The sequence below is a fragment of the Streptomyces sp. NPDC058880 genome, assembly GCF_042742535.1.
GTDB lineage: Bacteria > Actinomycetota > Actinomycetes > Streptomycetales > Streptomycetaceae > Streptomyces.
The window spans coordinates 225,440-336,365 of record NZ_JBHYMC010000001.1 but is presented as its reverse complement, the minus strand read 5'-3'; the positions used below and the strand labels follow the sequence as shown (position 1 = coordinate 336,365).

Genomic DNA, 110,926 nt, shown 5'->3' with positions numbered 1-110,926 from the left:
GCGTACGCGTCGACCACCCCGTGCGGGGCGGCGGCGAAGAGCCGGCCCCGGACCGCCTGCCAGGCCGCCGCGGAGCTCAGCAGCATGGACAGCCCGAGGCACAGCAGTACCGCACCGACGACGCACTGCCACGCCCACAGGGCCACGACCGGTTCTCGCTCGGGCCACTGGGCACGGGCCAGCAGGCGGGGGGCGAGCACCGCGGTCAGGGCGCCGAGCACGAGGAGGGCGGCGGGGACCATCATGGCCACCAGCCTAGAAGCGAGGGGCTACCTGCGGGTACGGGACGGCGGCATTGGTGACGCAGGACACGTTTGCCGGCTGTCGTCACATCGACAGCAGCATCGCCAACATCCCCATTCCCATGGCGAGTCGGCAGGCCCGGTCGAGCTCCGTGGGGGCCCCGTGCGGGGGCCCGGGAGCCGTACCGCCCCCCGTGGCCAGCCGGGTGCCGCCGAGCATCACGTAACCGGCGTAGTAGAGCAGGAGCACCCCGGTCAGCAGCGGAGGTCCCGCCCCCCGGCCGTGCCCGTGCGTGCCCCCGGAGCCCGCCGCCGCGGCCATGTACACCATCGTCAGCGACCCCACCAGGTGGTGCAGGTGGTGGGTCGTCCCGCCCCGCAGCAGCCACAGGGCGTGCACGGCCGCGGCGCAGAAGACCGCACCCAGCACGGGCGGACGCCACGCACCGGCGGCCCCGAGCGGCACCGCCATGACCGCCATCCCGATTCCCATCACCGCCTCACCGGCTGCGTCCCCGCGCCCCCCGCATGCCCGCCGCAGGCAGTACCCGCCGCTCACCGCGCACAGCAGCACCAGCAGCCAGGCGGAAACAGAGGCGGACAGGGACGAGGCGGATCCGTGCACGGCGGAACCTCCCGGTTCGTCGGCGTCACGGAGAGGGATGCCCTTCTCACGGGGCCCTCACGCGGGTGGGGATAGGCTCTCCCCGCCGTCCCAGGCATGTCATATGCCACCGCACCGAACGGAGCGCCCATGTCGACCGCCCAGCCCGCAGCCCTCAGCTTCCGCAGCGCCGTCGAGGCGGACGTTCCGGAACTGGTGGCGCTCGTGGAGTCCGCGTACCGCGGGGACGCCAGCCGGGCCGGCTGGACCACCGAGGCGGACTACCTGGACGGACAGCGCACCGATCCGGACGGGGTCCGCGCCGTTATCGAGAGCCGGGACGGGGTCCTGCTCGTCGTCGAGCGAGCGGGCGAGCTCGTCGCCTGCTGCCACATCGAACACCGGGGCGACCACGCGTACTTCGGCATGTTCGCTGTCCGTCCGGGGCTCCAGGGTGCCGGCCTCGGCAAGGAGATCCTCGCCGAGGCGGAGCGCCGTGCCCGCGAGACGTGGGGCGCCGGGGAGATGCGGATGACGGTGGTGAACGTACGGGAGGAGCTCATCGCCTACTACGTGCGCCGTGGCTACCGGCGCACCGGCGAGCTGAGCCCCTTCCCGTACGGCGACGAGCGCTTCGGCATCCCGCTCCGCGACGACCTCGCCTTCGAACTGCTGGTCAAGCCGCTCCAGCCGTGAACCGCCCGCCAGGGTCTCCGCTCAGGCGGTGAAGCGGCCCGTGCTGCGGATCTCCGGGAAGTCCGTGGCCACGCCGTCGAGTCCGAGCGCCCGTGCCAGCCGCAGTTGGTCGAGGGTGTTGACCGCGAGGCCCGTCATCCGCAGGCCCGCTGCGTGCGCCGCCTCCACCGCCTCCAGGGCGATCACGCGGATGTCCAGGGCGATCGCCGCCGCGCCCGCGGCCACCGCCCGGCCCACGGCGGCCTCGGCGCCCTCGACCGGGGACGGGACGAACAGGGTGGTGCGCACCCCCGGCACCCGCCGGGCGGCCTCGGTGAGCACTGCCTCGTGCGCGGAGCCGATCTCCACCCGGGAGACCAGGTCGCGGCGCAGGAGCAGGTCCGCGAGCGCGATGGCCGCGGCCCGGTCCTGGACGGACACGTGCAGCGGCGGCCGTACCGCGTCCAGCACCTCCTCGAACACCGGGATGCGCTCACCCTGGCCGGCGTCCAGACCGCGCAGCTCGGCCAGGGTCAGGTCGGCGACGGTCCCCGATCCGTCGGTGGTCCGGTCCACCTCGGGGTCGTGCACGGCGACGAGGACGCCGTCCTTGCTCAGCCTGAGGTCCAGCGCGATGGCGTCCATGCCGGCACGTTCCGCTCGGATGTACGACCGCAGGGTGTTCTCCGGTTCGACACCCATGACCCCGCGGTGACCGATGGTGAGGAAAGTCAAGGTTCTCTCGCTTCCGTCGACGGCGGCTCCCCGCGCGGTCGCGGTGTCCCTGCCGGCCGCGCGCGATGAGGTCGCATGCTAGTGCGCCGCTCGTGGATGCGGACCACGCCTGCACGGGCCCGCGGGAGCGCCACCGACCGCTTCCCGCCAGGGTTGTGCGCCCCCGCGAGGGCTTTCGCGGCCGTGCCGCGTCACCCGGGCGTGGGCGCGTCCCCGCGGGCTTGACGTGCCGCCGCACCGTGCCGCGTGGAGGATCCCCCGAGGTCGGCCAACAGGGCTTCGCCAGGCTCCAGTTCGGCGAGATGCTGCCGTTCGCTCCAGCGCAGCGCGAGGGCGGGGAGGGTCCCTTCCGGTATGCCGGCGGCCTGGTCCGTCGCCTCGCGCGCTGCGCCCGGTTCACCCCGGGTGTGCGCCAGCTCACCGACCGTCGACCGCAGCGGGGCCGGTTCGGCCGGGTGGCCGAGCCGGATTCGCAGCAGCAGCCCGTGCTTGAGCACCGGGGATCTGCGTCCGCCCTTCTGGAGCCCGGGGCGGCCACCGCGGGGGACCGGCCTCGGCGGCCGCGGCCCGCTGGCCTCCCCAGCGCGCGCCGCCCCCGCCGTGCTGCCGCCCGCGCACCGGGTGGTCGCCGGGTGCGATCCGCTGCGGGACGACGGGCGGGTGTACCACCGCTGGCTGGCGCGCAGCGGAATCCGGTCGGTTCTGGACGTCCATCCCGGCATGTTTCACGGCTTCCCGGGGCTGGCCGCGGTACTGCCACAGGCATGTGAAGCCTTGGCGTGACTGGGCGGAGCTATCAGTTCCACCCTGACTGACGGGAAGACTTTCGGTGAATCGGGGGGTGATGCAGGATATTTTCCCGAATCTCCTCTTGAGTGGGAGAGCCTCGCACGCATACGCTGTGCGGACGTGAGGTTCTCCTGTGGAGGAAGTGACATGACGGAAACTCTTGTGCCGGGCGTCGGCGGTGCCGTGATATCCGCTGGAGCGCGGGTGGTCGACCACCCTGCGTGGCTCGAGCTCAAGGCCGCCGTGGAGGAGATCCGTCCCTGGCAGGCCGCCGACGGTTCCATCGACTTCGAGGCGGAGGGCGAGCACGCCCGCGCCACCGTCCAGGCAGCGGTCGAGCGCGTGATCGGCGCCGTCGAGACGCTTTCCCCGCTGCTCCCGCACGCCACCGCCTACCACCAGGCGCTCGTCGCCGACCTAAGCAAGTGGGCCGCGGACGACTTCGGCGTACCGGACTTCCTCGACTCCCTGATGGCCTTCCACCCGGCCGCCGAGCGCGCCGACGGCCTGCAGCACCTCGTCGTCTTCCCGATGTACACGCAGAACGGCAACCCGGACCGCAACCTCGAGGCCGTCGTGCTGAAGATGGTGTGGCCCGAGTGGCTCTCCGAGCTGGAGCGCACCCGTTACGACAACCCGCTCTTCCTCGGTATCACCTTCGAGGACTTCACCCCGGGCTACGACACGCACTCCGCCGTGCTGTTCCCGGAGACCATCGCCGTGCGCGAGGCGCCCGAGCGCTTCACCTGGGGCGGCATCTTCTGTGACCGCGAGGCCGCCCGCTACCGCAAGGTGACCGCGGCCGCCGTCGACATCCTGGGCATCGACCTGCCCGAGGACATCGCGCGCATGGTCGACGACCAGGAACGCTGCGAGAAGGCGTTCGTCCTGTGGGACATGGTCCACGACCGCACCCACAGCCACGGCGACCTGCCGTTCGACCCCTTCATGATCAAGCAGCGCCAGCCGTTCTGGATGTACGGCCTGGAGGAGCTGCGCTGCGACCTCACCGCCTTCAAGGAGGCCGTGAAGCTGGAGTCCGAGGGCAACGAGCACGGCCGTGACGTGCAGTACGCCGTCCTCTTCGACCGGATGTTCCGCTTCCCGGTTTCCGGCGACCGCAACCGCAACTACGACGGTCTCGGCGGCCAGCTGCTCTTCGCCTACCTCCACAAGCACGACGTCGTGCGCTGGACGGACAACAAGCTGAAGATCGACTGGATGCGCGCCCCGCAGGTCACCAACCAGCTCTGCGCCGAGATCGAGGACCTCTACCGGGCCGGCATCGACCGCCCGAAGCTGGTCCACTGGTTCAAGGCCTACGAGCTCGTCTCCACCTACCTCGCCCCGCACCCGGGCTCCAAGTGGGCCAAGGGCGCCGACGCGCTCGACCTGACGCAGCCGCCGCGCAAGCTCGTCGACGACGTGCTTCCGGACGAGTTTCCGCTCAGCATGTTCTTTGAGGCGCTCGCCAAGAAGCTCAAGGGCACTATCGCCTCGACCAAGGGCATCACCGCTCTGAACGCCGAGCACGGCGAGCGGGTCGCCGCGTGAGCACTCGCCCACAGGAGGCTGTACCGATGAACGGCTCCCACAACGGCAACGGAAAGCTGCACGGAGCGGTGGTGGCGGTGGCCGGAGCCGGCGGGCCCGCCGGCCGCGCGGCCCTGCTCCGCCTCGCCGAGGCCGGCGCGGTGGTCGTCGCCTCCGACGCCGATCCGGCACGGCTCGCGGAAGCCGTCGACGCGGCACGCTACGCCCATGGCGGCGCCACCATCACCGGTGACACCGTCGACCTGCTCGACCTGGACGCCACCAAGGCGTGGGCCGAGCAGACCGAGAAGGAGTTCGGGCGGGTCGACGGACTGGTCCACCTCGTCGGCGGCTGGCGCGGCAGCAAGACCTTCACCGACGTCGACCTCGCCGACTGGGCCTTCCTGGAGAAGCTCCTCATCCGCACCGTCCAGCACACCTCGCTCGCCTTCCACGACGGACTGCTGCGCAGCGACCGCGGGCGCTACGTCCTGGTGAGCCAGTCCGGCGCGCACAAGCCGGTCGCCAACAACGCCGCGTACAACGCGGGCAAGGCGGCCGCCGAGGCGTGGACCCTCGCCATGGCGGACTCGTTCCGCAAGGCGGGGGGTGACGAGGGGCCCGGCGCGGCAGCTGCGATCCTGGTCATCAAGGCACTGGTGCACGACGCGATGCGCGCCGAGCGTCCCAATGCGAAGTTCGCGGGCTTCACCGACGTGAAGGAGCTGGCCGAGGCCATCGCCGGCGTGTGGGAGCGGCCCGCCATCGATGTGAACGGACAGCGTCTGTGGCTCACTCCGCAACCGTGAAGACCGATGCCCGCCGGCACCACGATCCGGCAGTGCGCGGCTTCGCCAGCGACAACTACGCGGGAGTCCATCCGGAGATCCTGGAGGCCCTCGCGCTCGCCAACGGAGGTCACCAGGTCTCCTACGGCGAGGACGAGTACACCGAACACCTGCAGAAGATCGTCCGCAGCCACTTCGGCCCGTACGCGGAGGCCTTCCCGGTCTTCAACGGCACCGGCGCGAACGTCACCGCCCTCCAGGCGATGACGGACCGCTGGGGTGCGGTGATCTGCGCCAAGAGCGCCCACATCAACGTGGACGAGGGCGGCGCGCCGGAGCGGATGGCCGGGCTCAAGCTGCTCGCCGTGCCCACCCCGGACGGCAAGCTCACGCCCGAGCTGATCGACCAGGAGGCCTGGGGCTTCGAGGACGAGCACCGCGCGATGCCGCAGGTGGTCTCGATCACCCAGAACACCGAGCTCGGCACGGTCTACACCCCGGACGAGATCAGGGCCATCTGCGACCACGCCCACGGCCTCGGCATGAAGGTGCACCTCGACGGCGCCCGGATAGCCAACGCCGCGGCCTCGCTCGACATGCCGATGCGCACCTTCACGAACACCGTCGGCGTCGACGTGCTGTCCTACGGCGGCACCAAGAACGGCATGATGTTCGGCGAGGCCATCGTCGTGCTCAACCCGGACGCGGCCCGGCAGATGAAGCACGTCCGCAAGATGTCGATGCAGCTCGCGTCGAAGATGCGCTTCGTTTCGGTGCAGCTGGAGGCGCTGCTCGCCAAGGACCTGTGGCTGCGCAACGCCCGCCACGCCAACGAGATGGCGCAGCGACTGGCCGCCGGGGTCCGCGAGACCGACGGCGTGGAGATCCTCTACCCGGTGCAGGCGAACGCGGTGTTCGCGCGGCTGCCGCACGAGGTGTCGCGGCGCCTGCAGAAGCGTTACCGCTTCTACTTCTGGGACGAGGCTGCGGGTGACGTCCGCTGGATGTGCGGCTTCGACACCCAGGAGGAGGACGTGGACGGCTTCCTCCAGGCCCTCAAGGAGGAGCTCGCCCGCTAGGCAGGGACCGCGGAACACGTACGTACTGCATAGGTATGCCATTCACTGTAAATCCATTGATGGATGGTGGGTGGCATACCTATGCTCCGGGCCATGCAGCTGATGCAGCAGGATCCCGACGTCCTCGCCTACCTGGCTTCGGATGAAGCCGTGGACCACCGGCATCCCCGCGTGCGGGACAACGCCAAAGCCCTCTGGTCGGCCACCGGGGACGCCTATGCGTACGCGGAGGCCGCCTTCGAGTTCGTCCGCGACACCATCGCGCACTCCGCCGACTCCGGGGACCCTCGGGTCGCCTGGCGGGCCTCCGACGTGCTGGGTACGCGCAACGGCATCTGCCACGCCAAGTCCCACGCCCTGGTCGCCCTGCTGCGCGCCCAGGGGGTTCCGGCCGGGCTGTGCTACCAGCGCCTCGCCGACGACGACGGCTCCAACCCCCTCGTCCACGGGCTGATCGCGCTGCGTCTGCCCGGCAGCGGCCGCTGGAGCCGCCTCGATCCGCGTGGCAACAGGCCCGGGGTCGACGCCCGCTTCGACCTCGCCGAGGAGCGCCTGGCCTTCCCCGTCCGCCCGGAACTGGGCGAGGTCGACTACCCCGGGCTGTACGCGGCCCCGCACCCGGCCGTACTGGCGGCCCTCCAGGATTCCGCGGACCGGCAGGAACTGTGGCGGAAGCTGCCGACGGCGCTCTGAGGCGCCTCCGCGGACGGCCCCCGGGAGAGCCCGGGGGTGCGCCCGTCCCCCGCGGCGCCGAGCCCGCGGCTCCAGGGCCCTCGGACGGGGCCGCCCGGGCGCGGGAGGGGCCCTCAGCCGGCTTCGCGCACCTGCGCGGGGGTCGGCGCCGTACCGCCGAGGTGGGCCGGCAGCCACCAGGAGTCCTCGGGGCTCCGGGGCTTCTCCGGGTAGGCGCGCTGGGCGGCGTCCAGCAGTTCCTGGACGCGCTCGCGCAGCCGCCGCGTGATCGCCCCGGCGTACTGGTCGGTGGGAGCCTCGATCGGCTCGCCCACCCGCAGCGTCACCGGGATGTGGCTGCGCTTGAGGTTCTTCGGACGTCCCTTGGTCCACAGCCGCTGCGTGCCCCACAGCGCCACCGGGATCAGCGGGACGCCGGCCTCCTGCGCCATGCGGGCCGCACCCGACTTGAAGCTCTTCAGGGTGAAGGACTGGGAGATCGTCGCCTCGGGGAAGACCCCGATGATCTCACCGGAGCGCAGCGACTCCAGGGCGTGCTGGTACGCCGTCTCGCCCTGTTTGCGGTCCACCGGGATGTGCTTCATCGCGCGCATCAGCGGACCGGACACCTTGTGGCGGAACACCGACTCCTTCGCCATGAAGCGCACCAGGCGCTTCTGCGGCCGCGCCGTCAAGCCGGCGAAGATGAAGTCGAGGTAGCCGATGTGGTTCGACACCAGGACCGCACCGCCCTTGCGGGGGATGTTCTCGGTGCCCTTCATGTCGATGCGGATGTCGAGCGCGCGGAACAGCCCGTGCGCGGCGCCGATCACCGGAGGGTAGACGAGCTCAGCCATGGGGAGACCCGCTTTCTGTCTGGGGAGGTGCTCCCGGCCGGAAGTTACGGAAGCGTAGGTACGCGACCCTTGGGGATGGTGCCCCAAACGAGGGCCGCTGGCCAGTCCAGGCGTCCGCGCCCGGGGAGATTCTCGTCACGCCGGGAATTCCGCGGGGCCGCCGGGCGTCCCCATCCACGTACGAGCGTACGACGATCATGTGCGTGGACGAAGACGGTGGTGTGACGGGAGTGCGGGTGCTCGGCAGGGAAGAGGGGCGCAACGGCGCGGGCGGGGCGGTGCCCGCGCGCCTGGGCGCCGCGGAACTGGGTGCGCGACCGGGGCGCCGGGCCACCCTGGTGCAGTTCTCCAGCGCCTTCTGCCAGCCGTGCCGGGCCACGCGGCGGATCCTCGCCGAGGTGGCGGAGATGGTCGAGGGAGTCGCGCACATCGAGATCGACGCCGAAGAGCGGCTCGACCTGGTGCGGGCCCTGGGGGTCGAGAAGACCCCGACCGTGCTCGTACTCGACGCCGCCGGACGTATCGTGCGTCGGGCGGCCGGGATGCCGCGCAAGGTGGACGTGATCGCCGCCCTGGGCGCGGCCGTATGACGCGCGGTGCGGCCGGCGGTGGGAGCGGGTCGGGGCCGGGGGTGCCGGAGGCGCCGGTGCACACGCCCGCACACCGCGTGACGCGCCTGACATCTGCCCGATCCCGCTTGACTGGGTCCACGGGAGATCGCCAGGCTGGCGGTATGCGGTATGAACTCCTGCTCTACGGACGGTTCCATGTGGACCTCGTCCGATACGCGAGCGCGCTCTGTCCGGATCGCTGAACGCCCCGTCCCCGATCCCGACCGTGCCCGCGTGTCCTGCGGCAGAAGGCAGAACCCTGATGAGTGCTCCGACGGCCCCGACGGCTGCTTCCCTCCTTTCCGGCGCCGGCCGTCCCGGCTCGCCCGAGCTCCTGCGCTCCGTTTTCCGGCAGCACGCCGCCGGGGTCGCCGTGATCACCGCCCAGGACGGCGGCCGGCCGGTGGGCTTCACCGCCACCTCGCTGAACTCCGTCTCGGCGGACCCGCCGCTGCTGTCCTTCACGATCGGCACCGGGGCCTCGACCTGGCCCGCGGTGCGCGACAGCGAGCACCTCGGCGTCCACATACTCGGCGAGCACCAAAGGGAGCTGGCGGGCCTGTTCGCGCGGAGCGGAGCCGACCGTTTCGGTCAGGACACCGGCTGGGCCGTCGGCCCGCACGGGGTTCCGGTCCTGGACGGCGTGCTGGCGTGGCTGGTCTGCCGGGTGGTGGCGCGGGTGCCCGCGGGGGAGCACCGTGTGGTCATCGCCCAGGCGGTCGTGGGGGACCCGGCCGGGGAAGGCCGTCCGCTGCTGTACCACCAGGGGCGCTTCAACGCGCTGCGCGACTGAATCGTCCCTGCTGGGGCGGGTCGGGCGGCGTTGGGCAGATCACAGTTCGCCGACCTTGCGACTTGGTGGGACCCACGGTGTACTGACGAGTAACATTCCCTTCGGGGCGCGGGCCGCCCCGATCGGGATCCGCCCGACAAGGCGCCTATGCTGCCTGCATAAGGCGGTACACGAAAAGACGATGCGGTAGGAGAGCCGGCGTGAGCCTGAGGATCGTTGTCTGTGTGAAGTACGTGCCCGACGCCACTGGCGACCGGCAGTTCACCGAGGACTTGACCGTCAACCGTGACGACGTCGACGGCCTGCTGTCGGAGCTCGACGAGTACGCCGTCGAGCAGGCGCTGCAGATCTCCGAGAACTCGGACGACGACGTCGAGATCACCGTCCTGACGGTGGGCCCCGAGGACGCCAAGGACGCGCTGCGCAAGGCGCTGTCGATGGGCGCCGACAAGGCCGTCCACGTCGAGGACGACGACCTGCACGGCACGGACGTCATGGGCACCTCGCTGGTGCTCGCCAAGGCCATCGAGAAGGCCGGCTATGACCTGGTCGTCACGGGCATGGCGTCGACCGACGGCACCATGGGTGTCCTCCCGGCGATCCTGGCCGAGCGCCTGGGCGTCCCGCAGGTCACCCTGCTCTCCGAGGTCAAGGTCGAGGGCGGCACCGTGACCGGCCGCCGTGACGGCGACACCGCCAGCGAGCAGCTGGAGGCCTCCCTTCCGGCGCTCGTCTCGGTGACGGACCAGTCGGGCGAGGCCCGCTACCCGTCCTTCAAGGGCATCATGGCCGCGAAGAAGAAGCCGGTCGAGTCCTGGGACCTCGAGGACCTGGAGATCGAGGCCGACGAGGTCGGTCTCGAAGGCTCCTGGACCGCGGTCGACTCCGCCGCGCAGCGCCCGGCCCGCACCGCCGGCACGATCGTCAAGGACGAGGGCGAGGGCGGCAAGCAGCTGGCCGAGTTCCTGGCCGGCCAGAAGTTCATCTAAGGGCTTCGGCCACCCCTCGCTAGCCCCCAGACACCTCGCAATCGCAGGAGAGCAGTCCCATGGCTGAAGTTCTCGTCTACGTCGACCACGTGGACGGCGCCGTCCGCAAGCCCACCCTCGAACTGCTGACGCTGGCCCGCCGCATCGGCGAGCCCGTCGCCGTCGCCCTGGGCGCCGGTGCCGACGCCACCGCCGCGGTGCTCGCCGAGCACGGCGCGGTCAAGGTCCTCACCGCCGACGCCCCCGAGTTCACCGAGTACCTCGTCGTGCCGAAGGTGGACGCGCTCCAGGCCGCGTACGACGCCGTTTCCCCGGCCGCCGTGCTCGTCCCGTCCTCCGCCGAGGGCAAGGAGATCGCCGCGCGCCTCGCCGTGCGCATCGGCTCCGGCATCATCACGGACGCCGTGGACCTGGAGGCGGGTGACGAGGGTCCGGTCGCGACGCAGTCCGCCTTCGCGGCGTCGTTCACCACCAAGTCCCGCGTCTCCAAGGGCACCCCGGTCATCACCGTGAAGCCGAACTCGGCCGCCGTCGAGGCCGCCCCGGCCGCGGGCGCCGTCGAGGCGCTCGCCGTCACCTTCGGCGCCCTGGCCACCGGCACCAAGGTCACCGGCCGCACCCCGCGCGAATCGACCGGCCGTCCCGAGCTGACCGAGGCCGCGATCGTCGTCTCCGGCGGCCGCGGCGTCAACGGCGCCGAGAACTTCGGCATCATCGAGGAGCTCGCGGACTCCCTCGGCGCGGCCGTCGGCGCCTCGCGCGCCGCCGTCGATGCCGGTTGGTACCCGCACACCAACCAGGTCGGCCAGACCGGTAAGTCGGTCTCCCCGCAGCTCTACATCGCCTCCGGCATTTCGGGCGCGATCCAGCACCGGGCCGGCATGCAGACCTCGAAGACCATCGTGGCCATCAACAAGGACGCCGAGGCCCCGATCTTCGACCTCGTCGACTACGGCGTGGTCGGCGACCTCTTCACGGTCGTCCCGCAGCTGACCGCGGAGATCAAGGCTCGCCAGAGCTGACCGGCTGACCTGCGTTTCTCTTCGCAGCATCGCTTCTTCGGGGCCGTGTGGTGATTCTCACCACGCGGCCCCGAGTCGTTTGCCCGGGACGGCGGAGGGACCATTGACGGAGCGGAACCACGTGACTAAATTCTGCTATGCGGATCTAGGCTTCCGTGAAGCGGAAAAGAGGAGAGTGCACGATGGGTCAGCAGGAGAAGGTGGCGACGAGCCTCGCAGGCGCGGTCAGCGAGGGCATCAGCGCCTCCCTCGCGCCGGTGGACGCGGAGCTCGCGCGCCACTACCCGGGCGACCCCGGCACCCGGCAGCCCATCCACACCGTCTACGTGCCCGGTGACGTCTTCGCCGCCGACACCATCCGCTCCTGGGGCGACCAGGCCCTCGCCGCGCTCGACGAGCACGCTCCCGACGCCGCGACCTTCGCCGCGGTGCTCGGCATCTCCGACGAGCTGGCCGTACCGGTCTACGAACGCGTCCGCGCCAAGCTCCTGCGCGAGCCCGTCGAGGACCTCCGGGTCGACTTCGAGGACGGCTTCGGCGTCCGCTCCGACGAGGAGGAGGACCAGGCCGCGGCCCGTGCCGCCCGCCTCGTCTCGGAGGCCTTCGCCAACGGAACGAACGCGCCGTACATGGGCATCCGTATGAAGTGCATGGAAGCGAACGTCCGCGACCGTGGCATCCGCACCACCGACATCTTCCTCTCCGGTCTGCTGGAGCACGGCGGCCTGCCCGAGGGCCTCGTCCTGACGCTGCCGAAGGTCACCTACGCCGAGCAGGTCAGCGCCTTCGTCAAGCTGCTGGAGGCCTTCGAGGCCACCCGCGGCCTGCGCCCGGGCCGGATCGGCTTCGAGATCCAGATCGAGACCAGCCAGTCCATCCTGGCCTCCGACGGCACCGCCACGGTCGCCCGGATGATCGAGGCCGCGAAGGGCCGCGCCACCGGCCTGCACTACGGCACCTTCGACTACAGCGCCTGTGTCGGCGTCTCCGCCGCTTACCAGGCCAGCGACCACCCGGCCGCCGACCACGCGAAGGCGATCATGCAGGTCGCGGCGGCCGGTACCGGCGTGCGCGTGTCCGACGGCTCCACCAACGTGCTGCCGATCGGCACCACCGAGAAGGTCCACGAGGGCTGGAGGCTCCACTACGGGCTGACCCGCCGCGCCCTGGCCCGTGCCTACTACCAGGGCTGGGACATGCACCCGGCGCACCTGCCGACCCGCTACGCGGCCGTCTTCACCTTCTACCGCGAGGGCCTGCAGGCCGCCGCCGCGCGCCTGAAGGCGTACGTGGCCAGGATCGAGGGCGACGTGATGGACGAGCCCGCGACCGCCAAGGCCCTGGCCGGCTACCTGGTCCGCGGCCTCGACTGCGGCGCGGTGGGCCCCGACGAGGTCACCGCCCTGACCGGCCTCACCCGCGCCGAGCTCGACGCCTTCGCCATACCCCGCCGCTCGGCCACCCTGACCGCCACCGCCTGACCAGCACGGGCGCCCCGCCCCCGGACCGCTCTGGGGGCGGGGCGCCCGCGCCGCGACGCGTGCCAGGTGGGCCGGGGCCGGTGGGACGTCAGTCCGCCGGCGGGAGTTCTCCCGAGCCGCGGGGGATGAGACGGGTGGTCAGTTCCGTGCGGACCGGCGGCAGACCGGTGCCCGACAGGCGCTGGAAGAGGCGGTCCGTGGCCACCCGGCCGAGGGCCGCCGGATCCTGCGCGACCACCGTGACGCCCGGGCGCAACAGGTCCGCCAGCTCGAAGTCGTCGAAGCCGACCAGCGCCACCGGGCGTTCCAGGGGAGCCAGGACCCGTACCACGGTGACCGTCACCCGGTTGTTGCCGGCGAAGACGGCGGTCACCGGCTCCGGACCCGTGAGCATCGACCGCGCCGCCGCCGCGACCCGGCCGGGAGCCGTCGAGCCGAGCGACACCCAGGATCCGGCCACGGGGAGGCCCGCCTCCGCCATGGCGGCGTGGTAGCCGCGCAACCGCTCCGCCGCCGTGTGGATATGGGGGTGGTCACCGAGGAAGCCGATTCTGCGGTGGCCGCCCGCGATCAGGTGCGCGACACCGCCGCGCGCCCCGCCGTAGTTGTCCGACAGCACGACGTCGGTGTCGATCCCACCGGCCGGCCGGTCCACGAACACTGTGGCGACACCGGCCCGCATCTCCGGCTCCAAGTAACGGTGGTCGTTCCCGGCCGGGATCACGATCAGGCCGTCCACCCGGCGGGCGCACAGCGCGAGCGCCAACTCCCGCTCCCGGTCCGGGTCTTGCGCACTGGAGCCGTTGACGAGCAGCGCCCCGTGCGCGCGGGCGACTTCCTCAACGGCCCGGTTCAGCGGACCGTAGAAGGGATCGGCCAGGTCTTCCAGGACCAGACCGACGGTGGCGGTACGGCCCTTGCGGAGCACCCGCGCGCTGTCGTTGCGGCGGAATCCCAGGGCCTCGATGGCCTCCTGGACCCGCTTCTCCGTCTCGGGGGTGACGCCGGGCTCGCTGTTGACCACCCGGGACACCGTCTTCAGGCCGACACCCGCCCTGGCGGCCACGTCCTTCATGGTCGGCCGGCTGCCGTAGCGGGGGTCGGACGGGCGGCGGTTGTGGGGCACTGTCGCGATTCCTCCCTAGCTGCCCGGGCGGGCGCGCGGGCCGTGACCTCGAGGATAAGCACTCGGCCGATAGTGAGGTTTCCGTGACAGGGTGGGGCGGGCAAGCCACTGGGGGCTTCGGACGAGCCATGGGGAGAGGGGTAGACGTGATTGTCTGGATCAACGGTACGTTCGGCGCCGGGAAGACCAGCACGGCCCGTGAACTGACCGGAATCCTCCCGGACAGCACGCTGTTCGACCCGGAGCTCATCGGTGACGCGCTGCGGCTGCTGCTTCCGCCCAAACGGCTGGCCGAGGTGACCGACTACCAGGACCTGCCCAGCTGGCGGCGGCTGGTGGTGGAAACGGCCGCGGCGATGCTGGCCGAGGTGGGCGGGGTGCTCGTGGTCCCGATGGCGCTGTTGCAGCAGGAGTACCGGGACGAGATCTTCGGCGGGCTGGCAGCCCGGCGGATACCGGTACGGCATGTGCTGCTCGCGCCTGCTGAAACGATCCTGCGCAAGCGCATCGAGACCCGCACGGAACCGGGGGCCCCCGAGGACGTGGACATCCGGGTCCGACAGTGGGCCTACGACCACATCCCCGCCTACCAGGAGGCCCTCGGTTGGCTCACCGGCGACGCGCACGTCATCGACAACGGTCCCCTGACCGTGCGGGAGACCGCCGAGCGCATCGCCGAAGCCGTCCGCTCCGAGACCGCCCGGGTCTGCGACATCGTGCAGACCCCGGAGCCCACGCGGGAGACCGTGGCGGCCGGGGTGCTGCTCTTCGACGAGCGCGACCGGGTACTGCTGGTGGATCCGACGTACAAGGCCGGCTGGGAGTTCCCGGGAGGCGTCGTGGAGGCGGGCGAGGCACCCGCCCGCGCCGGAGTACGGGAGGTCGCCGAGGAGTTGGGCCTCGTACTGGACCGGGCGCCGGGGCTCCTCGTCGTCGACTGGGAACGCCCGCAGCCCCCCGGCTACGGAGGGCTGCGCCTGCTCTTCGACGGCGGCCGCCTCCCGGAAGAAACGGCGGCTCGCCTCCGCCTGCCCGGTCCCGAACTGCGGGCCTGGCGCTTCGTGACCGAGACCGAGGCCGCGGAGCTGCTGCCGCAGCACCGCTACGAACGCCTGCGCTGGGCCCTGCGCGCCCGGGAACGGGCCCGCCCCCTGTACCTGGAGGCGGGCGTCCCCACCGGCTGAGGCAGCCCCTCTTCCGCGGGCTCGGTCGGCCGCCCGCGTGCCCCGTGCCGTCGCCGCTCACTCGCCCCGGGCCGGGGCTCAGGCGGCTCCGGCCGCAGCATCGGCCAGGACGGAGGCGGTGTCCACCGTCAGGGGGTCCCCGTGGCCGAAGCAGGCGACCGACGGCGCGAGCCCGGCCAATCGCCGGAAGGACTCCACGGCCCGGCCACGGTCGACGTTGAACACCCCCAACATCGGCGGACCGACGGCGGCGATGCAGTCCCCCGCGAACAGCACGCCGTGGCGCGGCAGGTGGATGCCGATGCTGCCGTCGGTGTGGCCCGGGGCGTGCACCACGTACGCCCCGTCCCCGAACTCCAGCGCGTCCCCGTCCTCCAACTCCCGGTCGACCCGTGTGGGCGGGGCCTCAGGGACGGTCAGACCGTGCTCGTACAACGGGATCTCCCACTCCAGCAGCACCGGTTCGGGGACGGGCCGCTCACCCCGGACCACCGGAGCGTCCAGCCGGTGCGCGAACACCGACGCCCCCCAGCGGGCCGCGAGTTCACGGGCCGCGCCCACGTGGTCGCGGTGGCAGTGCGTCAGCACGATCCGCCGCAGGTGCTCGGGCAGCAGCCCGAGCGAACGTATCGCCCCCTCGATCTCCGCCGCGGATCCGGCGTGACCCGCGTCGACGAGGGTCAGCGCCTCGCCGTCCCGCCAGAGATAGGCCTGACCGATGGGGAAGCGGAGCATGTGGAGCCGGTTCGGGAGTACGTCGACAAGGTCCATGCCGTGAACGTACGGGCGCCCCGCCGCCCCGGGCAGGCGGCTTCACCATGAGCGAAGCACGCCCGGGGCGGAAACGCGGCGGCCGGCACCGCCCGGATCAGGCGCGCCTGGACTCCGCGTAGTTCACGAGGAAGAGGGCCTCGGCCACCGACAGGCGCTCCAGCTCCTCCGGCGACACGCTTTCGTTGACCGCGTGGATCTGCGCCTCCGGCTCGCTCAGCCCGATCAGCAGCATCTCCGCCCGCGGGTACAACGACGTCAGCGTGTTGCACAGCGGAATCGACCCGCCCATGCCGCTGATCTGCATCTCCTGGCCGGGGTAGGCGGCCTCCAGGGCCGTGCGCATCGACGCGTACGCCGGGCTGCCGGTGTCCGCCCGGAAAGGCTGGCCCTGCCCGACGACCTCCAGTTCGAGGCGGGCCTTCCACGGCGTGTGCGCCTCGAGATGGGCCTGGAGCAGCTTGATGGCCTGCGCGGTGTCCACGCCCGGCGGCACGCGCAGGCTGATCAGGGCGCCCGCGCTCGCGTGCACCGAGGGCGTCGCGCCGACGACCGGCGGGCAGTCGATGCCGAGGACGGTGACGGCCGGGCGGGCCCACAACCGGTCGGCGACGGTGCCCTCGCCGATCAGCTCGACACCCTCCAGGACCTTCGCGTCGGCGCGGAAGTCCGCCTCCGGGTACTGCAGGCCCTCCCACACCGCGTCCGAGGCGAGGCCGTCCACGGTCGTTGATCCGTCCGCGGCGCGCAGCGAGTCGAGCACCCGGATCAGCGCGGCCAGCGCGTCGGGCGCGGCGCCGCCGAACATGCCGGAGTGCAGGTTGCCGCCCAGCGTGTCGATCTTCACCTTGAGCAGGCACATGCCGCGCAGGGTGGCGGTCACGGTCGGCAGGCCGAGACGGAAGTTGCCCGCGTCGCCGATGACGATGGCGTCGGAGGTCAGCAGCTCGGGGTGGGCCTGCGCGTACTGCTGGAGGCCGCCCGTCCCCTGCTCCTCGGAGCCCTCGACGATGACCTTCACACCGACCGGCACACCGCCGTTGGCCTTCAGGGCGCGCAGCGCGAGCAGGTGCATGATGAACCCGCCCTTGCAGTCGGCCGCACCGCGTCCATACCAGCGGCCCTGGCGCTCGGTCAGTTCGAAGGCCGGGGAGATCCAGGCGGCGTCGTCCAACGGCGGCTGCACGTCGTAGTGGGCGTAGAGCAGGACCGTCGGCGCGCCCTCGGGGCCCGGCAGGAAGCCGTACACCGACTGGGTGCCGTCAGGGGTGTCGAGCAGCGCCACGTCCCCGAAGCCCTCGGCGCGCAGGGCGTCGGCGACCCAGTTCGCCGCGGCCTCGCTCTCGCTTTGCGGGAACTGCGCCCAATCCGCCACCGACTGGAAGGCCACCAGCTCGGTCAGCTCCCGCTTCGCGCGGGGCATCAGCGAGGCGATGGTCTCGGCGATCGGATTCTGGGACATGGGCACGCTCCTTTTGGGTGCGACGTTGTATCCGTGTACGCGTCCCGCGCAGGTGCGGGGCGTGCGTATGCCGGGTACGGCAAAAGACAGTCCCGATCCTCGCACAGCGGGGGTGGGGCGGCGTCTCGCCGTAGGATTTCCCCGGCATCGGAGCAACCGGGTGATCAGGAGCAGCAACACATCGTGAGCAGCGACGACGACGTACGCGACGCAGGTGCGGAGCAAGGCGCAGGCATGGGCGCGGACGCGGACGCGGACGCAGACGCAGGCGCAGGCGTGGGCACGAGCAAGGGCGCGGGCCCGGCCGGGCAGGGGGCGGACGACGAGGTGGCCGGGGCATCCGGCGAGGTGTGGGACGTGGTCGTGGTGGGCGCGGGGCCGGCCGGTTCCTCGGCCGCGTACGCGGCAGCCACGGCGGGGCGCCGCGTCCTGCTGCTGGAGAAGGCCGTACTGCCCCGGTACAAGACGTGCGGCGGGGGCATCATCGGCCCCTCGCGCGACGCGCTCCCGCCGGGCTTCGTCCTGCCCCTCAAGGACCGTATCCACGCGGTCACCTTCTCGATGGACGGCAAGCTGGCCCGCACCCGGCGCTCGAAGCACATGCTGTTCGGGCTCATCAACCGGCCCGAGTTCGACGCCGGCCTGGTCGCGGAGGCGGAGAAGGCGGGCGCCACCGTCCGTACGGGAACCGCCGTGACCCGCGTGGAGCAGCACGGGGCGGCCGTGCCCGACCGGCGGACCGTCGCGGTGGTGCTGGCCGACGGGGAGACCGTCCTGGCGCGTGCCGTGGTCGGTGCGGACGGCAGCGCGAGCCGGATCGGCGCGCACGTGGGTGTCGAGATGGACCAGGTGGACCTCGGCCTGGAGGCAGAGATCCCCGTCCCCGCGACGGTGGCGGAGGACTGGAAGGGACGGGTGCTGATCGACTGGGGCCCGCTGCCCGGCAGTTACGGCTGGGTCTTCCCCAAGGGGGACACCCTCACCGTCGGGGTGATCTCGGCCAAGGGCGAAGGGGCCGCGACCAAGCGGTACCTGGACGACTTCATCGCCCGGCTCGGACTCGCCGGCTTCGAACCGGCCGTCTCCTCCGGGCATCTGACCCGGTGTCGCAAGCCGGACTCGCCGCTCTCCCGCGGTCGGGTCCTGGTGGCCGGTGACGCGGCCGGACTGTTGGAGCCGTGGACCCGTGAGGGCATCTCCTTCGCGCTGCGCTCGGGGCGGCTCGCGGGGGAGTGGGCCGTGAAGATCGCCGAGGCGCAGGACGCGGTGGACGCCCGCCGCCAGGCCCTCAACTACGCCTTCGCGGTGAAGGCGGGGCTGGGGGCAGAGATGGGGGTCGGCAAGCGGATGCTGACCGTCTTCGAGGCCCGGCCGGGGTTGCTGCACGCTGCGATCACAGGGTTCCGTCCGGCGTGGCGGGCCTTCGCCCGCATCACGCGCGGCGCCACGACCCTGGCCGACATGGTGCGTACCTCTCCGCTGGCGCGCAGGGCCCTGCACGCGCTGGACGCGCGGCAGGCAGCGGCCCGGACCGGCAACCGCGCGTAGGCCCGGTCTGCCCGCGGATTCCGCCGGCGGACGGTGCCGGGCACCAGGTGCGCCGTCCGGCCGGCGTTGCGCCCGCCGGGTGGCGCGTCCCGCGTGTGGCGCGGGCCTGGGGGCCGGCGCCGCACGGTGCTTCCCCCGGCCCTGCGGGGCATGGCGTCCGGATCCGGGCGGACATGCCCCGGGCCGGGCGCCGGATCCGGGGGTGGGAGAGCAGTCGTTGCCGGGCTGAGGGCTGAGGGCTGAGGGCTGAGGGCTGAGGGCCGCCCGGCCACCTGCGTCCGGCGCCGGGCTCCGAGGCCCCCGAGGCCGGCCCGCGCGGTTTCAGCTCGATGCCGGGACGATCCGGAAGACGGGGTGGTCGCCGGCGACCGCCTGGAGCTCCGCGTCCGACGCCTTCGCGTCGACGCCGCGGAAGAACCGGTCTACCTCCCAGCCCCACTTCTCCAGGTAGGCGCGCAGGATCGCGGCCTTCTCCACCGGGTCGGTGATCTCGACGGCGGTGAACGCACGTACCTTGCGCCCCACTCGCAGCTCACCCCCGCCCGCGGCCCTCATGTTGCGGACCCACTGGGAGTGGCCGCGGGCCGAGACGAGGTACTCCCCGCCCGCGTAGCGGTGCGGATTGACCGGGATGCGCTGCATCTTGCCCGACGTACGCCCGCGCACGGCGAGCTCGGCGCTGCCGGCCAGGCTGATACCGAAGCGGGCCAGCTTCCCCAGGAGGGAGTTGAAGCGGGCGGCGAAAGGGCCGGCCTGGGCGTAGTACGGGGTGCTGGGCGCGTTCACGGGGACCTCCGGCCGTCTTCGGCATCGCCGTCTTCTGCGTTACGAGAGCACTGCTCTTGCTGAGCCAGTGTGCATCGGATCGGTGCACCAGAGCAAGAGCAGTGCTCTCTCAGTGGAGCGGTGGACTGATTCCTGGGCAGTGCTCCGCCGCGTGGCACACTGGCTCCCATGAACACCGTGCGAGGGGCCAGGGAACGGGCCCGCATCGAGGTCGCCGCCGCCATCAAGGACGAGGCGCGCCGCCGGCTCGCGGCCGAGGGGGCCGCCAAACTCTCCCTCCGCGCCGTCGCCCGCGAGCTCGGCATGGTCTCCTCCGCGCTCTACCGCTATTTCCCGAGCCGCGACGAGTTGCTGACCGCGCTCATCATCGACGCGTACGACAGCCTCGGTTCGGCCGCCGAGGCAGCCGATGCCCGCGCCCTCGCCGCCGGCGCCGCGCCCCGCGGCCGTTGGATCGCCGTGTGCGAGGCCGTCCGCGCGTGGGCGCTGGAGCGTCCCCACGAATACGCCCTCGTCTACGGCTCCCCGGTACCCGGCTACAGCGCCCCCGCCGATACCGTCGGACCCGCCTCCCGGGTCGGCAACGTCCTGATCGGCGTCGTCCGAGCCGCCTACGAGGGGCGCGGTCTCGCCCTCCCCCCGCTGCCGCCCGCCCTCGGCCCCGAAGCGGCCCGGATGGCCGCCGACTTCGCCGAGGGCCTGCCCCCGGAGGTCGTCGCCGCCCTTGTCGCCGCCTGGGCGCAGCTGGCCGGGCTCGTGTCCTTCGAGCTGTTCGGCCAGTTCAACGGCGTCGTCGAGGAACGGTCCGCCTTCTTCACGCACGCGGCCGGCCAACTGGCGCACGGGGTCGGTCTTCCGGTCGTATGACAGCAGGGCGTGCGAGGAGTGTGCTCCCGCGGGAATTCACGTGATGGGGCGATGGCTCGCTCGCCTGTTCCTCGGGCCAATGCGGGAGGTTCAGCCTTGAACGACGGGCCGCCCGTCTAGTGTTCGTCGAGTCCCCCGCAGAGCCTCCACCGGAGGAAACGTTCATGCCTCGCGCCGAGAAGGCCCTGTACGCCGTCCTGGCCACCCTCCTCCTGGCCGCGCCGGCGCCGTCCGTCGGCGCGCCGCCGCGCGAAGCATCCGCCGGGCCCGCTCCCGCCGCCGCCCCGGCGCCCGGTCCGCCTCCCACACCCCGGATGCCCGGTGTGCGGGGCCTGGAGATCGCCGTCCCCGCGTACGTGATGGCGGACGACCGGATGCTGGCCGACCTCACCGCCACCGCCCCGGCCCCTTCCGTGGTCGTCCTGAACCCGGGCAACGGCGACGCCCCCTTCGGTGCTCCCTGGCGGGCCCGCGCCGACGCGCTCCGTGCCCGCACCACCTCCACCGGTGAGCGGACCAAGGTGCTCGGGTACGTCCACACCGACCACGGCAACCGCGAGATCGCCGCCGTCAAGGCCTCCGTCGACAACTACCTCAAGACGCCCGACGGCCGTCTCCACGTCGACGGCATCTTCTTCGACGTCGTCAGCCGCGACTGCGGACCCGACAACGCAACCCGCGACCACTATGCCGAGCTGCGCCGCTACGTCCAGGACACCATGAACGCCGCGGACCCGGACGTCCCCGACCTGGTGGTCAACAACCCCGGCACGGCCATAGCCGACTGCTACCTGGAGCCCGCCCACCGCACCGCCGACGTCTTCGTCACCTACGAGGACACCTACGCCGCCTACACCGCAGCCGGATGGCTCGGCGGCAACGTCTTCGACCACGACTCCGGCTACCGTCCCGGCACCGAACTCGACCCGAGCGGAACGGCCTTCTGGCACCTGGTCCACGGTGTCCCGGGCGACGCCGCGATGCGCGCCACCCTCCGCACGGCCTTCGACCGCGGCGCGGGCTACGCCTACGCGACCGACACGGTCATGCCCAACCCCTGGAACGCGGGCCCGACCTGGCAGTACGGCGCGCAGACCGGCTACGCGGCCACCCTCGGCTAGGACGTCCCGCCGCCGCGGCGGCCGGCGCGGTCGCCCGCGGCCGGGGTCAGCGGTAGTCGTCCGGGTGGCCCTGCATCCAGGTGTTGATCTTGTCGCGCGTGCCGATCAGCAGCGTCTGGTGCGCCTTGAGGTTCCCGAAAGTCCGGTCGCCGCCGAGCTCCGCATCGAGCTTCGCGATCAGCGCGATCGGTTCGGGGAAGTGCCCGGGGCCCTTCGGGTCCGCCTTCATCGCCGCGTCCAGGCGGTGGAGTTCGTCGTGGACCCGCCCGAGGAAGTAGGCGCAGTCGGCCGGCGTGCACGCGTCGTTCAGCGTCGCCTGGAGCCCGGCGAAGGCGTCCCGGACCTTCTCCGGCGGGGTCCCGGGAAGGGTGGAGGCGCCCGGTCCGCCGCTCGCCGGGGGCGCTGACGGGACGGGGGGCGTCGCGGCGGCGGAGGCCGACTCCGCCGGGGGCGCCGTGGATACCGAAGGCGTGGCCGGCGTGGCCGGCGTAGCCGGATCCGCGTCGCAGGAGACCGCGAACCCTGCCAGGAACACCGCGGCCACCGCCGCGCCGCGCCATGTGGAACCGAACATCCGCCACCCCCGTGATCGTCGAGGAAGTGACCATAACCGCTCGTCCGGGAGGCCTCCCAGCCGGGGCACAGGCGGGAGGCCGGGCGGGAGGCCGGGAGGGGACGCCGGCCGGCGCCCGGCCGCCCGCTCCGGCCGCCGGTCAGATTCCGGCCGTCTCCGTCCACAGCGCGGCCAGCGACAGGTCGCCCGTCACCCCAGGACCCGCCAGGGGCAGCCGGTTCCACAGTGCCGCGTACAGCCAGGCGGCCTCGCCGGTCACCTCGCAGTCGACCGGATCGCCCAGGTCGCCCGGCACCGTGCGCGGCGGTGCCGGAGACAGGTGCACGGTCCACACCGCGCCCGTGTCCGCGGCCCGGATCCGCACGGTCCGCGGCTCCGGGGTCCGCACCCGGCTGCGCGGCCGCGCGTGGAAGCCGGTGAGCAGTTCCTCCACCCCGTCCTCCGCGAACTCCGGCGCCGGCGGCGAGAAGGCGACCCCCAGCGCGCTCTCCGCGTCCAGCCGGTGCACGGTGGTCTCATGGGCCTGACGCCGGGCCCAGAACGCCAGCGGCGAGGGCGGAGCGGTCGGCAGGAAGGTCCAGCACTGCACGTCGGCCGGGGCGTCGGTCAAGGTCCGCACCAGGTCGGCGTGGCCCTCCCGGAACCAGGCCAGGAGCTCGCCGCCGACCAGTTCCGGTGCTTGCGGCAGGCCCATCGGCTCCAGCTGCCGCTCCGCGACGTACCCCGTCGCCCAGCGGTGCACCGCTCCGGTGTGCCGCAGCAGGTCGGTGACGTGCCAGCCCGGACAGGAAGGGACGAGGGCGTCCGTACCGGCCCGTTCGGCCGCTTCGGCGAGCAGCTCGCCCTCCCGGGCGAGGGTCTTCACGTATTCAGTGATCTCCATACCGGGAGTCTCGCAGCCCCGGCACCGACAATGGAGGGGTGGACGGGGAACTCTTTCCGCGCGAGCGGACCGTGATCGCCCCCGGCGCGGTGCACGTGCCCGACTGGCTCGGCACCGGCCGGCAGGACGAGCTGCTGGCGGCCTGCCGCGAGTGGGCCCGCCCGCCGGCCGGCCTGCGCACGGTACGCACCCCGGGCGGCGGGGCGATGACCGCCCGGCAGGTGTGCCTGGGCCTGCACTGGTACCCGTACGGTTACGCCCGTACCGCCGTCGACGGCGACGGCGCACCGGTCAAGCCGATGCCGGACTGGCTCGCCGACCTCGGTCGGCAGGCGGTGGCCGCCGCCTACGGGGTGGCGCCCGACCCGGGTGCGGCCGCCTACGACATCGCGCTGATCAACTTCTACCGCGGGGACTCCCGCATGGGCATGCACCGCGACGCGGAGGAGAAGTCCCCGGCGCCGGTGGTCTCCCTCAGCCTCGGCGACAGCTGCCTCTTCCGCTTCGGGAACACCGGTACCCGCGGGCGTCCGTACCGGGACGTCGAGCTGCGCAGCGGGGACCTGTTCGTCTTCGGCGGCCCCAGCCGGTCGGCCTACCACGGGGTGCCGAAGGTGCTGCCGGGCACGGGTCCGCGGACGCTGGGGCTGACCGGGCGGCTCAACATCACGCTGCGGGTCGGCGGGCTCGGCTGAGGGGCGGCGTCCTCCGCCCTCCGATCATGCGAGGATCGATGCCATGAACGGCAACGGGGCCCCGCAGAGGGTGGGGGACGCGACCACGCCATCGGTGTCGAGCGCGGGGGCGCGGACCAGGCTGGAACGGGGTCGCGGTGCGCTCGGTCCGGCGCTGGAGCTCGTCCACACCGGTCGCGCCCCCACCCGTGCGGTCCTGACGGCCGAGCTGGGGGTCACCCGCGCCACCGCAGGCGCGGTCGCGGCCGAGCTGGAGGCGCTCGGGCTGATCCGGGTCGATTCCCGCCCCGGGGCCTCGGGCGGTACGGGCGGCGGCCAGGGCCGTCCCTCGCACCGGCTCTCGGTGGCCGAGGACGGGCCGGTGGCGCTCGCCGCCCAGGTGCACTCGGACGGCTTCCGGGCCGCCCTGGTCGGGCTCGGTGGCCGGATCGTGGCCACCGCACCGGGCAAGGTCACCGTCTCCGCGGATCCGGCGCAGGTGCTCGGCGCGGTCGTCCAGGCGGGCGCGGAACTGCTCGCGGACAGCGGCCGCCGCTGCGTCGGCGCAGGGCTGGCGGTCCCGTCGGCCGTCGCCGAGCCGGACGGCACGGCTCTGAACCCGCTGCACCTGGCCTGGCCGGCCGGTTCCCCGGTACGGGACATCTTCGCGGAGTGCGTGAAGGCCGCCGGGATCGACGGCCCGGCTCTCACCGGGAACGACGTCAACCTCGCGGCGCTCGCCGAGCACCGGCACGGCGCCGGGCGCAGCGCACAGCACCTGCTGTGCGTGGCCACCGGGCACCGCGGCGTCGGCGGCGCCCTGGTGTTGGACGGCCGCCTGCACAGCGGCAGTTCGGGGCTGGCCCTGGAGGTCGGCCACCTCACCGTGAATCCCGAGGGGCGGGCCTGCCACTGCGGCGGCCGCGGCTGCCTGGACGTGGAGGCGGACCCGCTGGCCTTCCTGACCGCGGCGGGCCGCAGCCCCGGCCCCGAGGTGTCGCTGTTGCAGCAGGCCCGTGACCTGCTGCGCGAGCAACCCGAGGAACCGGCGGTACGTGCGGCCGTGCAGGAGCTGATCGACCGGCTCGGCCTGGGCCTCGCGGGGCTGGTGAACATCCTGAACCCGGACCGGATCATCCTGGGCGGGCTGCACCGGGAACTGCTCCACGCGGACCCGGAGCGGCTCCGCGCGGTCGTCGCGGACCGCAGTCTGTGGGGACGCAGCGGTGGTGTGCCGATCCTGCCGTGCACGCTGGACCACAACAGCCTGGTCGGCGCGGCGGAACTGGCCTGGCAGCCGGTGCTCGACGACCCCCTGGGAGCCCTCGCCTAGGACATCACGGCCCGGGAGCGCTCCCGTCGGGGAAGACGGTCAGCCGGGGTGCACGGCCACCGGTGAGGGCACCGCCAGCGCCGCCGGGGCGGAGCCGGGATCGAGGGCCACGACCAGCGTGCGCGCGGGCTCCCGTACCGGCCTGGCCGCGATCGAGACCGGGCGCTGCGGTGCCACCGGCGCGGGCGCCGCCGTCAGGGAGAACCAGACCACCTTGCCCGGTCCGTCGGGCCGTTCACGGACCCCCCAGGCCTGGCTGAGGGCCGCCACGAGGGCGAGCCCGCGTCCGCAGGTCTCCAGCGGTCCGGCCTGCGCCGGGCGTAGCACGGGAAGCCGCGGATCGCTGTCGATGACCGAGACCGTGAGCCGGCCGAGCCGCAACTCGATCTCGACGACGCAGGTCTTGTCCGGCTGTGCGTGGCGGTGGACGTTGCTCAACAACTCCGTCACGCCGAGCGTGGCGACGTCGATGAGCGGATCGAGCTGCCAGTGGCGCAGCTGGGCCGAGACGATTCTGCGGATCTGGCCGATCCGCGACGGCAAGGCCTGCAGTTCGACGACGCAGTGCCTGCGGGAATGACTGATCACGGCTGCGACTCCCCGACATGAGTGTTACGGGTGCTGCACCCTCGGTAATCCTCCACCAGGGTCACCCACGGTGCCGCGCAGTGCAACCGAACGCGATCGAAAGCGATCCGCATAGATACCCAAAGTGACTATTTGTGCAGGTGGGAGAGGTACATTGCGAAAGGAGAAGGCGAAGCGGAACCATGAAGGAGCACGGCGCATGAGCACCACCGGCACCACCGACATCACAGGCAACCCCGGCACCGGGACCGGCACCGGGGCGACCGCCACGACCGTCGACGTCGACCGCAGTGACGCGGACTACCGCGCCTGGCTCAAAGAGGCCGTGCGCAAGGTTCAGGCCGACGCGAACCGCTCGGCGGACACGCACCTGCTGAAGTTCCCGCTGCCCGAGGCATGGGGCATCGACCTCTACCTCAAGGACGAGTCCACGCACCCGACGGGCTCCCTCAAACACCGCCTCGCGCGCTCGCTGTTCCTCTACGCCCTGTGCAACGGCTGGGTACGGCCGGGCCGCCCCGTCATCGAGGCATCGTCCGGCTCGACCGCCGTTTCCGAGGCGTACTTCGCCAAACTGATCGGCGTCCCGTTCATCGCCGTCATGCCGCGCACGACCAGCCCGGAGAAGTGCCGCCTGATCGAATTCCACGGCGGCGCATGCCACTTCGTGGACGACCCGATGAAGATGTACGAGGAATCGGCGGAGCTCGCCGCCCGCACCGGCGGGCACTACATGGACCAGTTCACCTACGCGGAGCGGGCCACCGACTGGCGCGGGAACAACAACATCGCCGAGTCCATGTACCAGCAGCTCAGGCTGGAGCGCTTCCCCGAGCCCGCCTGGATCGTCGCGACCGCCGGCACCGGCGGCACCTCGGCCACCATCGCGCGCTACGTGCACTACATGCAGCACGACACCCGCATCTGTGTCCCGGACCCGGAGAACTCCTGCTTCTTCGAGGGCTGGACCCGCAACGACCCGGACGCCAGGAGCGATTGCGGCTCGCGCATCGAGGGCATCGGCCGCCCGAGGATGGAGCCGAGCTTCGTACCCGGCGCCATCGACCGGATGATGAAGGTCCCGGACGCGGCGAGCGTCGCCGCCTGCCGCGCGCTGGAGACGGCCATAGGGCGCAAGGCGGGCGGCTCGACCGGCACCGGCCTCTGGAGCGCCCTGAAGATCGTTTCGGAGATGGTGGCGGAGGGCCGTACCGGAAGCGTCGTCACGCTTCTGTGCGACCCGGGCGACCGCTACCTCGACAAGTACTACTCCGACGCATGGGTGGCGGCGCAGGGGCTCGACCTCGCCCCCTACGCCGAGACCCTCGACACACTGCTGACGACCGGCGTCTGGCGCGAACCGGCCGCCTGAGACCCCCACGGGGCGTCCTGGGCGCTGCCCCACTCCCACATGCTGTGCACCACCGGTTCCAGGGCGCGGCCCCGGCCGGTGAGGACGTAGCGGACCCGGGGAGGCCAGCCGGGGATGCGGTGGCGCTCGATGACGCCCACCCGGGTCAACTGGGCCAGCCGGTCCGAGAGGACCTTGTCCGACAGTGCGGGCAGGGCGGCGGACAGCTCGGAGTACGTGGCCCGGCCGCGGCGCAGGAACTCCCGCAGGACCAGGGGCGTCCACCGGCCGGCCAGCGCGGCGAGGGTGACGTCGACCGGGCAGTGTGGCGCACCGGCCGGCGGGACGAGGGTGCCGTCCGGGCAGTCCGCCAGCGCGCCCTGCGCCGGGAAGCCGTCCGCCGCCGGGCTGTCCGCTGCCGGGCTGTCCGCAGACGGGCAGCGCCGGCCGTCCAGGGCGTCCTCCGGCGCGTGTCCAACCGTTTGGTGAGTCACGAAAGCCCCTCATAGCGTCCATGGCGAACAGCCCGCCCGCATACCTTCAGGGGGCCCTTGTGCGCATCCATCATCTCAACTGCGGTTCACTCCGGACGATTCCACCGCTCGGGACACCGCTCCGGACACCGCACCCGGCCGGCGCCGCGCACCGCGCGCTGCCCGCCGTCTGCCACTGCCTGGTCATCGAGACGGACACCGACGGACCGGTCCTGGTCGACACCGGGCTCGGCACCGCCGACCTGCGGCAGCCCGACCGGGCGCTGGGCGCGGACTGGGTGGCCTACGCCGAGCCCGTGCTGGATCCGCGGGAAACCGCATTGCACCAGCTCGCCCGCCTCGGGTACGAGCCGCGGGACGTGCGGCACATCGTCGTCACCCACCTGCACCGGGACCACACGGGAGGGCTGGCGGACTTCCCCCACGTGCGGGTGCACGTGCACCCCGACGAGTACCGGGCCGTCACCGACCCGGCGGCCGTGCACCACCGGCACAGCCTCGACCGCTTCATGTCCGAGCACCGGGCGCACGGCCCGCTGCTGACCCCGGCGACCGCGGACGGACGCACGACATGGTTCGGCTTCCCGGGTGTGGCGCGACCGCAGGGTATGGGGTGCGCGTTGTTGCTGGTGCCGCTGCCCGGTCACTCGGCCGGACACGCGGGCGTGGCGGTCCGCGACGACGACGGCCGCTGGCTGCTGCACGCGGGCGACGCGTACACCCATCACGCGGAACTCGAACAGACCCCGCCGCTCGCCCACCCCGTCTTCGAACCGGTCCAGCAGGGCGCGCAGACGGACGCCGCGGCGCGCATCGCGACCCGCGACCGGCTGCGCGACCTCGTCCGCGACCACGGCGACGAGGTCACCGTCTTCAGCGCCCACGACCCGTGGGAGTACGCCCGTCTCGCCGCCGTCACCGGCCGCTCCAACGGCGGGCGCTGAGGCGGGCGTCCAGGGTGCGCACCGCCGTCCGGAACGAGTGGCCCAGGCCCGGGCGGGCGGCCGTCAGGGCCAGCCGGAACCCGGTCGGACCGTCCGCGGCGAAGGTCCAGCGGACGTGCGTGCCCGAGCCGGCCGGAGCAAGCCGCCACTCCTCCAGCAGGGCACGGACGCCGGGGGCGTTGGTCGTGTCGACCCGGTACGCGTAACGCCGTTCGGGCTCCGCAGCCATGATCGTCTCCTGCATGCGCACCCCTCCCAGCAGCCTGATCTCGCGGCCCGCTCCGCCGCGCGCGGGGCGGGCCAGCGTCACCGCCCTGAACCAGTGCGGCCAGTCGGCCACTTCGCGGGCGAGCGCCCGGTACACGGCTTCGGGCGGCGCCGCGGCCTCGGCGGCGAACACCAGCCGGACGGGCGCGTCGTCGATGAAGTCCAGCTCCACCGGGCGGAGTCGGCGATCCATGGGCGATACCTCCGGGAGCGGTGATCGGGACGGACGTGCGCGTCACCATAGCCGTGCGTCCACGAGATGTCCGCTGCGATCCGCCCACGATGTCTCCGCTCGCTGTCTTGCCCGATTTCCCCGTGACTGTCCCGCGTTCTCCCCGCATTCCCCTCGCACGGCGGTTCCCCCGTACGGGGCCTGGGCAGGACCCCCGCCGCGCGGGATCCTGGAGCGGCCGCAGCCCCCCGCGAGCGGAGGCCTCCGTGCCCGACCGCCCCCAGCCCGACCCGCCTCCCGCCCTCGAACTCCTCGTCCATGGTGTCGCCGGAGCATCCCCGGCCGAACTGCTCGGCGACCCGCGCACCGTCCGCGTCACGGGCGACTCCACCGCGGCCGTGTTCCGCCGCGCCGAGGACGCCGATGCCGAAGCCCACCCCGAGCGGTACGCGGGACTGCCCGTCCCCGAGGCCTACTGCTGGTCCCGGCTCACCTCCGGCAACGGAGCCCGCGCCCTGTGGCTGCTGCTCCTGCCCTTCATGGTCGTCAACCTCGCCCACTGGGCCCGGCCGGCCGGGCCCGCCGACGCCCCCGCGCCGCGCGCGGTGCGCACCTACGGAGTCCTCGTACGGATCCTCGCGCTCAGCCTGACCGTCCTGCTGATCGCGGCCGCCTGCGAGGTCGCGCTCGACCTCGCCGCCTGGCAGTGCGCGGGCTCCGCGACCTGCACCGCGCCCGACTCCCGGCTCGGCTTCCTCGCCCCCGACGGCGGCGGCTGGTGGTCGCAGCCCGGGCGCCGCCTCGCCCTCGGCGCGCTGGTCCCCACCGCGCTGACCGGACTGCTCTGGTTCCTGTCGAACCGCACCTGGAGCGCCTACGAATCCCAGCCGCCGCCCGCCGGGGCCGCCGACCCGGACACCGCCTGCGACACCGCGCCCGCGCTCGGCCGCCCCGGGTTCTGGTACGGGCGCCGTATCGTCGCCCGGCTGCGAGCCGCGCACACCGCGGCCGGGCTGCTCACCGTCGCGGTGGCCGTCTCCGCACCCACCGCCGCCCAGGACCGCCGGGCCGCGGTGACCTCCCCCGCCCTCGAACTCCTCGGCTGGATCACCCAGACCCTCCTCGCGGCCGGGGCCGTCACCGTCGCCTGGGTCGTCTGCCGGCGCGGACGCACCGAAGCCCGACCCGACCACCGCCTCGACCGGGCCGCCGTCAGCCTGCTCCCCGGCGCCGCCTTCGCCCTGCTCACCGCCGTCCTCCTGCACGCCTGCTGGTCACGCCCGGGCTGGACCTCCACCGGGCGACTCCCGGGCGACTTCGCCTTCGGGGTCATCATGCTCGGCCAGGGCCTGTGCGTGCTCGCCCTCGCCTCCGTCGCCCGCCACCTGCACCGCAGGGCCCACGATCCGGCGGCCGCCCTGCGCGGATTGGGCGGCCCCGCCGTCGCCATGCTCGGCTGCGCCCTCGGCGGTGTGATGTCCGGCGGGGTCGCCCAGCGGGTCGCCGACTGGATGGACGGCGGGGCCACCCCCGGGATGCCGGGCGCACCGCTGGCCGGGCCCCCCGTCCTGCTTTCCTGGCAGGCCGCCGTCCTGCCGCCGCTGCTCGTCGTACTGGCGCTGCTCGCCGCCTGGTTCGCCGTGCGCGCGACCCGCGCCCGGCGCCGCCTCGCCACCGCCATCGCCGCCGAATACCCGGGAGAGAGTCCGGACGAGGCGCGCAGCCGGCGCATCGCCGGGGCGCGGACGACCGCCGCACTCACCGACTCCGCGCCCTGGTTCGTCGGCGCCGTCTCCGGGATCACCCTGGTGCTCGGCGCGGGAGCCCTGGCCGGAGCCTGGCTCACCGGACGGGTCCCGGGTGAAGCCGCCCGCGGGGGCCCGCCGCTACTGGAAGCCGCCGCCCGCGCCGCCCAGGACGCCGGGTCCTGGCTCATCGGCCTCGGTATCGCGCTCTTCGCGGCCTGGGGGCGACGCGCCTACCGGGACCCGGCCGCCCGGCGGACCATAGGGATCCTGTGGGACGTCGGTACTTTCTGGCCGCGCGCGGCCCACCCCTTCGCACCTCCGTGCTACGCCGAGCGGGCCGTCCCGGACCTGACCTGGCGGATGGCCGGCTGGACCGGCCGCACCGGCGGGCGGCTGGTGATCTCCGGCCACTCGCAGGGCAGCGTGCTCGCCGCAGCGGCCGTCTGGCAGCTGCCGCCCTCCGTCCGCCGACGCGTCGCGCTGCTCACCTACGGCTCCCCGCTCGCCCGCCTCTACGGCCGCTGGTTCCCCGCCTACTTCGGCTCCGGACAGCTCACCGCGCTGCACCGCGACGTCGACTGCTGGCGCAACCTCTGGCGGGCCACCGACCCCATCGGCGGGCCCGCGCTCCCCGGCCCGGACTCGCCGGAGGTGGACCGCGGCCCGCTCGCCGACCCGCTCGCCTACGGGCGCAGCGCCCGCCACCCGCTGCCCGCACCGATCCTCGGGCACGCCGACTACCAGGCGGACCCGGCCTTCGCCGCCGAACGCGCCGCTCTGCTCACCCGGCTGGAGGGGCCGGTCCGGGCCGCGGAGCCCCGCCCGGCGCCGGCCGGGGGAGTACCGGACCAGCGCCCCGGGGTCAGCAAGAGGCGGGCAGCGTCGGCAGATCCGCCGGGAACAGCAGGGTGAGCTCGTCCGTGTCCGGCTCCGACAGCTGGGCCACCCGCCCCGCGTGCCGCTCCACCATCGACTCGAAGGTCTGGCGCGCGGTGCGGCCGTTTCCGAAGGCCGGACCCTTGGGCAGCGCCGTGAAGTACGCCAGCAGCGCCTCGGCCGTGCCCTCCCCGAGACGGTACTCGTGCTCCTCCGCCTGCTGTTCCACGATCCGTAGCAGTTCCCCCGGGCCGTAGTCGCCGAAGGCGATGGTCCGCGAGAACCGTGAGGCCACGCCCGGGTTCACGGTCAGGAAGCGTTCCATCTCCGCCGTGTACCCGGCGACGATCACCACCACCGCGTCCCGGTGATCCTCCATCAGCTTCACGAGCGTGTCGATCGCCTCGCGCCCGAAGTCCCGCCCCGAGTCCTCCGGGGCCAGCGCGTACGCCTCGTCGATGAACAGCACCCCGCCGCGCGCCCGCTCGAAGGCCTCCTGCGTGCGGATCGCCGTGGATCCGATGTGCTCGCCCACCAGGTCCACGCGGGACACTTCGACCAGGTGCCCGAGCTCCAGCACCCCGAGGGAGGCGAGGATCTCGCCGTACAGCCGGGCGACCGTGGTCTTCCCGGTGCCGGGGGAGCCGGTGAAGACCAGATGGCGCCGCACCGAGGCGGCCTTCAGGCCCGCCTGCTGCCGCCGGCGGCCCACCTCGATCATGTCGGTGAGCGCCCGCACCTCGCGTTTGACGCTGTCCAGGCCCACCAGCCCGTCGAGCTGCCCCAACACTGCGTCGGACGGCCGCGCTGCGGCCTCCGGAGCCCCGGCCCGCTCCGGGTCCGCGGGCCGAGGAACGGACGCCCGGGCCGCCGGTGCCGGCTGCGCCACTGGGCTGCGCTCCGCGGCCTGCGGGCGGATTGCGGTCTGCACCCCGGCGAGGCCGCCCGCGGCGGGCTGGGCCGTTTGCCGAGGGCCCGACCCGTCGCCGGTGCACTCCTCGGCGACGGGCCCGTCCTCCGCGAACTCGTAGCCGCCGCGGGCACAGCGCTCCGTGTGGCAGCGTTTCAGCGTGGTGCGGCAGCCGTCGAGGACGTGGAAGCCGAAACCGGAACTGTCCGTCACCCGGCAGGCCGTGAAGGTGCCGCGGCCGCCCGCCGACACGTAGAAGCCGGCTTCGGCCGGTGAGGTGACCGTGCAGCGCTCCAGGGCCGGGTCGGCGCCCTTGGTGACGATCACACCGGTCTGCACGGCGTCGACGGTGCAGCCGGCGAGGGTGCCGCCGCTGCCGTGGTCGCGGAACCAGGCCCCGGTGCCCGCCTCGCGGATGCGGCAGTCGTCGAGCCGCGCCGTGGCCCCGTCGCTCACCGAGACCGCGGTGTTGCGGACCTGGGACAGATCGCTGTCGGTGACCTCGACGGCCGACCCTCGGTCCAGTACGAAGAGCGCGTCGGGCACGTCGTGCACCCGGCAGGAGTCCAGCGAGGCGGAGGCTCCGTCGCTGACCCACACCGCCGGATAGTCGCCCGTGCTGTCGTGGATCTCGCAGGACTCGGCGTCCACCCGGGTGCCCGGGTCCCACACGGACAGGCCGTTGCGCCCGAACCGGCGCACGGAGGTGCGGCTGAGGGTGAGCACCGAACGCGACCGGAGGTCGACCGCGTTCTCCGGGATGTCGTGGATATCGCACCCGGCCAGGGCGAGCACGGCATCGGTGTCGAGCGTGACCCCGTCGGCCGAGGTGCGGTGCACCGCACAGTCGGTGAGGCGGGCGGCGGCCCGTGCGGCGATCTGCACCCCGGCCCCCCGTACTTCGTACACCTCGCAGCCCAGCGCCTCCAGGCCCGAGCCCTCGCCGGTGACGGCGATGCCCGCGCCCGTGGAGTGGTGGATGCGGCAGCGCTCCAGCCGGGGCCGGCCGCCGCCGCGGACGGAGAACCCGGTCTGTCCCGAGGCCACGACCTCGCACTCCTCGAAGACCCCGCCACCGCCGTCCAGTACGGCGATGCCTACGCCGGCCGGGTTCTCCACGGTGCAGCGGCGCACCAGCGGCCGGGCGCCGGGGCCGCGCACCTCGATACCGGCCGCCGAGTGCGTGCTCACGCGCAGGTCGCTCAGCTCGGGGGAGCCGTCCTCGATCAGCAGCGCCGGGGCCGCCCGGTCCTGGCCCTCCAGGTACAGGTCCTGCACCACGGCCGAGGCGCGCAGGGTCAGTGCGACGCCGTCGAGCGGCGCGATCCGCACCGATCCCGACCCGTCCTCGGGCCCGCGCAGGGTGACCGCGTGCTGCAGCACCAGGTTCTCCCGGTAGGTGCCCGGGGCGATGGACAGCACGTCCCCGTCGCCCGCGACGGCGAGCGCGGCGGCCAGCGTCGGATATTCACCGGAGCGGCGCCGCCACCGCGAAGAGCCGCCGTGCGTCACCTGGACCGTGCCCTGAACCATGGTGCTGTCGTGCCCCCACCCTCGTGCTCGCGCTGCCGATGCGGCCGGAGCCGCTGATGTCCGAGGCCACTTGAGAGACTGCTGCCACGGGAGCGACCGGTCCGGCCGCTCCACCGTAGCGCGCGCGGAGCGGATGGGCCGCCAGGTCAGCCACCGGCGTCCGCCCTGCCCCAGTCCGGCCCGACGGCCGCCCATGCCCGGTCCAGGTGTGTGTACCGACGGTGCATGAGCCGTCGTACGACCAGGCGGCGGACCGTCACGGCCATGACGGCCACCCCGGCCGCGGCGGCCAGACCCGCCGTCCCCGCGTGGAAGGAGGCGGCCGATGGGTCGAGCGGCTGTCCCACCAGGCGACCCCGTGCGTCGGTCCATATGCGGAACCGGTCCCCGGGGCGCGGCGGTTCCTCCGCGGCCGGCACCGTGCCCTGGTGGCTGCTGCCGTCGGGCGCGGTCCACGCGGCCACGATCTGCGTGCGCCGGGGGGCGGTCCGCTGTGCCGAGGAGTCGGCGGACACCTCCCCGGCCTGCTCCGGGGCGGGCCGGACGACCACAGCCGGGACGAGATGACGCTCCTGCCGCTGCTCGTGCGCGGCCCGCTGCAGCGTGGCGTCCACACGCAGGCCCGCCACCCAGCCGATGGCCGGAGCCACCACCACGACGCACACGAGCGCTGCGAACGCCACCCATGCCTCGAAGAGATCGGTCGGCCGGCGCAGCGGATTGCGCCGCCAGCGCCACACTCCCATCGCTGTCTTCACGGTCAGGCTCCCCCTGCCGACGGGTGCCCTGCCGGCCGCGTCGGGCTCGCGGCGCACGGCGCCCCGCCCCGCCGCGCCGTCCTCGTCCGGCGACGCTCCGGGCCGCCTGCCCCGTCCGCCCCGCGATGCTTCTCCTCGGCCCCGCGGGGCTGGTCAGACCCCATGGCGCCGTGCGCCGCTCCCTGATACGCCCTGATCGACAAGACACCCCCCCTAGCGCCAGTCTCCGTCTGTGCGCGCCCACGCCCTCCGCCTGCCCCGGGGGACGCGTTCCGGGACGCACGAGACATGTGCCACCCGATCCGGACCGGTCTTCCGGTGTCACTGCCCGAGCGGGTGCCCACCTGTTCTGACTGCTCCAACGGCCTGGTCGCGCCGGTTGGTTCCAGCTCGGCGAAGGAGCCCCCCGAAGGTGTCATTCCGGTGGTTCGGGCGTCACCCGCGGGCGGCCCGTCAAGCCAGGACGCGGACCTCGTCGCCCACCTGGAGGGTGCCCGGCCGTAGCGGCACCAGCAGCCGCCCGAAAGCCAGCGACCTGCCGATCCGCCGGTGCCTGCCCAGGGTCTTCAATGGCTCTCTGCCCCGCTCGGCCGTCCGCTGGTCGGTGGTGGTGACGACACACCGGCCGCATTCGCGCGCCCCGCGGAACAGCGCGTCCCCGATGGCGATGCGCTGCCAGTCGTCCTCCGCCCAGGCCTGGGCCCCCGAGACCACCACGTTGGGACGGAAGCGGTCCATGGGTAGCGGGCCCTCATCGGGATGGTCCCCCTGCGCGATGAGCGCGTTGAGGGCGTCCAGCGAGGCGAGTGTGGTGAGCAGCAGCGGATAGCCGTCGGCCAGGCTCACCGTCTCACCCGGGAGTGCGTAGTCCGGATCCACCGGACGCCGTACGGCCGGGTCGTCCAGGTGCACCAGCCGGACCGGTACCCCGAGATACGTGCTGAACCAGTCGGCCGCGGCCCCCGCCGCGACCACGGTCTCGACCTTCTTCCCGAACAGCGACACCGGCTCCAGTGGACCCGGCTCGGGCACCTCCACGACCAGCTCCGTCATGTCCGGAGCGGCCACCGCGATCCGGCCGCCGCCCAGCGGTCGTGCGGAAGCCAGGGCCAGCCGGGGATGGCGGCGTTGGGTGACGACCGTCCCCTCGGGGTCGATCAGGGCCCACCGCCGGTCCCCGGACAGACCCCAGGGCTCCACGGCCGCCTCGTCGGGTGAGGTGCCGGCTACCGACTTGACGGGGTGGACGTGGAGCGCCTGGACGTGCAACTTCGACATGAGGGCATACTGCCAGCCCGCTCCGCCGTCCCGGCGCGCGCGAGGGGCTCGGTCAGTAGCCGCGGCCCTGGTAGGGGCGGCCGTAGGGGTCCTCGTACGAGGACCCCGCGGCCGGAGCCGACACCTGCATGGGCCGCGGCGCGGCCGGGCGCATCGCCTCGTAGCCGGTGGCCATGGCCGCCGGGCGGGGCTGCTGGGGCTGGGGCTGCGACACGAACCCGGCCCGGGCCGCGACCGGCTGCTGCTGCGGAATGTAGGGAGCGGGTGCGTTCTGCAGCGGCATCGGCTGCGGAGCGGCCTGCTGTTGGTAGGGGTACCCGTATGACGGAGCCTGCTGCTGAGGGGTGGCAGCCGGCAGTGCGGGCAGGGCCGACGGCAGGGCCGGCAGGTATCCGCCGCTCGAATAACCCGCGCTCGGGGACTCGTAGGCGGCCGGGACGCGGATCGGGGCGATCTGCGGAGTGCCCCGTTCTGCGACGAGAGAGTCGTAGATGGGGGTGTCCGGGAAGGAGGGCGCGGAGTAGTAACCGCCGCCATAAGTGGAGCGGGGGGAGGTCATGAGACATAAGTTAAGCCCACGAATTCGCGGGGTCTATAGCGAGGTGCCGTCAACACCGCGCTGACCTGCATATTCGCAGGTCAGAGCCACAGCTTTCACTTGACGTTCACGTGCGCGATTTGGTCACTTCCATCCCACCTTGGTCTAACTCGTACCCAACGGTTGCGCGTTGCACCGACTTCTTGCTGACGCAGCGTCACAATGCGGTGACCTCGGATGACGCCCGGTCAGGATGGTGGTTCGCCGGGGCAGGCGTCGCTCGGGCGGGCGTAGGTGCGGCCCTTCCACGACGCGCCCCGCCCGCGGTAGTGCTGGACGGCCGAGTCGACGGTCATCAGGAGGTACAGCAGCGCCGTGAACGGAAGCAGCGGCGCGAGCGCCGCGGACTGGCGGTAGTGGCGCAGCATCGGCACGTACGTGCCGGCCATCAGGAGCCAGGCGAGACCGCCGGCCCACGCGGTGGCGGGGCGTCCGGTCGCGAGGCCGGCCAGGAGGGCGGCCGGGGGCACCAGGTAGACGAGCACCAGTCCGGCGACCGTCCCCGCCAGCAGCAGGGGCTGATGGCGCAGTTGCGCGTACGCGCTGCGCGAGACCATCCGCCACAGGTCCGCGAGCGCGGGGTAGGGGCGGATGCTGTCCACCCGCTCCGCGAGCCCCAGCCAGATCCGGCCGCCTGAATCCTGGACCGCGCGGGCCAGCGAGACGTCGTCGATGACGGCCTGGCGGATCCGGTCGGGGACCCCCGCCCGCACGGCGGCCCGGGTCCGCAGCAGTACGCAGCCGCCCGCGGCCGCGGCGGTGCGCGCGCCGGGCCGGTTGATCCGGCGGAACGGGTAGAGCTGTGCGAAGAAGTACACGAAGGCCGGTACGACCAGGCGCTCCCACATGCCGCAGACGCGCAGCCGGGCCATCTGCGAGACGAGGTCGAGGTCGGCGGAGACCGCGGCGGAGACCAACGCGCGCAGACTGTCCGGCTCGTGTGCGATGTCGGCATCGGTGAGCAGGAGGAACTCGGGCTCGCCGGCCTGCGCGGCCCGGGCGAGCGAGATGCCGTGGCGCAGCGCCCACAGCTTGCCGGTCCAGCCCGGGGCGGGATCGCCGGGGGAGACGACGGTGAGCGGGAGGCCGGGCCGTTCGGCGGCCAGACGGACGGCGAGGGCGCCGGTGCCGTCGGTGCTGCCGTCGTCGACCAGGACGATCTCGGCCGCACCGGGATAGTCCTGCGCGAGGAGCGAGGGCAGGCTCAGCGGCAGCACCCCGGCCTCGTCCCGGGCGGGTACGACGACGGCGACGGACGGCCAGCGCGCGGGGGCGCTGCGCGGGGGCAGCCGGACGTCGGTGCGCCAGAACATGCCCTGGGCGAGGGTGAGCCACAGCCATGCGGCGAGCGAGGCGAAGGACGCGGCGGTGAGGAGGCCCATGGCGGCAGTGTGCCGCGCAGCCGGGCCGCTGTCCCGCACCCGGCCTCCCGGTGCGGCGCCCCTCGCGCGGGGTCTGGCGGGGCGGGGTGCGGTGGCGCCCCGGCTCCGGGACATCTCCCCGGTCGGCGGTCGCAGGTGGATGCGGCCGTGCGTGGGCGCACCGGCGAAGGCCGGGACCCGGTGGGTGCCGCCGTGTTCGGCACCGGGGCGCCCTCCGGGGTGCGAGGAGGGCGGGCGGACGCGCCGGAGCCCCGCGTGCGGGCCGGGCACAGGGCGGTTTGGCGGCCCGCGCCCGGGCGGAGACGGACGCGACGGTTCCCGGCCGTGCGGCGGCGTGGATATGGGCGGTGCCGGGGTCGGTCGGGGGCGGTGTCGACTAAGGTGGCCGGGTGAAGATCGCGCTCATGGACTCCGGAATCGGCCTCCTCGCCGCGGCCGCCGCGGTGCGGCGGCTGCGGCCGGACGCGGATCTGGTCCTCTCCTCCGACCCCGACGGGATGCCCTGGGGTCCGCGGACCCCCGACGACCTCGCCGGACGCGCGCTGGCCGTGGCCCGGGCCGCCGCCGCGCACCGCCCCGACGCGCTGATCGTGGCCTGCAACACCGCTACCGTGCACGCCCTGGAGGCCGTCCGGGCGGAGCTGGAGCCTGCCATCCCGGTCATCGGGACCGTGCCGGCGATCAAGCCCGCCGCCGCGGCCGGTGGGCGGATCGCCATCTGGGCCACCCCCGCCACCACCGGCAGCCCTTACCAGCGCGGGCTGATCCGCGACTTCGCCACCGGCGCCCGCGTCACCGAGGTGCCCTGCCCCGGGCTCGCCGACGCCGTCGAGGCGGCCGACGACGCCGCAGTGACCGCGGCCGTCGCCGCGGCCGCCGCGCTGACCCCGGACGACGTCACCGACGTGGTGCTCGGCTGTACCCACTACGAACTGACCGAGGCCCCGATCCGGGCCGCCCTCGCCGCGCGGACCGGGGGAGCGGAGCTGGTCTACCACGGCTCCGCCGAGCCCGTCGCCGTCCAGGCGCTGCGCCGGCTCGGAGCCGTCGCCGAGCCCGGCCTGCCCCGCACGGGCGGCCTGACCGTCCTGCACAGCGGCCGCGAGGCGGCCCTGCCCGCCGCCGCGTTCGCGTATGCGGAGGGCCGCCTGCTGTCCGGTCAGGGCGCCCCCGTCGGCTGACCTTCCGCGGGGTGTCCGCCGGAGCGCGCCGGCTGGCCGGCCGGGGCCCGCCCGGCCGTGGTGGAGGAGCCGGAAGTGGCGCCGTCCCGCCGTCGGGGGACCCTCGTGGTGGTCACCACCGACCGGCGGACGCGCGCGGGATGGTGCGGCCGCCGTCCGGAACGTCAGCGGGAGCCGGCCGTCGCGAGCCGCCGAGCCAACGCGCGCAGGTCCTCCGCCTCCAGAACCCGATCGCCGAACCCGGGCAGCGGTACGTGGAGCGGGGCCGTCCAGTGTGCGGGCACCGCTTCCTGCCCGTAGCGTGCTCCGGCCAGCGCGCCCGTCACCGCGGCGACCGTGTCGGTGTCCCCGCCCAGGTCCACCGCCGCCCGCACGGCCTCCGCGAACCCGCTGGTGGTCCGCAGCGCCCACACCGCCGAGCCGAGGCAGGGCCACACCGCCCCGTTGAACTCGGTGGCCAGGCCGGGGTCCCAGTCGGGCGCGAGGACCCGGCCGTACCGTTCGCGGTGGTCCGGGTGCACCGCGCCGAGCGCGTCCGGGAGGGTGGCGAGCGGATCGGCGCCGTCCAGGGCGACGCGGACGAGCTCGTGCAGGATGGCCGTCCCCTCCCAAGCGGCCCGGTCGCCGTGGGTCAGTGCGGCGATCCGCCGCCCGGCGTCCATGGTCACCTCCCGTCCCCCCGCGGCGAAGTACACCGCCGAAGTGGCGGCCCGCATCAGGGATCCGTTCCCGGCGGCCCGGGCGTTGACCTGGAAGTGCAGGGCCGCCGCCAGGTCCCAGGGCTCGCCGTTGGTGAGCACGTCCTCGGTCTGGAGGCCGATGTCCTTGGGCTGGCCGGCCGCCCACCGCTGGAACCGGGCGAAGACATCGGAGAGTTCGAGGCCGTCGTGCTCCAGCAGCGACTCCGCGACCAGGACAGCCATCTGGGTGTCGTCCGTCGCCTCGCCCGGATCCCAGCCGCTTCCCCCGCACATCTCCCGGCCCCGCGCGCTCAACTGACCCGCCGGCCCGAACTCGTACGGTGCGCCGAGTGCGTCACCCGCGGCCGACCCGAGCACGGCCCCCACGGCCCGGTCGAGCCGGGCGGACGCCATCACCGCGCCTCCTCGGCGCATACGGCGGCCAGCACGCGACGGGCGAAGCCGGTCAGGTCGTCCAGGCCGGCGGCGGCCAGGGTGGCCGGGGCTCCGGCCAGGAGGTGGGGGATGGCCCCGTGCAGGGCGAGGGTCAGGGCCCGGGCCCGCTCCGGCCCATCCGGGAGCCCGGCCGTGCGCAGCAGGTGCGCGTGTGCGGCGAAGTCCTCCGCCGCGATGGGGTCCAGCAGTGCGGCCAGCCACGGCCGCCGTGCCCCCTCGGTCCGGAGCTCCAGGTACGCCAGCGCACCGGGGCGGCCCGGCCCCGCCACGTCCCGCAACCGCCGGGCCAGCAGTGCCGCGAGCTGCTCGGCGTCGGCCGGCCCCGGGCCGGTCCCCGCCGGCGGCGCGGCGGACGCCCGATGCCGCTCCGAACAGTGCTCGGCGACCGCCCGCAGCAGGGCCTCGCGGGTGGGGAAGTAGTTCTTGGCCGTGCCCGTCGGCACGGCGGCTGCCGCATCGACGGCCCGGTGGGTCAGCCCGCGACCGCCCGACTCCGCCAGCACGGCGACGGCCGCGTCCCGCAGCCGGTCCCTACGGTCCGGATTCACGGCGCCAGGATAGCCATGTCGCCTGCTACCGCACATGTGGTACCACGGGCGTGGTGGTCGTGATCGTGGCCGTCGTCGCCGGTGAGGCCGGTGCGGGCCGGGACGGCGGCCCGTCCTGCAGGCGAGACCACGAACCGCCCCGTCACCCCCGAACGGCCACGCGCCGGACGGCGCCCGACGCCCCGGCCCCGGCGCCCGCTCTGCGGGACGTCCTTCCGGCATCCTCCCCGGCCGAGCCCCCGCCCGTGGTGCGCGCGTCGCGACGGGCTCCGCGGCGACCCGCGGCCGTAGGGTCGGATTCCGCACCGAGGGAGGACACCTGATGCGACGCGTGACCTATGCGATGGGCGTCTCGCTCGACGGCTACATCGTCGGGCCGGACGGTGACTTCGACTGGACCGAACCGGACGAGGAGGTCTTCCGCTTCTGGATCGACGAGACCCGCGAGGTCGGCGTCCACCTCCTGGGGCGGCGGCTGTACGAGACGATGCTCTACTGGGAGACCGCCGACCAGGACCCCTCGCTCGACGCCGCGTCACTCGAATGGATCTCGGTCTGGAATCCGCTCCCGAAGGTGGTGTTCTCCAGTACCCTCTCGGCGGTACAAGGCAACGCCCGCCTGGCCTCGGGCGGCCTGGCCGAAGAGATCGGGCGACTGCGGGCCGAGCCGGGGGGCGGTGACATCGCGATCGGCGGCGCCACGCTCGCCGCCGAGGCAGCCGCCCTGGACCTGATCGACGAGTACCGGATGGTGGTCCATCCCGTGCTCGTCGGCAGTGGCATCCCCTTCTTCCCCCGGCACGGGCGCCGGGTGGACCTCGAACTCCTGGAGACCCGCACCTTCAGCTCCAAGGTCGTCCACCTCCGCTATCGCGTGACACGCCGGCCCGTGCGTCCGCCCGGCCCCCCGGCGACGGGCGGTGGTGTCCGCGCGGAACCTGGGTAGGCTGCTCCGTATGACGGGTCACCCTCCTGGTCCGCTCTGGACGGGCCGGGCCTCCAACCCCATGCAGTGGCTGCTCGCGGCGGTCGGAGCCGCCTGCGTGGCACTCGGCGTCGAGCTGGCCGTCGACAACGCCTGGACCTCCGGCTTCGTCCCCCTGCTCATGGCGGTGACCGGCTGCCTGGCCGCCGGACTGCTCATGGTCTACGGCACGGTCGCCTTCGTGCACGTCGCCGTCACCATCGATGCCCGAAGCCTCTACGTGCGCTGCGGCCACATCGGGCTCCCCCGCCGCAGGATCGATCTCGCGGACGTGGCCTCGGCCGAGTTCCTCCCCCGGATCACCCCGCAGAACTGGGGCGGCTGGGGGTACCGCTGGCGCCCGGAGAAGGGCACCGCGGTGATCGTCCGGCGCGGCGAGGGCTTCGAACTGAGGCTCGTCGACGGCAAGCTCTTCACGGTCACCGTCGACGACGCCGAGAACGCCGTCCGCGTCATCCGCGCCCATCTGCGCAGTCTCGCCGGCTGATACCGCCGGCGGACCGAGGCGCCTGCCCGATCCGAAGCCGCGGGGACGTACACTCCGCCAGATGAGCAGCAGTGTGACGCGCGAGGCCGCCTCGAACGAGCCCCCGCAGCCCGCCGGCGGACCGGCCGAGCCCAGGACGCCGTCCGTGACGCCCCCCGCCGACGGGCCCGCGCCGGCCACCACGGCCGCACCGCCGCGCCGGGGCGCCGCGCCGGTCCGGGCCGCGCTCGCGGCGCTGTCCGGCGTCCTGCTGTACCTCAGCTTCCCGCCCCGCCCGCTGTGGTGGCTGGCCCCGCTCGCCCTCGCCCTGCTCGCGGGCTGCCTGCACGGGCGCCGCCCGCGGGCTGGCTTCGGACTCGGCACCCTCGCCGGCCTCGGCTACCTGCTGCCGCTCCTCGTCTGGACCGGTGAGGAGGTCGGCCCGGTGCCCTGGCTCGCGCTGGCCTTCCTCGAAGCCCTCTTCATCGGCCTGACCGGCCTGGGCATCGCCCTCGTCGGCCGGCTCCCGGCCTGGCCGGTCTTCGCCGCCGCCGTCTGGGTCGCGGGCGAGGCCCTGCGTGCCCGGGTCCCCTTCGGCGGGTTCCCCTGGGGCAAGCTCGCCTTCGGACAGGCAGACGGCGTCTTCACCCCGCTCGCCGCACTGGGCGGCACACCGCTGCTCTCCTTCGGCGTGGCCCTCTGCGGATTCGGCCTCTACGCGGCCGTGCGCCTCGTCCGGCGCCACCCCGGCCGCACCACCGCCGCGCTGACCGCCCTCACCGTCGCCGCCCCCGTCGCCGCGGCCCTCGCCGCCCGGCCGCTGGTCTCGGACGCCGCCGAGGACGGCTCCGTCGTCGCCGCGGTCATCCAGGGCAACGTGCCCCGCCTCGGTCTCGACTTCAACTCCCAGCGCCGGGCCGTCCTCGACAACCACGTCAAGCGGACCATCCAGCTCGCCGAGGACGTCGAGGCCGGCCGGGTGCCCAGGCCCGACTTCGTGGTCTGGCCCGAGAACTCCTCCGATCTCGACCCCTACGCCGAGCCGGACGCCCACGCCGTCATCGACCGGGCGGTCAAGGCCATCGGCGTGCCCGTGGCCATCGGTGCGGTCGTCGCCCCGGAGACCGGCCCGCTGCGCAACACGATGATCCTCTGGGACCCCGTCGCGGGCCCCACGGAGACCTACGACAAGCGCAAGATCCAGCCCTTCGGCGAGCGCATCCCGATGCGCTCCTTCGTCCGGCTCTTCAGCTCCGACGTGGACCGGGTACGCCGCGACTTCGGCCCCGGCACGGAGCCCGGCGTCTTCGACATGGCCGGCAGCGGCGTGGGCATGGTCACCTGCTTCGAGGCCGCCTTCGACGACGCCGTCCGCTCGACCGTCCGGGACGGTGCCCAGGTGATCGCCGTACCGAGCAACAACGCCACCTTCGGCCGCACGCAGATGACCTACCAGCAGCTCGCCATGGACCGGGTCCGCGCCGTCGAGCACAGCCGCACCGTCCTCGTCCCCGTGACCAGCGGCGTCAGCGCCGTCATCCGCCCGGACGGTCGGATCGTCTCGCAGACGCAGATGTTCACCGCGGACGCGCTCGTCGCCGAGATCCCGCTGCGCTCGACCCGCACTCCGGCCACCGTGCTCGGGCCGCTCCCCGAGTACGCCCTGCTGCTGCTCGCCGCGGGCGGGTTCGGCGCACTCGCCACCCGCCGGATCCGCGCCGGCCGCGCCGCATGAGACGTGGAGAGTCCCCGGCCTCGTAGGGTCGAGGGATGACCACACCTGATTTCATCCGGCGGATCCGCGAGTCCGCCGGGCACCAGCTGCTGCTCCTGCCCGGGGTCACGGCCATCGTCTTCGACGACCGGGGCAGGGTCCTGCTCGGCCGCCGCTCCGACACCGGGCGCTGGTCCGTGGTCGGCGGCATCGCCGAGCCGGGCGAGCAGCCCGCCGAGACCGCCGTGCGCGAGGTGTACGAGGAGACGGCCGTGCGCTGCGTCCCCGAGCGCGTGGTCCTCGTCCAGATGCTCGACCGGATGACCTACCCCAATGGCGACGTCTGCCAGTTCCAGGACATCACCTTCCGCTGCCGTGCCACCGGCGGTGAGGCGCGGGCCAACGACCACGAGTCCCTCGAAGTGGGCTGGTTCGACGTGGACGCGCTGCCCCCGCTGGATGCCTTCGCGCTGGACCGGATCCACCGGTCCTTGCGCGAGGAGCCCACCTGGTTCGAGGTCCCGGCCGGGACCGCGGACCGGGGCGCGCTGTGATGATCATGACGGCCGCCCCGGGCGGACCCCGCGCGGCCGGCCTGTAGGGTTCCGCTGACCTGGCGGTCTGCAGCGGACCGTCACGCATTCGGGGAGCGGTCGAGGGATGAGCGTGCGAGCAGCGGAGGCGGCAACGGCCGGGATACCGGCGGCGGGCGGGCGCGCGAGCGCTGCGGTACCGCCCGCCGGAACACCCGGCCTGCGGCTCGCGGCGCTCGACGGGATCAGGGTCCTCGCCGCGCTCTCCGTGCTCTTCTACCACTACGCGGCTCTGGACAGCGCCTGGGGGAAGCCGGCCGCGGACGTCTTCCCGGCTGCGCACGCGCTGGCCGTCTACGGCTGGCTCGGCGTCGAGATCTTCTTCCTGGTCAGCGGTTTCGTCATCTGCATGAGCGCCTGGGGCCGCACCGTGGGCGACTTCGCGGTCTCGCGGGTCTCCCGGCTCTTCCCCGCCTACTGGGCGGCCGTCGTCTTCACCTCACTCGTCCTGTTCACCTGGCCGGAGGTGCGCGGGGTCGGTTCGTTGAGCGACGTGGTGGTGAACCTCTCGATGCTGCAGGGCGGGATCGGGGTCCCCCACGTGGACGACGCGTACTGGACGCTCTTCGTCGAGCTCAAGTTCTACGTGCTGTTCGCCGTTGTCGTCGTGCGCGGGGTGACCTACCGCAACTGTGTCCTCTTCTGCGGGGTCTGGACCTTCGCCGGCGTCGTGGCCCCGGCCGTCGACAACGGCCTGCTGTCCTTCTTCGCGGTGCCGTCCGCGTCCCCCTACTTCATCGCGGGCATCGCCTTCTACCTGATGCGCCGTTTCCGGCCGAACGCCGTCCTGTGGGCCGTGGTCGGCGTGCAGTTCCTCCTGGCCCAGCACCACGTGCACGCCCGCATGATCTCCAGCCTGGGCAGGGACGCCGCCGAGCAGACGCCCGCCTGGCCGGCCCACGTGGTCATCGCCCTGGGATTCGCCGTCATGGCGGCCGTCGCGCTCGGTGGCCTCGACCGCGTCCGGTGGTCTTGGCTCCGGCGCGCCGGAGCGGTCACGTACCCGCTGTACTTGATCCACATGATGGCCGGGCTGACCCTCATCCACCACTTCCGCCGCGACGTCGCGCCCGTGCCGCTGGCGATCGGCGTCACGGCCCTCATGGTGGTCCTCGCCTGGCTGGTCCACTGCCTCGTCGAACGCCCGTTGGGCCGACGGTTGCGGGACGGCCTGCGGCGCGGGTTGCAGGACATCCGCCGCGGGACCCCGCGCCGTGCCGGGCTCGGCCGGATTCCCGCCCAGCCCTGCGCACCCGGAGCGGAACGCGTTCCGGCCGGCCGTTCCTGACGCACCTCCGGCACGATCCCGCGGCCGGTACCGCCCTCAGCCGTGGACCGCGGCCTCCCGGTACAGCTCCACCGCCTGGTCGCCCATCACCGCGCTGTAGGAGATCTCCGGTACGGTCCCGCCGGCCTCGTGGCCCCCCAGCACCCCGGCCAGGGCACCGTCCACCAGCCAGGGGCTGCCGCTGGTGCCGCTGCTGAGGTCGGGGCAGCCGATCCGGCGCTGGGTCGGCGACAGTAGGCCGGTGCTGTTGGCGCAGCGCAGTGGGGCCTCCAGCGTCCGCGGGTAGCCGATGACCGTCACCCTGGCCCCGGGGGGCTGCTCGGCCGCGATCGGGAAGCCGCCGACGAGTTCCTCGACGCGGCCCGTCCGCCCGCTGTCCACCGGGGCCACCGTCGCGAAGGCGATGTCGGCGTCCGGGTCCTGCCCGTCGGTCCACTCCGGTGCCACGTACACGCCGGTGAGTCGCCACAGACCGTACGGCGCCCTTCCGTCCCGGTAGCCCGGCGCGAAGACGGTCGTGGACGGGCTCTCCAGGCAGTGCGCGGCGGTGGCGATCACATCGCGGTCCTCGCTGCGCACCACGGCCGCGGTGCAGAAGTGGCCGCCGTCCAACCCGTCCGCGAACAGCGCGCCCACCCGGTCGGCCTCGGCGCCGGACGGAGCCCACGCGGTGACGCCCAGCGGGGGTCCGGCCATGGTGCCGGGCAGGTCCACGCCGAGCAGCGCGGCCATCGCGGTCAGTGCGAGCAGGATCCGTGATGCCCGCCGCGCACGGGAGCGCCGGGCCGTTCGGGGGAGCGCTTCGTGGATCATGCATGCCACCCTGCCCGCCGAACCTATGACCGGAGGGCGGAGTTCCGTATGAATTCGCTGTGAATCCCGTGAAGCTGTTGTGAAGGCCGGCCCATGCCGGGACGAGGCCGTCCCGAACGGGACAGTGCCGGACGAGCCGCGCGGGCGGCACGGGGCGTGCGGGATCAGCCCCGGCGCTCGTACACCGTCACGCGGCGCCCCCGCACCTGCCGGTCCTCCACTGCCGTGAACCGCTCGCGCAGCACCGTGGCCTTCGCCTTGTCCCGTGCCGCCGACGGAGCCTTCGCGACCTTCGCCGAGTCCGTCACCAGCAGCACCCGCCGCTGCTCCAGCAGCGCCCCACGGATCCGCTCCGGCTGGGCCTCCTCGCCCTTGAGGGTGGCCGAGTCCACCGGGCTCTCGGCCAGCGCCAGGTCGGTCAGGCCCGAGAAGGCGTCCGGGGAGACCAGCGCCGTGTCCCGCCGCGCGGCCGGCACGAACAGCACGGCGTCCCCGTCCCTCTTCAGCCGGGCCACCTCACCGGCCACCGCCAGCACGTCGTCGACCCGGCTGGCCGGATCCCGCTTGCCCAGCTCCACCGGCAGCAGGGCCAGTACCGAGACGCCGACCACCCCCGGGACCAGCAGGGCCGAGGCCTTCGGGAACCGGGGCGCGCAGGCCCGCACGGCAGCCCCCAGAGCCGCACCGATCAGCAGCGCCAGCCCCACCATGCTGAACAGCACGTAGCGGTCCAGGAACAGCGGCTGGACCAGCGACAGTCCGATCAGCCCGACCTGGGGTACCGCCAGCAGCGGCAGCCCCACCGCCGCCGCCGAGAGCCGGGACCGGTCCGGCCGGTCCGCCCAGGCCCCCAGTGCGCCGATCGCCAGGAGGATCCCCGGGCCGATCAGCATGTGCCAGGTCAGCGGCGGTATCCAGGACACCTGGTCGGACTGGCCCCGGCTGAACAGGATCAGCGGCAGCGCCCCCGCCACCGCCCCGGATCCGTACGCCGCCCAGCGCAGCCACACCCCGCGCCCCGCCCGCACCCACCACAGGGTCGCCGCGTGCGCAGGCAGGGCCAGCAGCGACAGCCAGTTCAGCAGCGCGCACATCAGCACGACCGCCCCGTACGCCGCCCAGCGCGGCCACGTCCGGCGCCCGGTCCGATCCTCCAGCAGCGACACCAGCAGCAGTGCCGACAGCCCGGCCCCCGCCGCGACCAGTGCGTAGGGCCTGCCCTCCTGGAGGTAGAACTGAACAGCCGGCAGCAGTCCGAGCGCCAGGGCGCCCCCGAGCCCCGCCCAGAAACCCGCCAGGCGCCGCCCGATCACGGCCACGCACACCGCGGCGCACGCGACCGCCAACACGGACGGCAGCCGCAGGGTCGTCGTACTCGCCCCGAACACCTCGAAGAGGCAGTGCATCAAGAGGTAGTAGAGCCCGTGGACGGCGTCGACGTTCCCGAGCATCCGCCAGATCTCCCCCGCCGACCGTCCGGCCACCTGCCAGGTCGCCGCCTCGTCGCGCCACACGCTGTCCTGCCGGGAGAGCCCCCACAGGCCGAGCGCCAGGGTCCAGAGGAAGGGGAAGAGACAGAGGAGGAGGGGCCCGCGCCGGGCCGCGGGTATGTGGCAACGCATGAAGGTGCTGGATTCCTCGCTCTGGCGTTCGGCGGAAGTCACCAGTCTAGGGACGCCACGGAGGCTCCCCCGACCGCCTGTTGCGCACCGCGGAGCGAGCTCGCCGGCACCGCCCGCCGCCCGCCTCGCGGCAGGGAGCATCAGGCGATGCCCGGCCCGACGTGCACCGGTTCCCGAACGCCGCGGTCGCCGGGCGTCCCCGGGCCTCCGCCGCTGCGGCCGACTCCGCCAAACGCGGGACACGTGACGTTATTTCCTGAAAGGATCGAGCCATCGCGGGCTTCGCTTCAAGGGCCCCGCGGACTTCATGAGCGTGCGACACGCATCCTGGCGGACCCGTACCCCGGCCGACCGATCGCACACCCCGGGACATGGTTCACCTCGCGTAGGTGGCGCCAACTGGCCGTGCGCGAACGCATGGGCGGGTGCTGTCCGGCCGGACTCCGGCGGAGAAAGCGAAGAAACGGGAGGAACCATGTCCGAACTGGTGGCGACCGCCGCTGTGATCGCGCCCTTCGTCAGCGCGGCCGCGGCATCCATGGCCCATGCCCTGGTCGATTCCGCACAGACCAGGCTCGCGGACGGCGCGGTCGAGCGGGGGCGGCAGCTCCTGGACAGAGCACTACACCGCGGCGACGACCAGCCCACCGGCCGTGACAGCGACGCCGTCCGGGCGATCGAGGCCCTCTCCCGGGACGAACGCGAGCTCCTGGAAGGGGCGATCGGCCGGTGGCTGGGAGACGGCACCGATCTGAGCGCCCGAGCCCTGGAGCGGCAGATCAGCGAGGCCGGCCCCGCGGCCAAGCGGTTCCACGTCGCCACCTACGGGAACAACTCGCCGGCGATCGGCGAGGCGGCCGAGGTCACCTTCACCTTCAACACCGCGCCGGACCCGGGTAGCGCCGGAAAGTGAGCGGCAACCCGGCGGGACGGCACAGCGCTCAGACCCGAGGAGACAACTCACCGGCGATCGGCTTCGTCGGCAAGCTGTTCCTCAGCGTCCTCGTCGGTGACGTCGTCGAGTTCGCCGACCGGGCGAAGCGCTGGGGCGGCTGGAACTGGCCGCCGTTCCTGCTCGTTGTCATGCTCGACGGCTACGCCCTGATCAGCGCCCCCGCCGGTCCACCGCACCAGTTCCTCTCCGTGTATCTCGCGATCGCCGGTTCGCTCGTCCTGGCGCTCGCCCGGCTGGCCCACCCCAGGAGCGACAGTCCGGCCCGGCACTGGCGCGTGCTCATCTCCGCCGCCGCCGTGATGCTCGCGGTCGCCGGCACGGTCGGCATGGACCACCTCTCCGATCACGGCGAGAAGGACGTCACCGGCCGCACCAGTCTGACACCGCCCGGCGAGGTCACGCCGGGCTCCGAACTGACGCTCGTCGTCGCGGGCCCCACCGACCGCGCCCACCTGCGGCTGAAACTCACGATCTCCGACGCCCATCCGGATCGGGGGTTCTGCGATCCGGAGACCCACTACGCCGCTCAGCTCCGTGACCGTGCCGCCACCCGGGTCAAGGAGATGCGCAGCGGCCGGACGGCCGACTTCCCGCTGGGTGGTCTCCAAGGCCGGATCGAAGTGCAGATCACCCTGTGGGCCGAAGAGGGGTGCCGGATGAACGTGTCCGTCGCCGAAGCCGTCCTGCACGACTGAGAGGATCCCGTGCCCGCCACGTCCCCGAAGCCACCCCCGTCCCTCCGGCAGCCCGGCCGGATCGGCAGGTCGGCCGCCGTCCTGGCCCTACTGCTGAGCCTCGCCTCGTGCTCCTCCGAGGAACCCGAACCGGAATTCCTCGGCATGCCGCGCATCACGGTCGCCACACACAACGACCTGCCAGGCATGTCGTACTCCGAGAACTACGACCGCTCCGGACTGGACTTCTTCGTCTTCCAGCACGTCAAGGAGGAACTCCACCCCGTCCCCTTCACCGATCCCTTGGACGTCGCCTCGGGTGGCAGGGTCACCCAACTCCGTGAGGGAAGGGCCGACATGGTCATCGCCTCGTTCTCCATCACGGCGGAGCGGATGAAGCTGATCGATTTCGTCGGGCCCTATCTCAAGACCAGGCAGGGGTTTCTCGTCGGTCCTGACAGTGCCCACGTACAACACCTCTCCGATCTCAGCGGCATGAGGATCTGCACCTGGGAAGGGACCACCTCGAAGGAAGCACTGGACGACATCGAGAACACCGTCCACGCCGAACCGGTCGTCCTCACCGACGCCTCGGACTGCATCGAGCAACTCCTCGCCCACGAGGTACAGGCGGTCTCCACCGATCAGACGATCCTCTACGGCTTCGCCCGGCACTACGAGGACGACGGGCTGCGCGTCGTCCCCGACGCGACCATCGGGACGCCGCAGCACTACGGGATCGGCCTGCCGAAGGGGCACCGGAAGGACTGCCGGAAGCTCAAGGACTGGCTGAAGGAATATGTCGGCACCAGTACCTGGACCCGGGACGTGGAGACCTCCCTGCCCGCTCTCACCGCTGCGGACACGGGCTGGATCAGCAAGCACAAGCCGAGCGAAGCGGAGATCGAAGCACGCACGTGCCGCGACGGCATCAGCCCCTGAGCGGCCGGGCGCGATCGCGTCCTGGCAGCTGCCGGTGGACCGCGCGGGCCCGTTCCCCGGCCCGGGCTCCCACGCGGGGGTCGACCGGCGCGAGAACTCCGAGTCGGTCCTCGACCGCCTGGGCCGCGTCCAGGCACAGGTCCTCCCGGAACGCGCGCCCGACGATCTGCACTCCGCAGGGGAGCCCGTCGGCGGTCCCGGTCGGCACGGCCACACCGGGTACGCCCACGAAGCTGGTCACCGTGCACAGGCGCATTCCCGACGCGACACGGTCCCTGCCTGACCTGTCGCGCGATTCCAGCCCCGGCTCGACCGGCGGCTCGGTGAAGACCGGGCCGAGCAACAGCGGGTACTCGTCGAGGAATTCGGCCCAGGAACGGCGGATGTTCAGCCAGGTGCCCATCAGCTTCATGAGCTCCTCCGCGCTTGCGGGCGGGGTCTGCTCCATCGCCATCCCGATATAGCGGTCCCCGCCCGTGCCGAGCAGTCCGCGCACCACCGGCCAGCTCGGGGCGAACTCGGTCACGGTGATCCGGCCGTACGCCTCCAGCGCCTCCGCCATCCGCGGTACGTCCGGTACCTCGCGCACGTCGTATCCGGCGTTGCGGAGCGCATCGGCCGCGGACGCGACGGCTCCGCGAATCGCGGGGTGGACGCCGTGCCCGCCGGGGTCCGCCACGACCGCGACCTTCACACCTCCGGGGAGCGGTTCGCCGTAGGCGGGCACCGGCACGGCCCGCGGGTCTCGCGGATCGGTCCCGGCCAGCGCCTCGAATGCCAGCCGCAGATCGCCCACGCTCCGGGCCAGTGGGCCGTCGGTCACCAGCATCTGGGACGCCGGGCCCGGGTCGTCCGGGCCGAGAACGCGATGGTCGGCGGGAAACCGGCCCGCGGACGGCTTCAGCCCGGCCACACCGCAGAACTGGGCCGGTATGCGCACCGACCCGCCGGAGTCGTTGCCGAGGCCGAGCGCTGCCATGCCCGTGGCGACGGCCACCGCGTCGCCCCCGCTGGAGCCGCCCGGGGTCCGGCTGCTGTCCCACGGGTTGACCGTGTCACCGAACAGCTCGCTGCGCGTGTGCATCCCCGCCAGGATCAGGGTGGGGATGTTGCTGTGCCCGATGGGGATGGCTCCGGCCGCGCGCAGCCGTGCCACCGGGGGTGCGTCGGCCGGCGCCACCGCATGACGGAAGCGCTCCGTGCCGAACGTGGTCGGCACGCCTTCGACGGCTGTGCTCTCCTTCACCGTGAAGGGCACCCCCGCGAGGGGCCCCAGCGCTTCACCGGCGGCTCGTCGGCGGTCCGTCTGTGCCGCGGCCTCACGCGCCCGCTCCGCCAGGAGCTGCGTCACCGCGTTCACCTGAGGGTTGACCTCGGCGATGCGGTGCAGGTGGCTGTCGACCAGTTCCACGGCCGAGACTTCTGCGCTGCGTACGGCCTCCGCCTGCGCGGCGGCCGACATCTTCCACAGGGCGTCCTGCATGGCTGCACCTTCCTCGTCCACGTACCAATGCGTATGCATCGGAACGATATCCCGGGAACCGATGCGCTCGCATCGAATAAACTTCGCCTCGAAGCGGAGCGCGGTTGAATCGAAAGGCGGTCGGACATGCCCAGACAGGTGGACCACGGGAGCCGACGCCGCCTCATCGCCGAGGCGGTGTGCCACCTCGCCGACGAGCGCGGACTGGAGGGCGTGACCCTCCGCGACGTCGCCGCCCGCGCCCAGGTGTCGATGGGCGCGGTGCAGCGGTGCTTCCGCACCAAGGAAGAGATGCTCGTGTTCGCTCTCGGCCACATCGGCGAGCGAATCGGCGAGCGGGTACAGGCGCGGCTCCTCGGGAGCCCGGCCCAGTCGGCCGGCACCGCCCTGGGCCACGCAGCCACCGAGCTCTCACTGCTCCGGGAAGAGCACCGGGCCGAGGCCAGGGTCTGGCTCGCCTTCGTCGCCCAGGCGGCTGTCAGCGAGTCGCTGGCCGGGATATTGAAGGCGAACTACGCAACCCTGCACGAGGCGTTCACCCGCCTGATCTCGGAAGCCGTCGAGGGTTCCGAACGCGCCGACGGCGCCGTGCGCCTCGATCCCCACGTCGAGGCCCGCACCCTCCTCGCCCTCGCGGACGGCCTCACCGCGCACGTCCTCATCGGCCACCTCACCCCGCACGAAGCGCACGACGTCCTCCACGCGCACCTGGCCCGCCTGTGGGAGTGACCGGTCGTCAGCGGCCCGCACGCCCCGTCACGCACCTCCGGGCGGTCCGGCTACCGTCGGGGCCCGGGCTTCGTCGTCTTCATGACCCTTCCGGGGCTGGCCATCCTGCTCACTGCCAGGGCCTTCCTCGACGGTCCGCCGTCATCCGCGTGCCTGCTACGGGGCGCAGCGGTACGTGAAGTGCACCGAGGCCGTGCGCTGCCCGGGCGACAGCAGTTGGAGCTCGGCCTTGGCCTGGTAGGTGCCCGCGCCCCGGAACGTCCACAGCAGGTGCAGCCTGGCCTCGCGCTGCCCGCGTGGAACCCGTTCCGTCAGTTTCTCGGACTTGGTGCCGTCGCTGCGGACCCAGCGGTAGGCGAGCGTTCCCGGGCGGCCGTCGGTGGCCACGACGGCCACCACGTCGGCGGTCCCGTCGCAGCCGGGACCGGCCGGATCGGTGCTCACGGCCACGTCGCGGACCTCGATCCCGGGCCCGAACCGCTGCCACCCGAGGTACGCCAGGACCGCGGCCAGCACGGTTGCGGCGAGTGCGTACCGGCGCAGCCCCGCACCCCGTCGCCGCCGGGGTGCGGCGGCCACGGCCACGGCCGCGTCCAGCGGGAACGGTGCGGGCATGGCCGCCGTGACCCCGGGCCCGAAGCGGAGTACGGACCCCTCGACGCGGTCGGGCGCCACCGGCTCCGGCGGACCGGGCGGTCCGCTGAACCAGTGGCTGCCCAGGACGGTCGCGCTGTAGTCGTCGCCCTCGGGGGCGCGGGAACCGCTCATCGTGGCACCTCCACGCAGCGGGCCAGGTACTGCGAGGCCGACGCGGACTTGTTCCCGGCGGTGGGCTTGGTGGTCACCCGGACCCCGCCGTAGCAGCCGCGGTCACGGCTGAAGGTGTGCGACCTGGTCGCGGTGGCGGTCGAACCGCCCTCGACCGTGAACGACTCGCTGCCGTCGGGCACGGAGAAGGAACCCTGAGAGCCGCCGAGGAACCACTCCACCACCACGGTCACCGGCCCGGTGCCCTGGGAGGAGACCGTGATGCCCGCATCGCCGTGGTAGACGCCGGTCTTGAGGGACACGGAGACGTTCGTGACCCGCAGGGTCGGCGTCGGCGTGGGCCGGGGCGTGGGAGACCAGCTCACCGTCGGCCGCCCGGTCGTGGGACTCGGCGACAGCGACAGCGACAGCGACGGCGACGGCGACGGCCAGGTCGAGGCGGACGGGGAAGCGGACGGCGAGGGGCTCGGCGAGGCCGAAGCGCTCGGACTCGGCGACGGCGACGGCGAGGCCGAAGCGGACGCGGACGCGTCGGGGGTGGGGGAGGCCGACCCGGGAGGGGCCGCGCTCGTCGTGGCGAAGGCGCTCAGCGCCGACGCCCCGCCCGGGGCGGCGCCGCTCGCGTCCGTCGTCAACACCAGCACCGCCCCCAGGACCAGGGACACCCCCGCCGCGATCCAGCCGCGCTTGCCGGGAGCCCAGCCCGAGCCGCTCTCCACCTTCGTCGTCGCCACGGCGGTGGTGCCCGCCGCCGACCCGCCCGCCGAAGGGAACAGCAGCGGCAGCAGCGCGGCCAGCGCCGCCAGCTTGCGCTGACCGCGTTCCTCCCAATCGGGCCCGTACGCGGCCAGCGCCACGTCCTCCAGTTCGGCCACGAACGCTTCGGCGTTCTCCGGCCGCTGCTCGGGCGCCTTGGCGAGACCGCGCCGGATCAGCGGACGCACGGGCTCCGGGGCCTCGGTCTCCGGCACCGGGGCCTCGATGTGCTGGACCGCGAGCTCGGCGAAGTTCTGCCCGTCGTAGGGCTTGCGCCCGGTGAGGCACTCGAAGAACGTCGCCGTGGCCGCGTACACGTCGGCGGCGGGCGACGCGGGCCGGCCCTGCCACTGCTCGGGCGCCATGTAGGCGGGAGTGCCGGCGACACCGGGGGTGCTGCCGCGGTTCGCCGCGATCCCGAAGTCCACCAGCTTCGACGAGCCGTCGGCCGCGACCAGCACGTTCTCCGGCTTGTAGTCCCGGTGCACGACGCCCGTCCGGTGCGCCGACGCCAGGCCCAGCAGGGACCCCTTGAGGACCACCAGCGCGGCCTCGGCGTCGGCCTGGCCGGACTGCTTGAGCAGCGCGCGCAACGAGACGCCGTCCACCAGCTCCATCACGATGGCGGCGCCGCCGGGCGCCTCCACGTACTCGTACAGGCGCACCACGTACGGAGACTCCAGCCCGCCGAGCAGCCGGGCCTCGGCGCGGAACTCCCCGACGAAGGCGGGGTCCTCGCGCAGCCGGTCGCTGAGGTACTTGACGGCGACCGCCGTGCCCGTGGCGTCGTGGACGGCGAGCACCACCCGGCCGCTGCCGCCCGAGCCGAGCTCGCGGACCTCGGTGTAACCGGGGACAGACCATGCCGCCCGCGTGTCGTTCATCGTTCCTGCCCCCTGCCTGCTGCCTCTGCCTGCTGCCTGCCGTGCGACGCCGGATCCGCCCATGTCACCGGCCGGCCCGGACTCCCCATGGGACGTGTTGCGGGCCACGGCCGGTTCCCGACGGTGTGCGGTGTCTCAGGCCGCGGTCGACTCCGCGCCGATCATGGCGTGCAGCCGGTCCGCGGCCGCCCGCCCGAAGGCCGGGTCGTTGATGTGCGTGTCGTAGTCGTAGAGCCGTACGGCACTGCCCCGCAAGCCCTCGCGCAGTGCCGAGAACAGTGCCCCGTCCGCGCGGGGGTCATGGTACGGGCCGCCCGGCACGCCGAGTGTGGACAGTCCGCGGAGCGGGACGCAGACGGCCGTGTGCCCGGTCGCCGCGCGGAGTTTGGCGGCGACCCGGCGGCCGAGCTCCGCGCACTCGGCCTCGCTGGTGCGGATCACCGTGATCGACGGGTTGTGGACGTGGACGCCCCGGTCCAGGACCCGCTGGGGCAGGGACTCCAGCGGGCCGAACTTCACCATGTCCAGCGCGCCCAGGCTCACCACCTGGGGCACGCCCGCCCGGCCTGCCGCGTTGAGCCGGTCGGGACCCGCGGTCAGCACGCCCCCGCACAGGTCGTCGGCGAGTTCGCTGAGGGTCAGGTCGAGCACCCCGGCGAAGACCCCCTGGGCCGCCAGGCTCTCCAGCGTCCGGCCTCCGGTACCGGTCACGTGGAAGACGAGCACCTCGTAGCCGAGTTCGGTCAGTCGCTCGCGCGCCGCGTCCACGCCGGACGTGGTCACACCAGCCATGCTCGCCGCGACCAGCGGACGGGGGCCCGCCCCCAGCCGCGCCGGGCGCTCCGCCGAGCCGCGGGCGAAGGATCCGGCCATCCCGGCGATGGCCGCCACGGCGTTCGCCAGGATCGGTGCGGAGACGCTGTTGATCCCCGCGATGTCCACCACGCTGTACATCATCGTGATGTCCGAGGTGCCCACGTACGGGGCGGTGTCCCCGGACGCCATGGACGAGACCATCAGTTTCGGGACGCCCAGCGGCAGCGCGCGCATCGCCCGGGTGGCGATGGAGGTACCGCCGCTGCCGCCGATCGCCAGGACTCCGTGCAGCCGGCCCTCGGCGTGCAGGCGCAGCAGGGTGGCCTCGGCGCCCCGGGCCATCGTGGTCACGGCCGCGCCCCGGTCGGCGGCCGATCGCAGGAGGGACAGTTCGGTTCCCGCGGCCCGGGCCACGGCAGCGCGCGGTACGTCCGCGGCGACCCGGGGTTCACCCATGACCCCCGTGTCGACCAGTACCACTTCGACGCCGGCCCGCAGCAGCCGCTCGCGCAGCCAGCCGTACTCCACACCCTTGGTGTCCAGGGTTCCCACCAGCACGACGTTCGTCATAGCTGCAATGTCCAGGCATGCGGGAACGTTGGCAAGTACGAGCTCTGGTCAAGCCTTCAGCAGCGCCAACAGTCTTTCCAGGAAGGGGAGCTGCGCAGGGATCAGCATGCTCTGCGCCATCTCGGGAGTGCACCAGGCGACCCGGTCCAGCTCCGGGAACTCCTGGACGTTCCCCGAACGCGGGGGCCACTCCAGGGTGAAGGTCCCCGGCACCATGAGCGCCGGATCGAGGTCCGCCTCCACCGCCCAGATGGTCACCAGCTTCCCGCTGGAGAGCCGTACCTCGCCCAGCGGCAGGTACTCGCCCTCCGGCGGGGGCAGGCCGATCTCTTCGGTGAACTCCCGGCGGGCGGCGTCGCGCGGGGTCTCCTCCGGCCCGTACTCGCCCTTGGGGATGGCCCAGTCCCCGGAGGTCCTCCCCGACCACAACGGGCCGCCCATGTGCCCGAGCAGGACCTCGACCCCGGGCCCCGGCCGCGAGGGCGCCCGCGCCCCCGCCCCGTCCGTCCGCCGGAAGAGGAGCAGTCCGGCGCTGCGCTTGTTCGTCATGGGCCCATACATGCCCCGTACCGGCGCGGGTCAGTGGTCGTGCACCGGTCAGTGGTCGTGCGGGCCCTCCCGGTGGACCGGTCCGTGCGCGTCCGCGCAGTGCGGGTCGTAGGCGGCCTCGCCCCGCCGGCCGACCGAGAGGAGGGAGTCCTGCACGTGGTCCACCTGCAGCGTGGTGTGGGTGATCCCGTACTCCTCGTCCAGTAGCCGCTCCAGCTCCCGGCGTACGGCGTGGCAGTCGCCCGCCGGTTCGACCAGTACGTGTGCGGAGAGCGCGGCCTGTCCCGAGGTGATCGTCCAGATGTGCAGGTCGTGCACCTCGGCGACCGGCGGGTGCCCGACGAGGCGGTCGCCGACCGCGTCCGGGTCCACATGGGCGGGCGCGGCCTCCAGGAAGATCCGCCCGGAGTCGCGGACCAGTCCGTAGCCCGCCCTGACCATCAGGGCCACGACCACGAGCGTGGCGATCGCGTCGGCCTGCCGGAACCCGGTCGTCATGACGACCAGACCGGCGACGGCCGTTCCGATGAAGGCGAACAGGTCGTTCAGGACGTGCTGGTAGGCGCCCTCCACCGCCAGCGACGAGCGGTTCGCCCGGGAGATGCACCAGGCCGCGGCCACGTTGACGACGATGCCCGCCAGGGCCGTCACCAGGACCAGCCCGCCCTCCACCGGCGGCGGGTCCATCAGCCTGCGCACCGCCTCGTACGCCAGCCAGGCGGCCAGCAGCAGCAGCGTCAGGCCGTTGGCCTGGGCGGACAGTATCTCCGCCCGCTTGAGGCCGTACGTGAATCCGCCGCGGGCCGGGCGGGCGGCCAGCCTCATCGCGATCAGCGCGAGGACGATCGAGACGGCGTCCGTCAGCATGTGGGCCGCGTCGGAGATCAGAGCCAGCGAGTGCGCCATGACGCCGATGACCACCTCGACGGCCATGAACCCGCCGATCAGGCCGAGCGCGATGGCCAGCCAGCGGCGGTCGGCGTCGGCGGACACGCCGTGGCTGTGGCCGCCGGGCCCGTGGCCGTGGTCGTCGTGCCCGTGGTCGTGCCCGGTCATGGCATCCCCTTCGCGTCGCGGCAGCCGTTTGTTCGGTTCCCGTCGCGTGAAGTGAAGCGCACCCGGACGTGATGGGCAAAGGCTGCAACGGGGACCGTTGTCATTCCCCATGAGAGGCCTCTGACCTGCGGTTTCATCCGGCCGCTGCCAGGGTGGCGTGATCGTGGGAAAATCTGCTCATGGTCCAGCGCCCCGGTGTGCCGACCGCGCCCGAGCTCGTCCTGGAAACCGCCACGGGCTCCACAGCGATGAGCCCGGGCCGGACCTACCACGTCGGCAGGGACCCGCTCTGCGAGATCTGCTTCGAGGACGCCCGCGTCTCCTGGCACCACGCGATCCTGCGCCCCGACGGCGACCACTGGACGGTGGAGGACGAGGACAGCACCAACGGCACCTGGGCCGACGGCCACCGCATCCACGAGTGGAGCGTCGGCGTCGGCAGCGAACTGCGCTTCGGCGACGCACGGGACGGCCCGCGGGCCGTCCTCACCGCGCCCCGGCCCCCCGGTGCCGGAGCCCGGCCTTCCAGGGTCTCCAACCCGTCGATGACCACCACCTTCCGCCGGCCGAGCGCCGTCCTGCCGCTGCCCGCCCGCACCACGGTGCGCATCGGGCGCGCCACCGACAACGACCTCGTCATCGACGAGCTCGACGTGTCACGCCGACACGCCGAACTGCGGGCCCTCCCCGACGGCGGCTACCAGATCGCCGACCTCGGCAGCCACAACGGCACCTACCTCAACGGCGCCCCGGTCACGGGCGCAGCCCCCCTCGCCGAGGGAGACATCGTCGGCATCGGCCACCTGGCCTTCTGCCTCGTCGGCGACCGGCTCCAGGAGTACGAGGACACGGGCGAGGTCACCCTGGACGTGCAGGGCCTCACCGTCGCCGTCGACCGCGGTCGCAAGACCCTCCTCGACGGGGTCTCCTTCCCCGTGGGCGCCAAATGCCTGCTCGCCGTCATCGGTCCCAGCGGAGCCGGCAAGTCCACCCTGCTCGGCGCCCTCACCGGCCTGCGCCCCGCCGACCGGGGCGCCGTCCTCTACGACGGCCGCGACCTGTACCGCGACTACGCCGAACTGCGCAGCCGCATCGGACTCGTGCCCCAGGACGACATCCTGCACTCCCAGCTCACCGTCCGGCGCGCCCTCTCCTACGCCGCCGAACTGCGCTTCCCACAGGACACCGCGAAGGCCGAACGCCGGCGGCGGGTCGACGAGGTGATCGGCGAACTCGGCCTCGAACAGCGCGCCGACCAGCCCATCCACAGCCTCTCCGGCGGCCAGCGCAAACGCGTGTCCGTCGCCCTGGAACTGCTCACCAAACCCTCCCTGCTCTTCCTGGACGAGCCCACCTCCGGCCTCGACCCGGGCATGGACCGCTCGGTGATGCACATGCTGCGCGGCCTCGCCGACGACGGCCGCACCGTCATCGTGGTCACCCACAGCGTCCTCAGCCTCGACGTCTGCGACCGGCTGCTGGTCCTCGCCCCAGGCGGCCGCATCGCCTACTACGGGCCGCCCGCGGGGACGCTCGGCTTCTTCGGGTTCTCGCAGTGGCCCGAGGCATTCGAGGCCTTCGAGAACCAGCGCGGCCGCGACTGGGCGGGGGAGTACGCGGCCTCGACGGCCCACCGCACCTACGTCCTGGGCGGGGCCCGCCAGCCCTGGCACGGCGGGGACGACCGGGCGGCCGCCGGGGCCGCCCCAGCGGCCGGCTTCGTCCCCGCGCCTCCCAAGGCGCAGAGCTGGGGATCCCAGCTGTCCACCCTCGTACGGCGCTACGCGGCCGCACTCGCCGCGGACCGGACCTTCCTCGCCATCATGATCGCGCTGCCCTTCGTCATGGGGGCCATGGCCCGCGCCCTGGCCGGCAGCAGGCTCACCCAGGAGACCGCGATCAACGCCCTGCTCATCCTGTCCGTCGGCGGCGTCCTCACCGGGGCCGCCAACGCCGTGCGCGAACTGGTCAAGGAGCGGGTCATCTATCGGCGGGAGCGGGCCGTGGGGCTCTCCCGCTCCGCCTACCTGATGTCCAAGGTCGTGGTGTTGGGCGCGGTCACCGTCGCCCAGGCGGTGGTCCTCACCCTGGTGGCACTCTACGGAGTGGACCTGAACGCACCGGGCGGCCGCGGCGTGCTCCTGAATCCCCTCCTCGAGATCACCATCGCCGTGGCGCTGCTGGCGTTCAGCGCGATGATGCTCGGCCTACTGGTCTCCGCCCTGGTCCGCAAGGAGGAGGTCACCATGCCGCTGCTGGTCCTCCTGGCCATCGTGCAGGTGGTCTTCTGCGGGGCGCTGCTGGAGCTGGACGGCGTGCCCGTCATCGAGCAGCTCGCCTGGCTGGTCCCCTCGCGCTGGGCCCTCGGTGCCATGGCGGGCACCATCGACCTCGGTGCGATCGTGCCCGGCCCGCTCACCGACGACCCGCTGTTCGCGCACAGTCCCGGGGTGTGGCTGCTGAACCTGGGCATGCTGGTGGTCCTGTCCGTCCTCTTCGGAGTGCTGGTGGCGAGGCTGCTGCGCCGGCACGAGCCCGCGATCATGCGGAAGTAGGCCTCATGAGCAGCTCCATGGATTCCGGGACCTCCGTGGCGGACTTCCGGCCCACCCACGTGGTGCCGCCGCCGGGTCTGCCCGCCTGGGAGGCCCCCGACGTATCCCGGCCGACCGCGGCCCTGGACGCCTTCCTGCCGGTGCAGCTGCTGTCCCGGCGCGGGGAGTGGGGGGAGATCCTGTGCGCCAACGGATGGAGCGCCTGGGTCGACGGGCGGCTCCTCCTGGCGGTTCCGCAGCCGCCGCCGACCACGGGGGAGGGGCCGTCCGTACGTGCCGAGGACCCGAGGCCGCTGCTCCAGCGCGGCGCCGACGCCCTGGAGCGCTACCGGCACGCCGTGGACGAGCTGGCCTCCGGCCGCGCCGACACCGACGCCTTCCGGCGCTCCCTGCGCGGGCTGCGGGCGGGTGTGGTCCTCGACGGGGAGTCGGTGTGGCTCTACGACGAGAACGCGGGGCGGTGGATGTACGGCGACGGGACCCGCCTGGCGACCTACGCGGTGACCGAGGGGCCGGGGACCACCCGGGGGCACCCGTCGACGGCGGATCATGACGGCGCCGGTGCGGCCCGACCGGGGCCGGCCGCGCCGCCCGAGGGCCCCCCGGCGGGCCGGCCCGCCGGGGCCACCCCGACCCGGATCGTGGACGCGGGCGATTCCGCACCGGAGTGAAGGACGGGCTCGGGCACCGAAGCGGAGTTCTGCCGCGGGGCGCCCCTCGGCGGACACCGGGCCGGTGGTGCGTGCGCCCGGTCAGGCGTGTGTCGCGGCGGGGGCGTCCACCTGCCCGCGGCGGTGCAGCGGGCGGGCCAGGACGCCACCGAGGAAGCCCGCCACCGCCCCCCACAGGAGGCCGAGGCCGACCGTGCGCCACAGCACGGGGTCCAGCACGATCTTCCCGCCGAGGGCGTCCACCTCGCCGATGCCCAGCAGCGACAGCCCGTACTCGGCCCCGACCCGGGCCAGCAGGCAGACCGTCAGGGTGGCCAGGGCGAGGGCCGCCCCCAGATGCAGGGCGTGCTGCCAGGGCCGGACATGCGCCGGGGAGCGCACGGCCGCCAGCACGCCCGCGCCGAGCAGCAGTACGGCGGCCACCACCACCAGCCACCACGCCCGCGGGTCCCGGGCCGCGAAGGACGCCACATCGACGGGGGCTCCGTCGGCATCGCGCAGCACCTCGTCCACGAGCGGCGGCATCGGCAGCCCGAAGGCCCCTTCCACCCGGGATTCCCAGGCTCCGCCGAAGCCCAGGGTGAGGGCGATCCAGACGAGGTTCGGCAGGGCCAGCAGGAGTACGGCAAGGGTCCGGCCGGCGTTGCCCTGGGTCGCGGCCGCCACCAGGCCGACCGCGACGCCGATCACGACGTAGGCGAGGAGCAGCAGGGTGGTGGCGAAAGCGGCCGGACGCACCGCGGTGTGGAAGCGGACCAGTGCCGCCGGAAGCGGTGCGCGGCGCGACACGAGCAGGGCGATGAGCAACAGGCCCAGGACCCAGAGCAGTCCGAACAGCAGTGTGGCGGGCAGGTCGGCGCGGAAGCCCACCGTCGGCGCGGAGTCGAGGAGTTCGCCGATCACCCCGAGGGTGGAGTCGCCGGTGGAGATGCCGAAGTCCTGCCGGGCCAGGGCCGTCGCGCCGGTCAGGGCGAGCAGCCACAGCACCACCAACGGAACCGCGCGGCCGAGGAGTTCCCGGGGCCCGGCCACGGCCCGGTTGTGCAGTGGGCGCAGGAAGCAGTAGCCGGCCGCGAGAGCGCCGGCCAGGCTCACCGAGAGCGGAAGCACCGACAGGCTCACGTCTGCGCCGGCCAGCAGCCCGGCGTCACCAGAGACCTCCACTGCGCCGCCGGCCCCCATCACGACGACGGCGGCGAGCACGTGCGGGAACGCCCCTTCCGGCAGGCCCCCGGCCCCGGCGCACGCCAAGCCCGCCGCGGCGATCGCGACCATCGCCGCGAAGCCGGCCACGACGGCGACGAGTGCGTCGCGCCACGCCCTCGCGGAGCCCCCGGACGATGCCGATCTCGCTGTCTGGCTCACCCTGCAACCGTGGCACTCCCGGCTTGCGGGCACCACCCGGACGGCGCACACAATGGTCCGATGGGAACTCCCTCCTCCTGGGAAGAAGAGCCCGTGAGCACACAATCCTCCGGCGGGCAGCCGTCGTCAGAGCGACCCACCGGGCCTCCTTCCGGGCCGCTGTCGGGCGGTCAGCAGGTGCCGCCGCCCCCGCCGCCGACCGGGCCGCCTAGCGGTCCCGGCGGTCCCGGAGGTTCCGGAACTCCGGGGCCGGACAAGGGCCCTTGGTGGCGGTCCGTCCCACGCCTCGTCACCGCGCTCGTCGCCGTGGTCGCGGCCGTGACCCTGGCGGTGGTGCTGACCCGGCCCGACGGCGCACCGAGCGCCGGGGCCGAGGTGTTCCTCCAGCCGGCCGCCGCGGCCGGCCCCGACCCCTTCACCGAGTCCACCGTGGTGAAGGAGGACGCGCCGCCTCCGGTGAGCCCGGCGCCGTCCCCCACCACGACCGGCTCCGCCCCCGCCCCCGACGGCACCACCACGGGCACCAGGAGCGTCAGCGGATCCGCCCCCGGCGTGTACGGGGGCACCCAGGACGTGGCGAGCTGCGACGTCGAGAAGCAGATCACCGTGCTGGCCGCGGAGCCCGCCAAGAACGAGGCCTTCGCATCCACGCTCGGCATCCAACCGGCTGCCGTTCCCGGGTACCTGCGCTCGCTGACCCCGGTGCAGCTGCGGCTGGACGCCCGGGTCACGAACCACGGCTTCCAGAACGGCAAGGTCACCAGCTACCAGGCCGTGCTCCAGGCCGGGACGGCCGTGCTCGTGGACGACCGGGGCGTGCCGCGGGTGCGCTGCGCCTGTGGGAATCCGCTCGGTCCGCCGGTGCCGCTCAAGGCCGCGCCGAAGCGCTACGGGCAGACGTGGCCCTCGTACCAGCCGGCGAAGGTGGTCGTCATCGCGCCGGCCGTGCAGCCCATGACGAAGATCGTCATCTACGACCACCAGAACCGGCACTGGTTGGAGCGCGACAAGGGCCCGCACCAGGACAGGAAGCCGGACCGGCCGATCCCGCCGCCCGTGATCCCGACGCCGCCGACCTCGCCGAGCCCCGCGGTCACCCCGACGCACACCGGCTCGAAGCCGCCGGGACCACCGTCGACGTCGCCCACGCCCACGGGCTCGACGACCCCGACGCCGACGCCCACGACGACGACCACGCCGCCCCCGACGACGACCGCCACGCCGACGCCGACATCGCCCACGTCGCCCCCGGTTTCGCCGTCGCCCTCGACGACCCCGTCCCCGACGCCGACGCCTTCGGCCTCACCGTCCGCCTCCCCGTCGCAGTCGCCGTCCGGATCGCCGCCGGTCTCGCCGACGCCCCCTGCGTCGGGTTCCCCCTCACCGACGGTCGCCTCGTCACCGTCCTCGGCCGAGCCACCCTCGGGATCCCCGTCGGAACCTCCCTCGCCGCCGGGTCCGGGGACCTCGGCGGCGTCGCCCTCGACCAAGCCGTCACCGTCGCCCTCTGAGGCGCGCCCACCGCAGCCCGAGGCCCCGCGGTCTGCGGAGTAGCGCCGCGAGGGCGGGGGCGGGAACCACGGCGGAGGCAACGGCGGGAACCGGTAGCCGGCCCCGGCGAGCTCGGCTGGTCCGCTTCCGGACAAGGCCGTTGAAAACGGGTGAGAGCCGCCCGCCCCGACCACCGTGTTCGGACGGCCCTGTTGGTCCACGACGCTGACGAACGGGCCTCCAGGACGCGCGTGTCCGGGCCGTGGCGCGGGCCGGCCCGGTGAAGCCGGGCTCCGCGGTGCGCGAGACGTTCCGAGGATGCGGCAGCGCTCGAAATGGATGGCCCTAGCATGGGAATTGTTCGCCATTCCGGACGGATTGAGGGCCTGCCCGAGATGCCGATCGGATGGACGGTGACTAATATCATCCGTAGGTAGCTGTGGCAACCGCGGGATGCACACCCTCTGCCCGCGGTGACAACGCCAGAGCGCGCGGCGTGCGACACACATCGCACCGGCCCACGAGGTCCACGGTCCGAAGAGGCCGTGTTGACGGGGGATGCGCGCAATCCGACACATCTGTACGGCCACAGGTGCAGCCGTGTACAGCCCGTGCTGAGGAGGAAGAGCAAATTTTCGTGCCACAGCAATGCGTGCCATAGCAACGAGAAGGGTTCTCAACCATGCGAGCAACGAGAGTCAAGCGTCTCTTCGCGGCGTCCGCCATCGGCGTTCTGATGGCCGGCGGAGCCCTGGGAGCCGCAGGCACCGCCTCGGCGGCGACCCCCACCCAGCCCGTCTCCTACGTGAGCGGCGGCGGAGGCTGGGACCACGACAGGGGCGGCCACCACGGCTGGTACGACGACGATGACGACGACGACTACCGCGGCGGAGGCTACGGCCACGGCTACGGCCACGACTGCTGACACCATCGCACGCTGTGCGGCCCGTACGACGGGCCGCACAGTGCCGTGTCCGGCCACGGCGCCCCGCCGCCGTGCGTCCCACGGGGACACCGGCGGAGGACAGTGAGACCCTGGCTGCATGGTCGGTAGGGAAGACGTTCCCGAGGTCGGCTGGCCCGCGCGGCCGGACACGAGCTTGGCGCTCAACCGCATGGGCACCTTCGACTGGGACCTCGACAGCGGGCGGATGTACCTTGATCCCATCGCCCTCGATGTCCTCGACCTGCGCCCGGACGAGTACAGCGGCACTCCCGCCGGGCTCCGCGCCCGCATCGCCCCCGCCGAGGAGGCCCGGCTCGACTCCCGGGTCGCCCAGGCCCTCAAGGACGGCCGGAGCCACTACGGGGCCTATGTCCGCAGCCGCCGCCGCGACGGGTCACCGGCCTGGACCCACGTCCAGGGGCACATCCTGCGAGACCCGGCCGGCCGCCCGTACCGCGTCATCGGCGTCCTGCGCGACGCCGCCCACGATCCGGGTGAGCCCGGAGCCTTGGGGGAGCAGGACGAGGGGCGCCGCCGGATGACCGGCGTGGTCGAGCGGACCACCGCCATCCTCGCCCACGCCCGTACCGTCAACGACGTGACCGACGTCCTCAAGGACCCCCAGGCCCTCGGCCACCTCGGGGCGGTCAGCGTGATGCTGGGCGTCGTCGACGGGGGCCGCATCCACCTGGTCGCGGAGGGCAGGCTCGGCACGTACGTCCCCGAGATCGAGTACACGCGGATCGACGCGCAGTTCCCCATGAGCGTGGCCGTGCGCACCATGCGGCCGGTCTTCATCCTCTCGCGGCAGGAGTTCCAGGAGTCCTATCCGGAACTGTGGCCCTACATCGAGCCGCTGTCCGTCCACAGCGGGGTCTACCTGCCGCTCATCGCACAGGGCCGGCCGGTCGGCGCCCTGGGACTGCTCTACCGGCGCGAGGGCGACTTCACGGCCGAGGAACGCAACGTCCTGATGGCGCTCGGCAGCGGCGTCGCCCAGAGCCTCCAGCGCGCCATCCTCTTCGAGCAGGAGCACGACCTCGCCGAGGGGCTCCAACGGGCCATGCTGCCCCGGCGGATCCCCGCGGTGCCGGGCGCGCTGATCGCCGTACGCTACCGGTCCGCCCGGATGGGGCGGGACATCGGCGGCGACTGGTACGACGTCGTCCCGCTCGGCGGCGGCCGGGTCGGTGTGATGATCGGCGACGTCGAGGGCCACGACACCGACGCGGCGGCCGTCATGGGTCAGCTGCGCATCGTGATGCGCGCGTACGTGGTCGAGGGGCACACGCCGGGCGCGGCGATGGCCCGGGCTTCGGCCTTCTTGCGCGAACTGGACACGGAACGCTTCGCCACCTGTACCTACGCCGAGGTCGACCTCACCACCGGCACACTCCAGATGGTCCGCGCCGGCCACCTCGACCCGGTCGTGCGGCGCGGCGACGGCAGCTGCCATCGGATCCAGGTGGCGGGCGGCCTGCCGTTGGGACTGCCGCCCCGCGAGGCGAACGGGGCGGTGGGCTCCGGCTACCCCGTCACCAGCCTGGAGCTGCACCCCGGGGACACCCTGGTGCTGTGCACGGACGGCCTGATCGAACGGCCCGGAGCCGACCCCGACATCGGCATGCGCGAGCTCATGGCGGCGATCCACAGCGGCCCGGCGGACGTCGAGGAACTCGCCGACGTGCTGTGCGACCTGGTCGGGGACTCCGGCGGCGGGGACGACATGGCCCTGCTCGTCCTGCGCCGCCGCGGTACGCCCACCGGACGCGGCGGCGGCCCGCTGTGCCAGCGCCTGGACCCGGGCGACGCCCGGGCCCCGGCCCTGGCCCGGCATCTCGTTCGGGCCGCGGCGGCCGCCTGGGGCGCGCGGGACCGGGCCGACGAGATCGAGCTGGCGGCGGACGAGCTGATGACGAACGCCCTGGTGCACACGGACGGCGGCGGCCGGATGAGCGTGCGGATCACACCGCAGGGACGGATCCGGATCGAGGTCGAGGACTCCAGCAGCGCCCTGCCGAGGCGGCGCGAGGCCGACGACTGGGCGGTGTCGGGGCGCGGCCTGATGCTGGTGGAGCAGCTCGCGGACGCGTGGGGCGTGGAGCCACGCGGCGGCGGCAAACGCGTGTGGTGCGAGTTCGCCCCGACCGACCCGCAGAGCACGACCCGAAGGCCCGGCCCGTGATCCCTGGTGGTCGGCGCACGACGCCGGGCGTCCGCCGGGGATCGGCCGGGGATCGGCCGGCGGTCCTCGCGGGCCGGGTCAGCGCCGAGGCCGGGCGGGCGCTGCGCACCGACCGCGGCGAGCAGCCGGCAGGAGGCGCCCGGTCCGCCCGATCGAACGGGAATCCTTCCGGCGGCGCTCGGCCGGCCGGGCGAACCGAGCGGCTCGGGTCCGACCGCGCCGTCGCGGCCGGTGCCGGGGGACCGGCCCAGGATCCGACCGCGGCCGATCCCCGGGGGCACGCCCGGTCCCCCGGCACACGCCCGGGGTAGCGGCCGCCCCATCCGGCGGCGTCGTGGCAGTCCGCCGCCCACCGCCGGGACGGGGGACCTACAGTCCCACCAGCGTGACCTCGGTGGCCTTCACACTCGTCCACACCTCGGAGCCGTCGGCCAGGCCCAGTTCGGCCGCCGCGTCCGGGGTGATCTCGGCGACCAGATCGGGCGCCTCGGCCGAGGAGATCAGCACGCGCAGCCGGCTGCCCACCGCGGTGATCTCCCGGACGGTGCCCGGCCACACGTTACGGGGGCTGCCGCCCGGGCGGTCACGGTGCACCGACACCGCCTCCGGGGCGATGATCGCCAGCGCCCGGGACCCCTCGGGCAGGGCCTCGGCGACCACCAGGCGGCCGCCGGCGGCGAGGGTGAGGCCGTCCCCCGAGGCGGTGCCCGGCCAGGCGTTGCGCCCGAGCATGCGGGCCACCCACGGGGACCGTGGGTGCCGGGACACCTCGGCCGGCGGCGCGTCCTGCAGGGCCCGGCCGTCGGCCAGTACGAGCACCCGGTCGGCCAGCGACACCGCCTCGACGGGATCGTGGGTCACGATGAGGCAGACCCCGCCGAAGCCGGCCAGGTGCGTGCGCAGGGTGTGCCGTACGTGGGCCCGCGTGGCCTGGTCCAGGGCCGCGAGCGGCTCGTCCAGCAGCAGGAGCCGCGGCCGGGCGGCCAGAGCCCGGGCGAGGGCGACCCGCTGGGCCTGGCCGCCCGAGAGCTGGGACGGCCTGCGGTGCGCGAGGTGGCCGACGCCCAGCCGGTCCAGCCAGGCCTGGGCATCGCGGCGGGCGTCGGCGCGCGGCACCCGGCGGGCGCGCAGCCCGTACGCGGTGTTCGCCAGCGCGCTCAGGTGCGGGAACAGCGCCCCGTCCTGCGGGACCCAGGCCACCTGTCGCTGGTGCGGCGGCAGGGCGGTGACGTCGGCGTCACCGAGCCGCAGCTCGGCGTGGGCCCGCGGCGTCAGGCCGAGCAGGGCGCGCAGCAGGGTGGTCTTGCCGGCCCCGTTCTCGCCGACGACGGCGATGGTGGTGCCCGGTTCAGCTTCCAGGGTGAGGCGGTTGAAGCCGGTGACGGTGGCATGCAGGGGCCAGCGCCCCGGTTCCGCGCCGTGCGGCGCGGACTCCGTGGGGACTCCGGCTGCCGGGCTGCCCGCCCCGGCCGGTCCCCGGTCCCCCTCCGGTCCCCGGTCCCCCTCCGGTCCCGGGTCCCCCTTCGGCACCAGGGCTTCCTCCGGCGCCGGTGGCCGCGCCGTGATCGCCCCGCGGTCGACCGGGGCGCCCGTCCACCGGCCGCGTAGTGCGATCAGTACGGCCATGGCGATCGCCAGGAGGAGCAGCGACACCGAGGTGGCCGCCTCGGGCTGCTCCTGGAGCAGCAGGTACACCTGGAGCGGCAGGGTCTGGGTCGTGCCGGGAAGGTTCCCGGCGAAGGTGATGGTCGCGCCGAACTCGCCCAGCGCGCGGGCCCAGGTGAGGGCGGCGCCGGCGACCAGGCCGGGCGCCACCATCGGCAGGGTCACCGTGAAGAACACGCGGACCGGCCCCGCGCCGAGCGAAGCCGCGGTCTCCTCGTAGCTCTCCTTGAGGCCGCCGAGGGCGCCTTCCAGGCTGATGACCAGGAACGGCATGGCGACGAACGTCGCCGCGACGACAGCCCCCGAGGTGTGGAACGGCAGGGTGATCCCGAAGGAGTCCTCCAGCCAGGGCCCGAGCAGCCCCCGCCGGCCGAAGCCCAGGAGCAGGGCGACACCCCCCACGGTCGGCGGCAGCACCATCGGGAGCAGCACGAGCGAGCGGACCAGCGCCTTGCCCTTGAAATCCACGCGGGCGAGCAGCCAGGCCAGCGGCACACCGAGGACGAGCGAGCAGCCCAGCGCCCACAGCGAGACCAGCAGCGAGAGCTTCAGGGCCTCGACCACGTCCGGGCTACCGAGGTGTTCACCGAGGTTGCCCCACGGTGTGCGGACAAGGATCCCGATCAGCGGCATCAGCAGGAACGCGACGGCGAGCAGCGCGGGGAGCGCCAGCGCGAGCGGGGGCCGGGTGCGGGTACGGAGTCTGCTCACGGGACTTCCTGGCTGGGGCCGGCAGGGCCGGGCGGGTGGGACGGTCGTGCGGGGCAGGGGACGCGGGGGCGCAGGGGATGCAGAAGACGCGGGGCGCAGGGGGGAAGCCTATGCGGCAGCGGCCGGCGGAGGCGGCGGTGCGCGGGCACGCCGAAGGGGGCCGTCCGAACCCCAGGACCGGACAGCCCCCGGACGCCCCGGCGCGGCGGAGCGCCGGCTACGGCTGCTGGAAGCCCGCGTCCCGGAGGATCTTCTGCGCCTCGGGGGTGCCCAGCCAGGTGACGAACGCGGCCGCGGCCTCGGCGTTGCGGGACTGCTTCAGCGTGGCGGCCGGGTAGGAGGCCACGGCGTTCTGGTCGTCGGGGATCTCCACGGCGACGACCTTGTCGCCCGCCGCGGTGGAGTCCGTCCGGTAGACGAGGCCGGCGTCCGCCTCACCCAGCTCGACCTTGCTCAGGACGGCGCGGACGTTGGGCTCCAGGGAGACCGGCTTCACTTCGATCCTCTGGGCGTCGAGGATCTGCTTGCTGTAGCGGCCGACCGGCACCTCGGGCGCGGCCAGCACGACCTTGATCTTGGCGTTGGCGAGGTCCCCGAGCTCGTCGATCTTGAACGGGTTGCCCTTGCCGGCCGCGATAACCAGCCGGTTCTTCGCGATGATCGTGGCGTCGCCGGTTTCGGCCTTCAGTCCCTCCATGGTCCTGGTGTCGGCAGTGACCAGCGCGTCGGCCGGAGCACCCTGCCTGACCTGCGCCGCGAGCTCCTGGGATCCGGCGAAGGAGAAGGTGACCTTCGTGCCGGGGTGGGACTTCTGGTACGCCTCGCCCGCGGTCCTGAAGACGTCGGTGAGGGAGGCGGCGGCCAGGACGGTGATCGCCTTCGGTGCGGTGGACGCCGAGGGCGCGGCCGGGTCGGAGCCGGAGGCGGCGGGCTTGTCCTCGCCGCAGGCGGTCAGCGCCGCGAGCAGGGCGGCGGACAGGACGGCGGCGGCGGTGCGGCGGAGGGCCGAGGTCGGGGACATGGGTGCGGGCTCCTCGGTCGGGTCGGCGGCCGGCCGGGTGCCGGATCCGCGCTGTGGTGACCCGCGCCGGTGACGGGCGGAGCGGGTGGGGAGGGTGCGGCGGTGCTGAGGGATGGTGGTGCGGAGCCGCGGGGTGGGCCGGGAGCGGGTCGTCGGCCCGCCGCGGGCTGCGTCCGCGGTTCAGGCGCGGGCGAGCCGGGCGCGGGCGGACTTCGAGGGGCCGTCGACCGGCGGCCGGCCGGCCCCGCCGCGCCGGTTCACGACCCGGCCGGCGTCGGCACGGCGCCGCGCGGTGTCCGGGCCGACGCTCGGACGTCGCGCCACCCGCTCCATGGTGTAGGACTGCATGTGCGACAAGGTAGGGGCATGAATGGCGCATGTGCAATCCTCTTTGGTTGATCGCCATGGCAGATGCAGCACCCCTTGGTGTATCCGCCGAACACTGCCGGAAACTCATTCCGTCCTGAGGGGCCCGAATCGTTAGAGTCGGGGCATGGCTGATGAGGTATCGGTGACGGAAACGGGCACGGTGCGGGTCGATGCGTGGATCTGGTCCGTACGTCTGACCAAGACCCGCTCGATCGCGGCGACGGCCTGCCGGGCGGGCCATGTCAAGGTCAACGGGGAGCGCGCCAAGCCGGCGCAGCCGATCCGCGCCGGCGACGAGGTACGGCTCTTCCACGCGGGGCGCGAGCGGATCGTCGTCGTCAGACGTCCCGTGTCCAAGCGGGTGGGCGCGCCCGTCGCCGCCGAGTGCCTGATCGACAAGAGCCCGCCGCCGCCGACCGCCGTGGAGGCCGCGGTCGTCGGTGTCCGGGACCGGGGCACGGGCCGCCCCACGAAGCGCGACCGCCGCGAGATCCAGTCCCTGCGCGGACGCTGACGCCGAGCGGCCGACCCCGCGGGTCCCTGCCGATCAGGGCGGGCCCGCGGCGTCCGGGACCGGGGGCCCGCGCTGCAGGGCCCTCCGGGCGTCGACGGACCGCACGGGACTCCTCCGCCCGCTTCGGGATCCCTTGGCTCCGATAGGTCGATCGGCTGACCGGACCGGGGCGCGAACCGCACGAGGCCGCCGCCCGGGGGACCGGCCGGCCGATCCGGCAGCCTCGCCCGCGGTCGGCCCCCCGGCTTCCGGGGCGGGCCCGCCGCGATCGCGGGAGCCGGCCGTATGTCCGTGCGTCCGCCGATCGCCGCCACGCGGCGGACGGCCGCGCGGCCCGCGCCTCAGACCTTGCGGTAGGCGTACGCCTCGGCCGCGGCCTCCGCGACCTGTACCAGCGGGGCGCCCGCGGACGCGGCGACCACCGCCGCCACCGCGCCCTCGACGAACGGCGCGTCCACCAGCCGTGAGTCCGGCGGAAGCTCGTCCTCCAGCAGCAGCGTCTTCACCGTCAGCACCGAGCTCCCGAGGTCCGCCAGCAGGGCCACCCCGGCGCCCCGGTCCACCTCGCGCGCGGCCTGCACGATCCGCTCCGCGCTCGTGCCGAGCCCACCGGCGGACGTGCCGCCCGCAGCGGCCACCGGAGCCACCGCTCCACCCGCCGCCAGGCCCCGTGCCAGCTCCGCCACCGACTCCGCCACCTGTGCACTGTGCGAGACCAGCACGACCCCGACCAGGTCCGGCGGGGTACCGTCGTCGTCGCGTCCGCCCGTCACCGCGCGTCCTCCGTCCGCCCGGCCACGTCCGCGAGCGCCCCGAGCAGCAGCGCCGACGAGGTTGCGCCCGGATCCTGGTGGCCGATGCTGCGCTCACCCAGATAGCTGGCCCGCCCCTTGCGCGCCTGCATCGGCACGGTCGCCAGCGCCCCGCTCTGTGCCGCGTCCGCCGCCGCACGGTACGACGTGCCCAGCGCGGTCACGCCCGGCAGCAGTGCGTCCAGCATGGTCTTGTCGCCCGCGGCCGCTCCGCCCAGCTGTGCCACCGCGGCGACCCCTCGGTCCAAGGCCTCCCGCAGTTCCTCGTCGGACACCTCCGGAGCCTCCCCGAGCTCCTTGCCGGTCCGGCGCAGCAGCATCCCGTACAGCGGGCCCGACGCACCGCCGACCGTCGAGATCAGCGTCCGCCCGGCGAGCTGGAGCACCGCGCCCGGCGCGGCCGGGGCCTCGGCCTCCAGGGTGGTGCGCACGGCCGTGAAACCCCGCAGGAGATTGCTCCCGTGGTCGGCGTCCCCGATGGCGGAGTCAAGCTCCGTGAGCCGGTCCGCCTCACGCTCCACGGCGGCCGCGGCGGCCGCCATCCAGCTCCGGAAGAACTCTGCGTCACGCACCGGATCTCCTCGCCTCGCGTCCGCCCGGGCCACTCCCTGCCGCCACCATAGATCAGCACCCGTGTCGCGGGCCCGCGGTCCGCACGGGCGCGTCAGACCGACGCTGACTCCTACAGCGCCTCGGCTGCGCAGAATCGGTCAATTGGCGCCGCATCCGGTCAACCGGAAGCGCGAGATTCGGCCACGTGGTCGTATGTGTGCTTCTGCGGAATTCGACGAGTGCGAGGCGCGGCGTGGCAGCGACGACTGAAGAGCCGTTCAGGGCTCTGCTGGAAGCGGCACCGGACGCGATGGTGATCGTGGACGACGCCGGGGTGATCCGGCTGGTGAACGCGCAGACCGAGGCCCTGTTCGGCCACCCCCGGGCGGAGCTCCTGGGCCGCCACATCGAGGTGCTGGTCCCCGAGCGGTTCCGTGGCCAGCACCCGGGCCACCGGGTCGGCTACGCAGCGAGCCGCCAGGTCCGCCCGATGGGCGCCGGCCTGGAGCTGTACGGCCTGTGCCGGGACGGGCGCGAGTTCCCAGTGGAGATCAGCCTGAGCCCGCTGGAGACCCCGGAAGGCCTGCTGATCTCGGCGGCCGTACGCGACGTGAGCGAGCGCAGGGCCGCCGAGGAGCGCTTCCGGGCCCTGCTGGAGGCGGCCCCGGACGCCATGGTGATCGTCGACGAGCGCGGCGCGATCCAGCTCGTCAACGCCCAAACCGAGGCCCTCTTCGGGTATGCGCGGGAGGAACTGCTGGGAAGACCGGTGGAGGTGCTCGTACCGGAACGATTCCGCGGTCACCACGCCGACTTCCGCCACGGCTACTTCGTCAACCGCAAGACCCGCCCCATGGGCGCGGGCCTGGAGTTGTACGGCTTGCGCCGCGACGGGGGCGAGTTCCCGGTGGAGATCAGCCTGAGCCCGCTGGAGACGCCCGACGGCACCCTGGTCTCCGCCGCCATCCGCGACGTCACCGAACGCAAGTCGGCCGAGGAGATGCTCGCCAAGCTCTACGAGCAGCAGCGCCACGTCGCGCTGACCCTCCAGCGCAGCCTCATGGGATCCCCACCGGACGTTCCCGGGATGCCCACCGCGAGCCGGTACTTCCCGGCGCGGCAGGGGGCCGGGGTGGGCGGCGACTGGTTCGACCTCATCCCGCTGGGCGGGGGCCGGGTCGGCGTGATGGTCGGCGACGTGATGGGGCGCGGCCTGGACGCCGCCGCCGTCATGGGACAGCTCAAGTCCGCCTCCCACGCGCTGGCCAAGACCGGGATGCCGCCGTGGCAGCTCATGCGCGCCCTGGACGCGGTCGTCAGCGAACTGCCGGACCAGTTCGTCACCTGCTGCTACCTGGTCCTCGACGCCGACTCGGCGGAGATCACCATGTGCTCGGCGGGGCACCTGCCGGTCCTGCTCGTCGCCCCGGGCGGCGAGGTGACCCGGCTGCCGGTCGAGGTGAGCGTGCCGCTGGGGGTGGGGGAGGTGCCCCACCACGAGACCCGGCACACCGTCGAGCCCGGCTCGGTGCTCGCGCTCTACACCGACGGCCTGGTCGAGACGCCGGACAGCGACATCGACGGGCAGGTGGACGGTCTCGCGGCGGCGCTGGAGAAGGCCGTCGCCACGTCGGACGGCCTGGAGGCGGCCGCCGACCGGCTGCTGGACGAACTGCTCCCGGACGCCGACGACAACCCCGACGACGTGACCCTCCTGCTCGTCCGCATCCCCGACACCCCGGTGACCTCGCAGAGCATGCTCCTCGCCGCGGACCCGAGCAGCGTCGGCGCGGGGCGGCGGTTCCTGCGCAACACCCTGGCCCTGTGGGGCAAGGACGACGAGCAACTCCGCGACACCGCCTGCCTGCTCACCTCCGAGCTGCTCTCCAATGCGGTCAACCACAGCCGCGGACCCGTGCGGCTCCGGCTGCGCCAGGCCGGCCGCGAACTCAGCGTCGAGGTCTGCGACGGGAGCCCGGTCCTGCCCCAGGCCCGATTCGCCGCCCCCGACGCCGAATCGGGCCGCGGCCTGCTCCTCGTCGACTCCCTCGCCTCCTCCTGGGGCACGCTGCCGACGGCCGAGGGCAAGGCCGTCTGGTTCTCGCTGCCCCTTCCGGCCCCGCGCCCCGCGCCTCCCCTGCGGCTCCCGCGCGAAAGCGTGCTGAGCCCCGGGACGGCCACGTGATCGAATGGGGGTGTGAACGGCCGTGACGGAAAGGGTCCCGCTGTGTCAGATACGCCCCCGCCGAACGTGTGGGCCGCGCCGCCCGCAGGCGCTCCGCGATGGCCGGCCCCGGCGCAGGGGTGGCCGCCCGCCGTGCACGGCGGGCCCCCGCCGCCCCCGCCGACCGCTACCGCGCCGGCCGGCAGCGCCTTCCACGAACAGGGCCGCAACGGCCGGCAGAAGGCCCCGCAGCGCATCGGGGAGTTCCTCCTGGTCGCCGTCGGGAATCTGGCCCTGCCGCTGGTGGTGATCGCGTTCGGCGCCCTCGCCGGCTACGTGCTGGGGGCGGACTTCGCCGCCGAGGACGGCGAGCGGATCCTGGCGGATCCCCTCGCCGACGAGGCACTCGCCCTGCTCTCCATAGCCACCGGCATACCCGTCGTGCTGCTCGCCGTCCGCTGGTGCGGCAGCCGCCCCGCCGGGACCGCGGCCTCGGTCGTGGGCCGGCTGCGCTGGGGCTGGCTGGTCCGCTGCGCGGCGGTTGCCTTCCCGCTGATCGTCCTCCAGATGGGCGGGCTGGCGCTGTGGGGCTACCTCAGCGACGGCGAGGAGTCCCTCGCCGGCGACTTCCCCGGATGGTCCGGGTTCGTGCTCTCCCTCCTCGTGCTGTGGGCCCTGATCCCCTTTCAGGCCGCGGCCGAGGAGTTCGTCTTCCGGGGCTGGCTCGCCCAGTTCTTCGGTGGGTTCCTGCGGTCCCCGTGGCCCGGCATCGTCCTCGCGTCCGCGCTCTTCGCCGTCGCGCACGGCTTCGGCGAGTGGTCGGGATTCGCCTTGCTCTTCTACTCCGCCCTGTGGTGGGGGTGGCTGACCATCCGCACCGGAGGCCTTGAGGCCGTCATCGCCGTGCACGTGGCGAACAACATGACTGCCTACGGCATCACCGTCGCCCTGGGGGAGCTGGCCGAATCGGGGAACGCGGCGGACGCCCCGTGGCAGGCGCTCGTCCTCGAACTCGTCGCCGCGCCGCTGTACTGCCTGCTGATCGCGCGGCTCGCCACGGCCCACGGCGTTCGCCGCCTCAGCGCTCCGGACCCCGCCGGCCGGACGGAGCAGGCCGCGTAGGCACGGCTCACCGGCCGGCGCCCGATCCGATCTCCACCACCCGGGCCCAGGGCGGTGTCCGGTCCGGGCGGTAGTGCGGGTCGTCCTCGTTCCACCGGAGAGCCACCGGGCGGGTGAAGCGGCCCACGACCGTCCGGCAGGGCGGGCGGGCGGCCGGCCAGGCCGTCTGCCCGTCCGTCAGGACCACGATGACGTCGGGCGGCGGCCCCGCCTGCAGGGCCTTGGCGAAGCCCGCGCGCAGATCCGTACCGCCCCCGCCCAGCAGGGGGATGCCCTCGCCCTCGCACAGCGGGTGCACGATCCGCGCCGCCGCGTCGCAGGGCACCACGGTGACCAGGTCGCGGCGCCCGCCCACGGCCTGCGCGATCGCGGCGACCTCCAGGAGCGCGCTGCCCAGTTCGGCGTCGCTGACCGAACCGGAGGTGTCGATCACCACGGAGACCCGCGGCGGCCTGCGGCGCAGGCTGGGCAGGACGATGCCGGGCAGCCCGGCCGAGCGTCGGGAGGGCCTGCCGTAGCTGTAGTCCTCGCCGGCCCCCGCGCCGGAGGCTGCGGACCGGACCGCCGCGCCCAACAGCTCCCGCCACGCCTGCGGTGGGTGGAAGGCCTCCTCCGCCCACCGCTTCCAGCCCTTCGGAGCGCGTCCCGGGCGCCCGTTGATGCCCTGCGCCACCCGGAAGCGGACCGCGTCCTGCTCGTGCGCGCTGAGGCCGTGCGCGCCGTCCGCTCCCAGGTCCCACGCACGCTCCATCCCGTCGGCGCCGCTGCCGCAGTCCAGCCAGACCAGGGCCTGCGTCCGCGGCCCCAGCCCGAACTGGTGCAGATAGTCCTCCATCAACTCGCCCCCGGACAGACCCAGGTGCTGCGGGGTGACGGCCCCCGCCGGCCGCACCAGCCCGTGGCCGAACACGTCGTCGTTGATCTCCAGGTCCGCGGCGATGTTGATCCGCAGCCGTGCCCCGGGCCCTTCCAGTCCCTGGAGCCGCGCGGCCCGGTCACCCCGCCGGTGGTGGTCGCGCAGCAGGTGGGACACCTCATGGACCCAGACACCGGCCAGGTCCCTGACCGGCGTCCGGTCCACGAACCCGGCGGAGACATACACCCGCCAGTACCTGTCGACGGCCATTGTCGGCACCTGCCGCGACTCCACGGTGTGCAGCGCGAACAGCGCCGTAGCGAGGTACGGCCGGACCCGTGCGGCGTGCAGCCGGGCGGTGTAGAGCTTGTCCCGGTCCAGCGCCCCCGGCGCCCCGGCACTCACGGGCGGGCCCCCGCGGCGACGCCCGCCCGGTCCCCGGCTCCTTCCGCGGCCCGGTCCGCGCGCCGGGACAGGTCCACCACCCCGGCGAGCCGCTCGATCGTGGCGGGTACGTCCCACTCGTCCCGGCGCAGCGCGGCCAGCGCGGTCGCCGGGACGACCACCAGGTCCGGGGCCCCCGTCTCCAGAGCCCGGGCCATGATCGTCCATGCCGCGTCCCAGCGGGACTTCTCCGGACGCCGGTTGACCGCGGACACGATCCCGTCGAGCACGGCCTGGCGCTGGTCGCCCCGTTCGGGTAGTTCGGCGCCGGCCGGGTCGCGGAGCAGTGCTTCGGGGTCCGGGAGCTCCATCCGGTCCAGCGCGGCGAGCAGTTCCAGTCCCGGGCCGTCCCCCACGGTCCCCCTGACCAGCAGGGAGAGGACCTCCCGGGAGGAGCCGGCGGCGGTGGCGAACGCGAGCAGACGCAGTGTCATGTCCCAGCTGCGGGGCGACGGCCAGGCGCCGCCCCGCCGCGTCTCGCCGGAGGGCAGGCGGTGTACCAGTGGGGGCCGGGTGGTGAGGAACCCGCACACCGCGCGCCGGGCGAAGTCGACGGCGGCCGGCAGGGCCTGAGGGTCGAGCCGAGGCAGGGTGGCGCGCGGCCAGGTCCCGCCGAGGCCGCGTACGACGACATCGTGGTCGTGGGTCCACTGGAGGTGGACGAACCGGTTGGCCAGCGGCGGGCTCAGCTCCCAGCCGTCGGCCGCCGAGGACCTCGGGTTGGCGGCCGCCACGATCCGCACGCCGGGCGGCAGGTGCAGGGCACCGATCCGCCGTTCCAGTACCAGGCGCAGCAGTGCGGCCTGCACGGCCGGGGGCGCGGTGGACAGCTCGTCGAGGAAGAGCAGGCCGCGCCCGGCCCGCACCAGGCGCACTGCCCAGTCCGGCGGGGCCATGGGGACGCCCTGTTCGGCGGGGTCGTCGCCGACGACGGGCAGCCCGGAGAAGTCGGACGGCTCGTGCACACTGGCGATGACCGTGGTGAGCGGCAGGCCCAGGGAGGTGGCGAGCTGGGTCAGGGCTGCGGTCTTCCCGATCCCCGGTTCGCCCCACAGCAGGACGGGCAGGTCCGCGGCGACGGCCAGGGTGAGGGCTTCGAGCTGGTCATCGGGGCGGGGCTCGGTGGTGGTCTCGCCGAGCAGGGCCAGCAGAGTGCCGGCGACGTCGAGTTGCGAGAGGGTGGGCATGTCCGTGGGCATGAAGGGTCACCTGCGGGTTTCGTAAAGGGTGAAGGGAGAAGGGGGCACGGCCGACGGCGCGGCCCGCCGGTGCTCAGGAGGCCCGGCGGGCGTGCCGGGCGCGAACGGGATTCGGGGGGAGGCGTCTGGGCCCGGGGCCGGCCAGGCCCGCACGGAACAGCCCGTAGGTGATCCGCCGTCGGGCGGCCGCCTCCAGTTCGTCCAGCAGGGCGCCCGGACGCAGCAGGGCGTCCGGGCCCAGCAGGCCCTCGACGACGGCCAGCGCGCCGGTGACGTCTCCGTGGTCGAGGCGTTCACGGACGCCGGTGAGGCAGTCCGGCCGGCGGTGTGCCGCGTCGATGGCCCGCAGACAGGGCAGGGGAGTTCCGGACAGGGCCGCCAGCAGTTCCTCGCGCCGGACCTCGTCCGGGCCGTGGTCCAGTGGTGTCAGCACCCCGTCGACGAGGCCGATGCGGTGCCGGGCTCCACGGCATTCGACCGGACGCGGTTGCCCGGGCCCCGTCTCCGGGCCGGCGGTTCGCGGCGCCGGTGCTGCTGCGGCCTCCGGTGCCAGGGCGGCGGCGACCAGCGGGTGCAGCCGAGCGGCCTCGATGGAGCCGGTGCGGAGCAGTTCCAGGTCCGGGAGCAGCCGGGCCGCCGCGTCGGGCAGCACCGGGAGCGTGTGGGCGCTGCCATCCGTGGGGGCGGTTCGGATCCGGAGGGAGGGAGCACCGGTGCCGGGCCCGTCCCGGACCAGGTCCAGGACCAGCCGTTGCCGGCCTCCGAGCCGCACGGTGATGCTGCCGGTGTCGCGCCCCTCGGCCCGGAGCACGATTCCGGCCTCGGCGGCCCACCGGTCGACGGCGCAGCCGTGCTCCGGTGGCAGCGCTCCGGCGAGGTCGGGATCCGGTCCGGACGGATCGCGGCACGGCGGCCCGTCGGCCCCGGAGCGGGCCCGCAGTTCGTCCGTCCGGCGGGCGTCCCACAAGTGGCGGTGCAGGTCGAGGCGGAAGCGCCGGTCGGGGCGGGCAGCGCGGCGGGGGTCGGCGCCGGCGACCCCGGCCTCGGAGCGGGAACCGTCCCACAGCGCGAGGCCGATGCGCTGGCCGCCGTCCGCCCAGGCGGGTGGGGTACGGGCGACCAGGTGCACCGGGGCAGCCTTGTCCTCGGGCCCGGCGGTGGCGTACCGGGCGAGGGTGAGAGTCAGGCCGGGGCGCAGCAGCCCGTGGGGAGCGATCCGCGGCATGTGCCAGCGCAGCAGGTCGGGGGCCAGGTGGCGGAGGTCGGCCCGGATCCGGTCCGCGAGGTCGCGGCCGTGCGAGCGGGCCAGGGAACGCAGGTTGAAGTCGACATCGAAGCCTGCGGCGGCGCATGCCGCGGCCCAGTCGCCGCAGTGGCGGCGGGCGGTCGCAGTCTCGATCATGGGTGCCGGCACGGCGTACTGCCGTACGCGGAGCCAGAGGGCCAGGCGGGAGTCCCCGTTCGCGGTCCGAGTGAGCATCAGCGCTCACCTTGCGCGGTGGGGACCTCCGATCCGTGAGTGGAGTGAAGGTTCATCGCGGTGATCGTAGCGACCCCGACCGCGGCCGGCCAGGGTTTTTCCGACGGGTGCCGTCCCGCCCGGGCCACTGGTGGTGGTGCTGGTCGATGACGTAGTGGTGGCCGTGCCGCCAACCGCCGCCGGCCGGGCGGGCGTCCGCGAGGTGAGGGTGACCGGGCGGCAGGTCCGGGTGTACGTGGTCCAGCCTGTCGGGGTCGCGGACCGGCCAGGCCGCCGCCGCAGCGGCGGTGGCGGCCAGGGCGACCGCTCCCAGGGCAGCGGCGGTCACTGATAGGCCGACCCGCGGGGCGAGCCACCCGGCCAGCGGGTAGGTGAGCAGCCAGCAGCCGTGGGAGAGGGAGAACCGGGCGGCGAAGGCGGCGGGCAGGTCCGCGTCAGCGGTGGAGCGGCGGACCACCCGGCCCCCGGGCGTCAGGACGGCCGAGGACGCGGCCCCGATCGCCGCCCACGCCGCCAGCAGCGCGGGCCAGGACCAGTCGCCGGGCCCGGTCGCGGTGAGCCCGGCCGCGGCGGCGAGGACCACCGGGAGCGCGGCGGCGGCCCGGAGCATGACGGCGCGGTCGACGGAACGCCGCAGCAGCCGCGGCAGGGCGAGCGCGGTGAGCGCGGACCCGGCACCGTACGCACCCAGGGCGACCGATACCGCCCCGGCGGGGCGGTCGAGGTGGCCGCGGACGACGGCGACGGTGTCCACGAGGACGAAGGCCCCGGCGGCGGCGACCGCCAGGTCGAGGGCGAGCAGGGCCCGCAGTCGCGGAGTGGCCCGGAACAGGCGGATGCCGAAGGCGGTCCTGGCGTATGCCCCGCCGGTCCGTTCGGCGGGCGCGGGCCGGGGCAGCGCGGAGGTGGTCACGAGTGCGGCGGAGGCGAGGAAGCCGGCGGCGGTGCCGGCGAACAGCCGGTCGTAAGAGACCACGGTGAGCAGCGCCGCGGCCAGGGCCGGGCTGAACAGGCTCTCCAGGTCGTAGGCGAGCCGGCTCATCGACAGGGCCCGGGTGTAGTCCCGTTCGTCGGGCAGGACTTCGGGGATCGTGGACTGGAAGGCCGGGGTGAAGGCCGCCGAGGCCGCCTGGAGCAGGAAGATCAGGACGTGGATCTGCCACACCTCGGTGACGAGGGGGAGGGCCAGGGCGACACCGGCGCGGGTAAGGTCCGTCGCCGCCATGAGGATGCGGCGGGGGACCCGGTCGGCGACGGCGGTCACCAGCGGCGCGACCGTCACGTAGGCGATCATCTTGACCGCCAGGGCGGTGCCGAGGACTTCCGGTGCACCGTCACCGGCGAGGTCGTACGCGAGCAGACTGAGCGCGACGGTGGCGAGCCCGGTGCCGACCAGCGCGACGACCTGGGCGGTGAACAGGCGGCGGTAGGTGGCGTTGCGGAGGACTGACCGCGCGGACGGCACGGAGGGTGAGGACGGCACGGGCGGCCCCGTTCCGGTCGGCGGATCGATGACGCCATGCCAGCGTAGCCAACATGTGCGCACCTGTGCACGTATCGCCGGCGACGAGCCGGGCCATCACGGCCGCCCCGGGCCCGGTCGACGGGCTCAGTCGTGCGGCGGGAGGGAGCCGATCTCGTGGTCCGCGACGTTCATGGCCTCGTCCACCAGCCGGCGCAGGTGTCCGTGGCGCACGGAGTAGACCACGCGGCGCCCGTCCCTGCGGGTGGTGACGAGCCCGGCGAGGCGGAGCTTGGCCAGGTGCTGGCTCACGGACGGACGGGCCGCGCCGCACGCCTCGGTGAGCGTGGTGACGTCCGCCTCGCCCCGGCCGAGCCGCTCCATCAGCGCCAGTCGCGTGCGGTCCGCGAGCAGCGCCAGCACGGACGCGGCGACCTCCAGCCGGTCACCCCGCTCCTGCGCATCCCGCGCACCTGCCGGACGCGTGCCTGAGCTCATGCGGACATCGTAGGGCGCCCGGTGCGCGAAGGGTGCGCCGATGCGCACGCGGGAGAACGCGCACGGGCCTCGCACCCCCCAGGGGGTGCGAGGCCCGTGCGCGCACGTGGCGGTGGATCAGCCGAGGGCGGGCGCCTGCTGCTGAGCCGTCACTTCCGCGCCGTCAGTGCGCGCGTCCAGGAGCCGCTGGGCCAGGATCCCGAAGACGACGGCGAACACCGTCCACAGGACGAGCTGGACGGCCAGCGAGGCCATCCGGAACTCCCACAGCAGGGCCGCGGGGAAACCGGGCTGGACCGCGTCGCTGTTGTCCGGCAGGAACACGAACGCCACGGCGGTGGCGGCGACGAAGCCGCCGGCCGCGGCCAGCGTCGCGTTCCAGTTGCCCAGGCGGGGTGCCAGGCGCCGCCCGAGGATGACCGCGCCGACGCCGAGCAGCACGCTCAGCAGGATCATCAGGAAGAACAGCGTGGTGCGCTGTCCGATCGTGTCCGGATTGCCGACCGCCGGCGGGGTGGCCGGGTACTTGAGGAACGGCACCAGGTAGACCAGGGCGAACGCCCCCGCCCCGGTGAGCGCGGCCGTGGCCCGCGGACTGAAGCCGCCGACCCGGCCGAGGGCGAACGAGAACGCGAGCGAGGCGATGCCGCCCAGCGCGACCCCGTAGACCAGGACACCGGTCGCCAGGCCGACGGTCGACTGGACCGGCCGGCTGACGAGCTCCTCCTCCTCGGCGGCCTCGCCCGACGCGGCGTCACCACCGTGTCCGGCGTGAGCGCTCGGGGCGCTCGCGGTGTCATGGGAGGCGGCGGCCTCCTCCACGGCGATGGAACCCCGTACCGGCGGCTCACCCACCACGTAGGCGACGGCGAAGGCGACCAGCCCCGCGATCAGGCCCGCGAGCATGCCGCGGACCAGCAGACCTCTGACAGTGGAGGCGTACATGTGCGCGGCCTCTCAGTGGCAGGGGAAGCCGAGCAGGTGACGCCCGTCGTGCACCCACTCGTGCACGCCCTCACCGGCGAACACGGCGGTGGCGCCCTGTTCGGCACCGACGAAGTAGAGGGCCACGAGCATCAGGAGACCGACGAAGGCAGCCCAGGGCAGTACCGCGCGCACGGGCAGCGGAGCCGACGGCGAGACGGCGGGGGTGGATATGGCAGCGGAAGCGACAGCCTCGGCCATGATGGAACCTCCTTGGGGAACAACGCGTCCCATACGGTGGTGCAGGACGACGGTCCTCGGGTCTGACTCGCCGCGACGCCCATGGCGAGGGCACCGCAGCACACAGTGGCGCGACCATGCCGGATTCACACCGGGCTTCCGTCTCGCCGTCGTCGCTATGTGGAAATGTCGCCGTGACGCTACCGTGCGGCGGGCCCGCGGCCAAGACCGTGAGTCCCTGATCACACACCTACGCTGCGGTAGTGCCGTTGCGGACTCTTCGGAAACGTCGAATGCCCGGCGAGCGGTCCGCGAGTCCTGCTAGAATCCCCGTCGTTGGCCTTCGGCACGTGTGCTCCGCGCATGCGCCCGGAGGCTTTTTTCATGCCTTCCCACCTGGCCACCGGCCACGACGCCCCGCCGTCCACCGGCTACCGGGCCCTCCTCCGCACCACGGAATTCAGCGGCCTCTACCTCAGCTTCACCCTCACCGCCGCCGCGGGCGCCCTGTCCGGCATCGCGCTCGGCACCCTGGTCGACCGGCAGACCGGCTCGCCGTTCCTGACCGCCGTGAGCATGTACGGGGCGACCTTCACGACGGTCCTGGGCGCCCTGACGCTGATGTCGGTCGCCGACGGGAAACGCCCCCGCCGCACCCTCCTCCTGCTCCAACTCGCCTCGCTCGCGGGCGTCTGCGCCCAGGCGGTGCCCGGGCTGCCGCTCGCGGCCCGGTTCGCCCTGCTGCTGGCCCTCGGCTTCTTCCAGTCCCTCGCAACCGGCGCGCGGCTCGGGCTGCTCGCCGAGGCTGTGCCGGCCGCCGGATACGCACGGGCCCGCTCGCTGCTGAACATGACCGCGGGCGCGACGGCGATACTCGGCTACGCCGGAGGCGCCGCACTGCTGCGATACGCCGGCCCCCAGGGGGTCTTCGCCGTCGCCGCCTGCCTCACCGCCCTCGGGGCGGTCGTGGTGGCGGCCACCGTCCGGGAACGCTCGGTCCGGTTCACCCGCCGTCCGGGCCTGCGGCAGACCTGGCGGACCAACGCCGACGTGTTCTCCCACCCCCGCAGGCGGGCCCTGCTGCTGGCCCTGTGGGTTCCCAACGGCCTGATCGTCGGCTGCGAGGCCCTCTTCATCTCCTACGACCCCGGCCGCGCCGGGACCCTCCTGGCCGCCGGGTCCGCCGGCATGCTCCTCGGCGACCTGGTCGTCGGCAGGCTGCTCACCGCAGGGCGGCGCCGCCGCCACGCCTTCGCCCTGCGGCTGCTGCTCGCCGCACCCTTCCTGCTCTTCGCCCTTCACCCGCCCACCCCTGTCCTGGTGATCTCGGTGTTCCTCGCCAGCGCCGGCTTCGCGGCCACCCTGCCCCTCCAGGAGCAACTCCTGGAACTGACCCCCGAGTCGATCCGCGGGCAGGTCCAGGGCGTCGAATCGGCGGGGCGGATGACCTGGCAGGGCCTGGGCGCCGTGATCGCCGGGGCGCTCGCCCAGTACGTGGGGGCCGGCGCGGCGATCGCCCTCGCCGCCGCTGCCTCGCTCGCCCTCACCGTCCTCACCCGGCCACCCCGCCGTACGCGCGCCCGCCGGCGGCTCTGAACGGCGGGCGCGGGGAGGCCGGGGCCGAGTCGCACCGCAGGTATTCGCGCATCTGTTCGGTTAAGGGGTTAGGCTGGGGCCATGCACGCGGTCCGGGCTCTGCAGGGCTCCCTCTTCGACCAGGGCGACGAGATCGGCCCCGGCCCTCTCGGCGGGCTGCGCCGGACCGAGCTCGGCGCCGGGGCCTGGGTCGACCACCTGCCCGGCTGGCTGAGCGGCGCGGACGCGCTCTTCGAGCGGCTGGCCGCCGACGTGTCCTGGCGCGCCGAGCGGCGCCAGATGTACGAGCGGGAGGTGGAGGTGCCCCGGCTGCTCGCCTTCTACGGCGAGGGCGAGGCCCTGCCGCACCCCTCGCTCGTCGCCGCCCGGGACGCGCTGAGCAGCCACTACGCCGCCGAGCTGGGCGAGCCGTTCACCACCGCCGGACTGTGCCTGTACCGCGACGGGCGGGACAGTGTCGCCTGGCACGGCGACCGGACCGGACGTTCCGCGACCGAGGACACCATGGTCGCCATCATCTCCGTGGGCGACCCGCGCGACCTGGCCTTCCGCCCCCGCCACGGCGGGGCGACCCTGCTGAGGCTGCCGCTGGGCCACGGAGACCTGGTGGTGATGGGCGGTTCCTGCCAGCGGACGAGGGAACACGCCGTGCCGAAGTCGGCGCGGGCCGTCGGGTCCCGCATCAGCGTCCAGTTCCGGCCGCGGGGCGTGCGCTGAGCCGCGGGGCATGGATCCGGGCGCACGCCGCACGGGCGCGGCCCACCGCTTCCGGCGGGAAGTCTGCGTGGAGCGGGCCGGTCCGGATCGGATCAGGCGCCGGTCCGGACGTCGACGCCCGACTCCTTCGACGGGCGCGCGGCCGCGGCCGCCGCGTGCAGTGAGCGCAGCGCCAGCATCAGGATCCCGATGTCGTCCAGGTAGACCGGGTCCGGAATCAGGTCCACGGGCGAGACGGTGTAGAGGAGAGCGGCCCAGAACAGGGCCTTGTCGTGCAGCGGGATGCCCGCGTCGACCAGGAGCCGGCGCGCCCTGAGCACGCGCACGAATAGCACGGCCGCGACCACGGCGAGCCCCGCCATGACGACCGAGCCCACGACGAGCCAGACCGTTCCGTCCATGGCGCCCATATACCCCGATTCCGTCCGGTGATACCCCCGGGGCCGCCGGCGGACCTCAGGTCCCCGGTTCGCGCAGTCGGCGCCCGACCTCGCCGAGTCCCTCGGCGAGCGCGTCGAGCTGCGTCGGGGTCAGGACGTCGACGAGGACCTCCCGGACGGTGGCCACGTGCCCGGGTGCGGCCTCCTCCAGTTTCGCGCTACCGGCATCGGTGAGCACGGCGAAGACCCCCCGTACGTCCGAGGGGCAGCTGCGGCGGCGGACCAGTCCGGCCTTCTCCATCTGGGTGACCTGGTAGGTCAGGCCGCTCTTGGAGTTGATCAGGCCGTTGGCGAGCTCCGTCATCCGCAGTTCCCGGCCCGGCGCCGCGGCGAGCCGCACGAGGATCTCGTACTGCGGGTGCGAAAGCCCCGCGTCGTCCTTCAGCTGCTGGTCGAGGCGCCGGTTCACCAGGGCCGAGGCGGCCAGGAAGCCGCTCCAGGCCCGCATCTCGCGCTCGTCCAGCCATCGCGGTTCAGCCATGGGTCCCACCCTACACGGGTTGTTCGAATTTGAATCACCGGCTAGGGTCCATGGCCAGCGGTTCGAATTTGAACAAATTTCTCCCTGCCTCCCCGGGCCGCACCACCGGAAGGACCCCCACGATGACCAGCCCCTCCGTCACCACGACGAAGCCGCAGGCCGCCGCCCCGGCCGCACGAACCCTGCCCGCCACCCCCGGCCAGGACGCCGGCCTGCTGCTCCTGCGTCTCGTGCTCGGCCTGACCATGGCCGCGCACGGGGCGCAGAAGCTCTTCGGCTGGTTCGGCGGTGGCGGCATCAGCGGCACCGGCCAGTTCTTCACCGCCAGCGGCTACCCCGCCGGCGACGCCATGGCCGTCCTCGCGGGCCTGACCGAGACCCTCGGCGGCCTCGGGCTCGCCGCCGGCCTGCTCACTCCGCTCGCCGGCGCCGCCGTCGTAGGCACCCTCGTCAACGCGATCGCCGTCCACGGCACCGGCTCCTTCTTCGCCCCCGCCGGAATCGAGTACGAACTCCTCCTGACCGCGGGCGCCGCGGCCCTCGCGCTCACCGGCCCCGGCCGCTACGCCGCGGACCGCTTCCTGCCCGTCCTGCGAGCCCACCGCCCGGCCCACGGAGCCCTGGCCCTCGCTCTCGGTGCCGTCCTCGCCGCCGTGATGCTGCTCGTGCGCAACTAGCGCGTCGCTCGGGGGTGTCCGGGGCTCGAACTGATTGGCCCCGGACGATCAGGGGAAGAGCGCACCAATGACACAACCCATCGAAGACTACGCACTCATCGGCGACCTCATGACCAGCGGACTGGTCGGCCGCGACGGGTCCATCGACTGGCTGTGCCTGCCACGCTTCGACTCGGCGGCCTGTTTCGCCAGGCTCCTCGGCGACGAGGAGAACGGCCACTGGCGCATCGCCCCCCTCGGCGCCGCCGACGACGAGCGCTGCACCCGCCGCGCCTACATCGACGGCTCCCTGGTCCTGGAGTCGTACTGGGAGACCGAGACCGGCACGGTCAAAGTCATCGACTTCATGCCGCAGCGCGACGTCGCCCCCGACGTCGTCCGTATCGTCGAGGGCATCAGCGGCACCGTCCGGATGCTCAGCACCCTGCGGCTGCGCTTCGACTACGGGCACGTCGTGCCCTGGGTCCGCCGCAGCGACGGAGACCGCGTCGCCGTCGCCGGACCCGACTCCGCCTGGTTCCACAGCGACCCCCCCGTCCGCACCTGGGGCGAGGCCAACAGCACCCGCTCCCAGTTCCCGGTCACCGCCGGCCGCCGCGTCGCCTTCGTCCTGACCTGGCACCCCTCGCACGAACCGCGCCCCGAACCCACCGACCCCTTCGCAGCCCTGGAGACCAGCCTCGCCGACTGGCGCGAGTGGACCTCCCAGTGCTGCTACGACGGCCCCTATCGGGAAGCGGTCACCCGCTCCCTGATCACCCTCAAAGCCCTCACCTACGCCCCGACCGGCGGAATCGCCGCCGCCGCCACCACCTCCCTGCCCGAGGAACTCGGCGGCGTCCGCAACTGGGACTACCGCTACTGCTGGCTGCGCGACTCCACCCTCACCCTCGGCTCGCTCCTCACCACCGGATTCCTCGACGAGGCCCGCGCGTGGCGCGAGTGGCTCCTGCGCGCGGTCGCCGGAGCCCCCGAAGACCTCCAGATCATGTACGGGATCGCGGGCGAGCGGCGCATCCCCGAGAGCGAACTGCCCTGGCTGCGCGGCTACGCCTCCTCCGCGCCGGTCCGCGTCGGCAACGCCGCCGTCGACCAGCTCCAGCTCGACGTGTACGGGGAGGTCATCGACTCCCTGCACCTGGCCAGGTCCGCCGGACTGCCCGCCGAATCCCACTCCTGGCGGATCCAGCTCGCCCTCCTCGACTTCCTGGAGCAGAACTGGCGCCGGCCCGACGAAGGCCTGTGGGAGGTCCGAGGCCCCCGCCGCCACTTCGTGCACTCCAAGGTGATGGCCTGGGTCGCCGCGGACCGGGCCGTCCGGACCCTGGAGGACGACCCCTCGCTGCCCGGCGAGCCGGACCGCTGGCGCGCCATGCGGGACGCGGTCCACCGCGACGTCTGCGACCACGGCTTCGACCCCGAGCGCGGCACCTTCACCCAGTACTACGGCTCCAGCGAACTCGACGCCGCGACCCTCCTCATCCCCAGGGTCGGATTCCTGCCGCCCGACGACCCTCGGGTCATCGGCACGGTCGACGCCGTGCGCGCCGAACTCGGCCGCAGCGGACTGGTCCGCCGCTACAGCACCACCGATTCCGTCGACGGACTGCCCGGCGACGAAGGCGCCTTCCTCGCCTGCTCCTTCTGGCTCGCCGACGCCCTGCACCTGACCGGCCGCGAGGACGAGGCCCGCGTCCTGTTCGAACGCCTCCTGACGGTCCGCAACGACGTGGGACTGCTCGCGGAGGAGTACGATCCCGTCTCCGGGCGTCAACTCGGCAACTTCCCGCAGGCGTTCAGCCACGTCGGCCTGGTCAACACCGCGCTCACCCTGGCCGGCATGGGCCACCGGACGACCGGGGCGGGCTGAGCTAGGAACGGCCCCGGTCGGGCTGCTCCGTCCCGCCAACGAGGGACGCCAGCAGCAGGGCGATGTCGTCCGGCCGGTCGACGGCGTTGCCGATGAGCCGGTCGGCGGTCTCCGTCAGCGGGACCGGCAGCGCCGACGCCAGCGCCAGCCGAAGCCGCTCCACCCCCTCGTCGATGTCCACACCGGGCCGCTCGACCAGCCCGTCCGTGTACAGCGCGAGCACCGCGCCCGGCTCCAGCCGCAGTTCCGTCACCGGGTACGAGGCCTCCGGGTCGACCCCCAGCACCACCCCGCCCGCCAGGTCCAGTACCTCGGTGCGGCCGTCGGGACGGCGCAGCAGCGGCTGCGGGTGCCCGGCCCGGACGGCCAGGGCCGAGCCGGACGCCGGGTCCAGCACCACGTAGCAGCAGCTCGCGAACTGCCCCGGATCGAGGTCGATGAGCAGCCGGTTGGTGCCGCGCATCACCTGCTCCGGCGTGCTGCCGGCCAGCGCGAAGGCCCGTACGGCGCTGCGAAGCTGGCCCATGGTCGCGGCGGCGGCCACACCGTGGCCCTGGACGTCGCCGATGACGAGGGCCAGCCGACGCGACCCGGTCTCGACGACGTCGTACCAGTCACCGCCGACGTCCATGCCCGCGGAGCCGGGCAGATACCGGCCCACCGTCCGCACGTGCTCGCGCACCGGAAGCCGGTGCGGCAGCAAGGCCGACTGCAGCCCGTGGGCGAGCGCCGCCTCGCTGTCGTAGCGCCGCGCCCGCGCCAGGGCCTGCGCGATCAGCCCGGCCAGCGCGGTCAGCACCGTACGCTCCTCCGGGCTGAAACCGCGCGGCGCGTCGAAGCCGAGGATGCACGAGCCGACCGGCCGGCCCGAGGCGATCAGCGGCAGGAACGCCCGGGCGCCGACGTCGGCGTCCAGCGGGATGCCCGGATAGGCCGCGGCCAGCCGCTGCATCGACTCGAAGAACAGCGGCCGGCCCGTGGTCAGCGTTTCCACGCCCGGCAGCCGGACATCGAGGGCGACGCCGTCGAACCGGTCCAGGAAGCCCTGCGGGAAACCGGTCTCCCAGGCCAGGTACAGATGCCGCTGGTCGAGGAGGTAGATCGCCAGCTGGCGGCCGCCGAACGCGGGCAGCAGCTCCTCGGTCACCACCGCCGACACCTGCCGGGCCGTGACCGCCTCCGTCAGGGCGATGGCCAGGGCCACCGGCCGGTACAGGGTGGACGCCTGGTCGGCGGGCGAACCCGGGCCCGTGGCGGGGTCGGCCGAGGCCGACGGCGCGAAGGCGGGCGGGTCGGCGGAGCCGATCGTCAGGGTCACGCCGTCGGCCGCCGGGTAGAGGCCCACCGCCAGCCACGCGCCCGGCGGATGTCGCCCGCGGCGGGCGGCGAAGTGCACCGGCTCCGACGACATGAAGACGGCCCGGAAGTGGTCGTCGTACGCGGGATGCCCGAGCCAGGGCACCGCCTCCCACAGCAGCCGCCCGTGCAGATGCGCGGAGCCGAGGCCCAGAAGGTGCTCCGCCGCCGTATTCACGAAGCCGATCCGGCCCTGCCGGTCGAGGGAGAGCACCGCCTGCGCGAGCCGGTCCACGGCACCGCGGGCGCCCGCGGCCCCCGTCTCCGGCGCCGGAGACGGCATGCACACCGGGTCCCCCTCCCACCCCACCGCTTCCCCCGCCGCCGACAGGGCGGACAGCTCGCGCGCCAGCTCGTCCGCGGCCTGCCGGAGCCGTTTGCGGTCCCCGGCCCCGACCGGGACCCCGGGGGTGGCCGGACGCAGCACCACCAGCACGCCGTAGCGCTCCGACCCCGACGAGACCGGCTCGTACAGCGAGGCGAACGGGAAGGGCAGCCCGGCGACGAACTGGGGGAAGCGGCTCATCGCCGACTCCGCGTCGGTCAGGTGCACGGCCTGCCCCGACCGGTAGGCCTCGGCCACCGGGTAGGGGCGGTTGACCTGCATCCGCCACCACGGCCGGAACAGCGGCAGCGGCAGCCCGGAGAACAGGGCGAGCAGCAGGAGTTCGTCGGAGCGCGAGCGCAGGTAGACCCCTCCCGCGTACCCGCCCACGGCCTCCACCGCGCCCGCGACGGCCCGCGCGAGCGCCTCGACCGTGGCGTCGGTGGCGGTGCCGACGCCGTCCGCTCTCGCCATCACACAGTCAGCATGCGCCATCGGCGACGCCATCGGCATCCCGGCGCCGAGGCCGCCACGACCCCCGCAGCCCCGCGCCACGGGGCCCCGCCACCACTGCGCCCGCCGTGCACGGCCCGGTCCCGCCGGCCGCCGGGACCGCCGCAGCGATGGGCCGACCGCTTCCCTCGTCCGGGGGACGTACGGGGGCGTACGGGTGTGCGGGCCGCCCGCCCGGGCGCACCGCGGGGCACGATACGCACGGGGCCCACCCCCGGCAGGCCCCCGGAAGGCAGAGCATGCGGTTCCAGTACGACACCATCGGCGAGCGCTACGCGGAGTCCGCGAGCACGGCGGCCTTCTCCGCGGCCGACACCTACACCCTGCACGGGGCCCTCGACGCGCTCGGCGGACTGCGCGGCCTCGACGCCCTCGACCTGGCGTGCGGATACGGCTACAACACCCGCCTGCTGGCCCGTGGCGGCGCCCGGCGGACCGTCGGCGTGGACGTCTCCGAGGAGATGATCAGGCTGGCCCGCGAGCACGAGGCGACGAAGGGCCGCCCCGACGTCGAGTACCTCGTCGCCGACGCCGCGGGCCTGCCCGACCTCGGCCCCTTCGACCTCGCCACCGCCGCGTACGTCTTCAGCTACGCACCCGACCGCCGCACCCTCCACGCGATGTTCCGGTCCGTCCGCGCCAACCTGCGCGCCGGCGGCCGACTGCTCGCCATCGTGCCCAACGCCGGGGCGTTCCCGAGAGTGGACTGGTCACCGTATGGCGTCCGCATCCTCGACCGGGTCCGGGACGGCGACGCACCGCTGCTGAAGGCCCACTTCCTGACCGAGCCGCCGGTGCCCTTCGAGTTCCGCGAATGGGCCCACTGCGACCTCGCCGAAGCGGCGGTGGAGGCGGGCTTCGTCACCGTCGGCTGGCAGCCCAACCGAACCCCGCCCGCCGACCGCGTACGCGACGAGGCCTACTGGACGGCGTACCGTGCCTGGCCCATCAGCTCGCTGATGACCTGTACGGCGTAACCGGCCCCGGGCGTCCTGCCGGGGGCCGGGCCCGCGCCGTCCGGCCTCCGGCGTCACCCGCTCGCCGCGGACCTGACCAGCTCGACGATCCGGTCGCGTGCCGCCCGCCCCTGGGCCAGCGCCAGCAGCGGGTACGCGTGCGGCATTCCCTCCGCCTCGTGGAACTCCACCTCGGCGCCCTCCGCGCGGGCCCGGCGCACCAGCTCCCGGCTGTCCGTCGAGAGCACGTCGCGGGTGCCGCTGAACACGGTCAGCGGAGCCAGCCCCGAGAACGTCCCGTACAGCGGGCTCACCAGGGGATCCTCGGCGTCCAGGGTCCCCGCGTACAGCCGCCCGGCCTCCAGCAGCCCCGCACGGGCCAGCAGCGGGTCGGCCTCCTCGATCGCCGGCTGGTCCGGATGGCTCATCGTCACGTCCAGCCAGGGCGAGACCAGCACGATCCGCGAAGGCTGCTCGCCGTCGCGGTCGCGCAGCCGCTGCGCCGCCGCCAGCGCCATCCCGGCCCCGGCCGAGTCGCCGATCAGCACCGTCCCCCCGTCGCCGCCGCCCGCGATCAGCCCGCTCAGCAGGTCGGTGGCGACCGGGACGGTCCGGTCCGCGGTCCCGCGCGGCGCCAGGATGTACGCGGGCACGACGACGCGCGCCCGGGCCCGCGTCACCAGGGTCCGCACCAGCTCCCAGTGCGGGCGCTCCAGTTCGCCCACGTAGCAGCCGCCGTGCAGGTACAGCACCTGCGCCGAAGGCTCGGCCCCCAACGGGGACACGTCGTACACCGGCCAGGCACCGACGAACGTACGAGAGATGTCAGCGACCCGGCCCAGCCGCCGCGGCGGCAGATGCGACGCGGGCCTGCGGGCGGCAGCCGCCACCCGGTCGCGCACCGCCTCGGCACTCGCGAACCGTCTTCGCCGCCCCACCGCCGCCAGCGCCACCGAAAGTGCCCTGCTGCGCAGACTCGGCACGCCCCTCACCTCCCCTTTTCCCTGCCCCGTCAAGGGAGGAGCATAGGCGTGAAGACACGCTCGTGAAGCTGCGCTGTCGGCCCGCTTAAGAAACTCTCGATGGACCGATCACCACGGAGATCGGCAGATTGGTGCCCGTCACCGACGCCGTTCGAGCCCCGCACGCTCGCGGCGCCCCCTTCCGCATGCCTGGAGCCACCCATGAAGGCACTCGTCAAGCACAAGGCCGAACCCGGCTTGTGGCTCATGGACGTCCCGGAGCCCGAGTACGGCCCCGGCGACGTGCTGATCAAGGTGCTGCGCACCGGCATCTGCGGAACCGACCTGCACATCCGCTCCTGGGACGGCTGGGCGCAGGGCGCGGTCAAGACCCCGCTCGTCCTCGGCCACGAGTTCGTCGGCGAGGTCGCGGCGGTCGGCGCGGACGTACAGGACATCGAGCTCGGCGCGCTCGTCAGCGGCGAGGGCCACTTGGTGTGCGGCAAGTGCCGCAACTGTCTCGCCGGCCGTCGCCACCTGTGCCGCAGCACGATCGGCCTCGGCGTGGGCCGCGACGGCGCCTTCGCCGAGTACGTGGTCCTGCCCGCGCAGAACGTGTGGGTGCACCGCACGGCCGTGGACCTGGACGTCGCCGCGATCTTCGACCCCTTCGGCAACGCCGTGCACACGGCGCTGTCCTTCCCGCTCGTCGGCGAGGACGTGCTGATCACCGGGGCAGGCCCGATCGGCATCATGGCGGCCGCCGTCGCCCGGCACGCCGGAGCCCGCAACGTCGTCATCACCGACGTCAGCCCCGAGCGGCTGGAGATCGCCCGCAAGGCGGGCGCCACGCTCGCCGTGAACGTCGCCGAGTCCTCGATCGCCGAGGCCCAGTCGCAGCTCGGCCTGCGCGAGGGCTTCGACATCGGCCTGGAGATGTCCGGACGTGCCGAAGCGATGCGCGACATGATCGACAACATGACCCACGGCGGCCGGATCGCCATGCTGGGCCTGCCCGCGACGGAGTTCCCCGTCGACTGGGCGAAGGTCGTCACCTCGATGATCACGATCAAGGGCATCTACGGCCGGGAGATGTTCGAGACCTGGTACGCGATGACGGTGCTCCTGGAGGGCGGGCTCGACCTCAGCCCCGTCATCACCGGCCGCTACTCCCACCGGGACTTCGAGGCAGCCTTCGACGAGGCGTCGACCGCCCGCAGCGGCAAGATCATCCTGGACTGGACGGCGTAGGGGCGTCCTGCCCCGACCGCCCTCTTCCCCCACGAACCCTCTCCCCCCGGCCGGGCCCCGCACACCCTCCCCCCTCCGCGGGGCCCGGCCCCCCCTCCGCGCCGCACAAGGAGAACGCAGCATGTTCGAGACCGTACGCGACGACCTCCGCACCACCCTCGACGAGATCCGCTCCGCCGGTCTGCACAAGCCCGAGCGCGTCATCGGCACCCCCCAGAGCGCGGCCGTCGCCGTCACCTCGGGCGGCGCCGGGGGCGCTGCCGGCGAGGTGCTCAACTTCTGCGCCAACAACTACCTGGGGCTTGCCGACCACCCCGAGGTCGTCGCCGCGGCGAAGGACGCACTGGACCGCTGGGGCTACGGCATGGCCTCCGTGCGCTTCATCTGCGGCACCCAGGAGGTCCACAAGGAGCTCGAGGCCCGCCTCTCGGCCTTCCTCGGCCAGGAGGACACGATCCTCTACTCCTCCTGCTTCGACGCCAACGGCGGCGTCTTCGAGACCCTCCTGGGCGCCGAGGACGCGGTGATCTCCGACGCCCTCAACCACGCCTCCATCATCGACGGCATCCGCCTCTCCAAGGCCCGCCGGTTCCGCTACGCCAACCGCGACATGGCCGAGCTCGAGGCCCGCCTGAAGGAGGCCGCCGAGGGCGGCGCCCGCCGCAAGCTGATCGTCACCGACGGCGTCTTCTCCATGGACGGCTACGTCGCCCCGCTCCAGGAGATCTGCGACCTCGCCGAGCGCTACGAAGCCATGGTGATGGTCGACGACTCCCACGCGGTCGGCTTCGTCGGCCCCGGCGGCCGCGGCACTCCCGAGCTGCACGGCGTCATGGACCGCGTCGACATCATCACCGGCACCCTGGGCAAGGCCCTCGGCGGCGCCTCCGGCGGCTACGTCGCCGCGCGCGCGGAGATCGTCGAGCTGCTGCGCCAGCGCTCGCGCCCGTACCTCTTCTCCAACTCCCTCGCCCCGGTCATCGCGGCGGCCTCCCTCAAGGTCCTCGACCTGCTGGAGTCGGCCGGCGACCTGCGCGAGCGCCTCGCCGCGAACACCGCGCTCTTCCGCGCCAGGATGACCGAGGCCGGCTTCGAGATCCTGCCGGGCGACCACGCCATCGCCCCCGTGATGATCGGCGACGCGGCGGAGGCCGGCCGTATGGCCGAGCTGCTCCTGGAACGGGGGGTCTACGTGATCGGCTTCTCCTACCCGGTGGTGCCGATGGGCGCGGCGCGCATCCGCGTCCAGCTGTCGGCGGCCCACTCCACGGCCGACGTCGAGCGCGCGGTGGCCGCCTTCGTCGACGCCCGTGCGGCGCTGGGGACCACCGGGGCCTGAGTGACCTCAGCATCCTGAGACAATGGTGGGGTGATCGACCCCCGCCGGCTGCGCATCCTGCGGGCCGTGGCGGACCACCGTACGGTGACCGCCGCGGCCGCAGCCCTGTACCTCACCCCCTCCGCCGTCTCCCAGCAGCTCGCGGCGCTGGAACAGGAAACGGGCCACGCGCTGCTCACCCGCAGCGGGCGGGGCGTCCGGCTGACCGCAGCGGGGGAGATCCTGCTCGGCCACGCCCACGAGGTGCTGGCGCAGCTGGAGCGGGCGGAGGCCGAACTCGCGGCCTACGCGGGCGGTGCGGCCGGCGAGGTCACCGTGGCCGCCTTCGCCACGGGCATCGCGGAGGTACTCGCCCCGGCGATCGCCCGGCTCGCCCTGGAGCGGCCGGGGATCAGGCTGCGGGTGCGCGACGCGGAGGGCGACCAGAGCCTGCCGCTGCTCCTGGACGGCGAGGCGGACCTGGCCCTCGCGGTGGAATACCGGGGCGCGCCGGGTGCCGACGACGGCCGGCTCTCCGTCCTCCCGCTGTACGCGGAGCCCTTCGACGCGGTCCTCCCCTCGGGACATCCGCTGGCCGACCTGCCGACGGTGTCGCTCGCGGACCTGTCCGACTCGGACTGGGTGGGCCAGTACCCCGGCAACCCGTGCCATGACGTGACCCTGCTCGCCTGCGAACTGGCCGGCTTCCAGCCGAGGTTCGCGCACTCTTCCGACGACTTCCGGGCGGTGACCGCGCTCGTCGGCGCCGGGGCCGGGGTGGCTCTCGTACCGCGCTCGGCACTGCGGGGCATGGACCTCAAGGAGGTCCAGGTCCGCCCGGTCAGCGGGCCGGCCGCCACCCGCCGGGTGTTCGCAGCCACCCGCCGCGGGGCCGAGACCCACCCGTTGATCGCCCCGGTCCTGGCAGCCCTGGTCCGCGAGTCGGAACGCCTGCCGGCCCACTGAGGGGGCGCAGGCTTCGGAGGCGGTTTACCCCCGGATCCCGCCCCCACCTCCCGCCCTACCTCCCGTCCCGCCCACGACCGCCGTTCACACCGTGACCACCTCGACGCCCTCCGCGGTGAAGGCCCGGGCCAGTGGTGGGGCGAGGCCGGTGTCCGTCACCAGGACGTCCACCGCCGAGGTCGGGCAGATGCGGGCAAAGGCGCGGACGCCCAGTTTGCTGGAGTCCGCAGCCACGACCACCCGGCGGGCGCGCTCGCACAGGAGGCGGTTGATCGAGGCCTCGTCCTCGTGCCGGGTGGCCGCACCGTCCCGTGGGTCGAAGCCGTCCACGCCGAGTACCGCGGTGTCCACCGAGAGCTGCCCGAGCACCTCTTCGGCGAGCGGCCCCGTCAGCTCGTACGACTGCGGGCGTGCGACGCCACCCGTCAGTACGATCTTGAACTGCGGCCGGATCACCAGTTCGCCCGCGATGTTGAGGGCGTTGGTCACCACGGTGAGCGCAGGCGAGCCCTGGGCCAGGTCCGGCCGTCCGGCCAGGGCGCGCGCCACCTCCGTGGTCGTGGTGCCGCCCGTCAGGCCGATCACCTCGCCCGGGGCGACCAGCGCCGCCACGGCCTCGCTGATCCGGCTCTTCTCGGCAGCGCGCCGTGACGTCCGGTAGCGCAGGGGGAGTTCGTAGCTGACCCCGTGCAGCACGGCCCCGCCACGGGTGCGGACCAGCAGTTGCTGCTCGGCGAGCTGGTCGAGGTCTCGGCGGATGGTCGCCGCGGACACCCCGAGGGCCTCGGCGGCCGGGTCCACCTCCAGCTCGCCCCGTTCCACCAACAGGTCCAGCAGCGCCTGCCAGCGCTCCTTGCGGGTCATCGGTCGCCCCCTTCCGCGCTCGTCCCGTGGCCCCCGACGGGCCACCTGGCGACACTAACCCAGTCGAACACCCCGTGTTTGCTTGAAGTTGCGCGAAACTGCCCGATATCTTGCAGGAAAACGCATTCAGACCCACCTTTCGCACGAGGGAGCCTGTATGAGTCACATCGCGCACGAGTTGGGCACGCAGCCGACGTGCTGGGCACGGGCCGCCGAACTGGCCCCGGCCCGGCGGGCGGTGCTGCCGCAGCCGGGGGAGCGTACCGCGATCATCGGATGCGGCACCTCGTACTACATGGCCCAGTCGGCCGCCGTGTTGCGCGAAGAGTCGGGCCAGGGGGAGACCGATGCCTTCCCCGCCTCGGAGTTCCCGCGTCACCGCCGCTACGACCGGGTCGTCGCGCTCACCCGCTCCGGCACCACCACCGAGGTGCTGGAGCTGCTGGCCGCACTGCGCGACACGGGCGTGCCCACGACCGCCGTCATCGGCGATCCCGCGACCCCGGTGATGACGCTCGCGGACGAGCTCGTCGTCCTCGACTTCGCCGACGAACGGTCCGTCGTGCAGACCCGGTTCGCGACCACCGCCCTCACGCTGCTGCGCGCCCACCTCGGGCTGCACCGTCCGCAGGCCGTCGCCGACGCCCGCACCGCCCTCGGCGAACCGCTTCCCGCGGAGCTCGACGACCGGGGGCAGTTCACCTTTCTCGGCCGCGGGTGGAGCGTCGGACTCGCACACGAGGCGGCCCTGAAGATGCGCGAGGCCGCGCTCGCCTGGGCCGAGTCGTACCCGGCGATGGAGTACCGGCACGGGCCGGTCAGCATCTCCGGGCCCGGCACCGCCACCTGGTCGCTCGACGAGGCACCCGAGGGCCTCGCCGAGCAGGTGCGCGGGACCGGCGGCCAGTGGGTGGCCGGGCGGCTGGACCCGCTCGCCGAGTTGGTCCGCGTGCACCGCCTCGCCCTCGCCGTGGCCCTCCGGCGCGGGCTGGATCCCGACGCGCCGCGCAACCTGACGCGCTCGGTGATCCTCGGCACCGGCGAGGAGGCGGTCCGATGACCCTCGTCTGCGCGGGCGAGCTCGTCCGGGACGCGGCCGGCGCGGGCCGTGCCGTCGCGGCCTTCAACATCATCACGCTGGAGCACGCCGAAGCGGTCGTCGCCGGCGCCGAAGCTGCCGGACTGCCAGTCATCCTGCAACTCAGCGAGAACGCGGTGAAGTTCCGCGACGGGCGGCTGCTGCCGATCTCCAAGGCCGCCATCGCCTGCGCGGAGGCCGCCGCGGTCCCGGTCGGCCTGCACCTCGACCACGTCAAGAGCCCCGAGCTGCTGCGGCAGGCCTGCGACGCGGGATACAGCTCGGTGATGTACGACGCGGCGCAGCTCCCGTACGCCGAGAACCTGGAGGCCACCCGCTCGGCGGCCGACTGGGCGCACGCCAACGGGCTCTGGATCGAGGCCGAACTGGGCGAGGTCGGCGGCAAGAACGGCGCCGCGCCGCTGGACCCGCACGCACCCGGTGCCCGTACCGATCCCGACGAGGCGCGGCGGTTCGTGGCCGACTCCGGGGTCGACGCACTGGCCGTCGCCATCGGCAGCAGCCATGCGATGACCAGCCGGACCGCGGCTCTCGACCACGCCCTGCTGGCCAGGCTGGCCAAGACGGTGGACGTACCGCTCGTCTTGCACGGCTCGTCCGGACTGCCGGACTCCGAGCTGGCGGCGGCCGTCGCAGGCGGCATCCGCAAGGTCAACATCGGCACCGCGCTGAACCTGGCCATGACCGAAGCCATCCGCACCCATCTGACCCCGGCGGATCCCCGGCCGTACCTGACGGCGGCCCGCGCGGCGATGGCGGCGACGGCCGCGGCTATGATCGGCGCCCTGAACTGAGGGGAACCGGAGGGCCGTCGTGGACGAACAGCGGGGTCGGCCGGGACGGCCGGCGCAGCGGGGACGCACCAGCCGCAGACGCTTCCTGCTGATCGGCGGAGTCGCGCTGCTGGCCGTGGGCGCGGGTACGGCCTACGTGATGCGGCCCGGGCCGGCCCGGCCCGGGTTCCAGGTGCGCACCGACCTGGAACCCCTGAACGCGCGCTTCGGCCCCTCCGTGGGGACGCTGGGCGATGCGCACTGGCTCGGCTACGACATCGACGAGGAGCCCGGTTCGGCCGAGAGCCGGACCGTCCCGGGCCCCGACTCGCGGATCCGCCTGGTCGGCGTCGCCCGCCTGGCGGCCGGCGGGGCGGCGGCGATCACGGGCAGGGCGGAGTACGCCTTCACGCCCGCGGCCACGCCGTCCGCGCTGCCCGCCGAGCTGGTCCCGTACGCGCCGGCCGGTGCGGCCTGGCAGCACAGCCCGCGGTTCGACGCATACGCCAACCGTGCGGAGGCGGAGGGGAGTCCGTCGGGGGAGTACCTCTTCGACGCGGGCCTGGACCTCGTCCGCTTCGATCTCCTGTACCTCCGCACCTGAGCGCCCGAACCCCGACGGGCGGACGGCTGGGGGTCAGAGCCCCAAGGCCCCGTCGATCCGCTCGCGCAGCAGGTCCGCGTGGCCGTTGTGCCGGGCGTACTCCTCGACCATGTGGATCAGGACCCAGCGCAGGGACACCCGGCCCCGCCACGCGTCGTCGGCCTCGACGTCGAGGTGGGGCGCCTCGGCGACGAAGCGTTCCGCGAAGTCCACTTCGCGGCGCCAGACCTCCCAGGCCTCCTCGACCGCGGCGGGGTCGTCGGCCAGGGCGCCGTCGAAGTCACCGTCCGGGTCGTCGGGTGAGGAGAAGCGGGGCGGGGCGTCCTGACCGGCCAGGACCTTCCGGAACCAGCGGCGCTCCACATCGGCCATGTGCCGGACCAGTCCCAGCAAGGACAGGGTGGACGGTTCCGCCGAACGCCGAGCCAACTCATCGTCCAGGCCGGCGCACTTCAACTCCAGGGTCGTCCGATGGTCCGCCAGGAAGGCCGCCGGCATGGGCCGTTCCTCGCCGGTCGCGGGGCTTGCGAAGCGGTGGTCGCGCTCGGGGTCGACGAAGAATTCCGCTCTGCTGCGTGGCGCCGTCATGGTCGAGCGTATGGCCGCCGGAGCCGGACGGCCGGTACGCGGGTCCTTCCGAATTCTTGCAACAGGTTCTAATCTGACCGCCGCCACACGCCATCAGGCCATCACGCCATCACGGCGAACCGGCTGGACCGCGAGATTCCCGGAGGGGCCGTGCACCTCGAATACACGCCTGAGCAGCAGCAGTTGCGCACAGAGCTGCGCGCCTACTTCGCCGAGCTGGTCCCCGAGGACGTCTACGCCCGCTACGAGGATCCGGCTGCCCAGAAGCGGTTCTACCGGGACACCATCCGCAGGCTCGGTGCCGACGGCTGGCTGGGTGTCGGCTGGCCGAAGGAGTACGGGGGCCGCGGGATGACCCCGATGGACCAGTTCATCTTCTTCGACGAGGCCGCCCAGGCCGTCGTACCGCTTCCCCTGATGGCTCTCAACACGGTCGGTCCCACCCTCATGCAGTTCGGCACGGACGAGCAGAAGGCCTACTTCCTCCCCGGGATCCTCGCCGGGGAGATCGACTTCGCCATCGGCTACAGCGAGCCCGATGCCGGCACCGACCTCGCAGCGCTCAGGTGCAAGGCCGTGCGCGAGGGCGACGAGGAGACCGGCACCTACGTCGTCAACGGGCAGAAGATCTGGACCACCAACGGCGACACCGCCGACTGGGTCTGGCTCGCCGTCCGCACCGATCCGGACGCCCCCGCGCACCAGGGCATCACCATGCTGCTCGTCCCGACCTCGGACCCCGGCTACTCCTGCACCCTCATCAACACCCTCGCGTCCCACGACACCACGGCCAGCTACTACGAGGACATCCGCGTCCCCGCCTCCCGCCGCGTCGGCCGGGAGAACAAGGGCTGGCGCCTGATCACCAACCAGCTCAACCACGAGCGCGTCACCCTGGCCGCACACGGCACCATGGCCATCAGGGCCCTGCACGACGTCCAGCGCTGGGCCGCGTCGGCGAAGCTCGCCGACGGCCGCCGGGTCATCGACCTGTCCTGGGTCCGCGGGCGGCTCGCCCGCACCCACGCCCGCCTCGACGCGATGAAGCTGCTCAACTGGCAGATGGTGAACGCGGTCGAGGCCGGCACCCTCACCCCGCAGGACGCCTCCGCGGTCAAGGTGTACGGCTCGGAGGCCCGCCGTGACGCGTACGCCTGGCTGATGGAGGTCGTCGGCGCCGCCGGCCCCCTCAAGGACGGTTCGGCCGGCGCCGTCCTCCACGGCGAGCTCGAACGCGGCTACCGCAGCGCGGTCATCTTCACCTTCGGCGGCGGCAACAACGAGATCCAGCGCGAGATCATCTCGTGGATCGGCCTGGGCATGCCCCGCGTCCGGCGCTGAAGCCCCGGCCAGGCGGAGACAGGGCCTCCGGGCCCGGCGGAACGGTACCTGCGGCCGGCGGTAGCGCGTCACGGTGGCCGTGGCCGTGGCCGTGGCCGTGGCCGTGGCCGTGGCCGTAGCCGTGGGCACGGGCATGGAGCGCGGGGCGGCGGCCGACCCGGGAGGCCGTGACCGTCCCCGACTCGACGCACGGTGGACCCGGCCCGGCCTCGACGCCGGGCTCAGTCCCTGCCGATGTGGACGCTGGTGGACTTCACACGGGCGACGGCCCGCACGCCGACGGCGAGTCCGAGCTCCTCGACCGCCTCGCGCGTCAGCAGGGAGACCACCCGGTGCGGACCCGCCTGGATCTCGACCTGGGCCGCAACCTCGCCGAGCGTCACCGCGGTGACGATACCGGGCAGCGCGTTGCGGACGGACGTCGCGACCTCTCCGCCGTCCTCGGCCGGCTCCCGGGCGAGCTCCGCGCAGAAGGCGGCCAGGTCCACGCCCTCGACCATGCGCCGGGCGCCGTCCCGCCGGGTCGGGAAGCGCCCCGCATCCGCCCAGCGCCGGGCGGTGTCGGTGCTGACACGGAGCAGTTGGGCGGCCTCGCCGATGGTGTAGAGATGCACCGTGCAACCCTATGCGCCGACCGCTCCGACGGCTGTTTCGGCGGGCGTCCGCCTCGGTACGCTGGATGCACCGGGCGCCTGCGACGGGGAGGTACGGGATGGGCGACACCGCTACCGGACCCGGGTTCCGCCCCGGGACGGGGTCCGGCGCCGACCCGGGGCTCTACGGCCCGGCGTCCGTCACCTGGCAGTGCCACGGTGACCCGATGATGTGGATCGCCGGGGTCCGCGCCCTCTACCTCCAGGCCCTCCACCCGCGCGCCGTCCGGGGCGTCATGGAGAACTCCGACTTCCGGAGCGACGCCTGGGGCCGGCTGCTGCGCACCGCCGACTTCGTCGGCACCGTCACCTACGGCACCACCGAGGCCGCCGAGCGTGCCGGGGGCCGGGTCCGTGCCATCCACCGCAGGCTGTCCGGCACTGACCCGGCCACCGGCCGTACCTTCCCCGTCGACGACCCCGAGCTGCTGCTGTGGATCCACTGCGCACAGATCGAGAGCTTCCTGCATGTCCTGCGCCGATCGGGTATTGCGCTCACTTCCGGCCAGGCCGACCGCTACGTCGACGAGAACCGCGTCAACGCACGGCTCGTCGGCCTCGACCCGGCCGACGTCCCCGCCGACACCGCCCAGCTCGCCGCCTACTTCGACCGGGTCCGCCCCGAGCTCGCCGCCGGTCCCGACGCCCGCGCCGTGGACGACTTCCTGCGCGGCCCGCCCGTCCATCCCCTCCTGGTACCTGGCCGAAATCTGCTGTGGCGTCCGCTCGCCGGACTCGCGTACGGCTCCCTTCCCCGCTGGGCGCACCAGCTGTACGGGCGGCCCGCTCCCTCCCCGCGTAGCGTCACCCGGCGCCTGCGCCTCACCGGGCGCGTGCTGCGCAGCATTCCCGCAGGTCTACGGTGGAAGCTGCCTCCAGGTCACATCTTGAAAGCGATGCGTCGCATGGGCCCCGGGAGCCGCCCCTCTCCGTACACACTGCGTACACCAGCGTCCATACTGGACCGGCCGGGGAGGGCGTAGCGCGACAACGGGGGCGACTTTAAGACATGGCGGAGTCCAGACTGATCCAGGGCCGGTACCGGTCGCTCGATCTGATCGGGCGCGGCGGCATGGGCGAGGTATGGCGAGCCCGGGACGAGTCGCTGGGCCGGCATGTCGCCGTGAAGTGCCTCAAGCCGATCGGCGCCGATCAGGACGCCCACTTCACACAGGTGCTGCGGGAGCGCTTCCGGCGCGAGGCCCGCGTGGCCGCGTCCCTCCAGCACCGCGGCGTCACGGTGGTTCACGACTTCGGCGACGACAGCGCCGCGGGGGGCCCGCTCTACCTCGTGATGGAACTGCTCGAAGGCCGCAACCTGAGCCAGCTCATGGAGGACAACGGGACCCGCCCGCTCCCCGTCGACGTGGTCGTCGACGTCGCCGAACAGATGGCCGCCGCCCTCGGGTACACCCACGACCAGGGTGTCGTCCACCGCGACCTGAAACCGGCCAACATCATGCGGCTCGTCGACGGCACCGTGAAGATCTGCGACTTCGGCATCGCGCGCCTCGCGCACGACATCGGCTTCACCGCCAAGCTCACCGGCGGCGGCATGGCCATGGGCACTCCGCACTACATGTCGCCCGAGCAGATCGCGGGCGGTGAGGTCGACCACCGCAGTGACCTCTACTCCCTCGGCTGCGTCCTGTACGAGATCGCCACCGGCGCACCGCCCTTCGACCTCGGCGACTCCTGGTCGGTGCTCATCGGCCACCGCGACACCGCGCCCGTACCGCTGCGCGAGCACCGCCCCGAGCTGCCCGCCTACTTCGAGCAGGTGGTCCTGGACCTGCTGGCCAAGTCTCCCGAGGAGCGCCCGCAGGACGCCCGCCACGTCCACCGCAGGCTCGTCGGGTCCCGGCTCGGCCCCGGCGGGCTTCCCGGCGTGCCCGCCCCGCTGCCGGCCTGGGCCCACGGCATGACCGCCGGCCGCAAGGCCGGCATCGAAGCCCGTCCGGCGAGTGGTGCATGGGCCGTGCTCACCGGCTCCTGGACGGCCGCGCGCCCCGGTGGCGAACATCCCGGGCCGCGCCCCGGCGGGGAGCGGCCCGCCACCATCGTGCGTCCGGCGCCCGCCGAGGACCCGCGCCTCACCGTGGCGTACGGGTTCCCGCGTCCGGCCGGGCCGCGCGAGACCGGCCCGGACGCCCTCACGGCCGGACACGCCCGCGCCCATGCCCTCAGTCGCGCGGGCCGCCCCGAGGAGGCGCTCTCGGTGTACGCGGCCGTGGCCGACGGGCGCGCCCGGGTGCTCGGGCCGGACCACCCCGACACCCTCGCCGCCCGGCAGGAGGCCGCGTACGAGATGGGCCGGCTCGGCCGCCACCAGGAGGCGCACGACACCTACCGCGCGGTGCTCGTCGCCCGTGAGCGAACCACGGGCCAACTGCACCCCGACACGCTGCGCTGCCGGCACAACCTGGCCTGCGCCCTGCGGGCCCTGGGCCGGTACGCGGAGGCCCACACCACGGCCGTCGCGGTCGCCGCGGACCGGGCGGCCGTCCTGGGCGCCGAGCACGCGGACACCCTGCTGACCCGCTACGAGGTGGCGTACGTGCTCGGCCGCCTGGACCGCTGGCAAGAGGCGCTGGCCGGCTTCCGCGAGGTCGCCGCCGCACGGGAACGGGTCCTCGGCCGCGACCATCCCGACACCCTGGCCGCGCGCTACGAAGTCGGCATCGCGCTGGGCCGCACCGGCAGCAGCGCCCAGGCGCTCGACCTCTTCAGTGCCCTGGTCCGCGACCGCACCCGGGCCTACGGGGCGACGGACCCGGAGACGCTGCGCGCCCGGCACGTCCTCGGTGTCAACCTGGGCCGCCTGGACCGCTGGGAGCAGGCGGTGGCCGAGGCACGCCAGGTGGCCGCCGTCCGCGCCCGGGTGCTCGGCGCCGAGCACGCGGACACCCTGGTCAGCCGCCGAGAACTGGCCGTCGGCCTGGGCCGGCTGGGCCGCTGGGACGAGGCCCTCCCGATCTACCGGGACCTGTCCGGCATCCGGGAGCGATCGCTCGGTGACGAGCACCCCGAGACGGTGCTGGCCCACGCCGACGAGGCCCACTGTCTGGAGCGGCTCGGCCAGGTGTGCTACCAAGAGCCATGACGAGCTTCGGGCGGGACGTGTACGACGACGTGATCGTGGGCGGCGGGCACAACGGCCTGGTGGCCGCCGGCTACCTGGCACGGGCGGGCCGCTCGGTGCTGGTACTGGAGCGGCTCGGCGCCACCGGCGGTGCGGCGATTTCCAGCAGACCGTTCGTCGGCGTCGACGCCCGCCTCTCGCGCTACTCCTACCTGGTCTCCCTGCTGCCCGACAAGATCGTTCGCGATCTGGAGCTGAGCTTCGCGGTACGCCGACGCACCGTCTCCTCGTACACACCGACCGAGCGCGACGGGCGGCCCGGCGGACTGCTCGTCGGCGGGGGCGAGGAGCGCACCCGGGCCTCCTTCGCCCGGCTGACCGGCTCCGACCGGGAGTACGAGAGCTGGCGGGCGTTCTACGCCACCACCGGCCGGGTGGCCCGGAAGGTGTTCCCGACCCTGACCGAGCCGCTGCCCACCCGGGCGGAGCTGCGGGCCCGGATCGACGACGAGGCCGCCTGGCGGATGCTGTTCGAGGAGCCGCTGGGACAGGCCGTGGAGCGCCACTTCGACGACGACCTGGTCCGCGGGGTGGTTCTGACCGACGGCCTCATCGGCACCTTCGCGGACGCGCACGACCCCTCGCTGGTCCAGAACCGGTGCTTCCTCTACCACGTCATCGGAGGCGGGACCGGTGACTGGGACGTGCCGGTCGGCGGCATGGGTGCCCTGACGGACGCGCTGGCGGCTGCCGCGACGAAGGCCGGCGCCGAGATCGCCACCGGGCACGAGGTGCTGCGGATCGACACGGACGGGGCCGGACCCGCCGAAGTGGTGTTCCGTACCGCGGCCGGCGAGGGCCGGGTCGTGGGCCGGACGGTGCTGGTGAACGCCTCGCCGCAGGCGTTGTCCGAACTCCTCGGTGAGGTACCGGCCGAGGACCCGGCGACGGCCCCGGAGGGTGCCCAGCTCAAGGTCAACATGCTGCTGCGACGGCTGCCCCGGCTACGGGACACCACCGTCGACCCGCGCGAGGCCTTCGGCGGGACCTTCCACATCGCCGAGGGGTACGAACAGCTCGCCCGGGCCCACGCCGAGGCTGCGGCCGGGGAACTGCCGTCCGTGCCGCCCTCGGAGATCTACTGCCACTCGCTGGCCGACCCGACGATCCTCGGTCCGGAACTGGTCGAGCAGGGCTACCAGACGCTCACCCTCTTCGGCCTGCACACGCCGGCCCGGCTGTTCGGGCACGACAACCAGCAGGCCCGCGAGGTGCTGCTGACCGCCACCCTCGCGCAGCTCGACGCGCACCTGGCCGAGCCGCTCATCGACTGCCTGGCCTTCGACGCGGACGGCCGCCCCTGCATCGAGGCGAAGACCCCGCTGGACCTGGAGCGGGATCTGCGGCTGCCCGGCGGGCACATCTTCCATCGCGACTTGTCCTGGCCCTACGCGGACGAGGGCGGCGGCCGGTGGGGCGTGCAGACGGCCCACCGCAACGTCCTGCTGTGCGGCGCGGGCGCGGTCCGTGGCGGCGGCGTGAGCGGGATCCCCGGCCACAACGCCGCGATGGCGGTGCTGGAGCGCGCGTAGCCCGGCCGGACCCGGCCGGGTCCGGCCGAGCCCGCGGAGCACGTGCCGGCCCGCCCGCGGACGGGGTGACACGGCGGGCCCGGACGGGTCCGCCGGCGCGGCTACTCGGCGGGCTCGATCACCACGATCGGGATCTCCCGGTCGGTCTTGGCCTGGTACTCGTCGTAGGCGGGCCAGTGCCCCACCATCAGCGGCCAGTACGCGGCGCGCTCCTCGGCGTTCGCCGTGCGCGCCGTGCCCCGCAGGATCTGCGGGCCGACCTGGATGCGGACCTCCGGGTCGCGCTCAGGTTGCGGAACCACAAGGGGTGCTCGTCGGCGCCGCCCTTGGAGGCGACGAGCAGGTAGCGGCCGTCGGCCTGTCCGTAGATGAGCGGCGTGCGCACCGCGTTGCCGGACACCCGGCCGACGGTGGTGAGCAGGAGGGTCTGGGTGCCGTTCCAGTAGTGGCCCTCGGCGCCGCCGGAGCCCACGTACTGCTGGACGTGTTCCAGCTGCCAGCTTCCGGCCCGCGGGTCGGTCGGGTGGTCCCAGTCGATTCCGGTCGTCACGGGGTGTCGCCTGCCTTCAGGTCGAACGGTCAACGAACCTCACCAACGAGCATCGGCGCCTGTGGGTGCGCCCTCCCGTCGGGCCGGAAGAGTGAACCCGTCGAAGAGGCCGTCCATTGCCCGGTGCGCCACCGCGGCCGGGGTGGCGCGGACAGCGAGGTCGCGCAGGGCCGCGGCGAGGGGGTGGGTGAGGGCGGCGATCCGGCCCGCGCGGCGGGCCCGGCGGCGGATGGCGTCGGTCCGGGCGCAGCGCGCGGCGCTGTAGGCGGCCAGGGCCGCCGGAACGCCGCCGGTCCCGGCCCCGTCCAACAGGTGGGCGAGGACGACCGCGTCCTCGATGGCCTGGCAACCGCCCTGACCCAGATTGGGGGTCATGGCATGGGCGGCGTCGCCGATCCAGGCCAGACGCCCGCGGTGGAAGCGGGGGAGCGGGGCCGCCAGATCATAGAGGTCGTGCTGGAGCACGGCCGCCGGGTCGATCCGCTCCAGCAGGGCCGGCACCGGGTCGTGCCAGCTGCCGAAGCGGCGCATCAGTTCGGCGCGGATGTCGGCGGGACGGTGGCCCTCGGGCGCGAGGGCGGTCGCGTAGACGTAAGTGCTCCCGTCGGCGAGCGGGACCACGCCGAAGCGTTCGCCGCGGCCCCAGGTCTCGGCGGTGGCCGCCCCGGCCGGGCTCGCGGCGGCCGGCAGGACGGTCCGCCAGGCGGTCTCCCCGCTATGGCGCAGGCCCGGGTGGTTCGGGAAGTACCGGCGGCGCAGCGGGCTGTGGATGCCGTCCGCGGCGACCACGAGGTCGGCGGAGCCGCCGAGGTCGCCGGCCGCGGTGCGGACCACCGGGAAGGTGTCGGCGCCGTCCACGGTGGTGACCTCCGCCCCGTAGCGGACCGTCCCCGCGGGCAGCGCGGCGGTCAGGGCGTGGGTGAGGGCCGAGCGGTGCACGGCGAGCGGCGGGCCGCCGTAGCGGGCGGCGAGGACCGCGGTGTCGGCGCGGGTCAGCCAGCGGCCGTCGGGGCGGCGCAGGCCCATCGCGGTCGGCAGGGCGCGCCCCACCGCGCCGGAGACGTCGAAGCCGATGGCGGCGAAGGCGCGCAGGGCGCCCGGGGCGAGGACGATTCCCGCGCCGACGGCGGCTGGCCCGGGTGCCCGCTCGCACACGGTCACCCGCCATCCGGTGCGGTGCAGTGCCAGAGCCGCGGTGAGTCCGCCGATCCCCGCCCCTGCGACGACCGCGTGATGCTGAACTGCAGACATGGCGGGCCCCTGCCTTCCTCCAGGCCTCTACATGTGTAGAGGGCGATGGCCTCACTCTACACATGTAGAGTGGCCGGGTGTCCCACGCTCCCGCTGCCGACCGCAGAACCCTGATCGCCGACACCGCCATCGGCCTCGTGGCCGCCGCCGGGCTCCGCGGGTTGACCCATCGCGCGGTCGACGGAGCCGCGGGGCTGCCCGCGGGCAGTACGTCGTATTACTTCCGTACGAGGACGGCCCTGATCGCGGCGTGCTATCAGCGGCTGGCCCAGCTGGACCTCGCGGACGTGGACGACGGCAGCCCCCTCGGCTCCGCGCCGCCGGCCCCCGGGTCCACCCTCCCGGAGCCGAACCGGGAAGCGGCCGCGGCCCTCCTGGCCGGCCTGCTGTACCGCTGGCTGACCGCAGGGCGCGAGCGCCAGCTGGCCCGCTTCGAACTCAGCCTGGAGGCCGCCCGCAACCCGGAGCTCCAGGAGGACCTCCGCCGGGCGGGGCAGGGGGCCCGGGGTCGGGCCGCGCGGATCGCCGCCGCCCTCGGGTCCGATCGTCCCGAAGAGACCGCCGAACTGCTCGTCGCCTGGACCGAAGGGCTCCTGTACGACCGGCTGGCAGGCGCTCGGGCCCGCTCTCGTCCCGCCCCGGACCTGGCCGAACTGACCGCCGTCGCACGCCGGATGCTCGCCGCGGCCCTCGCGGACCCGGCCTGAACGCGGAAGAGCCCCGCCGCACCGGGGGATGTGGCGGCGGGGCTCTTCCATCGGTACGCACCGGTGGGATCGAGGCGGGAGGGCCGGTGCGTTCCTCCTGGTGGAGTGTGCACACGCTACGCCCGGAGTGGCTGAAAGAACACCCCTTCGCACGGCTTGAATCATGCGCTTGGGGGCGTCAGGATTTTCTGTTCAGGCAACGTCCGGGGTGCGCTCCCGCGCCTGCGTGAACAGTGCGTGCAGCGGCGCCGTCGGCAGGAGGCGGACGAACGGTGCCAGGACCTCGCCGTGCCGCAGCGGTGCCGCCAGGTGGCTCGCCAGCTTCACGGGCTACGCCCGCTCCAGCGGCAGGTGCGGGGCCTTCAGCTCGGTCCACGCCCCGGGCAGGAACACCGTCCGGCCGGCCCGCGCCCGCCTCGCCTCCACCACCGCGCGTGCCAAGGAGTTCCGCCCGCGCCCGGGAGCGGCTGCCGGGCGACACCGCCGCCCGACTGCGCCGCGTACCGGTAAATGCGGACGAAG

Annotated in this window: 106 protein-coding genes and 1 pseudogene (1 of these 107 only partly in view); 55 read left to right on the top strand and 52 right to left on the bottom strand. The window is 73.7% G+C overall.

The genetic code is table 11. From position 1 onward, the window contains the following. A protein-coding gene (locus ACFW2G_RS01540; RefSeq protein ID WP_384444949.1) for a M56 family metallopeptidase crosses the window boundary here: on the bottom strand, positions 1–245 show its 5' end (the start). It extends 694 nt beyond the left edge of the window; only the first 245 of its 939 coding nucleotides appear in the window; the start codon lies at positions 243–245; its stop codon lies beyond the left edge, outside the window. Positions 246–327: 82 nt separating this feature from the next. Next, a complete protein-coding gene (locus ACFW2G_RS01535; RefSeq protein ID WP_078556457.1) occupies positions 328–867 on the bottom strand; it encodes a DUF5134 domain-containing protein in 540 nt (179 codons plus the stop codon). Between the two features lie 129 nt (positions 868–996). Between ACFW2G_RS01535 and ACFW2G_RS01530 the strand changes: the two genes are divergently transcribed. Then, positions 997–1,542, top strand: coding sequence for a GNAT family N-acetyltransferase (locus tag ACFW2G_RS01530; RefSeq protein WP_384444945.1), 546 nt, complete (start codon positions 997–999; stop codon positions 1,540–1,542). Positions 1,543–1,563: 21 nt separating this feature from the next. On the opposite strand, the gene ACFW2G_RS01525 is transcribed toward ACFW2G_RS01530, so the two are convergent. Further along, positions 1,564–2,256, bottom strand: coding sequence for a glycerophosphodiester phosphodiesterase family protein (locus ACFW2G_RS01525; protein WP_037921753.1), 693 nt, complete (start codon positions 2,254–2,256; stop codon positions 1,564–1,566). A gap of 191 nt (positions 2,257–2,447) precedes the next feature. Further along, entirely contained in the window at positions 2,448–2,753 is a 306-nt protein-coding gene (locus ACFW2G_RS01520; RefSeq protein WP_384580244.1) for a hypothetical protein, read from the bottom strand. Here ACFW2G_RS01520 and ACFW2G_RS01515 point away from each other — a divergent pair. The 5 genes from ACFW2G_RS01515 (at position 2,662) to ACFW2G_RS01495 (ending at position 7,138) form a co-directional block, all read left to right on the top strand. Continuing rightward, positions 2,662–3,039 (top strand): alpha/beta hydrolase fold domain-containing protein, encoded by a 378-nt coding sequence (locus tag ACFW2G_RS01515; RefSeq protein WP_384580070.1) that lies wholly within the window; start codon positions 2,662–2,664, stop codon positions 3,037–3,039. The genes ACFW2G_RS01520 and ACFW2G_RS01515 overlap by 92 nt on opposite strands. Before the next feature lie 153 nt (positions 3,040–3,192). Continuing rightward, positions 3,193–4,599, top strand: a complete 1,407-nt coding sequence (locus ACFW2G_RS01510; protein ID WP_384580073.1) for a DUF6421 family protein — start codon at positions 3,193–3,195, stop codon at positions 4,597–4,599. A 26-nt stretch (positions 4,600–4,625) separates the two neighbouring features. Beyond that, a complete protein-coding gene (locus ACFW2G_RS01505) occupies positions 4,626–5,387 on the top strand; it encodes an SDR family NAD(P)-dependent oxidoreductase (RefSeq protein ID WP_037921756.1) in 762 nt (253 codons plus the stop codon). After that, the gene (locus tag ACFW2G_RS01500; protein WP_384580232.1) at positions 5,384–6,445 is read left to right on the top strand and encodes a threonine aldolase family protein; all 1,062 of its coding nucleotides are present in this window, start codon (positions 5,384–5,386) and stop codon (positions 6,443–6,445) included. Before ACFW2G_RS01505 ends, ACFW2G_RS01500 begins: the two co-directional genes overlap by 4 nt. A gap of 93 nt (positions 6,446–6,538) precedes the next feature. After that, positions 6,539–7,138: a transglutaminase family protein gene (locus ACFW2G_RS01495; RefSeq protein WP_384444942.1), complete on the top strand. Its 600-nt coding sequence runs from the start codon at positions 6,539–6,541 to the stop codon at positions 7,136–7,138. Positions 7,139–7,251: 113 nt separating this feature from the next. On the opposite strand, the gene ACFW2G_RS01490 is transcribed toward ACFW2G_RS01495, so the two are convergent. Continuing rightward, positions 7,252–7,974 carry a lysophospholipid acyltransferase family protein gene (locus tag ACFW2G_RS01490; RefSeq protein WP_384580075.1) on the bottom strand — a complete coding sequence of 241 codons (723 nt, stop codon included), beginning with the start codon at positions 7,972–7,974 and terminating at the stop codon, positions 7,252–7,254. 230 nt (positions 7,975–8,204) lie between these two features. On the opposite strand from ACFW2G_RS01490, the gene ACFW2G_RS01485 reads away from it, so the two are divergent. From ACFW2G_RS01485 to ACFW2G_RS01460, 6 genes are all read left to right on the top strand, one after another. Beyond that, complete coding sequence (locus ACFW2G_RS01485; RefSeq protein ID WP_063890588.1) at positions 8,205–8,564, top strand: thioredoxin family protein; 360 nt, start codon at positions 8,205–8,207, stop codon at positions 8,562–8,564. After that, positions 8,561–8,788, top strand: a complete 228-nt coding sequence (locus tag ACFW2G_RS01480; protein WP_384444939.1) for a putative leader peptide — start codon at positions 8,561–8,563, stop codon at positions 8,786–8,788. The genes ACFW2G_RS01485 and ACFW2G_RS01480 overlap by 4 nt, the downstream gene beginning before the upstream one ends. A 59-nt stretch (positions 8,789–8,847) precedes the next feature. Next, the gene (locus ACFW2G_RS01475; RefSeq protein ID WP_384444937.1) at positions 8,848–9,378 is read left to right on the top strand and encodes a flavin reductase family protein; all 531 of its coding nucleotides are present in this window, start codon (positions 8,848–8,850) and stop codon (positions 9,376–9,378) included. A 200-nt stretch (positions 9,379–9,578) separates the two neighbouring features. Next, on the top strand, positions 9,579–10,367 hold the full coding sequence (locus tag ACFW2G_RS01470; protein ID WP_037921766.1) for an electron transfer flavoprotein subunit beta/FixA family protein: 789 nt from the start codon (positions 9,579–9,581) through the stop codon (positions 10,365–10,367). A gap of 59 nt (positions 10,368–10,426) precedes the next feature. Further along, a complete protein-coding gene (locus ACFW2G_RS01465; protein ID WP_384444934.1) occupies positions 10,427–11,389 on the top strand; it encodes an electron transfer flavoprotein subunit alpha/FixB family protein in 963 nt (320 codons plus the stop codon). A 182-nt stretch (positions 11,390–11,571) separates the two neighbouring features. Continuing rightward, on the top strand, positions 11,572–12,870 hold the full coding sequence (locus tag ACFW2G_RS01460; protein WP_384444932.1) for a DUF6986 family protein: 1,299 nt from the start codon (positions 11,572–11,574) through the stop codon (positions 12,868–12,870). An 88-nt stretch (positions 12,871–12,958) separates the two neighbouring features. Here ACFW2G_RS01460 and ACFW2G_RS01455 read toward each other — a convergent pair whose 3' ends face one another. Continuing rightward, positions 12,959–13,945 carry a LacI family DNA-binding transcriptional regulator gene (locus tag ACFW2G_RS01455; RefSeq protein ID WP_078556565.1) on the bottom strand — a complete coding sequence of 329 codons (987 nt, stop codon included), beginning with the start codon at positions 13,943–13,945 and terminating at the stop codon, positions 12,959–12,961. A gap of 197 nt (positions 13,946–14,142) precedes the next feature. On the opposite strand from ACFW2G_RS01455, the gene ACFW2G_RS01450 reads away from it, so the two are divergent. Continuing rightward, a complete protein-coding gene (locus ACFW2G_RS01450; RefSeq protein WP_384580077.1) occupies positions 14,143–15,180 on the top strand; it encodes an NUDIX domain-containing protein in 1,038 nt (345 codons plus the stop codon). 78 nt (positions 15,181–15,258) lie between these two features. Here the strand turns inward: ACFW2G_RS01450 and ACFW2G_RS01445 are convergent, their stop codons facing one another. Next, positions 15,259–15,951 carry an MBL fold metallo-hydrolase gene (locus tag ACFW2G_RS01445; protein WP_384580079.1) on the bottom strand — a complete coding sequence of 231 codons (693 nt, stop codon included), beginning with the start codon at positions 15,949–15,951 and terminating at the stop codon, positions 15,259–15,261. A gap of 97 nt (positions 15,952–16,048) precedes the next feature. Then, a complete protein-coding gene (locus tag ACFW2G_RS01440; protein ID WP_384580082.1) occupies positions 16,049–17,413 on the bottom strand; it encodes a dipeptidase in 1,365 nt (454 codons plus the stop codon). 348 nt (positions 17,414–17,761) lie between these two features. Between ACFW2G_RS01440 and ACFW2G_RS01435 the strand changes: the two genes are divergently transcribed. Next, the gene (locus ACFW2G_RS01435) at positions 17,762–18,961 is read left to right on the top strand and encodes a geranylgeranyl reductase family protein (RefSeq protein WP_037922819.1); all 1,200 of its coding nucleotides are present in this window, start codon (positions 17,762–17,764) and stop codon (positions 18,959–18,961) included. Positions 18,962–19,282: 321 nt separating this feature from the next. Here the strand turns inward: ACFW2G_RS01435 and ACFW2G_RS01430 are convergent, their stop codons facing one another. After that, the gene (locus ACFW2G_RS01430) at positions 19,283–19,747 is read right to left on the bottom strand and encodes a nitroreductase/quinone reductase family protein (protein WP_384580083.1); all 465 of its coding nucleotides are present in this window, start codon (positions 19,745–19,747) and stop codon (positions 19,283–19,285) included. 168 nt (positions 19,748–19,915) lie between these two features. Between ACFW2G_RS01430 and ACFW2G_RS01425 the strand changes: the two genes are divergently transcribed. Both ACFW2G_RS01425 and ACFW2G_RS01420 read left to right on the top strand, forming a co-directional pair. Further along, positions 19,916–20,614 carry a TetR/AcrR family transcriptional regulator gene (locus tag ACFW2G_RS01425; protein ID WP_384580085.1) on the top strand — a complete coding sequence of 233 codons (699 nt, stop codon included), beginning with the start codon at positions 19,916–19,918 and terminating at the stop codon, positions 20,612–20,614. A 164-nt stretch (positions 20,615–20,778) separates the two neighbouring features. Then, positions 20,779–21,735 carry a spherulation-specific family 4 protein gene (locus tag ACFW2G_RS01420; RefSeq protein WP_384580087.1) on the top strand — a complete coding sequence of 319 codons (957 nt, stop codon included), beginning with the start codon at positions 20,779–20,781 and terminating at the stop codon, positions 21,733–21,735. 46 nt (positions 21,736–21,781) lie between these two features. Here ACFW2G_RS01420 and ACFW2G_RS01415 read toward each other — a convergent pair whose 3' ends face one another. Both ACFW2G_RS01415 and ACFW2G_RS01410 read right to left on the bottom strand, forming a co-directional pair. Then, entirely contained in the window at positions 21,782–22,309 is a 528-nt protein-coding gene (locus ACFW2G_RS01415) for a hypothetical protein (protein ID WP_384444917.1), read from the bottom strand. 139 nt (positions 22,310–22,448) lie between these two features. After that, positions 22,449–23,192, bottom strand: a complete 744-nt coding sequence (locus ACFW2G_RS01410) for a maleylpyruvate isomerase family mycothiol-dependent enzyme (RefSeq protein WP_037921786.1) — start codon at positions 23,190–23,192, stop codon at positions 22,449–22,451. Positions 23,193–23,230: 38 nt separating this feature from the next. Between ACFW2G_RS01410 and ACFW2G_RS01405 the strand changes: the two genes are divergently transcribed. Next, positions 23,231–23,887, top strand: coding sequence for an alpha-ketoglutarate-dependent dioxygenase AlkB (locus ACFW2G_RS01405; RefSeq protein ID WP_037921788.1), 657 nt, complete (start codon positions 23,231–23,233; stop codon positions 23,885–23,887). Positions 23,888–23,930: 43 nt separating this feature from the next. Next, complete coding sequence (locus ACFW2G_RS01400) at positions 23,931–25,199, top strand: ROK family protein (RefSeq protein ID WP_384444912.1); 1,269 nt, start codon at positions 23,931–23,933, stop codon at positions 25,197–25,199. A gap of 39 nt (positions 25,200–25,238) precedes the next feature. Here the strand turns inward: ACFW2G_RS01400 and ACFW2G_RS01395 are convergent, their stop codons facing one another. Beyond that, the gene (locus ACFW2G_RS01395; protein WP_384444911.1) at positions 25,239–25,787 is read right to left on the bottom strand and encodes an ATP-binding protein; all 549 of its coding nucleotides are present in this window, start codon (positions 25,785–25,787) and stop codon (positions 25,239–25,241) included. Between the two features lie 199 nt (positions 25,788–25,986). On the opposite strand from ACFW2G_RS01395, the gene ACFW2G_RS01390 reads away from it, so the two are divergent. After that, on the top strand, positions 25,987–27,159 hold the full coding sequence (locus tag ACFW2G_RS01390; RefSeq protein WP_384444908.1) for a PLP-dependent cysteine synthase family protein: 1,173 nt from the start codon (positions 25,987–25,989) through the stop codon (positions 27,157–27,159). Here ACFW2G_RS01390 and ACFW2G_RS01385 read toward each other — a convergent pair. Further along, complete coding sequence (locus tag ACFW2G_RS01385; RefSeq protein WP_384580089.1) at positions 27,099–27,632, bottom strand: winged helix-turn-helix transcriptional regulator; 534 nt, start codon at positions 27,630–27,632, stop codon at positions 27,099–27,101. The two genes, ACFW2G_RS01390 and ACFW2G_RS01385, sit on opposite strands and share 61 nt — an antisense overlap. Positions 27,633–27,691: 59 nt before the next feature. Between ACFW2G_RS01385 and ACFW2G_RS01380 the strand changes: the two genes are divergently transcribed. Continuing rightward, positions 27,692–28,576: an MBL fold metallo-hydrolase gene (locus ACFW2G_RS01380; protein ID WP_384580091.1), complete on the top strand. Its 885-nt coding sequence runs from the start codon at positions 27,692–27,694 to the stop codon at positions 28,574–28,576. Here the strand turns inward: ACFW2G_RS01380 and ACFW2G_RS01375 are convergent. Continuing rightward, complete coding sequence (locus ACFW2G_RS01375; RefSeq protein ID WP_384444902.1) at positions 28,548–29,036, bottom strand: SRPBCC family protein; 489 nt, start codon at positions 29,034–29,036, stop codon at positions 28,548–28,550. The two genes, ACFW2G_RS01380 and ACFW2G_RS01375, sit on opposite strands and share 29 nt — an antisense overlap. A gap of 245 nt (positions 29,037–29,281) precedes the next feature. Here ACFW2G_RS01375 and ACFW2G_RS01370 point away from each other — a divergent pair, with 245 nt between their 5' ends. Further along, positions 29,282–31,675, top strand: a complete 2,394-nt coding sequence (locus ACFW2G_RS01370) for a hypothetical protein (protein WP_384580093.1) — start codon at positions 29,282–29,284, stop codon at positions 31,673–31,675. Here the strand turns inward: ACFW2G_RS01370 and ACFW2G_RS01365 are convergent. The 5 genes from ACFW2G_RS01365 to ACFW2G_RS01345 all read right to left on the bottom strand — a co-directional run bounded on the left by ACFW2G_RS01365 (position 31,626) and on the right by ACFW2G_RS01345 (position 38,098). After that, on the bottom strand, positions 31,626–34,082 hold the full coding sequence (locus tag ACFW2G_RS01365) for a right-handed parallel beta-helix repeat-containing protein (RefSeq protein ID WP_384444898.1): 2,457 nt from the start codon (positions 34,080–34,082) through the stop codon (positions 31,626–31,628). The genes ACFW2G_RS01370 and ACFW2G_RS01365 overlap by 50 nt on opposite strands. Before the next feature lie 146 nt (positions 34,083–34,228). Further along, positions 34,229–34,840, bottom strand: coding sequence for a hypothetical protein (locus ACFW2G_RS01360; protein ID WP_052030587.1), 612 nt, complete (start codon positions 34,838–34,840; stop codon positions 34,229–34,231). 453 nt (positions 34,841–35,293) lie between these two features. Beyond that, a complete protein-coding gene (locus ACFW2G_RS01355; RefSeq protein WP_384580095.1) occupies positions 35,294–36,118 on the bottom strand; it encodes an MOSC domain-containing protein in 825 nt (274 codons plus the stop codon). 52 nt (positions 36,119–36,170) lie between these two features. Next, positions 36,171–36,677: a DUF6643 family protein gene (locus tag ACFW2G_RS01350; RefSeq protein ID WP_037921811.1), complete on the bottom strand. Its 507-nt coding sequence runs from the start codon at positions 36,675–36,677 to the stop codon at positions 36,171–36,173. A 227-nt stretch (positions 36,678–36,904) separates the two neighbouring features. Next, entirely contained in the window at positions 36,905–38,098 is a 1,194-nt protein-coding gene (locus tag ACFW2G_RS01345; RefSeq protein ID WP_384580096.1) for a glycosyltransferase, read from the bottom strand. Positions 38,099–38,487: 389 nt separating this feature from the next. Between ACFW2G_RS01345 and ACFW2G_RS01340 the strand changes: the two genes are divergently transcribed. Further along, positions 38,488–39,279 (top strand): glutamate racemase, encoded by a 792-nt coding sequence (locus tag ACFW2G_RS01340; RefSeq protein WP_037921816.1) that lies wholly within the window; start codon positions 38,488–38,490, stop codon positions 39,277–39,279. A 164-nt stretch (positions 39,280–39,443) separates the two neighbouring features. On the opposite strand, the gene ACFW2G_RS01335 is transcribed toward ACFW2G_RS01340, so the two are convergent. Both ACFW2G_RS01335 and ACFW2G_RS01330 read right to left on the bottom strand, forming a co-directional pair. After that, positions 39,444–40,373, bottom strand: a complete 930-nt coding sequence (locus ACFW2G_RS01335; RefSeq protein WP_384444891.1) for an ADP-ribosylglycohydrolase family protein — start codon at positions 40,371–40,373, stop codon at positions 39,444–39,446. Then, a complete protein-coding gene (locus ACFW2G_RS01330) occupies positions 40,373–40,963 on the bottom strand; it encodes a TetR/AcrR family transcriptional regulator (protein WP_037921821.1) in 591 nt (196 codons plus the stop codon). The genes ACFW2G_RS01335 and ACFW2G_RS01330 overlap by 1 nt, the downstream gene beginning before the upstream one ends. A 322-nt stretch (positions 40,964–41,285) precedes the next feature. Here ACFW2G_RS01330 and ACFW2G_RS01325 point away from each other — a divergent pair, with 322 nt between their 5' ends. From ACFW2G_RS01325 to ACFW2G_RS01305, 5 genes are all read left to right on the top strand, one after another. Then, positions 41,286–41,909 (top strand): dihydrofolate reductase family protein, encoded by a 624-nt coding sequence (locus tag ACFW2G_RS01325; protein WP_384444889.1) that lies wholly within the window; start codon positions 41,286–41,288, stop codon positions 41,907–41,909. A 10-nt stretch (positions 41,910–41,919) separates the two neighbouring features. Next, positions 41,920–42,435: a hypothetical protein gene (locus ACFW2G_RS01320; protein WP_037921823.1), complete on the top strand. Its 516-nt coding sequence runs from the start codon at positions 41,920–41,922 to the stop codon at positions 42,433–42,435. Positions 42,436–42,496: 61 nt separating this feature from the next. Further along, positions 42,497–44,149: an apolipoprotein N-acyltransferase gene (lnt, locus tag ACFW2G_RS01315; RefSeq protein ID WP_384444887.1), complete on the top strand. Its 1,653-nt coding sequence runs from the start codon at positions 42,497–42,499 to the stop codon at positions 44,147–44,149. Between the two features lie 35 nt (positions 44,150–44,184). Continuing rightward, entirely contained in the window at positions 44,185–44,682 is a 498-nt protein-coding gene (locus ACFW2G_RS01310) for an NUDIX domain-containing protein (RefSeq protein ID WP_384444885.1), read from the top strand. A gap of 106 nt (positions 44,683–44,788) precedes the next feature. After that, positions 44,789–46,009, top strand: coding sequence for an acyltransferase family protein (locus tag ACFW2G_RS01305; RefSeq protein WP_384580098.1), 1,221 nt, complete (start codon positions 44,789–44,791; stop codon positions 46,007–46,009). 36 nt (positions 46,010–46,045) lie between these two features. Here ACFW2G_RS01305 and ACFW2G_RS01300 read toward each other — a convergent pair whose 3' ends face one another. Beyond that, a complete protein-coding gene (locus ACFW2G_RS01300) occupies positions 46,046–46,822 on the bottom strand; it encodes a trypsin-like serine peptidase (RefSeq protein WP_384580100.1) in 777 nt (258 codons plus the stop codon). A 164-nt stretch (positions 46,823–46,986) separates the two neighbouring features. Then, positions 46,987–48,444 (bottom strand): hypothetical protein, encoded by a 1,458-nt coding sequence (locus ACFW2G_RS01295; protein WP_384580234.1) that lies wholly within the window; start codon positions 48,442–48,444, stop codon positions 46,987–46,989. A 475-nt stretch (positions 48,445–48,919) separates the two neighbouring features. Here ACFW2G_RS01295 and ACFW2G_RS01290 point away from each other — a divergent pair, with 475 nt between their 5' ends. The 3 genes from ACFW2G_RS01290 to ACFW2G_RS01280 are packed head-to-tail and all read left to right on the top strand — an operon-like array spanning position 48,920 to position 51,015. Next, positions 48,920–49,357, top strand: a complete 438-nt coding sequence (locus ACFW2G_RS01290) for a hypothetical protein (RefSeq protein WP_384444879.1) — start codon at positions 48,920–48,922, stop codon at positions 49,355–49,357. Next, a complete protein-coding gene (locus tag ACFW2G_RS01285; RefSeq protein ID WP_384444877.1) occupies positions 49,354–50,094 on the top strand; it encodes a hypothetical protein in 741 nt (246 codons plus the stop codon). Before ACFW2G_RS01290 ends, ACFW2G_RS01285 begins: the two co-directional genes overlap by 4 nt. Positions 50,095–50,103: 9 nt before the next feature. Next, the gene (locus tag ACFW2G_RS01280; protein ID WP_384580102.1) at positions 50,104–51,015 is read left to right on the top strand and encodes a transporter substrate-binding domain-containing protein; all 912 of its coding nucleotides are present in this window, start codon (positions 50,104–50,106) and stop codon (positions 51,013–51,015) included. Here the strand turns inward: ACFW2G_RS01280 and ACFW2G_RS01275 are convergent. Then, on the bottom strand, positions 51,005–52,498 hold the full coding sequence (locus ACFW2G_RS01275) for an amidase (protein WP_384580236.1): 1,494 nt from the start codon (positions 52,496–52,498) through the stop codon (positions 51,005–51,007). The two genes, ACFW2G_RS01280 and ACFW2G_RS01275, sit on opposite strands and share 11 nt — an antisense overlap. Before the next feature lie 126 nt (positions 52,499–52,624). Here ACFW2G_RS01275 and ACFW2G_RS01270 point away from each other — a divergent pair, with 126 nt between their 5' ends. Beyond that, positions 52,625–53,227, top strand: a complete 603-nt coding sequence (locus ACFW2G_RS01270) for a TetR/AcrR family transcriptional regulator (protein WP_384444873.1) — start codon at positions 52,625–52,627, stop codon at positions 53,225–53,227. A gap of 156 nt (positions 53,228–53,383) precedes the next feature. On the opposite strand, the gene ACFW2G_RS01265 is transcribed toward ACFW2G_RS01270, so the two are convergent. From ACFW2G_RS01265 to ACFW2G_RS01245, 5 genes are all read right to left on the bottom strand, one after another. Further along, entirely contained in the window at positions 53,384–53,995 is a 612-nt protein-coding gene (locus tag ACFW2G_RS01265; RefSeq protein ID WP_384444871.1) for a hypothetical protein, read from the bottom strand. After that, entirely contained in the window at positions 53,992–55,635 is a 1,644-nt protein-coding gene (locus ACFW2G_RS01260; protein ID WP_384580104.1) for a serine/threonine-protein kinase, read from the bottom strand. Before ACFW2G_RS01260 ends, ACFW2G_RS01265 begins: the two co-directional genes overlap by 4 nt. 135 nt (positions 55,636–55,770) lie before the next feature. Further along, complete coding sequence (locus ACFW2G_RS01255; protein WP_384580106.1) at positions 55,771–57,021, bottom strand: Tm-1-like ATP-binding domain-containing protein; 1,251 nt, start codon at positions 57,019–57,021, stop codon at positions 55,771–55,773. A gap of 48 nt (positions 57,022–57,069) precedes the next feature. Continuing rightward, on the bottom strand, positions 57,070–57,570 hold the full coding sequence (locus ACFW2G_RS01250; RefSeq protein WP_037922838.1) for an NUDIX domain-containing protein: 501 nt from the start codon (positions 57,568–57,570) through the stop codon (positions 57,070–57,072). A 48-nt stretch (positions 57,571–57,618) separates the two neighbouring features. Next, positions 57,619–58,626 (bottom strand): cation diffusion facilitator family transporter, encoded by a 1,008-nt coding sequence (locus ACFW2G_RS01245; protein ID WP_037921851.1) that lies wholly within the window; start codon positions 58,624–58,626, stop codon positions 57,619–57,621. Positions 58,627–58,805: 179 nt separating this feature from the next. Here ACFW2G_RS01245 and ACFW2G_RS01240 point away from each other — a divergent pair, with 179 nt between their 5' ends. After that, on the top strand, positions 58,806–61,181 hold the full coding sequence (locus ACFW2G_RS01240; protein WP_384444861.1) for an FHA domain-containing protein: 2,376 nt from the start codon (positions 58,806–58,808) through the stop codon (positions 61,179–61,181). Between the two features lie 5 nt (positions 61,182–61,186). Continuing rightward, positions 61,187–61,852: a hypothetical protein gene (locus ACFW2G_RS01235; protein WP_236647639.1), complete on the top strand. Its 666-nt coding sequence runs from the start codon at positions 61,187–61,189 to the stop codon at positions 61,850–61,852. Between the two features lie 81 nt (positions 61,853–61,933). Here the strand turns inward: ACFW2G_RS01235 and ACFW2G_RS01230 are convergent, their stop codons facing one another. Then, positions 61,934–63,217, bottom strand: coding sequence for a streptophobe family protein (locus ACFW2G_RS01230; protein WP_384444857.1), 1,284 nt, complete (start codon positions 63,215–63,217; stop codon positions 61,934–61,936). A gap of 60 nt (positions 63,218–63,277) precedes the next feature. Here ACFW2G_RS01230 and ACFW2G_RS01225 point away from each other — a divergent pair. The 3 genes and pseudogenes from ACFW2G_RS01225 to ACFW2G_RS01215 all read left to right on the top strand — a co-directional run. Then, positions 63,278–64,561, top strand: a pseudogene (locus ACFW2G_RS01225) (DUF6777 domain-containing protein); the annotation flags it as partial. 829 nt (positions 64,562–65,390) lie between these two features. Continuing rightward, positions 65,391–65,633, top strand: coding sequence for a hypothetical protein (locus ACFW2G_RS01220; protein ID WP_037921864.1), 243 nt, complete (start codon positions 65,391–65,393; stop codon positions 65,631–65,633). Between the two features lie 118 nt (positions 65,634–65,751). After that, positions 65,752–67,839 (top strand): SpoIIE family protein phosphatase, encoded by a 2,088-nt coding sequence (locus tag ACFW2G_RS01215; protein ID WP_052030601.1) that lies wholly within the window; start codon positions 65,752–65,754, stop codon positions 67,837–67,839. Between the two features lie 369 nt (positions 67,840–68,208). Here the strand turns inward: ACFW2G_RS01215 and ACFW2G_RS01210 are convergent, their stop codons facing one another. The 3 genes from ACFW2G_RS01210 to ACFW2G_RS01200 form a co-directional block, all read right to left on the bottom strand. Further along, positions 68,209–70,137, bottom strand: a complete 1,929-nt coding sequence (locus tag ACFW2G_RS01210) for an ABC transporter permease (protein WP_384580238.1) — start codon at positions 70,135–70,137, stop codon at positions 68,209–68,211. Between the two features lie 295 nt (positions 70,138–70,432). Beyond that, positions 70,433–71,236 carry a molybdate ABC transporter substrate-binding protein gene (gene modA / locus ACFW2G_RS01205; protein ID WP_384580109.1) on the bottom strand — a complete coding sequence of 268 codons (804 nt, stop codon included), beginning with the start codon at positions 71,234–71,236 and terminating at the stop codon, positions 70,433–70,435. A 180-nt stretch (positions 71,237–71,416) separates the two neighbouring features. Then, positions 71,417–71,584 carry a hypothetical protein gene (locus ACFW2G_RS01200; protein ID WP_384444850.1) on the bottom strand — a complete coding sequence of 56 codons (168 nt, stop codon included), beginning with the start codon at positions 71,582–71,584 and terminating at the stop codon, positions 71,417–71,419. Between the two features lie 145 nt (positions 71,585–71,729). On the opposite strand from ACFW2G_RS01200, the gene ACFW2G_RS01195 reads away from it, so the two are divergent. Next, positions 71,730–72,119 (top strand): RNA-binding S4 domain-containing protein, encoded by a 390-nt coding sequence (locus tag ACFW2G_RS01195; RefSeq protein WP_037921872.1) that lies wholly within the window; start codon positions 71,730–71,732, stop codon positions 72,117–72,119. A 341-nt stretch (positions 72,120–72,460) separates the two neighbouring features. On the opposite strand, the gene ACFW2G_RS01190 is transcribed toward ACFW2G_RS01195, so the two are convergent. Then, complete coding sequence (locus ACFW2G_RS01190; RefSeq protein ID WP_384580111.1) at positions 72,461–72,892, bottom strand: PTS-dependent dihydroxyacetone kinase phosphotransferase subunit DhaM; 432 nt, start codon at positions 72,890–72,892, stop codon at positions 72,461–72,463. Next, on the bottom strand, positions 72,889–73,503 hold the full coding sequence (gene dhaL, locus ACFW2G_RS01185; protein WP_384580113.1) for a dihydroxyacetone kinase subunit DhaL: 615 nt from the start codon (positions 73,501–73,503) through the stop codon (positions 72,889–72,891). Before dhaL ends, ACFW2G_RS01190 begins: the two co-directional genes overlap by 4 nt. Before the next feature lie 233 nt (positions 73,504–73,736). Between dhaL and ACFW2G_RS01180 the strand changes: the two genes are divergently transcribed. Both ACFW2G_RS01180 and ACFW2G_RS01175 read left to right on the top strand, forming a co-directional pair. Beyond that, positions 73,737–75,668 (top strand): PAS domain S-box protein, encoded by a 1,932-nt coding sequence (locus ACFW2G_RS01180; protein ID WP_384444844.1) that lies wholly within the window; start codon positions 73,737–73,739, stop codon positions 75,666–75,668. 132 nt (positions 75,669–75,800) lie between these two features. Continuing rightward, positions 75,801–76,769, top strand: coding sequence for a CPBP family intramembrane glutamic endopeptidase (locus ACFW2G_RS01175; protein ID WP_384580115.1), 969 nt, complete (start codon positions 75,801–75,803; stop codon positions 76,767–76,769). Positions 76,770–76,776: 7 nt separating this feature from the next. Here the strand turns inward: ACFW2G_RS01175 and ACFW2G_RS01170 are convergent, their stop codons facing one another. From ACFW2G_RS01170 to ACFW2G_RS01140, 7 genes are all read right to left on the bottom strand, one after another. Then, a complete protein-coding gene (locus tag ACFW2G_RS01170; protein ID WP_384580117.1) occupies positions 76,777–78,030 on the bottom strand; it encodes a VWA-like domain-containing protein in 1,254 nt (417 codons plus the stop codon). Next, on the bottom strand, positions 78,027–79,268 hold the full coding sequence (locus ACFW2G_RS01165; RefSeq protein ID WP_384444838.1) for an AAA family ATPase: 1,242 nt from the start codon (positions 79,266–79,268) through the stop codon (positions 78,027–78,029). The genes ACFW2G_RS01170 and ACFW2G_RS01165 overlap by 4 nt, the downstream gene beginning before the upstream one ends. Before the next feature lie 73 nt (positions 79,269–79,341). Continuing rightward, complete coding sequence (locus ACFW2G_RS01160; protein WP_384444836.1) at positions 79,342–80,748, bottom strand: hypothetical protein; 1,407 nt, start codon at positions 80,746–80,748, stop codon at positions 79,342–79,344. Between the two features lie 52 nt (positions 80,749–80,800). Then, on the bottom strand, positions 80,801–82,231 hold the full coding sequence (locus ACFW2G_RS01155; RefSeq protein ID WP_384580119.1) for an MFS transporter: 1,431 nt from the start codon (positions 82,229–82,231) through the stop codon (positions 80,801–80,803). Between the two features lie 126 nt (positions 82,232–82,357). Continuing rightward, entirely contained in the window at positions 82,358–82,708 is a 351-nt protein-coding gene (locus ACFW2G_RS01150; RefSeq protein WP_384444832.1) for an ArsR/SmtB family transcription factor, read from the bottom strand. A 117-nt stretch (positions 82,709–82,825) separates the two neighbouring features. Continuing rightward, complete coding sequence (locus ACFW2G_RS01145) at positions 82,826–83,653, bottom strand: CbtA family protein (protein ID WP_037921889.1); 828 nt, start codon at positions 83,651–83,653, stop codon at positions 82,826–82,828. Positions 83,654–83,665: 12 nt separating this feature from the next. Further along, the gene (locus ACFW2G_RS01140) at positions 83,666–83,893 is read right to left on the bottom strand and encodes a CbtB-domain containing protein (protein WP_060180303.1); all 228 of its coding nucleotides are present in this window, start codon (positions 83,891–83,893) and stop codon (positions 83,666–83,668) included. Positions 83,894–84,256: 363 nt separating this feature from the next. Between ACFW2G_RS01140 and ACFW2G_RS01135 the strand changes: the two genes are divergently transcribed. Together ACFW2G_RS01135 and ACFW2G_RS01130 are read left to right on the top strand one after the other, a co-directional pair. Beyond that, entirely contained in the window at positions 84,257–85,468 is a 1,212-nt protein-coding gene (locus ACFW2G_RS01135; RefSeq protein WP_384580121.1) for an MFS transporter, read from the top strand. A gap of 81 nt (positions 85,469–85,549) precedes the next feature. Continuing rightward, positions 85,550–86,185, top strand: coding sequence for an alpha-ketoglutarate-dependent dioxygenase AlkB (locus tag ACFW2G_RS01130; RefSeq protein WP_384444827.1), 636 nt, complete (start codon positions 85,550–85,552; stop codon positions 86,183–86,185). A gap of 92 nt (positions 86,186–86,277) precedes the next feature. Here ACFW2G_RS01130 and ACFW2G_RS01125 read toward each other — a convergent pair whose 3' ends face one another. Together ACFW2G_RS01125 and ACFW2G_RS01120 are read right to left on the bottom strand one after the other, a co-directional pair. Continuing rightward, a complete protein-coding gene (locus ACFW2G_RS01125) occupies positions 86,278–86,586 on the bottom strand; it encodes a YkvA family protein (RefSeq protein WP_384444825.1) in 309 nt (102 codons plus the stop codon). A 55-nt stretch (positions 86,587–86,641) separates the two neighbouring features. Next, positions 86,642–87,106, bottom strand: coding sequence for a MarR family winged helix-turn-helix transcriptional regulator (locus ACFW2G_RS01120; RefSeq protein ID WP_384444823.1), 465 nt, complete (start codon positions 87,104–87,106; stop codon positions 86,642–86,644). Positions 87,107–87,228: 122 nt separating this feature from the next. Between ACFW2G_RS01120 and ACFW2G_RS01115 the strand changes: the two genes are divergently transcribed. Both ACFW2G_RS01115 and ACFW2G_RS01110 read left to right on the top strand, forming a co-directional pair. Next, positions 87,229–87,783, top strand: a complete 555-nt coding sequence (locus ACFW2G_RS01115; RefSeq protein WP_384444821.1) for a DoxX family protein — start codon at positions 87,229–87,231, stop codon at positions 87,781–87,783. Between the two features lie 67 nt (positions 87,784–87,850). Further along, positions 87,851–89,653: a glycoside hydrolase family 15 protein gene (locus ACFW2G_RS01110; protein ID WP_384580123.1), complete on the top strand. Its 1,803-nt coding sequence runs from the start codon at positions 87,851–87,853 to the stop codon at positions 89,651–89,653. Between the two features lies 1 nt (position 89,654). Here ACFW2G_RS01110 and ACFW2G_RS01105 read toward each other — a convergent pair whose 3' ends face one another. Continuing rightward, entirely contained in the window at positions 89,655–91,808 is a 2,154-nt protein-coding gene (locus tag ACFW2G_RS01105; RefSeq protein WP_384580240.1) for a SpoIIE family protein phosphatase, read from the bottom strand. A gap of 278 nt (positions 91,809–92,086) precedes the next feature. Here ACFW2G_RS01105 and ACFW2G_RS01100 point away from each other — a divergent pair, with 278 nt between their 5' ends. Further along, the gene (locus ACFW2G_RS01100) at positions 92,087–92,824 is read left to right on the top strand and encodes a class I SAM-dependent methyltransferase (protein WP_037921906.1); all 738 of its coding nucleotides are present in this window, start codon (positions 92,087–92,089) and stop codon (positions 92,822–92,824) included. A gap of 53 nt (positions 92,825–92,877) precedes the next feature. On the opposite strand, the gene ACFW2G_RS01095 is transcribed toward ACFW2G_RS01100, so the two are convergent. Then, a complete protein-coding gene (locus tag ACFW2G_RS01095) occupies positions 92,878–93,786 on the bottom strand; it encodes an alpha/beta hydrolase fold domain-containing protein (RefSeq protein ID WP_384444817.1) in 909 nt (302 codons plus the stop codon). Between the two features lie 201 nt (positions 93,787–93,987). On the opposite strand from ACFW2G_RS01095, the gene tdh reads away from it, so the two are divergent. The 3 genes from tdh to ACFW2G_RS01080 all read left to right on the top strand — a co-directional run bounded on the left by tdh (position 93,988) and on the right by ACFW2G_RS01080 (position 97,300). Next, positions 93,988–95,016 carry an L-threonine 3-dehydrogenase gene (tdh, locus tag ACFW2G_RS01090; RefSeq protein ID WP_037921911.1) on the top strand — a complete coding sequence of 343 codons (1,029 nt, stop codon included), beginning with the start codon at positions 93,988–93,990 and terminating at the stop codon, positions 95,014–95,016. A 121-nt stretch (positions 95,017–95,137) separates the two neighbouring features. Continuing rightward, on the top strand, positions 95,138–96,355 hold the full coding sequence (locus ACFW2G_RS01085; protein WP_037921914.1) for a glycine C-acetyltransferase: 1,218 nt from the start codon (positions 95,138–95,140) through the stop codon (positions 96,353–96,355). Between the two features lie 30 nt (positions 96,356–96,385). Then, on the top strand, positions 96,386–97,300 hold the full coding sequence (locus ACFW2G_RS01080) for a LysR family transcriptional regulator (protein WP_037921917.1): 915 nt from the start codon (positions 96,386–96,388) through the stop codon (positions 97,298–97,300). A gap of 84 nt (positions 97,301–97,384) precedes the next feature. On the opposite strand, the gene ACFW2G_RS01075 is transcribed toward ACFW2G_RS01080, so the two are convergent. Next, positions 97,385–98,164, bottom strand: coding sequence for a DeoR/GlpR family DNA-binding transcription regulator (locus tag ACFW2G_RS01075; RefSeq protein WP_037921921.1), 780 nt, complete (start codon positions 98,162–98,164; stop codon positions 97,385–97,387). A 157-nt stretch (positions 98,165–98,321) separates the two neighbouring features. Here ACFW2G_RS01075 and ACFW2G_RS01070 point away from each other — a divergent pair, with 157 nt between their 5' ends. Genes ACFW2G_RS01070 through ACFW2G_RS01060 form a run of 3 tightly spaced genes read left to right on the top strand, consistent with a single transcriptional unit; the run spans position 98,322 to position 100,640 of the window. After that, positions 98,322–99,224, top strand: a complete 903-nt coding sequence (locus tag ACFW2G_RS01070) for an SIS domain-containing protein (protein WP_037921924.1) — start codon at positions 98,322–98,324, stop codon at positions 99,222–99,224. Next, entirely contained in the window at positions 99,221–100,057 is an 837-nt protein-coding gene (locus ACFW2G_RS01065) for a class II fructose-bisphosphate aldolase (RefSeq protein WP_384580125.1), read from the top strand. The genes ACFW2G_RS01070 and ACFW2G_RS01065 overlap by 4 nt, the downstream gene beginning before the upstream one ends. Before the next feature lie 19 nt (positions 100,058–100,076). Then, entirely contained in the window at positions 100,077–100,640 is a 564-nt protein-coding gene (locus ACFW2G_RS01060) for a hypothetical protein (RefSeq protein WP_384580127.1), read from the top strand. 33 nt (positions 100,641–100,673) lie between these two features. Here ACFW2G_RS01060 and ACFW2G_RS01055 read toward each other — a convergent pair whose 3' ends face one another. Then, positions 100,674–101,228, bottom strand: coding sequence for a DinB family protein (locus ACFW2G_RS01055; RefSeq protein WP_384580129.1), 555 nt, complete (start codon positions 101,226–101,228; stop codon positions 100,674–100,676). Positions 101,229–101,378: 150 nt separating this feature from the next. Between ACFW2G_RS01055 and ACFW2G_RS01050 the strand changes: the two genes are divergently transcribed. Then, positions 101,379–102,569 carry an acyl-CoA dehydrogenase family protein gene (locus ACFW2G_RS01050; protein ID WP_037921932.1) on the top strand — a complete coding sequence of 397 codons (1,191 nt, stop codon included), beginning with the start codon at positions 101,379–101,381 and terminating at the stop codon, positions 102,567–102,569. A 221-nt stretch (positions 102,570–102,790) separates the two neighbouring features. Here ACFW2G_RS01050 and ACFW2G_RS01045 read toward each other — a convergent pair whose 3' ends face one another. Next, positions 102,791–103,183: a molybdopterin-binding protein gene (locus ACFW2G_RS01045; RefSeq protein ID WP_384580131.1), complete on the bottom strand. Its 393-nt coding sequence runs from the start codon at positions 103,181–103,183 to the stop codon at positions 102,791–102,793. Positions 103,184–103,281: 98 nt separating this feature from the next. Here ACFW2G_RS01045 and ACFW2G_RS01040 point away from each other — a divergent pair, with 98 nt between their 5' ends. From ACFW2G_RS01040 to ACFW2G_RS01030, 3 genes are read left to right on the top strand one after another with little or no spacing between them, the layout of a single operon-like run. Next, a complete protein-coding gene (locus ACFW2G_RS01040; protein WP_384580133.1) occupies positions 103,282–104,205 on the top strand; it encodes an oxygenase MpaB family protein in 924 nt (307 codons plus the stop codon). Between the two features lie 26 nt (positions 104,206–104,231). Next, positions 104,232–106,325: a tetratricopeptide repeat protein gene (locus ACFW2G_RS01035; RefSeq protein WP_384580135.1), complete on the top strand. Its 2,094-nt coding sequence runs from the start codon at positions 104,232–104,234 to the stop codon at positions 106,323–106,325. Further along, positions 106,322–107,896, top strand: a complete 1,575-nt coding sequence (locus ACFW2G_RS01030) for a phytoene desaturase family protein (RefSeq protein ID WP_384444763.1) — start codon at positions 106,322–106,324, stop codon at positions 107,894–107,896. Before ACFW2G_RS01035 ends, ACFW2G_RS01030 begins: the two co-directional genes overlap by 4 nt. 187 nt (positions 107,897–108,083) lie before the next feature. On the opposite strand, the gene ACFW2G_RS01025 is transcribed toward ACFW2G_RS01030, so the two are convergent. Both ACFW2G_RS01025 and ACFW2G_RS01020 read right to left on the bottom strand, forming a co-directional pair. Beyond that, positions 108,084–108,281, bottom strand: a complete 198-nt coding sequence (locus ACFW2G_RS01025; RefSeq protein WP_384680819.1) for a nitroreductase/quinone reductase family protein — start codon at positions 108,279–108,281, stop codon at positions 108,084–108,086. A 204-nt stretch (positions 108,282–108,485) separates the two neighbouring features. Next, on the bottom strand, positions 108,486–109,697 hold the full coding sequence (locus ACFW2G_RS01020; protein ID WP_384444760.1) for an FAD-dependent monooxygenase: 1,212 nt from the start codon (positions 109,695–109,697) through the stop codon (positions 108,486–108,488). A 77-nt stretch (positions 109,698–109,774) separates the two neighbouring features. On the opposite strand from ACFW2G_RS01020, the gene ACFW2G_RS01015 reads away from it, so the two are divergent. Next, positions 109,775–110,404: a TetR/AcrR family transcriptional regulator gene (locus ACFW2G_RS01015; RefSeq protein WP_384444758.1), complete on the top strand. Its 630-nt coding sequence runs from the start codon at positions 109,775–109,777 to the stop codon at positions 110,402–110,404. Between the two features lie 192 nt (positions 110,405–110,596). Here the strand turns inward: ACFW2G_RS01015 and ACFW2G_RS01010 are convergent, their stop codons facing one another. Next, positions 110,597–110,731, bottom strand: a complete 135-nt coding sequence (locus tag ACFW2G_RS01010) for a hypothetical protein (RefSeq protein ID WP_384580137.1) — start codon at positions 110,729–110,731, stop codon at positions 110,597–110,599. Between the last annotated feature and the right edge of the window lie 195 nt (positions 110,732–110,926).

What these genes read in the sequence shown, in the direction of transcription:
- ACFW2G_RS01530 (WP_384444945.1), top strand. Translation starts at nt 997, where the DNA reads ATGTCGACCGCCCAGCCCGCAGCCCTCAGCTTCCGCAGCGCCGTCGAG.
- ACFW2G_RS01510 (WP_384580073.1), top strand. Translation starts at nt 3,193, where the DNA reads ATGACGGAAACTCTTGTGCCGGGCGTCGGCGGTGCCGTGATATCCGCT.
- ACFW2G_RS01505 (WP_037921756.1), top strand. Translation starts at nt 4,626, where the DNA reads ATGAACGGCTCCCACAACGGCAACGGAAAGCTGCACGGAGCGGTGGTG.
- ACFW2G_RS01495 (WP_384444942.1), top strand. Translation starts at nt 6,539, where the DNA reads ATGCAGCTGATGCAGCAGGATCCCGACGTCCTCGCCTACCTGGCTTCG.
- ACFW2G_RS01490 (WP_384580075.1), bottom strand. Translation starts at nt 7,974, where the DNA reads ATGGCTGAGCTCGTCTACCCTCCGGTGATCGGCGCCGCGCACGGGCTG.
- ACFW2G_RS01480 (WP_384444939.1), top strand. Translation starts at nt 8,561, where the DNA reads ATGACGCGCGGTGCGGCCGGCGGTGGGAGCGGGTCGGGGCCGGGGGTG.
- ACFW2G_RS01475 (WP_384444937.1), top strand. Translation starts at nt 8,848, where the DNA reads ATGAGTGCTCCGACGGCCCCGACGGCTGCTTCCCTCCTTTCCGGCGCC.
- ACFW2G_RS01465 (WP_384444934.1), top strand. Translation starts at nt 10,427, where the DNA reads ATGGCTGAAGTTCTCGTCTACGTCGACCACGTGGACGGCGCCGTCCGC.
- ACFW2G_RS01460 (WP_384444932.1), top strand. Translation starts at nt 11,572, where the DNA reads ATGGGTCAGCAGGAGAAGGTGGCGACGAGCCTCGCAGGCGCGGTCAGC.
- ACFW2G_RS01455 (WP_078556565.1), bottom strand. Translation starts at nt 13,945, where the DNA reads ATGAAGGACGTGGCCGCCAGGGCGGGTGTCGGCCTGAAGACGGTGTCC.
- ACFW2G_RS01445 (WP_384580079.1), bottom strand. Translation starts at nt 15,951, where the DNA reads ATGGACCTTGTCGACGTACTCCCGAACCGGCTCCACATGCTCCGCTTC.
- ACFW2G_RS01440 (WP_384580082.1), bottom strand. Translation starts at nt 17,413, where the DNA reads ATGTCCCAGAATCCGATCGCCGAGACCATCGCCTCGCTGATGCCCCGC.
- ACFW2G_RS01425 (WP_384580085.1), top strand. Translation starts at nt 19,916, where the DNA reads ATGAACACCGTGCGAGGGGCCAGGGAACGGGCCCGCATCGAGGTCGCC.
- ACFW2G_RS01420 (WP_384580087.1), top strand. Translation starts at nt 20,779, where the DNA reads ATGCCTCGCGCCGAGAAGGCCCTGTACGCCGTCCTGGCCACCCTCCTC.
- ACFW2G_RS01415 (WP_384444917.1), bottom strand. Translation starts at nt 22,309, where the DNA reads ATGTTCGGTTCCACATGGCGCGGCGCGGCGGTGGCCGCGGTGTTCCTG.
- ACFW2G_RS01410 (WP_037921786.1), bottom strand. Translation starts at nt 23,192, where the DNA reads ATGGAGATCACTGAATACGTGAAGACCCTCGCCCGGGAGGGCGAGCTG.
- ACFW2G_RS01400 (WP_384444912.1), top strand. Translation starts at nt 23,931, where the DNA reads ATGAACGGCAACGGGGCCCCGCAGAGGGTGGGGGACGCGACCACGCCA.
- ACFW2G_RS01390 (WP_384444908.1), top strand. Translation starts at nt 25,987, where the DNA reads ATGAGCACCACCGGCACCACCGACATCACAGGCAACCCCGGCACCGGG.
- ACFW2G_RS01375 (WP_384444902.1), bottom strand. Translation starts at nt 29,036, where the DNA reads ATGGATCGCCGACTCCGCCCGGTGGAGCTGGACTTCATCGACGACGCG.
- ACFW2G_RS01365 (WP_384444898.1), bottom strand. Translation starts at nt 34,082, where the DNA reads ATGGTTCAGGGCACGGTCCAGGTGACGCACGGCGGCTCTTCGCGGTGG.
- ACFW2G_RS01355 (WP_384580095.1), bottom strand. Translation starts at nt 36,118, where the DNA reads ATGTCGAAGTTGCACGTCCAGGCGCTCCACGTCCACCCCGTCAAGTCG.
- ACFW2G_RS01350 (WP_037921811.1), bottom strand. Translation starts at nt 36,677, where the DNA reads ATGACCTCCCCCCGCTCCACTTATGGCGGCGGTTACTACTCCGCGCCC.
- ACFW2G_RS01345 (WP_384580096.1), bottom strand. Translation starts at nt 38,098, where the DNA reads ATGGGCCTCCTCACCGCCGCGTCCTTCGCCTCGCTCGCCGCATGGCTG.
- ACFW2G_RS01335 (WP_384444891.1), bottom strand. Translation starts at nt 40,373, where the DNA reads ATGGCGTCCGCCCGGCTCGACCGGGCCGTGGGGGCCGTGCTCGGGTCG.
- ACFW2G_RS01325 (WP_384444889.1), top strand. Translation starts at nt 41,286, where the DNA reads ATGCGACGCGTGACCTATGCGATGGGCGTCTCGCTCGACGGCTACATC.
- ACFW2G_RS01320 (WP_037921823.1), top strand. Translation starts at nt 41,920, where the DNA reads ATGACGGGTCACCCTCCTGGTCCGCTCTGGACGGGCCGGGCCTCCAAC.
- lnt (WP_384444887.1), top strand. Translation starts at nt 42,497, where the DNA reads ATGAGCAGCAGTGTGACGCGCGAGGCCGCCTCGAACGAGCCCCCGCAG.
- ACFW2G_RS01310 (WP_384444885.1), top strand. Translation starts at nt 44,185, where the DNA reads ATGACCACACCTGATTTCATCCGGCGGATCCGCGAGTCCGCCGGGCAC.
- ACFW2G_RS01305 (WP_384580098.1), top strand. Translation starts at nt 44,789, where the DNA reads ATGAGCGTGCGAGCAGCGGAGGCGGCAACGGCCGGGATACCGGCGGCG.
- ACFW2G_RS01300 (WP_384580100.1), bottom strand. Translation starts at nt 46,822, where the DNA reads ATGATCCACGAAGCGCTCCCCCGAACGGCCCGGCGCTCCCGTGCGCGG.
- ACFW2G_RS01295 (WP_384580234.1), bottom strand. Translation starts at nt 48,444, where the DNA reads ATGCGTTGCCACATACCCGCGGCCCGGCGCGGGCCCCTCCTCCTCTGT.
- ACFW2G_RS01290 (WP_384444879.1), top strand. Translation starts at nt 48,920, where the DNA reads ATGTCCGAACTGGTGGCGACCGCCGCTGTGATCGCGCCCTTCGTCAGC.
- ACFW2G_RS01275 (WP_384580236.1), bottom strand. Translation starts at nt 52,498, where the DNA reads ATGCAGGACGCCCTGTGGAAGATGTCGGCCGCCGCGCAGGCGGAGGCC.
- ACFW2G_RS01270 (WP_384444873.1), top strand. Translation starts at nt 52,625, where the DNA reads ATGCCCAGACAGGTGGACCACGGGAGCCGACGCCGCCTCATCGCCGAG.
- ACFW2G_RS01265 (WP_384444871.1), bottom strand. Translation starts at nt 53,995, where the DNA reads ATGAGCGGTTCCCGCGCCCCCGAGGGCGACGACTACAGCGCGACCGTC.
- ACFW2G_RS01260 (WP_384580104.1), bottom strand. Translation starts at nt 55,635, where the DNA reads ATGAACGACACGCGGGCGGCATGGTCTGTCCCCGGTTACACCGAGGTC.
- ACFW2G_RS01255 (WP_384580106.1), bottom strand. Translation starts at nt 57,021, where the DNA reads ATGACGAACGTCGTGCTGGTGGGAACCCTGGACACCAAGGGTGTGGAG.
- ACFW2G_RS01250 (WP_037922838.1), bottom strand. Translation starts at nt 57,570, where the DNA reads ATGACGAACAAGCGCAGCGCCGGACTGCTCCTCTTCCGGCGGACGGAC.
- ACFW2G_RS01245 (WP_037921851.1), bottom strand. Translation starts at nt 58,626, where the DNA reads ATGACCGGGCACGACCACGGGCACGACGACCACGGCCACGGGCCCGGC.
- ACFW2G_RS01240 (WP_384444861.1), top strand. Translation starts at nt 58,806, where the DNA reads ATGGTCCAGCGCCCCGGTGTGCCGACCGCGCCCGAGCTCGTCCTGGAA.
- ACFW2G_RS01235 (WP_236647639.1), top strand. Translation starts at nt 61,187, where the DNA reads ATGAGCAGCTCCATGGATTCCGGGACCTCCGTGGCGGACTTCCGGCCC.
- ACFW2G_RS01220 (WP_037921864.1), top strand. Translation starts at nt 65,391, where the DNA reads ATGCGAGCAACGAGAGTCAAGCGTCTCTTCGCGGCGTCCGCCATCGGC.
- ACFW2G_RS01215 (WP_052030601.1), top strand. Translation starts at nt 65,752, where the DNA reads ATGGTCGGTAGGGAAGACGTTCCCGAGGTCGGCTGGCCCGCGCGGCCG.
- ACFW2G_RS01210 (WP_384580238.1), bottom strand. Translation starts at nt 70,137, where the DNA reads ATGCCGCTGATCGGGATCCTTGTCCGCACACCGTGGGGCAACCTCGGT.
- modA (WP_384580109.1), bottom strand. Translation starts at nt 71,236, where the DNA reads ATGTCCCCGACCTCGGCCCTCCGCCGCACCGCCGCCGCCGTCCTGTCC.
- ACFW2G_RS01200 (WP_384444850.1), bottom strand. Translation starts at nt 71,584, where the DNA reads ATGCAGTCCTACACCATGGAGCGGGTGGCGCGACGTCCGAGCGTCGGC.
- ACFW2G_RS01195 (WP_037921872.1), top strand. Translation starts at nt 71,730, where the DNA reads ATGGCTGATGAGGTATCGGTGACGGAAACGGGCACGGTGCGGGTCGAT.
- ACFW2G_RS01165 (WP_384444838.1), bottom strand. Translation starts at nt 79,268, where the DNA reads ATGCCCACGGACATGCCCACCCTCTCGCAACTCGACGTCGCCGGCACT.
- ACFW2G_RS01160 (WP_384444836.1), bottom strand. Translation starts at nt 80,748, where the DNA reads ATGCTCACTCGGACCGCGAACGGGGACTCCCGCCTGGCCCTCTGGCTC.
- ACFW2G_RS01150 (WP_384444832.1), bottom strand. Translation starts at nt 82,708, where the DNA reads ATGAGCTCAGGCACGCGTCCGGCAGGTGCGCGGGATGCGCAGGAGCGG.
- ACFW2G_RS01145 (WP_037921889.1), bottom strand. Translation starts at nt 83,653, where the DNA reads ATGTACGCCTCCACTGTCAGAGGTCTGCTGGTCCGCGGCATGCTCGCG.
- ACFW2G_RS01140 (WP_060180303.1), bottom strand. Translation starts at nt 83,893, where the DNA reads ATGGCCGAGGCTGTCGCTTCCGCTGCCATATCCACCCCCGCCGTCTCG.
- ACFW2G_RS01135 (WP_384580121.1), top strand. Translation starts at nt 84,257, where the DNA reads ATGCCTTCCCACCTGGCCACCGGCCACGACGCCCCGCCGTCCACCGGC.
- ACFW2G_RS01130 (WP_384444827.1), top strand. Translation starts at nt 85,550, where the DNA reads ATGCACGCGGTCCGGGCTCTGCAGGGCTCCCTCTTCGACCAGGGCGAC.
- ACFW2G_RS01125 (WP_384444825.1), bottom strand. Translation starts at nt 86,586, where the DNA reads ATGGACGGAACGGTCTGGCTCGTCGTGGGCTCGGTCGTCATGGCGGGG.
- ACFW2G_RS01120 (WP_384444823.1), bottom strand. Translation starts at nt 87,106, where the DNA reads ATGGCTGAACCGCGATGGCTGGACGAGCGCGAGATGCGGGCCTGGAGC.
- ACFW2G_RS01115 (WP_384444821.1), top strand. Translation starts at nt 87,229, where the DNA reads ATGACCAGCCCCTCCGTCACCACGACGAAGCCGCAGGCCGCCGCCCCG.
- ACFW2G_RS01110 (WP_384580123.1), top strand. Translation starts at nt 87,851, where the DNA reads ATGACACAACCCATCGAAGACTACGCACTCATCGGCGACCTCATGACC.
- ACFW2G_RS01105 (WP_384580240.1), bottom strand. Translation starts at nt 91,808, where the DNA reads ATGGCGAGAGCGGACGGCGTCGGCACCGCCACCGACGCCACGGTCGAG.
- ACFW2G_RS01100 (WP_037921906.1), top strand. Translation starts at nt 92,087, where the DNA reads ATGCGGTTCCAGTACGACACCATCGGCGAGCGCTACGCGGAGTCCGCG.
- tdh (WP_037921911.1), top strand. Translation starts at nt 93,988, where the DNA reads ATGAAGGCACTCGTCAAGCACAAGGCCGAACCCGGCTTGTGGCTCATG.
- ACFW2G_RS01085 (WP_037921914.1), top strand. Translation starts at nt 95,138, where the DNA reads ATGTTCGAGACCGTACGCGACGACCTCCGCACCACCCTCGACGAGATC.
- ACFW2G_RS01075 (WP_037921921.1), bottom strand. Translation starts at nt 98,164, where the DNA reads ATGACCCGCAAGGAGCGCTGGCAGGCGCTGCTGGACCTGTTGGTGGAA.
- ACFW2G_RS01070 (WP_037921924.1), top strand. Translation starts at nt 98,322, where the DNA reads ATGAGTCACATCGCGCACGAGTTGGGCACGCAGCCGACGTGCTGGGCA.
- ACFW2G_RS01065 (WP_384580125.1), top strand. Translation starts at nt 99,221, where the DNA reads ATGACCCTCGTCTGCGCGGGCGAGCTCGTCCGGGACGCGGCCGGCGCG.
- ACFW2G_RS01055 (WP_384580129.1), bottom strand. Translation starts at nt 101,228, where the DNA reads ATGACGGCGCCACGCAGCAGAGCGGAATTCTTCGTCGACCCCGAGCGC.
- ACFW2G_RS01040 (WP_384580133.1), top strand. Translation starts at nt 103,282, where the DNA reads ATGGGCGACACCGCTACCGGACCCGGGTTCCGCCCCGGGACGGGGTCC.
- ACFW2G_RS01035 (WP_384580135.1), top strand. Translation starts at nt 104,232, where the DNA reads ATGGCGGAGTCCAGACTGATCCAGGGCCGGTACCGGTCGCTCGATCTG.
- ACFW2G_RS01030 (WP_384444763.1), top strand. Translation starts at nt 106,322, where the DNA reads ATGACGAGCTTCGGGCGGGACGTGTACGACGACGTGATCGTGGGCGGC.
- ACFW2G_RS01020 (WP_384444760.1), bottom strand. Translation starts at nt 109,697, where the DNA reads ATGTCTGCAGTTCAGCATCACGCGGTCGTCGCAGGGGCGGGGATCGGC.